At 71.4% G+C, this 114,273-nt stretch carries 91 protein-coding genes and 2 pseudogenes (1 of these 93 cut by a window edge); 43 read left to right on the top strand and 50 right to left on the bottom strand.

The genetic code is table 11. The features are described from left to right. Nucleotides 1-256 precede the first annotated feature (256 nt). Nucleotides 257-454: a hypothetical protein gene (locus QIS99_RS17500; RefSeq protein ID WP_282514390.1), complete on the top strand. Its 198-nt coding sequence runs from the start codon at nt 257-259 to the stop codon at nt 452-454. A gap of 253 nt (nt 455-707) precedes the next feature. Here the strand turns inward: QIS99_RS17500 and QIS99_RS17495 are convergent, their stop codons facing one another. Continuing rightward, nucleotides 708-959, bottom strand: coding sequence for a hypothetical protein (locus QIS99_RS17495; RefSeq protein ID WP_282514388.1), 252 nt, complete (start codon nt 957-959; stop codon nt 708-710). Here QIS99_RS17495 and QIS99_RS17490 point away from each other — a divergent pair. Beyond that, nucleotides 945-1,211 (top strand): hypothetical protein, encoded by a 267-nt coding sequence (locus QIS99_RS17490; protein WP_282514386.1) that lies wholly within the window; start codon nt 945-947, stop codon nt 1,209-1,211. The two genes, QIS99_RS17495 and QIS99_RS17490, sit on opposite strands and share 15 nt — an antisense overlap. 82 nt (nt 1,212-1,293) lie before the next feature. Here QIS99_RS17490 and QIS99_RS17485 read toward each other — a convergent pair whose 3' ends face one another. From QIS99_RS17485 to QIS99_RS17455, 7 genes are all read right to left on the bottom strand, one after another. After that, complete coding sequence (locus tag QIS99_RS17485; protein WP_282514385.1) at nt 1,294-2,829, bottom strand: acyl-CoA synthetase; 1,536 nt, start codon at nt 2,827-2,829, stop codon at nt 1,294-1,296. Between the two features lie 199 nt (nt 2,830-3,028). After that, on the bottom strand, nt 3,029-4,186 hold the full coding sequence (locus QIS99_RS17480; protein ID WP_282514384.1) for an acyl-CoA dehydrogenase family protein: 1,158 nt from the start codon (nt 4,184-4,186) through the stop codon (nt 3,029-3,031). A 151-nt stretch (nt 4,187-4,337) separates the two neighbouring features. Further along, nucleotides 4,338-5,249: an amino acid ABC transporter permease gene (locus QIS99_RS17475; RefSeq protein WP_282514383.1), complete on the bottom strand. Its 912-nt coding sequence runs from the start codon at nt 5,247-5,249 to the stop codon at nt 4,338-4,340. Continuing rightward, complete coding sequence (locus QIS99_RS17470; RefSeq protein ID WP_282514382.1) at nt 5,246-5,911, bottom strand: amino acid ABC transporter permease; 666 nt, start codon at nt 5,909-5,911, stop codon at nt 5,246-5,248. Before QIS99_RS17470 ends, QIS99_RS17475 begins: the two co-directional genes overlap by 4 nt. Nucleotides 5,912-6,031: 120 nt before the next feature. Continuing rightward, nucleotides 6,032-6,865 carry a glutamate ABC transporter substrate-binding protein gene (locus tag QIS99_RS17465; protein ID WP_282514380.1) on the bottom strand — a complete coding sequence of 278 codons (834 nt, stop codon included), beginning with the start codon at nt 6,863-6,865 and terminating at the stop codon, nt 6,032-6,034. Between the two features lie 32 nt (nt 6,866-6,897). Next, nucleotides 6,898-7,686 carry an amino acid ABC transporter ATP-binding protein gene (locus QIS99_RS17460; protein ID WP_282514379.1) on the bottom strand — a complete coding sequence of 263 codons (789 nt, stop codon included), beginning with the start codon at nt 7,684-7,686 and terminating at the stop codon, nt 6,898-6,900. A 487-nt stretch (nt 7,687-8,173) separates the two neighbouring features. Beyond that, the gene (locus QIS99_RS17455) at nt 8,174-9,478 is read right to left on the bottom strand and encodes an ROK family protein (protein WP_408909573.1); all 1,305 of its coding nucleotides are present in this window, start codon (nt 9,476-9,478) and stop codon (nt 8,174-8,176) included. 156 nt (nt 9,479-9,634) lie between these two features. Here QIS99_RS17455 and QIS99_RS17450 point away from each other — a divergent pair, with 156 nt between their 5' ends. Genes QIS99_RS17450 through QIS99_RS17435 form a run of 4 tightly spaced genes read left to right on the top strand, consistent with a single transcriptional unit; the run spans nt 9,635 to nt 14,206 of the window. Continuing rightward, entirely contained in the window at nt 9,635-10,582 is a 948-nt protein-coding gene (locus tag QIS99_RS17450; protein ID WP_282514377.1) for a carbohydrate ABC transporter permease, read from the top strand. Nucleotides 10,583-10,642: 60 nt separating this feature from the next. After that, nucleotides 10,643-11,557 carry a carbohydrate ABC transporter permease gene (locus QIS99_RS17445; protein ID WP_282514376.1) on the top strand — a complete coding sequence of 305 codons (915 nt, stop codon included), beginning with the start codon at nt 10,643-10,645 and terminating at the stop codon, nt 11,555-11,557. Between the two features lie 13 nt (nt 11,558-11,570). Further along, complete coding sequence (locus QIS99_RS17440; protein ID WP_282514375.1) at nt 11,571-12,914, top strand: ABC transporter substrate-binding protein; 1,344 nt, start codon at nt 11,571-11,573, stop codon at nt 12,912-12,914. Nucleotides 12,915-12,970: 56 nt separating this feature from the next. After that, a complete protein-coding gene (locus QIS99_RS17435) occupies nt 12,971-14,206 on the top strand; it encodes a Gfo/Idh/MocA family protein (protein WP_282514374.1) in 1,236 nt (411 codons plus the stop codon). A 21-nt stretch (nt 14,207-14,227) separates the two neighbouring features. Here the strand turns inward: QIS99_RS17435 and QIS99_RS17430 are convergent, their stop codons facing one another. The 5 genes from QIS99_RS17430 to QIS99_RS17410 all read right to left on the bottom strand — a co-directional run bounded on the left by QIS99_RS17430 (nt 14,228) and on the right by QIS99_RS17410 (nt 19,703). Next, nucleotides 14,228-14,413, bottom strand: coding sequence for a helix-turn-helix domain-containing protein (locus QIS99_RS17430; protein ID WP_282514373.1), 186 nt, complete (start codon nt 14,411-14,413; stop codon nt 14,228-14,230). 228 nt (nt 14,414-14,641) lie between these two features. Beyond that, a complete protein-coding gene (locus QIS99_RS17425) occupies nt 14,642-15,946 on the bottom strand; it encodes a flavin monoamine oxidase family protein (RefSeq protein WP_282514372.1) in 1,305 nt (434 codons plus the stop codon). Between the two features lie 85 nt (nt 15,947-16,031). Then, the gene (locus QIS99_RS17420; protein WP_282514370.1) at nt 16,032-17,534 is read right to left on the bottom strand and encodes an aldehyde dehydrogenase (NADP(+)); all 1,503 of its coding nucleotides are present in this window, start codon (nt 17,532-17,534) and stop codon (nt 16,032-16,034) included. Between the two features lie 136 nt (nt 17,535-17,670). Next, complete coding sequence (locus tag QIS99_RS17415) at nt 17,671-18,219, bottom strand: flavin reductase family protein (protein WP_282514369.1); 549 nt, start codon at nt 18,217-18,219, stop codon at nt 17,671-17,673. 74 nt (nt 18,220-18,293) lie between these two features. Next, nucleotides 18,294-19,703 (bottom strand): LLM class flavin-dependent oxidoreductase, encoded by a 1,410-nt coding sequence (locus tag QIS99_RS17410; protein WP_282514367.1) that lies wholly within the window; start codon nt 19,701-19,703, stop codon nt 18,294-18,296. 490 nt (nt 19,704-20,193) lie between these two features. On the opposite strand from QIS99_RS17410, the gene QIS99_RS17405 reads away from it, so the two are divergent. Further along, on the top strand, nt 20,194-20,973 hold the full coding sequence (locus tag QIS99_RS17405; protein ID WP_282514366.1) for a 2-keto-4-pentenoate hydratase: 780 nt from the start codon (nt 20,194-20,196) through the stop codon (nt 20,971-20,973). 51 nt (nt 20,974-21,024) lie between these two features. On the opposite strand, the gene QIS99_RS17400 is transcribed toward QIS99_RS17405, so the two are convergent. Next, complete coding sequence (locus QIS99_RS17400; RefSeq protein ID WP_282514365.1) at nt 21,025-21,816, bottom strand: IclR family transcriptional regulator; 792 nt, start codon at nt 21,814-21,816, stop codon at nt 21,025-21,027. A 445-nt stretch (nt 21,817-22,261) separates the two neighbouring features. On the opposite strand from QIS99_RS17400, the gene QIS99_RS17395 reads away from it, so the two are divergent. Then, on the top strand, nt 22,262-23,641 hold the full coding sequence (locus QIS99_RS17395) for an MFS transporter (RefSeq protein WP_282514364.1): 1,380 nt from the start codon (nt 22,262-22,264) through the stop codon (nt 23,639-23,641). A 500-nt stretch (nt 23,642-24,141) separates the two neighbouring features. Here the strand turns inward: QIS99_RS17395 and QIS99_RS17390 are convergent, their stop codons facing one another. The 6 genes from QIS99_RS17390 to QIS99_RS17365 form a co-directional block, all read right to left on the bottom strand. Further along, on the bottom strand, nt 24,142-24,816 hold the full coding sequence (locus QIS99_RS17390) for a response regulator (protein ID WP_282514361.1): 675 nt from the start codon (nt 24,814-24,816) through the stop codon (nt 24,142-24,144). Next, a complete protein-coding gene (locus QIS99_RS17385) occupies nt 24,813-26,156 on the bottom strand; it encodes a sensor histidine kinase (protein ID WP_282514359.1) in 1,344 nt (447 codons plus the stop codon). Before QIS99_RS17385 ends, QIS99_RS17390 begins: the two co-directional genes overlap by 4 nt. Before the next feature lie 80 nt (nt 26,157-26,236). Further along, nucleotides 26,237-27,082 carry an ABC transporter permease gene (locus tag QIS99_RS17380; RefSeq protein WP_282514357.1) on the bottom strand — a complete coding sequence of 282 codons (846 nt, stop codon included), beginning with the start codon at nt 27,080-27,082 and terminating at the stop codon, nt 26,237-26,239. Beyond that, a complete protein-coding gene (locus QIS99_RS17375) occupies nt 27,079-28,047 on the bottom strand; it encodes an ABC transporter ATP-binding protein (protein WP_282514355.1) in 969 nt (322 codons plus the stop codon). The genes QIS99_RS17380 and QIS99_RS17375 overlap by 4 nt, the downstream gene beginning before the upstream one ends. Before the next feature lie 194 nt (nt 28,048-28,241). After that, nucleotides 28,242-28,460: a hypothetical protein gene (locus tag QIS99_RS17370; protein WP_282514353.1), complete on the bottom strand. Its 219-nt coding sequence runs from the start codon at nt 28,458-28,460 to the stop codon at nt 28,242-28,244. Nucleotides 28,461-28,680: 220 nt separating this feature from the next. Then, complete coding sequence (locus QIS99_RS17365; RefSeq protein WP_282514352.1) at nt 28,681-29,472, bottom strand: IclR family transcriptional regulator; 792 nt, start codon at nt 29,470-29,472, stop codon at nt 28,681-28,683. Between the two features lie 348 nt (nt 29,473-29,820). Here QIS99_RS17365 and QIS99_RS17360 point away from each other — a divergent pair, with 348 nt between their 5' ends. Further along, nucleotides 29,821-30,231 carry a DUF6153 family protein gene (locus QIS99_RS17360; protein WP_282514350.1) on the top strand — a complete coding sequence of 137 codons (411 nt, stop codon included), beginning with the start codon at nt 29,821-29,823 and terminating at the stop codon, nt 30,229-30,231. 96 nt (nt 30,232-30,327) lie between these two features. After that, nucleotides 30,328-30,990, top strand: a complete 663-nt coding sequence (locus QIS99_RS17355) for a DUF305 domain-containing protein (RefSeq protein ID WP_282514349.1) — start codon at nt 30,328-30,330, stop codon at nt 30,988-30,990. Between the two features lie 202 nt (nt 30,991-31,192). Here the strand turns inward: QIS99_RS17355 and QIS99_RS17350 are convergent, their stop codons facing one another. The 7 genes from QIS99_RS17350 to QIS99_RS17320 all read right to left on the bottom strand — a co-directional run bounded on the left by QIS99_RS17350 (nt 31,193) and on the right by QIS99_RS17320 (nt 40,179). Next, nucleotides 31,193-31,963, bottom strand: coding sequence for an SDR family NAD(P)-dependent oxidoreductase (locus QIS99_RS17350; protein ID WP_282514348.1), 771 nt, complete (start codon nt 31,961-31,963; stop codon nt 31,193-31,195). A gap of 110 nt (nt 31,964-32,073) precedes the next feature. Continuing rightward, nucleotides 32,074-34,113 carry an NADH:flavin oxidoreductase gene (locus QIS99_RS17345; RefSeq protein ID WP_282514347.1) on the bottom strand — a complete coding sequence of 680 codons (2,040 nt, stop codon included), beginning with the start codon at nt 34,111-34,113 and terminating at the stop codon, nt 32,074-32,076. A 45-nt stretch (nt 34,114-34,158) separates the two neighbouring features. Continuing rightward, nucleotides 34,159-35,805, bottom strand: a complete 1,647-nt coding sequence (gene pruA / locus QIS99_RS17340; RefSeq protein ID WP_282514346.1) for an L-glutamate gamma-semialdehyde dehydrogenase — start codon at nt 35,803-35,805, stop codon at nt 34,159-34,161. Nucleotides 35,806-35,815: 10 nt separating this feature from the next. Continuing rightward, complete coding sequence (locus tag QIS99_RS17335) at nt 35,816-37,114, bottom strand: NAD(P)/FAD-dependent oxidoreductase (protein ID WP_282514345.1); 1,299 nt, start codon at nt 37,112-37,114, stop codon at nt 35,816-35,818. Nucleotides 37,115-37,183: 69 nt separating this feature from the next. Continuing rightward, the gene (locus tag QIS99_RS17330) at nt 37,184-37,588 is read right to left on the bottom strand and encodes a RidA family protein (protein WP_282514344.1); all 405 of its coding nucleotides are present in this window, start codon (nt 37,586-37,588) and stop codon (nt 37,184-37,186) included. A 114-nt stretch (nt 37,589-37,702) separates the two neighbouring features. Continuing rightward, nucleotides 37,703-38,755, bottom strand: coding sequence for a proline racemase family protein (locus tag QIS99_RS17325; RefSeq protein ID WP_282514343.1), 1,053 nt, complete (start codon nt 38,753-38,755; stop codon nt 37,703-37,705). A gap of 47 nt (nt 38,756-38,802) precedes the next feature. Continuing rightward, nucleotides 38,803-40,179: an MFS transporter gene (locus tag QIS99_RS17320; protein ID WP_282514342.1), complete on the bottom strand. Its 1,377-nt coding sequence runs from the start codon at nt 40,177-40,179 to the stop codon at nt 38,803-38,805. Between the two features lie 321 nt (nt 40,180-40,500). Between QIS99_RS17320 and QIS99_RS17315 the strand changes: the two genes are divergently transcribed. Further along, nucleotides 40,501-42,399, top strand: a complete 1,899-nt coding sequence (locus tag QIS99_RS17315) for a helix-turn-helix domain-containing protein (RefSeq protein WP_282514341.1) — start codon at nt 40,501-40,503, stop codon at nt 42,397-42,399. Between the two features lie 39 nt (nt 42,400-42,438). Here the strand turns inward: QIS99_RS17315 and QIS99_RS17310 are convergent, their stop codons facing one another. Next, entirely contained in the window at nt 42,439-42,861 is a 423-nt protein-coding gene (locus QIS99_RS17310; RefSeq protein WP_282514339.1) for a secondary thiamine-phosphate synthase enzyme YjbQ, read from the bottom strand. A gap of 241 nt (nt 42,862-43,102) precedes the next feature. Then, nucleotides 43,103-43,396 carry a hypothetical protein gene (locus QIS99_RS17305; RefSeq protein WP_282514337.1) on the bottom strand — a complete coding sequence of 98 codons (294 nt, stop codon included), beginning with the start codon at nt 43,394-43,396 and terminating at the stop codon, nt 43,103-43,105. A gap of 142 nt (nt 43,397-43,538) precedes the next feature. Here QIS99_RS17305 and QIS99_RS17300 point away from each other — a divergent pair, with 142 nt between their 5' ends. Continuing rightward, a complete protein-coding gene (locus QIS99_RS17300; RefSeq protein ID WP_282514335.1) occupies nt 43,539-44,735 on the top strand; it encodes an NAD(P)-binding domain-containing protein in 1,197 nt (398 codons plus the stop codon). Here QIS99_RS17300 and mltG read toward each other — a convergent pair. Together mltG and QIS99_RS17290 are read right to left on the bottom strand one after the other, a co-directional pair. Next, complete coding sequence (gene mltG, locus QIS99_RS17295; RefSeq protein WP_282514333.1) at nt 44,662-45,543, bottom strand: endolytic transglycosylase MltG; 882 nt, start codon at nt 45,541-45,543, stop codon at nt 44,662-44,664. The genes QIS99_RS17300 and mltG overlap by 74 nt on opposite strands. A gap of 326 nt (nt 45,544-45,869) precedes the next feature. Beyond that, complete coding sequence (locus QIS99_RS17290; protein ID WP_282514331.1) at nt 45,870-47,699, bottom strand: ABC transporter ATP-binding protein; 1,830 nt, start codon at nt 47,697-47,699, stop codon at nt 45,870-45,872. A 92-nt stretch (nt 47,700-47,791) separates the two neighbouring features. On the opposite strand from QIS99_RS17290, the gene QIS99_RS17285 reads away from it, so the two are divergent. From QIS99_RS17285 to QIS99_RS17275, 3 genes are all read left to right on the top strand, one after another. Next, nucleotides 47,792-48,229: a MarR family winged helix-turn-helix transcriptional regulator gene (locus QIS99_RS17285; RefSeq protein WP_282514329.1), complete on the top strand. Its 438-nt coding sequence runs from the start codon at nt 47,792-47,794 to the stop codon at nt 48,227-48,229. Nucleotides 48,230-48,275: 46 nt separating this feature from the next. Continuing rightward, nucleotides 48,276-51,203, top strand: a complete 2,928-nt coding sequence (locus tag QIS99_RS17280; RefSeq protein ID WP_282514327.1) for an FAD-binding and (Fe-S)-binding domain-containing protein — start codon at nt 48,276-48,278, stop codon at nt 51,201-51,203. Nucleotides 51,204-51,590: 387 nt separating this feature from the next. Further along, complete coding sequence (locus QIS99_RS17275) at nt 51,591-53,066, top strand: Gfo/Idh/MocA family protein (protein WP_282514325.1); 1,476 nt, start codon at nt 51,591-51,593, stop codon at nt 53,064-53,066. A gap of 71 nt (nt 53,067-53,137) precedes the next feature. Here QIS99_RS17275 and QIS99_RS17270 read toward each other — a convergent pair whose 3' ends face one another. Both QIS99_RS17270 and QIS99_RS17265 read right to left on the bottom strand, forming a co-directional pair. Further along, nucleotides 53,138-54,565 (bottom strand): cation:dicarboxylate symporter family transporter, encoded by a 1,428-nt coding sequence (locus QIS99_RS17270; protein WP_408909572.1) that lies wholly within the window; start codon nt 54,563-54,565, stop codon nt 53,138-53,140. Between the two features lie 372 nt (nt 54,566-54,937). After that, nucleotides 54,938-55,777 carry a L,D-transpeptidase family protein gene (locus tag QIS99_RS17265; protein WP_282514321.1) on the bottom strand — a complete coding sequence of 280 codons (840 nt, stop codon included), beginning with the start codon at nt 55,775-55,777 and terminating at the stop codon, nt 54,938-54,940. A 253-nt stretch (nt 55,778-56,030) separates the two neighbouring features. On the opposite strand from QIS99_RS17265, the gene QIS99_RS17260 reads away from it, so the two are divergent. Continuing rightward, on the top strand, nt 56,031-57,968 hold the full coding sequence (locus tag QIS99_RS17260) for an ABC transporter transmembrane domain-containing protein (RefSeq protein ID WP_282514319.1): 1,938 nt from the start codon (nt 56,031-56,033) through the stop codon (nt 57,966-57,968). Further along, the gene (locus tag QIS99_RS17255; RefSeq protein WP_282514318.1) at nt 57,965-59,746 is read left to right on the top strand and encodes an ABC transporter ATP-binding protein; all 1,782 of its coding nucleotides are present in this window, start codon (nt 57,965-57,967) and stop codon (nt 59,744-59,746) included. The genes QIS99_RS17260 and QIS99_RS17255 overlap by 4 nt, the downstream gene beginning before the upstream one ends. A gap of 104 nt (nt 59,747-59,850) precedes the next feature. Here QIS99_RS17255 and QIS99_RS17250 read toward each other — a convergent pair whose 3' ends face one another. Continuing rightward, the gene (locus QIS99_RS17250) at nt 59,851-60,594 is read right to left on the bottom strand and encodes an SDR family oxidoreductase (RefSeq protein ID WP_282514317.1); all 744 of its coding nucleotides are present in this window, start codon (nt 60,592-60,594) and stop codon (nt 59,851-59,853) included. Nucleotides 60,595-60,904: 310 nt separating this feature from the next. After that, nucleotides 60,905-61,696: a metal-dependent hydrolase gene (locus tag QIS99_RS17245; protein ID WP_282514316.1), complete on the bottom strand. Its 792-nt coding sequence runs from the start codon at nt 61,694-61,696 to the stop codon at nt 60,905-60,907. 145 nt (nt 61,697-61,841) lie between these two features. Here QIS99_RS17245 and QIS99_RS17240 point away from each other — a divergent pair, with 145 nt between their 5' ends. The 3 genes from QIS99_RS17240 (at nt 61,842) to QIS99_RS17230 (ending at nt 65,907) form a co-directional block, all read left to right on the top strand. Continuing rightward, entirely contained in the window at nt 61,842-64,355 is a 2,514-nt protein-coding gene (locus tag QIS99_RS17240) for a DEAD/DEAH box helicase (RefSeq protein ID WP_282514314.1), read from the top strand. A gap of 146 nt (nt 64,356-64,501) precedes the next feature. Next, the gene (locus QIS99_RS17235; protein ID WP_282514312.1) at nt 64,502-65,389 is read left to right on the top strand and encodes an acyl-CoA thioesterase; all 888 of its coding nucleotides are present in this window, start codon (nt 64,502-64,504) and stop codon (nt 65,387-65,389) included. Further along, nucleotides 65,386-65,907, top strand: coding sequence for a tetratricopeptide repeat protein (locus tag QIS99_RS17230; RefSeq protein ID WP_282514310.1), 522 nt, complete (start codon nt 65,386-65,388; stop codon nt 65,905-65,907). The genes QIS99_RS17235 and QIS99_RS17230 overlap by 4 nt, the downstream gene beginning before the upstream one ends. 24 nt (nt 65,908-65,931) lie before the next feature. On the opposite strand, the gene QIS99_RS17225 is transcribed toward QIS99_RS17230, so the two are convergent. The 3 genes and pseudogenes from QIS99_RS17225 to QIS99_RS17215 all read right to left on the bottom strand — a co-directional run. Then, complete coding sequence (locus tag QIS99_RS17225; protein WP_282514308.1) at nt 65,932-66,957, bottom strand: DUF6397 family protein; 1,026 nt, start codon at nt 66,955-66,957, stop codon at nt 65,932-65,934. 253 nt (nt 66,958-67,210) lie between these two features. Then, nucleotides 67,211-67,618, bottom strand: coding sequence for a roadblock/LC7 domain-containing protein (locus QIS99_RS17220; RefSeq protein WP_282514403.1), 408 nt, complete (start codon nt 67,616-67,618; stop codon nt 67,211-67,213). A gap of 123 nt (nt 67,619-67,741) precedes the next feature. Further along, nucleotides 67,742-68,079: pseudogene (locus QIS99_RS17215) on the bottom strand (ATP/GTP-binding protein); the annotation flags it as partial. Between the two features lie 90 nt (nt 68,080-68,169). On the opposite strand from QIS99_RS17215, the pseudogene QIS99_RS17210 reads away from it, so the two are divergent. Beyond that, nucleotides 68,170-68,340 (top strand): annotated as a pseudogene (locus QIS99_RS17210) (SAM-dependent methyltransferase); the annotation flags it as partial. Between the two features lie 448 nt (nt 68,341-68,788). After that, nucleotides 68,789-69,805: a hypothetical protein gene (locus QIS99_RS17205; protein WP_282514307.1), complete on the top strand. Its 1,017-nt coding sequence runs from the start codon at nt 68,789-68,791 to the stop codon at nt 69,803-69,805. A gap of 40 nt (nt 69,806-69,845) precedes the next feature. On the opposite strand, the gene QIS99_RS17200 is transcribed toward QIS99_RS17205, so the two are convergent. Together QIS99_RS17200 and QIS99_RS17195 are read right to left on the bottom strand one after the other, a co-directional pair. Next, nucleotides 69,846-71,654, bottom strand: a complete 1,809-nt coding sequence (locus tag QIS99_RS17200) for a hypothetical protein (RefSeq protein ID WP_282514306.1) — start codon at nt 71,652-71,654, stop codon at nt 69,846-69,848. A 282-nt stretch (nt 71,655-71,936) separates the two neighbouring features. After that, the gene (locus tag QIS99_RS17195) at nt 71,937-72,119 is read right to left on the bottom strand and encodes a hypothetical protein (protein ID WP_282514305.1); all 183 of its coding nucleotides are present in this window, start codon (nt 72,117-72,119) and stop codon (nt 71,937-71,939) included. Between the two features lie 358 nt (nt 72,120-72,477). On the opposite strand from QIS99_RS17195, the gene QIS99_RS17190 reads away from it, so the two are divergent. Both QIS99_RS17190 and QIS99_RS17185 read left to right on the top strand, forming a co-directional pair. Continuing rightward, a complete protein-coding gene (locus tag QIS99_RS17190; RefSeq protein WP_282514304.1) occupies nt 72,478-75,456 on the top strand; it encodes a DEAD/DEAH box helicase in 2,979 nt (992 codons plus the stop codon). After that, nucleotides 75,453-76,817 (top strand): SWIM zinc finger family protein, encoded by a 1,365-nt coding sequence (locus QIS99_RS17185; RefSeq protein ID WP_282514303.1) that lies wholly within the window; start codon nt 75,453-75,455, stop codon nt 76,815-76,817. The genes QIS99_RS17190 and QIS99_RS17185 overlap by 4 nt, the downstream gene beginning before the upstream one ends. 209 nt (nt 76,818-77,026) lie before the next feature. On the opposite strand, the gene QIS99_RS17180 is transcribed toward QIS99_RS17185, so the two are convergent. Then, entirely contained in the window at nt 77,027-77,401 is a 375-nt protein-coding gene (locus QIS99_RS17180) for a DUF6086 family protein (protein WP_282514301.1), read from the bottom strand. Between QIS99_RS17180 and xylB the strand changes: the two genes are divergently transcribed. The 5 genes from xylB (at nt 77,400) to QIS99_RS17155 (ending at nt 84,668) form a co-directional block, all read left to right on the top strand. Continuing rightward, nucleotides 77,400-79,196, top strand: coding sequence for a xylulokinase (gene xylB / locus QIS99_RS17175; RefSeq protein ID WP_349017303.1), 1,797 nt, complete (start codon nt 77,400-77,402; stop codon nt 79,194-79,196). The two genes, QIS99_RS17180 and xylB, sit on opposite strands and share 2 nt — an antisense overlap. After that, nucleotides 79,193-80,431, top strand: a complete 1,239-nt coding sequence (locus QIS99_RS17170) for an MAB_1171c family putative transporter (protein ID WP_282514299.1) — start codon at nt 79,193-79,195, stop codon at nt 80,429-80,431. The genes xylB and QIS99_RS17170 overlap by 4 nt, the downstream gene beginning before the upstream one ends. Beyond that, the gene (locus QIS99_RS17165; protein WP_282514298.1) at nt 80,428-81,906 is read left to right on the top strand and encodes an FAD-dependent oxidoreductase; all 1,479 of its coding nucleotides are present in this window, start codon (nt 80,428-80,430) and stop codon (nt 81,904-81,906) included. Before QIS99_RS17170 ends, QIS99_RS17165 begins: the two co-directional genes overlap by 4 nt. A gap of 429 nt (nt 81,907-82,335) precedes the next feature. Beyond that, nucleotides 82,336-82,962 (top strand): N-acetylmuramoyl-L-alanine amidase, encoded by a 627-nt coding sequence (locus tag QIS99_RS17160; RefSeq protein ID WP_282514297.1) that lies wholly within the window; start codon nt 82,336-82,338, stop codon nt 82,960-82,962. A gap of 89 nt (nt 82,963-83,051) precedes the next feature. Beyond that, nucleotides 83,052-84,668: an FAD-dependent oxidoreductase gene (locus QIS99_RS17155; RefSeq protein ID WP_282514296.1), complete on the top strand. Its 1,617-nt coding sequence runs from the start codon at nt 83,052-83,054 to the stop codon at nt 84,666-84,668. An 88-nt stretch (nt 84,669-84,756) separates the two neighbouring features. Here the strand turns inward: QIS99_RS17155 and QIS99_RS17150 are convergent, their stop codons facing one another. Continuing rightward, entirely contained in the window at nt 84,757-85,155 is a 399-nt protein-coding gene (locus tag QIS99_RS17150) for a DUF6479 family protein (protein WP_349017302.1), read from the bottom strand. A 279-nt stretch (nt 85,156-85,434) separates the two neighbouring features. Next, on the bottom strand, nt 85,435-86,217 hold the full coding sequence (locus QIS99_RS17145; RefSeq protein ID WP_282514295.1) for a DeoR/GlpR family DNA-binding transcription regulator: 783 nt from the start codon (nt 86,215-86,217) through the stop codon (nt 85,435-85,437). A gap of 253 nt (nt 86,218-86,470) precedes the next feature. Between QIS99_RS17145 and QIS99_RS17140 the strand changes: the two genes are divergently transcribed. From QIS99_RS17140 to QIS99_RS17120, 5 genes are read left to right on the top strand one after another with little or no spacing between them, the layout of a single operon-like run. After that, on the top strand, nt 86,471-87,847 hold the full coding sequence (locus QIS99_RS17140) for an MFS transporter (RefSeq protein ID WP_282514293.1): 1,377 nt from the start codon (nt 86,471-86,473) through the stop codon (nt 87,845-87,847). Further along, nucleotides 87,847-89,412 carry an FGGY-family carbohydrate kinase gene (locus tag QIS99_RS17135; RefSeq protein WP_282514291.1) on the top strand — a complete coding sequence of 522 codons (1,566 nt, stop codon included), beginning with the start codon at nt 87,847-87,849 and terminating at the stop codon, nt 89,410-89,412. The genes QIS99_RS17140 and QIS99_RS17135 overlap by 1 nt, the downstream gene beginning before the upstream one ends. Continuing rightward, the gene (locus QIS99_RS17130; RefSeq protein WP_282514288.1) at nt 89,405-90,910 is read left to right on the top strand and encodes an FGGY-family carbohydrate kinase; all 1,506 of its coding nucleotides are present in this window, start codon (nt 89,405-89,407) and stop codon (nt 90,908-90,910) included. Before QIS99_RS17135 ends, QIS99_RS17130 begins: the two co-directional genes overlap by 8 nt. Further along, nucleotides 90,907-91,533 carry a histidine phosphatase family protein gene (locus QIS99_RS17125; RefSeq protein ID WP_282514285.1) on the top strand — a complete coding sequence of 209 codons (627 nt, stop codon included), beginning with the start codon at nt 90,907-90,909 and terminating at the stop codon, nt 91,531-91,533. Before QIS99_RS17130 ends, QIS99_RS17125 begins: the two co-directional genes overlap by 4 nt. A 45-nt stretch (nt 91,534-91,578) precedes the next feature. After that, a complete protein-coding gene (locus tag QIS99_RS17120; RefSeq protein ID WP_282514283.1) occupies nt 91,579-92,622 on the top strand; it encodes a 2-hydroxyacid dehydrogenase in 1,044 nt (347 codons plus the stop codon). On the opposite strand, the gene QIS99_RS17115 is transcribed toward QIS99_RS17120, so the two are convergent. Beyond that, on the bottom strand, nt 92,609-94,225 hold the full coding sequence (locus QIS99_RS17115) for a hypothetical protein (protein WP_282514281.1): 1,617 nt from the start codon (nt 94,223-94,225) through the stop codon (nt 92,609-92,611). The genes QIS99_RS17120 and QIS99_RS17115 overlap by 14 nt on opposite strands. A gap of 90 nt (nt 94,226-94,315) precedes the next feature. Beyond that, nucleotides 94,316-94,891, bottom strand: a complete 576-nt coding sequence (locus QIS99_RS17110) for a dihydrofolate reductase family protein (protein WP_282514279.1) — start codon at nt 94,889-94,891, stop codon at nt 94,316-94,318. Nucleotides 94,892-95,421: 530 nt separating this feature from the next. Here QIS99_RS17110 and QIS99_RS17105 point away from each other — a divergent pair. The 4 genes from QIS99_RS17105 to QIS99_RS17090 all read left to right on the top strand — a co-directional run bounded on the left by QIS99_RS17105 (nt 95,422) and on the right by QIS99_RS17090 (nt 101,695). After that, entirely contained in the window at nt 95,422-95,649 is a 228-nt protein-coding gene (locus QIS99_RS17105) for a type A2 lantipeptide (protein ID WP_282514277.1), read from the top strand. Between the two features lie 106 nt (nt 95,650-95,755). Further along, nucleotides 95,756-96,556, top strand: a complete 801-nt coding sequence (locus QIS99_RS17100; RefSeq protein ID WP_282514275.1) for an HlyD family efflux transporter periplasmic adaptor subunit — start codon at nt 95,756-95,758, stop codon at nt 96,554-96,556. Then, nucleotides 96,553-98,838 carry an NHLP family bacteriocin export ABC transporter peptidase/permease/ATPase subunit gene (locus QIS99_RS17095; RefSeq protein ID WP_282514273.1) on the top strand — a complete coding sequence of 762 codons (2,286 nt, stop codon included), beginning with the start codon at nt 96,553-96,555 and terminating at the stop codon, nt 98,836-98,838. Before QIS99_RS17100 ends, QIS99_RS17095 begins: the two co-directional genes overlap by 4 nt. 25 nt (nt 98,839-98,863) lie before the next feature. Then, nucleotides 98,864-101,695, top strand: coding sequence for an NHLP bacteriocin export ABC transporter permease/ATPase subunit (locus QIS99_RS17090; RefSeq protein WP_282514400.1), 2,832 nt, complete (start codon nt 98,864-98,866; stop codon nt 101,693-101,695). Between the two features lie 124 nt (nt 101,696-101,819). Here QIS99_RS17090 and xdhC read toward each other — a convergent pair whose 3' ends face one another. The 3 genes from xdhC to QIS99_RS17075 are packed head-to-tail and all read right to left on the bottom strand — an operon-like array spanning nt 101,820 to nt 106,529. Continuing rightward, complete coding sequence (xdhC, locus tag QIS99_RS17085; protein ID WP_282514399.1) at nt 101,820-102,629, bottom strand: xanthine dehydrogenase accessory protein XdhC; 810 nt, start codon at nt 102,627-102,629, stop codon at nt 101,820-101,822. A 1-nt stretch (nt 102,630) separates the two neighbouring features. Continuing rightward, entirely contained in the window at nt 102,631-105,039 is a 2,409-nt protein-coding gene (xdhB, locus tag QIS99_RS17080; protein ID WP_282514271.1) for a xanthine dehydrogenase molybdopterin binding subunit, read from the bottom strand. Then, nucleotides 105,036-106,529: a xanthine dehydrogenase small subunit gene (locus tag QIS99_RS17075; RefSeq protein ID WP_282514269.1), complete on the bottom strand. Its 1,494-nt coding sequence runs from the start codon at nt 106,527-106,529 to the stop codon at nt 105,036-105,038. The genes xdhB and QIS99_RS17075 overlap by 4 nt, the downstream gene beginning before the upstream one ends. Nucleotides 106,530-107,069: 540 nt before the next feature. Between QIS99_RS17075 and QIS99_RS17070 the strand changes: the two genes are divergently transcribed. The 3 genes from QIS99_RS17070 (at nt 107,070) to QIS99_RS17060 (ending at nt 110,404) form a co-directional block, all read left to right on the top strand. Further along, nucleotides 107,070-107,696: a HEAT repeat domain-containing protein gene (locus QIS99_RS17070; RefSeq protein ID WP_282514267.1), complete on the top strand. Its 627-nt coding sequence runs from the start codon at nt 107,070-107,072 to the stop codon at nt 107,694-107,696. A 48-nt stretch (nt 107,697-107,744) separates the two neighbouring features. Continuing rightward, nucleotides 107,745-108,776 (top strand): MerR family transcriptional regulator, encoded by a 1,032-nt coding sequence (locus tag QIS99_RS17065; RefSeq protein ID WP_282514265.1) that lies wholly within the window; start codon nt 107,745-107,747, stop codon nt 108,774-108,776. Nucleotides 108,777-109,123: 347 nt separating this feature from the next. Continuing rightward, a complete protein-coding gene (locus QIS99_RS17060; RefSeq protein ID WP_282514398.1) occupies nt 109,124-110,404 on the top strand; it encodes a glycoside hydrolase family 5 protein in 1,281 nt (426 codons plus the stop codon). 31 nt (nt 110,405-110,435) lie between these two features. On the opposite strand, the gene QIS99_RS17055 is transcribed toward QIS99_RS17060, so the two are convergent. Further along, nucleotides 110,436-111,167, bottom strand: coding sequence for an SDR family NAD(P)-dependent oxidoreductase (locus QIS99_RS17055; protein WP_282514262.1), 732 nt, complete (start codon nt 111,165-111,167; stop codon nt 110,436-110,438). A gap of 329 nt (nt 111,168-111,496) precedes the next feature. Here QIS99_RS17055 and QIS99_RS17050 point away from each other — a divergent pair, with 329 nt between their 5' ends. Then, nucleotides 111,497-112,249, top strand: a complete 753-nt coding sequence (locus tag QIS99_RS17050; RefSeq protein WP_282514259.1) for a TetR/AcrR family transcriptional regulator — start codon at nt 111,497-111,499, stop codon at nt 112,247-112,249. A gap of 40 nt (nt 112,250-112,289) precedes the next feature. Here QIS99_RS17050 and QIS99_RS17045 read toward each other — a convergent pair whose 3' ends face one another. Continuing rightward, the gene (locus QIS99_RS17045) at nt 112,290-112,778 is read right to left on the bottom strand and encodes a hypothetical protein (protein ID WP_282514257.1); all 489 of its coding nucleotides are present in this window, start codon (nt 112,776-112,778) and stop codon (nt 112,290-112,292) included. Between the two features lie 66 nt (nt 112,779-112,844). Here QIS99_RS17045 and QIS99_RS17040 point away from each other — a divergent pair, with 66 nt between their 5' ends. Then, nucleotides 112,845-114,273: the 5' portion of a DEAD/DEAH box helicase gene (locus QIS99_RS17040; RefSeq protein ID WP_282514255.1), read on the top strand. It continues 95 nt past the right edge of the window; the window shows 1,429 of its 1,524 coding nt (coding positions 1-1,429); it begins with the start codon at nt 112,845-112,847; its stop codon lies off the right edge, out of view.

Here is a 114,273-nt window from a genome sequence, read left to right as displayed (position 1 = left end):
CCGCGAACGCCGCCGCCCCCGCACCACCCCCACCACCAACCCCCAGCCCAAGCCCGAGGACACCACCGACCCGAAGACCAAGATCAACGCCTGACCCACCCCGCCCTCCGCACACGCCCCCTGTGCCACACGGCCACGGAGGGAAGACCCTTCGGCCCTGCCCGAAGGGTCTTCCCTCCGCGCGGCAGCGGCGTGTTTCCTGGTGCCGCGCAGAGTGCGCTGCGGCAACACCGCGCCGTAGACAGAGGGGTGAGGCATGAAGAGCAAGATCCGCAGGGGCCTGCTGGGTGCGGCCGTGCTCGGCACGGTCGCGTTCGTGATCCCGGCCGCGGTACCCCAGGATCGGTCCGCCGTACCGCAGTCCGGGCAGGCAGTCGCGGCACCGGCCGAAGAGAGCGTCGCAAGGCCGCTGACCTGCTGGAGCGACTTCACGGCTGCCATCGACATCTGCTGAACACCTCAGGCGCCGGTGTGCGGCCGCCGTCGTCGCGGTGGCCACGCGGCCGCGAGCACGGCCGGGTGCCGGGCACGGGGCCGTGTTCAGCGCAGACGGACCCGGTTCCGGAACGCCACCCGGTTCTCCAGCAGTTCGGCGACGGCGGCCTCTGCCCGACTGCTCCCCTCGACGGGGCGGTCGCGGGGCCTCGGGCATCGGACAACGGCGGGGGGCTCCGCGTGCGAGGAGAGCCGTCGGCAGCCGCCCTCCCTCATCCGCTCATGGACTCCGCAGGGAACCACCGGGCCGGCTCGCGCCCGCTCTCGACGACCTCGCCGCGGGCCGCGAGGAGCTTGAGGTGGGCCAGGGTCTCGCCCAGGGCGAAGCGTCGCTGCTGGATGCCGAACTGCCCCCAGGGGCGGGACCATTCGAGACGGGCGGCGAGCTCCCAGCCGGTGGTGCCGGGGGCTCCGCGGACGGCGGCGCAGGTCTCCGCGAGGCGTTCGGTGTGGTGCTGCGCCATCTGGACGAGACGCTGGTCGAGGCGGCGGAAGCGGTACTCGTGGGCGGGCAGGACCTCGGCCACGTCGTACCGTTCGAGCCGTTCTGGGAGAGCAGGAAGTCGGCCAGCGCGGACCGTACGCTGCGGGACGCGCTGGCGAGCGAGGCGCGCGCCCAGTCGGTCAACTTCGCGACCGCGGACGCGCCCGCGGCGTTGGCGGCGTTCCGGGAGAAGGGGGAGCCGGTGTTCACGGGTGAATGGGCCGTCGGGTGAGGTTGCCCAGGGCAAGGCCCGGCATGCCCAGGGCGGGGCCCGGCGGCCCTTCCCGAACGGATTCTGAACGGACCCGGTCGCTTCACGTAGCGCCGTAGCGCGCCTTGAGCGTGCCCTTGACCAGCTTTCCGGTGGGCGTGCGCGGGAGTTCGTCGACGAAGTCGACGCTGCGCGGGGCCTTGTAGTGCGCGATGCGGGAGCGGACGTACTCGATGAGCTGCCGCTCCAGTTCCGGACCGGGAAGGGCGTCGGGCGAGGCCTGGACGACCGCCTTGACCGAGTCGCCCATCTCGGGGTCCGGCACGCCGATCACCGCGACGTCGACGACATCGGGATGCAGGGCGAGCACACCCTCCACCTCCTGCGGGTAGATGTTCACCCCACCCGAGATGATCATGAACGCTTTGCGGTCGGTGAGGAACAGGTAGCCGTCGTCGTCGACATGGCCGACGTCGCCGACGGTCGCCCAGGTCGGATGGTCCGGGTGGTGCGCGGCCGCGGTCTTCTCGGCGTCCCCCAGGTAGGCGAACTGGGCCTCCTCGCGCGCGAAGTAGATCGTGCCGGTCTCCCCGGCGGGCAGCGTCCGCCCCTCCTCGTCGCAGATGCGCAGCTCCCCGAGCAGGGCCCGGCCCACCGATCCGGGCCGGCCGAGCCACTCCTCGGAGGTGATGAACGTCATGCCGATGCCTTCGGTCGAGGCGTAGTACTCGTAGAGGACCGGACCCCACCAGTCGAGCATCGCGTGCTTGACGTCGGGCGGGCAGGGGGCGGCGGCGTGCACGGCCGCCCGGTGGCTGGAGAGGTCGTACGCGGTGCGCGTCTTCTCCGGGAGCCGCAGCATCCGGATGAACATGGTCGGCACCCACTGGCTGTGCGTCACCCGGTGGCGCTCGATCGCCGCCAACGCGCCCTCGGCGTCGAAGCGTTCCATCATCACGACGGTGCCGCCGAGCGCGTGTACGCAGGCCCCGTACCGGAGAGGTGCGGCGTGGTACACCGGCGCCGGGGACAGGTAGACCGTGTCGCGGTCGAACCCGTAGAACGTCCGCAGGAGTTCGACCAGGGCGTCGCCGGGCTCCCCCACCTGGCGGTCCGGCAGCTCCGGGCGGATTCCCTTGGGCCGGCCGGTCGTTCCCGAGGAGTAGAGCAGGTCGGCGCCCCGGGGCTGGTCGGCGGGCGGCTCGGCGGAGGCGGCGGCCAGGGCGGCGTCGTACTCCTCGTACCCGTCGACGGGGCCGCCGTAGGCCAGCCGGAGCCGCACCGCGGGGGTGTGGTCGCGCACCTCCTCCGCCAGACCGGCGAGCGCGTGCGACACCACCAGCGCGGCGGCGCCGGAGTCCCCGACGATGTAGGCCACCTCGGACGCGCCGAGGTGGCTGTTGACGAGGGTGATGTACAGGCCCGACCGGACCGCGGCCCAGTACACCTCGTACGCGCGGACCGAGTTGTCGGTCAGCAACGCGACCACATCGCCGCGGCGCAGCCCCGCCGTGTGCAGCACATGGGCCAGGCGTACGGAGCGCTCCTCCAGCTCGGCGTAGGTCAGCCGGTCACCCGACGCGGCCATGACGACGGCGGCGCGGTGCGGGTCCGTCGCGAGATGGGCACCTGGATACATGGGATCCCTCCGTCACAGGTAGTTGACGCCGAGAAGGCTTCGTACGAGGTCAGGGCTGCGGCATGCCCACGATGACTGCGTCACGCATGAGGGAACTCCTGTCGGTGGACGGGCGCGGGAACGGACGCGGGGGCTCGGGGGCGCGGGGGCGCGGGGGCGCGGGGGCGCGGGAACGGACGGGAACGGAAGGCCGGGACGCTCAGAGCCCGAGGGACTTCGCGATGATGGTCTTCATGACCTCGTTGGTGCCGCCGTAGATGCGCGAGACACGGGTGTCGGCATAGAGGCGGGCGATGGGGTACTCGGTGATGTACCCGTAACCCCCGTGCAGCTGAAGGCACTTGTCGATGACGCGGCCCGCGGTCTCGGTGCAGAACAGCTTGGCCTTGGCCGCGTCGGCGACGGTCAGCTCGCCCGCGTCGTGCAGCTCCAGGGCGCGGTCCGCCATGAGCTGCGCGGCCTCGGCGTCGGTGGCGCACTCGGCGAGCACGAACTTGGTGTTCTGGAAGTGCGCGACCGGCCGGCCGAAGACCGTACGGTCCTTGACGTACTCGGTGGCGAAGCGCAGGGCGGCGGCAGCCGTGGCGGTGGCGTTCAGCGCGATGGTCAGCCGCTCCTGCGCGAGGTTGTGCGAGAGGTACGAGAAGCCGGCGCCCTCCTCGCCGAGCAGGTTCCCGACGGGCACCTTGACGTCGGCGAAGGACAGTTCGGCCGTGTCGGACGCCTTCAGGCCGATCTTCTGCAGCTTGCGGCCGACCGCGAAGCCCTCGCTCGCGGACTCCACGCAGAGGATCGACAGTCCGGCGCGGCGGTCGTCCGGGTCGTACGGGGTGGTGCGGGCGACGACGAGCACCAGGTCGGCGAGGGCGCCGCCGGTGATGAACGTCTTGGCACCGTTGAGGACATAGTGCGTGCCGTCCGCCGACAGCTCGGCCCTGGTGCGGATGTTGGCGAGGTCGGAGCCGGTGCCGGGCTCCGTCATCGCGATCGCGGTCATGAGATCGCCGGTCACGAACCCGGGCAGCCAGCGCCGCTGCTGCTCCTCGGTCGCGTACTTCAGGAGGTACGGCAGGATCAGATGGGTGTGCACCGAGTAGTTGCCGAGGGACACCCCCGCGCGCGCCGTCTCCTCACCGACGACCGCCGCGAACTTGAAGCTGGCCTCCCCCGCACCCCCGAACTCCGCGGGCACCTGGACGCCGAGCACCCCCAGCTCACCGAGCCTGCGGTAGAAGTCGCGCGGCGGATGCCCCTGCTCCTCCCACGCGTGGTGGACCGGAACGACCTCCTTGGCGATGAAGTCCCGCAAGGTCACGCGAAACGCCTCATGGTCCTCGCTGAACACCGTACGACGCACGGAAACCTCTCCTCACACCTGGTGTGACCTGGATCTCGCATCAGTCGAACGATCGTTAAGGTACTCGGAGGTGCGGGGACTGTCCACGGGTGGGGGCCGGTCCCCGCCCGGGGCCCGTTCGCCACGGTCGCGGCCGGTGCAGACATCGGACTCACTCATCCAGCTCGTCACGGCCGACGTGCTCGCCCGGTGTCGCCAGCTGGTCGACCGCGTCCGCGCCGACCACCGCGCCGGTGGTCCTCTTGCCTCGCCTCAGCCTGCCCTCCAGCCAGCTCGCGAAGGAGGTGAGCGCGAAGTTCAGTACGACGAAGACCACCGCGACCACAGTGAAGCTGGCAATGGTGTTCGCGCCGTAGTTCGCGCTCATCGGGCGGACCGACGCGAGAAGTTCGGAGAAGCCGAGCAGCGCCCCGCCCAGGGCGGTGTCCTTCACGATCACCACCAGCTGGCTGACGATCGCCGGGAGCATCGACGTGATCGACTGCGGCAGCAGCACATGGCGCATGACCTGGTTCTTGCGCATGCCGATCGCCTTCGCCGCGTCGGTCTGGCCCCGGGGAAGGGACAGGATTCCGGCTCGTACGATCTCCGCGAGCACGGAGGCGTTGTAGAGGACGAGACCGGTGACCACGGCGTACAGCGGCCGGCTGTCGGGGCTGATGTCGGTGAACTCGGAGTACGCCGCGTTCGCGAAGAGCATCAGGATCAGCACCGGGATGGCGCGGAAGAACTCCACGACCAGGCCGGCCGTGCCCCGCATCCACCAGTGGTCGGAGAGCCGGGCGATGCCGAACAGCGCTCCGAGCGGCAGCGCGATGACCATGGCCAGTGCAGCGGCGATGAGCGTGTTCTCAAGGCCCGGCAGGAGGTACGTGGACCAGGAGCGGGAATCCGTGAAGAAGGGCTGCCACTTGACCCACTCCAGCTGGTTCTTGTCGGCGAGGCTCTGCACCACCCACCAGACCATCGCGGCGAGCGCGGCCAGGAACACCACCGTCAGCAGCGCATTGCGCCTTCTGGCACGCGGCCCCGGAACGTCGTACAGGACGGACTGCGAGCTCATCGCCGCACCGACACCTTCTTGCTCACCCAGCCGAGGAGGAGCCCGCTCGGGAGGGTGAGGCAGATGAATCCGAACGCGAAGATGGCGGAGATGAGGATGAGTTGGGCCTCGTTCTCGATCATCACCCGCATCAGCGCCGCCGCCTCGGCGACCCCGATCGCGGCGGCCACCGTGGTGTTCTTGGTCAGGGCGATCAGTACGCTCGCCAGCGGGCCGACCACGGAACGGAACGCCTGGGGAAGGACGATGAGCCGCAGCACCTGCGGGAAGTTCAGGCCGATGGCACGCGCCGCCTCGGTCTGGCCGACGGGCACCGTGTTGATGCCGGAGCGCAGCGCCTCGCAGACGAACGACGAGGTGTAGGCGGTCAGGCCGAGCACGGCGAGCCGGAAGTTGATCGTCGTGAAGTCGTCGGCGCCGAGCGTGACTCCGAGGGTCTGGAACAGGCCGAGCGAGGTGAAGACGATGACCACGGTGAGCGGGATGTTGCGGACCACGTTGACGTAGGCGGTGCCGAAGGCCCGCATCAGGGGCACGGGGCTGACCCTCATGGCGGCGAGGACCGTGCCCCAGATCAGGGAGCCGACGGCGGAGTAGAAGGTGAGCTGCACTGTCACCCAGAAGGCAGCCAGGAGGTCGTAACCCTTGAGAAAGTCGAACACGGTCGGCCTTCCGCGTGCGTGAAGGGCGAGGCGCGCCGCTCGCGGGCGGGCGGCGCGCCGTGGGGCACCGTGGGGGCCGGGGGCACCGTGGGGGGCCGTGGGGCACCGTGGGCGCCTGCTTCAGTCGACGATGACGCCGATCTTCGGGGCGGGCTCGTTCTTGTAGCCGGCCGGGCCGAAGTTCTTCTCGACGGCCGCGTCCCAGGAGCCGTCCTCGACCATCTTCTCCAGGGCGGTGTTGATCTGCGCCTTGAGATCGCTGCCCTGGGCGACGCCGATGCCATAGTTCTCGTTGCTCAGCTTGAAGCCGCCGAGCTTGAACTTGCCCTTGAACTCGGGCTGCGCGGCATAGCCGGCGAGGATCGAGTCATCGGTGGTCAGGGCGTCGATGACCTTGTTCTCCAGACCGGTCAGGCACTCCGAGTAGCCGCCGTACTCCTGCAGCTGAGCCTCGGGCGCGATCTCTTCCTTGACGTTCTGCGCCGAGGTGGAGCCGGTGACCGAGCAGAGCTTCTTGTTGTTGAGGTCCTCGGGCTTCGTGATGCTGTTGTCGTCGGCCCGGATCAGGACGTCCTGGTGTGCCAGGAGGTAGGGGCCGGCGAAGTCGACCTTCTGTTCGCGCTCGGGGGTGATCGAGTACGAGGCGGCGATGAAGTCGACGTCGCCGCGCTGGAGCAGCGTCTCGCGGTCGGCGCTCTTGGCTTGCTTCCACACGATGTCGCCGGGCTCATGTCCGAGCTCCTTCGCGACGTACGTGGCCACGTCCACGTCGAAGCCCGTGTACTTGCCGTCCGGGGTCTTCAGGCCGAGGCCCGGCTGGTCGAACTTGATGCCGATGGTGATCTTCTCGTCGCCCGAGCTCGCGTCGTTGCCGTCGTCCGTGCCGCAGCCGACGGCGGTCAGGGACAGCACGAGCGCGGTGGCAGCCGCGACGGTGACTTTATGGAGTTTCATGGTGATCGTTCCTAGTACTCAAGGCCCCCGGATCAGTGGTGCAGGATCTTCGACAGAAAGTCCTTGGCCCGCTCGCTGCTCGGATTGCTGAAGAACCGGGCGGGTGTCGTCTCCTCCACGATGCGGCCGTCCGCCATGAACACCACACGGTTGGCGGCCGAACGGGCGAACCCCATTTCGTGGGTCACGACGACCATGGTCATGCCGTCACGGGCGAGTTGCCGCATCACCTCAAGAACCTCGTTGATCATCTCGGGGTCGAGCGCGGAGGTCGGCTCGTCGAAGAGCATGATCTTCGGGTCCATGGCGAGGGCGCGGGCGATCGCGACGCGCTGCTGCTGGCCGCCGGAGAGCTGCGCGGGGTACTTCTCCGCCTGGGAGGCGACCCCCACCCGGTCGAGCAGCCGGCGGGCCCGCTCGTCGGCGGCCTTCTTGTCCTTCTTGCGGACCTTGACCTGGCCGAGCGTCACGTTGTCCAGAACGGTCTTGTGCGCGAAGAGGTTGAAGGACTGGAAGACCATGCCCACATCGGCCCGCAGCGCGGCCAGCTCGCGGCCCTCGGCGGGCAGGGGCTTTCCGTCGATGACGATCTCACCGGAGTCGATGGTCTCCAGCCGGTTGATGGCGCGGCACAGCGTGGATTTCCCGCCCCCGGACGGCCCGATGACGACGACGACCTCACCCCGGGCGATGGTCAGGTCGATGCTCTGGAGGACATGGAGCGCGCCGAAGTGCTTGTTGACGTCGCTCAGCACGACAAGATCGCCTGTGGCCCGGGGTGGATTTTCCTCGCTCACGGCAACTCCGCTCGTTGAATTCATCGTCCGGCTTCCCCGGGGGAGCCGCACTCCGGGAGCGGGGTCCCGACTTCTCGGCAGTCGGCTCTCAGGGGCCGTCGAGAGCCGGGACGACGCTCGCCAGTGTGTGTTGAGGCACCACTCGGCGCCCCCTCGGCCCCGTACACCCGGCTGCTGCTCGCCTCCGTACCCCACCAGGGCTGGGACCCCGCCGCCGCGGTCAGGGCCAGGGCGACGGTGGACTCGGGGCGGGGCAGTGGGTGACCAGGGGCGCCCCGCGCCTGGCTCGGGCCCCTCCGGTGGGCCGGACAGGGGGCAACCCCCGCGGTGCCTACGGGCCGAAGCCGTCCGGCAGATCCTGCGATGGGCAGCCCGTGCAGCACTTGAGGTCGCCCTCCGCCACAGGACACTCGCCCCCGCCGCACAGGCCCCTCGCCGCTCCCTCGGGTGCGGTCTGGGGCGCCCCCCATCCCCCGAGGCCCGGCCCGTGGGTACGGCGAACAGTCAGGGTTCAGCGCTGGGGGACATCTCCCCGATCTTTGCGCGCCCCGAGGACGAGGACCTGGATGGCCAGGACCGCCGCGCCGCGGGCCCACTCGTGGAAGTCGGAGACCTTGGTCTCCAGGACGACCGGGTCGGCCGACGGGTGGCGGTTGGCGTCGATGGCCTCGCGGACCGTGCCGCCCGCGACGTCCACGAGGCCGACTCCCTCCCCGGCGAGCAGGATCTTCTCCGGGATGGCGTGGTTGGCGATCTGGGCGACGAGAGTGCCGAGCGCCCTGGCCGACTGGTGCACGATGCGGTGCGGCAGCGGTTCCCCGGCGGCCGCGGCGTCGAGGATCTCGGCGTACGTCCGCTCGTCTCCCGTGGCCGCCTGGATCTGGGAGCAGATGGCCGGGATGGTCAACAGGCCCTCGGCAGTGCCTCGTTCGCCGTTCCTGTCGAAGGGGCCATAGGGGTCGATGATCCACCGCTTGCCGCTCTCCCGGGTGCGGACGAGCTTCCCGTCGAGCACCAGGCCGTAGCCGAAGCCCGCGCCGATGGTGAGGACGGCGAAGCGGTCGAGGCCGCGGCCCGCACCGAACCAGGCCTCGGCTTCGATCAGGGCCGCCCCGTCGTTGTCGACGACGACCGGCAGGGCGATGCGCTCCTCGACCATCGCGGCGAGCGGCACCTCCTCCCAGTCCAGGAAGGCGTTCTCGACCACCAGGGAACGGTCGCGGACCTGCCCGCCCACGCCGATGCCGGCACCGGCGAGCCGGGGGAATTCCTCCTTGAACTCGCGGGCCATGACGGCGATCTGGTCGACCACCGCCTCGGGGTCACGGTTGCCGACCGCCGCGAGCCGTCGGGCCACCACCTCGCTTCTCAGGGTGGTGACCACGCCGTACACCGCGTCGGCGGTGACCTTGAATCCGGCGAAGTGCTGGGCTCCGGCGACTATGTCGAGGGGTCTGGTCGGTCTGCCCTGGCGGGCGGTGACACCGCCGCTCGCGCCGGTCGTCCCCGTCGCCCCCGTCGCCCCGGTCGCTCCGGTCACTGCGGAGGGCGCGGGCGCGGGCTCCTCCGGCCCGGAACCCGCGTCGACCAGCAGCCCCGACTCGATCAGAGGCTTCGTGAGCCGGGTCAGGCTGCCGGCCGACAGGTCGAGCCGCTTGGCCAGTTCGCTGCGGGAGAGCGGACCGTGCGTGAGGATCGCGATCGCCACGGCGCGCTCTCCAGGGCTCAGCGGGCGCCAGTTCGGCGTGGCTGCGCTGCTCGACACCTCGACCTCCTCGTGTATGACGTCCACCGGCGGAGCTACGTCAGCCCCCATCATGATTCATTCCATGGCGGAAGTATATATCTGGGGACCGACTGACTAGGAGCCGTCAGCCCCTTGCCAGGATCGATCATCGCCAGCCTATTGACGGCAGAATAATTCCGCGACGAAAGTATGTGGCGAGCCGAGTCGCCGACGAGGGAGCCGCGCATGACCGTCGCCTCAACTGCCAGCCCACCCCTGAGCACAGCCGAGTCCGTCGTCACCCGCCCGCTGCGCCGCCGCCCGCGGCGTCGCGGTGACGGGGCCCTGGCCGCGGCCTTCATCGCACCTGCCCTGCTCGGCTTCCTCGTGTTCCTGCTGTGGCCGACGCTGCGCGGGATCTATCTGAGCTTCACGCAGTTCAACCTGCTGACGCCACCGCGGTGGGCCGGGCTCGACAACTACGTGCGGATGGTCAACGACCCCGTCTTCTGGGACTCGTTGGCCGTGACTGTCGAGTACGTGGTCGTCAACATCGGGGTACAGACGGTGGCCGCGCTCGCCCTTGCGGTGCTCATGCAGCGCCTGACGCGCTCGGCGCTGCTGCGGTCGGTGGTGCTCGCCCCGTACCTCGTGTCGAACGTGGTCGCCGGCATCATCTGGCTGTGGATGCTCGACACCCAGCTCGGCATCGGCAACCAGATCATCGGCGCGTTCGGCTTCGACCACATCCCGTTCCTCACCGACGAGGCCTGGGCCGTCCCCACGATCGCCCTGATCAACGTGTGGCGACACGTCGGGTACACGGCACTGCTGTTGTTCGCGGGCCTCCAGGCGATACCGGGCGACGTCTACGACGCGGCGAAGGTGGACGGCGCGAGCGAGTGGCGGATGTTCTGGCGGGTCACGCTGCCGTTGCTGCGGCCGGTCCTGGCCGTCGTCCTCATCATGACGGTCATCGGGTCGTTCCAGGTCTTCGACACCGTCGCCGTGACCACCCTCGGCGGCCCCGCGAACGCCACCAACGTCCTGCAGCTCTACATCTACAACTCCGCTTTCGGACGCTTCCAGTTCGGGTACGCCTCCGCGATGTCCGTGGCGCTCCTGGCCGTCCTCAGCTTGATCACCGTCGTCCAGTACCGGATGACCCGCGCGGGCCACACCGACCTCGGCTAGGGCCTGTCCCCCTCCCCTCCATGCCCCCACGTCCCGTCCGCCCCGGAAAGGAGCCACCGTATGGCCGCCGTGACCACCGCCTCGCCGCCCCGCGCCCGGCGCCTGCCCTCGCCCGGCCGTGTCCTGGCCTGGGCCGTGATGATCGCGATCGTCGTCATCACCCTGCTGCCGTTCTACTGGATGCTGCGCACCGCCCTGTCGTCGAACGCCGCCCTCACCGCGAATCCTTCGGCACCCCTGCCCGCCGACGTCACCACGGGCGGCTTCGCCCGGGTCTTCGGCCTGCAGTCCACCAAGGAGGCGCTGGCGCAAGGCGGTTCGGGCACCTCCATCGACTTCTGGCGCTACCTCCTCAACTCGGTGTTCGTGTCGACCCTCATCACGGTCTGCCAGCTGCTGTTCTCCTCGATGGCCGCGTACGCCTTCGCCCGGCTGCGCTGGCGCGGCCGGGACCGGGTGTTCGGGCTGTTCCTGGCCGGGCTCATGGTTCCGGCGATCTTCACACTGCTGCCGAACTTCGTCCTGGTGAAGGAGCTGGGCCTGATCGACTCCCTGTGGGGCATCGCGCTGCCCACCATGTTCATGACGCCGTTCGCCGTGTTCTTCCTGAGGCAGTTCTTCCGGAACGTGCCGCGCGAGGTGGAGGAGGCCGCTCTCCTCGACGGGGCAGGAAAGGTGCGGATCTTCTTCCGCGTGCTGCTGCCGATGGCCTCGACTCCCGTGACCACGCTGGCCGTTCTGACGTACATCACGGCCTGGAACGACTACTTCTGGCCGCTGATGGTGTCGTCGAGCGACAGCTCACGCGTCCTCACCGTCGCGCTCAGCGTGTTCCGTTCGCAGACCCCGCAGGCGGGCACCGACTGGTCGGGCCTGATGGCGGCGACGCTCGTGGCCGCGCTGCCGATGCTGCTGCTCTTCGGCTGCTGCGCGCGACGCATCGTCAACTCCATCGGCTTCACCGGCATCAAGTAGGAGAGGAACGCAGATGCGATCGCGAGCCGTCACCGCATTCACCGGGGCCCTGGCCCTCGCCCTCGTCTCCGGCTGCGCGTCCGGTGACGCGACCCGAGCCGCCTCCCGCACGGTCACGTACTGGCTGTGGGACGCCAACCAGCTCCCCGCGTACGAGGCCTGCGCGAAGGACTTCGAGAAGCGGAACCCCGGCCTTGACGTGCAGATCACGCAGATGGGGTGGAACGATTACTGGACCAAACTCACCGCGAGCTTCATCGCCGGCACCCAGCCCGATGTGTTCACCGATCACGTATCGAAGTTCGCCCAGTTCGCAGACCTCAACGTGCTGGCTCCGCTGGACGAGTTGCCGTACACGAACAAGATCAAGGACTCCGACTACCAGCCCGGTCTCGCCTCCGCCTGGATCGGCCAGGACGGACACCGCTACGGTGCGCCGAAGGACTGGGACACCGTCGCCCTCTTCTACAACAAGAAGATGGCCCGCGAGGCCGGCCTGAGCGCCGAGGAGCTGAACCACCTCACCTGGAACCCGAAGGACGGCGGCACCTTCGAGAAGGCCATCGCGCGCCTCACCGTCGACGAGAACGGCAGGCGCGGCGACGAGAAAGGCTTTGACCCGAGCCGCGTCAAGGTCTACGGCCTGGCCACCAACGACGCCGGGGACAGCGACGGCCAGACCCAATGGAGCTCCTTCGCCGCCTCCACGGGCTGGCACTACACCGACAAGAAGGCGTGGGGCACCCGCTACCGCTACGACGACCCCCGCTTCAAGGACACCGTCGACTGGTACTTCGGCCTCGCCGAGAAGGGCTACCTACCGCCCCAGAAGGAGTTCTCCGAGACCAACGGCCCCGAGGTGCAGTTCGGTTCGGGCAAGGCCGCGACCGCGCTCCACGGCTCGTGGATGATCCAGACGTTCTACGGCCTCCAGGGCATCGACGTCGGCACGGCCCGCACGCCCGTCGGACCCACCGGCAAGCGCGCCACCATGATGAACGGCCTCGCCGACTCCATCACCAAGAACGCCCGCAACAAGAAGGGCGCCGCGAAGTGGGTCGCCCACCTCGCCTCGCCGGACTGCCAGCGCACCGTGGGGCGCAGCGGCGTCGTGTTTCCCGCCACCCAGGACGGCACGGACACGGCCGTCAAGGCGTACGCGAAGGACGGGATCGACGTCGACGCCTTCACCGAACCTGTGGCCGAGAAGGCCACGTTCCCCTTCCCCGTCACCAACTTCGGGGCCGACGTGCACGGCTTGATGCGCCCCGCCATGCAGGACATCTACGCCAACGGCGCGCCCGTCGACACCCTCGACCGCACCAACGACCAGATCAACCTGCTGCTTTCGCAGTGACCCGCACAGTGACCCGCTCAGTGACCCGAATCGACATCACACGAAGGAAGACCCTGATGACGTTCTCTCTCGGCATCGTCGGCGCCGGACAGTTCTCCGGTCAGTTCGCCAAGCTGTTCCGCGCGCATCCCGGCGTCGGCGACGTGTACGTCACCGACCTGATCGCGCAGCGCGCCCACCAACTCGTCGCCGCAGAGAAGTTGAGCGGCACCTTCGACACGTACGACGCCATGCTGCGCTCGCCCGACGTGGACGCCGTGGCCGTCTTCACGCAGCGCTGGACGCACGGCCCGCTGGTCGTGCAGGCGCTGCGGGCCGGCAAGCACGTCTACTCGGCGGTGCCCATGGCGATCACGGAGGAGGAGATCGCCGCGGTCATCGAGGCCGTACGGGAGACCGGGCTGACGTACATGATGGGCGAGACCAGCCAGTACAACCCGGCCACCGTGCACGCCCGCAACCAGATCGCCGAGGGCGCCTTCGGCCGGCTCTTCTACGCCGAGGGAGACTACGTCCACGACATGGACCTCGGCTTCTACGAGGCGTACCAGTACAGCGGCGGGCCCAACTGGAAGGCCACCGCGAGCTATCCGCCGCTGCTCTACCCGACGCACTCGGTGGGCGGCGTGCTCGGCGCCTGGCAGACCCATGCCACGAGCGTGTCCGCGGTGGGTGTACGCGACGACCGCGGCGACGGCGTCTTCGACAAGGGGATCAGCCAGTTCGACAACGACCTGTCCAATGCGACGGCGCTCTTCGAGGTGGCGGGCGGCGGGTCGTTCCGTACGAACGAGTTCCGGCGGGTGGGGTACCCCTGCCATATCCGTGAGTCGCGATTCCGGTTCTTCGGCACCGAGGGCAGCATGGAGCAGCTGGCCACCGTCAGCCTGTGGCAGGACCGCAAGGGCGTCGAGGACATCAGCGAACTCCTCCAGCCCAAGGCGACGTTGGCACCCGACGACCCGTCCCTTGAGCACATCGCCCCGGCCCTGCGCGACGCGTTCACCTCCGGCTCGGCGCCCGTGCACGACCGGGCACGCCTGCCGCGCGCGTTCGACCAGCTGCCCAACGGGCACGAAGGCAGCCACCACTTCCTCGTCGACGACTTCGTGACCGCCGTCGCCACCGGCGTCCAGCCACCGGTCAACGCCTGGGCCGCCGCCCGCTACACGCTCCCCGGCATCGTCGCCCACGAGTCCGCCCTCCGCGACGGCGAACGCCTCCGCATCCCGGACTTCGGGGACGCGCCGGCAGCACCGGCGGCACGGAACTCCGGCCGGGCCGCACGCTGACGGCTCGGCAGGGACGACCGTTCAAACCGGTCCGCGCAGGCGATTCAGGCACCGTCGGGTCAGGCTCTTGCTGAGGCCGGTACGCCGGGCCAACTCGGCCGTGCCGGCGCCCGCTCCGGCTCCGGAACCCCGGCCGGAGGCCGACAGAGCGGAGGCCACGCGGCGCAGCGCCCAGGCCGGCGGTGCTCCGTCCGCTGTGCTCTCCATGGCAGACCTCCTCGTTCCTCGTACGAGACGCCGGTCCTGCCGAGAGGAAGGCCCGGCAGGACCGGCGGTGGGTCCGCGGCGGCTGTCCCTGATACGCCGCGGACGGTCCGGACCGGTCGCCGTCGGCCGGTCCGGGGTCGGGTGGTCCGGGGTCGGGTGGTCCGGGGTCGGGTGGCTCCGGGGTCGGGTGGTCCGGGGTCGGGTGGCTCCGGGGTCGGGTGGCTCCGGTCAGGCGAGGCTCTCGCGGATCTGGCGGGAGACGCGGGTGGCGCTCTCGACGGCGCCGTCGATGAAGCCGGCCCAGATGTTGGCGTAGTCGCCGCCGGCGAAGTGCAGTACGCCGGACGGGGCCTGGAGGGCGGCGTGGTGGCCGGTGAACTGGCCGGGGCGCTGGATCAGCCAGGTCTCGCGGGAGTGTTTGTCGGCCATCCAGTCGTGGCCGCCGACCTCCAGAACCTCCAGGTCGTCGCGCCACACCTTGAGCGCGGCGGCGACGGCGTCCCGGTCGTTGACATCGATGCGGGTGGCGTCCGCGCCGAAGGCGACCAGGACCGCGTCGTCCTCGCCGAGGAATTCGGTGCGTACGACGGACAGCGGGTGGGCTTGCGAGGAGTACGCGAAGAACGGCTTGATGGGGCCGCGGACGCGGATCCACGCCTTGGCGCCCTGCGACGCGGCCTTCTCGCGGGCCGGGGCGAGCTTCTCCTCGGGCAGGGCCGGGGTGACGTCGAGCCCGTCGAGGAGGTTCTGGCCGAGGGTGACGATCACGCGGCGGGCGTTGACCGTACGCCCGTCGCCGTACGAGACGGTCGCCCCGTCGGCGTCGTGGGCGATGGAGCGGACCGGGGCGGTCAGGCGGATCTCGGCGTTGCCGGAGGACTCCGCGTCCGCAGCGATCGCCGCGACCAGGCCCTTGGTACCGCCGGCCAGGCGGAAGATGGCCGAGGACTCGTGCATCAGATGCCAGGCGCCGGCCGAAGCGGCGGTCCAGCGCAGGGCGTTGACGAAGGAGCACTGGTCGAGCGGGGCGTTGAAGTGGCCGACCCAGGCCGCTTCGTTGGCGTTCCGCTCCTCCACCGGCAGGTCGAGCTCGTCCAGCTTCTCCTGGACGGTCCAGGTGTCGGCCTCGGTCAGGCCGGGGTTGCGCAGCGGGTCGTCGGGGCGCGGGATCCAGGTCATGGTTTCTTCGAGGAGATGGGTCATGCCGGGGTCGATGAGGTTCATGAAGTCGTCGAGGGTGCCGCGGCGGACCTCGTCGCCGGCGAGCCAGAAGGTCTCCTCGGAGCGCGGGCCGCGGGTGACCTCCAGGCCGTAGCGGTTGACCTCGGCCCAGGCGTGCGGCTGCGTCCAGTGCAGCCAGGTGCCGCCGATCTCCAGGTCGCGGCCGAGGCGGTGGTCGGTCCAGGTGCGGCCGCCGATGCGGTCCCGCGACTCCAGTACGACGGTCTTCAGGCCCTGTCGGCCGAGTTCGCGGGCGGCGACCAGACCGGCGACGCCTGCGCCGACGATGACGATGTCTGCTTGTTCGTGCATGGTTGCCCTCCGGGGCGGGGAGTCCTGTGCGGATGCCCCTTCAACGGGGCGGTTGGTGCGGTCGGCTGGGAGAGGGCCCGCGTGGTCACGCGGTCTCGGTCTTGCCGTCGACGGTGCGCACGAGCTGCAGCGGGTTGTCCTCACGCAGCGCGGCGGGCAGCAGTTCCGGCAGGGCGTCCTGGTAGGCGACCGGCCGCAGGAACCGCTCCACCGCATACGGGCCCACCGAGGTCTGCGCGGACGTCGCGGCGGGGTACGGGCCGCCGTGCTGCTGGGCCCGGATGACCGCGACGCCGGTCGGCCAGCCGTTGAACAGCACGCGCCCGGCCTTGTTCTGGGCCAGTTCCACGAGCGGGGCGAGCGCTCCCGCGTCGCCCTCGGCCGTGTGGAAGGTGACGGTGAGGCTGCCGTCCAGGCGGTCGAGCACCCTGGCCGCCTCGTCCTTGCCGCCGTACTGCACGATGACCGCGCTGGGGCCGAAGCACTCCTCCAGGAGGTTGTCCGCCTCCTGCAGGAACTCCTCGACCGTGGCGACGGCGAAGAGGCTGGGCGACGCCTGCGGGCGGCCGTCCTCGTCGGTGGTGACGGCGCCCTCGACCAGGACCCGGGTCCGGGTGGCGCCGGCGACCTCGGAGAGGCGGCGCCGGTAGCCCTCGGCGATCGGTGCGGAGAGCATCGGCGCGGCGTTCGCGGGACGTACCTGCGCAGCGATCTCCTCGACGGCCAGCGGATCGCGGGGCAGCAGCAGGACGCCGGGCTTGGTGCAGAACTGGCCGGTGCCCAGAGTGAACGAGCCGGCGAACCCGACGACGATGTCCGCGCGCCGGTCGGCGAGGGCGGCCGGGGTGACCACGACCGGGTTGATGCTGCCGAGCTCGCCGAAGAAGGGGATCGGCACGGGCCGGGCGGCCGCGATGTCGAACAGCGCGCGCCCGCCGCGTACCGAGCCGGTGAAGGCGGCCGCCCTCACCCGCGGGTCGCGCAGCACGGTGACGCCCGCGTCCCGGCCGGTGAACAGGGCGAAGGTGCCCAGCGGGGCTCCCGCCTCGGCCAGGGCCTCGCGGACCAGGGCGGCCGTGGTGGCGGAAGTGCGCGGGTGACCGGGGTGGGCCTTGAGCAGGACGGGGCAGCCGGCGGCGAGCGCGGCGGCGGTGTCGGTGCCCGCGACGGAGAACGCGAACGGGAAGTTGCCGCCCGCGAACACCTCTACCGGGCCCAACGGGACCTGATGACGGCGGAGTTCGGGGCGCGGCGGGGCGGCCTCGGGGTCGGCGTGGTCGATGGTCACGCCGAAGGGGGCGCCGGTGACGGCGTACGCGCCGTACGCACGCAGTTGTCCCGCGGTGCGCTTGACCTCGCCGCTGAGGCGGGCGACGCCGAGACCGGTCTCCTGGTCGGCGACGGCGACCAGGTGCTCGCTGTTCGCTTCGAGCACGTCGGCGACGGCGGCCAGGGCGGCCGCGCGGGCACGGGGAGTGAGGGCCGCCCAGCGGGGAGCGGCCTCGGCGGCCTGGGTGAGCAGAGTTTCGATCTCCACCGAGGGCGTCTCCGGTTCGGCGCCGAGGGGTGGGGTGCTGGGGTTGGTCACGGTGATCCCTGTGGTCACGAGCGGTCCGGCCGGATCGATCCGGCCGGGATGAGTGGGGCGGTCGGGATGAGTGGGGGCGGTCGGGCAGGGCGCGCCGGGCGGGGGACGCCCCGCCCGAGCCCCACCGGGGTGGCGGTCAGGCGGCTGCCGGGAGGCGGTAGCCGCCGAGCTTGCCCTTGTGGAAGACGAGGGGCTCGCACACGCCGGCGTCCATGCGCAGGACGCGGCCGATGACGATGATGTGGTCGCCGCCGTCGAGTTCCTGGAGCACCTCGCAGTCGATCCAGGCCGAGGCGCCGGTGAACTGCGGGGAGCCCTCCGGGGACGCGACCCAGTCGACGCCCTCGAACTTGTCGGCCGACTTGCGGGAGAGGGCCTTGCAGACGTCGGTCTGGTGCTCGGCCAGGACGCTGGCGCTGAACCGGCCGCCGCTGCGGATCTTGGGCCAGCTGCTTGAGGAGCGGTCCACGCTGAAGGTGACGAGCGCCGGGCTGAGCGAGAGGGACTGGAAGGTCCCCACGATCATCCCGGCGGGCCGCCGGCTCTCGCCCTCCAGGCCGGTGATCGCCACGACCCCGGTGGGCAGATGGCCCATCACATCGCGGAAGAGGCGCTGGTCGATGGCGTTTTCGACGGCGTTCTCGACGGCGTTCTCGACGCCGGTGGCGGTGGTGCTGACAGTCATGGCAACGGTTCCTTCGACGTCATCGTGCGAGGGGTGTGGGACGGACGAGCGCCCTCTGGCGGGGCGGGTGCGGGTCAGCCGACGGGGAAGTCGGCGCCGGTGCCGGGGGCGGCGGCGCGGATCTTCGAGGCGGGGTGGGCGTCGAGGGTGTGTCGACGGCCGACGCCGTAGAAGGACTCGCGCAGGGTGGCGGCCTGCTGGTCGTACTCGGTGCGCGCCAGGCCCTCCTCGCGCAGGACGGGCAGGGCGAGCTCGATGAAGTCCTGCCAGCCGCCGGGCTTGGTGGCGTACGAGAGGTTGAAGCCGTCGAGGTCTGCGTCCTCGTGCCACTTGCGCATCTCGGCGGTGACGGTCTGCGGGGAGCCGACGATCACGGCACCGCTGCCGCCGATGCCGATGAACTCGGCGACCTGGCGGGTGGTCCACTTCCGGTCCGGGTCGGCCTTGGTGAACATCTCGACCATCGAGCGGGAGGCCTCGACGTCCACGTACTCCAGGGGCATGTCCGGGTCGACGCCGCTCAGGTCGATGCCGGTCCAGCCGGCGAAGCGGGCCAGGGCGCCGTCGTAGGAGACATTGCGGACGTGCTCCTCGTACTTGGCCTGCGCCTCGGCGTCCGTCGGGGCGACGATGACGGTGAGCAGCGCGAGGACCTTGACGGAGCGCGGGTCGCGGCCGGCCTCGGCGACGGCGGTGCGGATCTTGTCGACGCTGCGGCGGGTCATCTCCGGCGTCATGGTGTTGACGAAGACGGCCTCGGCGTTGGCGGCGGCGAACTTCATGCCACGCGATGAGGTGCCCGCCTGGAACAGCATCGGGGTGCGCTGCGGCGAGGGCTCGCACAGGTGGATGCCGGGGACGTCGAAGTACTCGCCCTTGTGCCGGATCGAGTGGATGCGGGCCGGGTCGAGGTAGGTGGCGTTCGCGGCGTCCCGGACGACGGCGTCGTCCTGCCAGGAGCCCTCCCAGAGCTTGTAGACGACCTCCATGTATTCGTCGGCCAGGTCGTAGCGCTGGTCGTGCGGAATCTGCTGCGCGAGGCCGAAGTTGCGGGCAGCGGCGTCGCTGTACGAGGTGACGATGTTCCAGCCGACCCGGCCGCCGGTGAGGTGGTCGAGGGTGGAGAAGCGGCGGGCCAGCGAGTACGGCTGCTCGTACGTGAGGGAGGCCGTGACGCCGAAGCCGAGGTGGCGGGTGTGCGAGGCCATCGCGGAGACGAGCAGCGTCGGGTCGTTGATCGGGAACTGCGCCGCGTCGCGGAAGGCCGCGTCCGGGGTGCCGCCGTACACGTCGTGGTAGCCGACGTTGTCCGCGAAGAAGATCCCGTCGAAGCGGGCCTCCTCCAGCATCTTCGCCGTGTCCGTCCAGTAGCTCAGGTCCGTGTAGCGGAAGCCCTGGTCTGCGGCGTCGCGCCAGGAACCGGCCGTGAGGTGGGCGGGGGCGCTGACGTCGAACGCGAAGAGCTTGAAGGGCTGGGTGCTCATGTTGTCCTCCCGGATCACAAGCGAGGAGCGGTCCCACGGTCCTCGCTGTACCGCGAGGCGTTGGCGTTGACCGTTCGGCGTTGACCATTCGGCGCTGGCCTTTGGTGTTCACCATTCGAACGGTGCGTTCAGTTTGAAAGTGCCGTCGGGTTCCGTCAAGAGGGTGCGCACAACCGATTCAGGCGGCGTCCCCGAGAGCGTCGAATCGTCTGCACCGCCCGCTCCCCACGGCCCTACCTGAGGGCAGAAGGGGCCAGTTGAGGGGAGTCGAGGGCGTCCCGAAGCCGCGCGGCAACGGCGGCCGGACCGGCCCTTGACAGCCCAGAAACGGTCGGGGAAATTTACGGTCGGCAGCCAGGCCCAGATTGAACAGGGCGTTCATATCGACACCGGACGGCAGCTCTCTGCGCCTCCGCACCCGCACACGCCCCCGCACCCCGTCGGGCGCTGAGCCGCGCCCTGCCCCCTTCTCCAGCAAGGAGCCCCAGCCATGCAGCAGCACTTGACCGATATCGCCGACGCCATCGAAGCCGCCCGCCGCCAACACCGGGCCATCCCCCCGCTCACCGATGAGCTGCCCGACCTCGCGCTCGCCGACTCCGTCGCCGTGCAGCGGCACAACGTCCGCCGCCGCATCGCCGACGGCGACCGTCTCGTCGGCTACAAGCTCGGCAACATCGCCAAGGTCATGCAGGAGGCCTTCGGTATCGACCAGCCCGACTACGGACACCTGCTGGCCGGGGACTTCCTCCTGGAGAACCGGCCGGTCCACCTCGACCGGTTCATCGAGCCGTTCGCGGAGGTCGAGCCCGCCTTCCTGCTCAAGGGGCGCCTGGAGGGCCCGAACGTCACCGTCGCGGACGTCATCCGCGCCACCGAGTACGTCCTCCCCGCCGTGGAGATCATCGACTCCCGCTTCACGGACTGGCGTATCCAGATCGCCGACACCCTCGCCGACAACGGCTCCGTCGGCGGCATCGTCCTCGGCACCACGCCCAGGACCCTGAGCGAAATCGACTTCTCCACGATGCACGGCTCGCTGCGCTACGACGACGAAGAGGTCGGCTCCGGTTCCGCCTCCGCCGTACTCGGCAACCCGATCGCCGCCATCGCCTGGGTCTGCAACGAACTCTCGCAGTACGGGATCGCGTTCGAACCCGGACACGTCATCCTCCCCGGCAGCTGCCTGGAGGCTGTGCCGCTGAAGCGCGCGGCCACGGTGACGGCCGAGTTCAACGGGCTGGGGCGGGTGCAGTTCGAGGCCGTCTGACGGCAGGACCGGACCGACCGTTCCGCGACGGCGGCGCCGACCGGCAGCCGGTCAGTCCGTCTGCTCCCACAGCGCAGCGGCGAGGCGTTCCACCGTGCTGCGCATCAGCTCCAGGGTGGCGGGGATCTGTTCACGCGTGAGGCGGTAGCGCGGGCCGTTCACGGTCAGGATCGCGATCAGCTCGCCGGCCGGGTCCCGCACCGGCCGCGACAGCGAAAGCAAGCCCTCCTCCAGCTCGTTGTCTATGATCCCGTACCCCTGCTCCCGCACCTGGTCCAGCTCCCGCAGCAGCCGGGCACGGTCGGTGATCGTGCTCTCGGTGAACGCCTCAAGCCGCTCCGGCAGCAGCGCCGACACCCGCTCCCGCCCCAGCTCGGCCAGGAACACCTTGCCCGTCGAGCTGGCGTGCAGCGGGTAGTGCTGGCCTCGCATGCCCTGGTTCGTCGCGCCGACGACGTGCGATCCGTACGCCTCGGCGATCAGCTCCAGGCCGTCGTTCGGCAGGGGGACGGACAGGGTGGCCGACTCGTTGAGCTTGTCCGCCAGTTCCTGGAGCAGCGGCTCGGCGCGCTGTGCGACGCCGGAGTACGGGTCCGCGTACCGGCCGAGCCGGGCCAGCTCCCAGCCGAGCACGTAGTTGTTGTCGGTCCGGTCCACGAGGCCCGTGTGCTCCAGGCTCAGCAGCAGCCGGAACGCGGTCGGCCGGGACATCCCCACGGCTTTCGCCAGCACGGTCACGGTGGCACCACCGCCCGGCTGGGCCGCCAGCTCCCGCAGCAGTCGTGCCGCCTTGACCACGGACTTGTTGGTCAGCTCTGCGGGCGCGGCGGGGACGTCGCTCATCGGAACCTCTTCGGAGAGTGGAGTCATGGGCCCGTGAGGTCACGGATCCCTCTTCACTCTACTAACCTCTCGTTCGCATTTCGAACGCCCTGTGGCTCTGGCCGGTTCTCCGCATGCCGCGACCCGCGGTGGAGTTCATCGGTCGCGGTACGCCCGGGGCCCCAGCAGCCCGATCGATGCGGCACTCCGGCAACACGGCACCTTGACGACCCTCAGGGTTCGTGTCACGCTTCCGAAAATTTCTGGTCGCGGTGCTCACTATTCGAACGGCCCCTCGGGTCGACCGACCCTGAGCGCCCCGCCCACCGCGTGCCCTCTGCCGCGCCCCCCCAGCACCACTTCCCCGCACGGCCGTGACACCAGCGCGCCCACCCCGTGGGCACACCCGGTCACGGTCATCCAGGCGAGCAAAGGCCGCTCCGCTCACCTCAGGAAGGACTGAAGTGTGACCATCACCAGCAATCCCGAGCCCGTGTCGACGAGTTCGACCCGCCCGAAGGCCCCGGTCGACAAACAGCGCTTCATGATCAGAATGACCGGGGTGATCGTCGGCGGCATGTTCATCGACGGCTACATCCTCGGCATCATCGGCACCGCCATCGGGGCCGCGACCGCCGAGCTGCAGATGTCGCTGCTCTGGGAGGGCCTGATCGGGGCGTCCGCCCTCATCGGCATCTTCATCGGCGGTCCGCTCGGCGGCTGGCTCGCCGACAAGTTCGGCCGGAAGCCCACCTTCACGCTCGACCTCGCGATGTTCGTGGTCTGTTCGTTCCTGCAGTTCTTCGTCGACTCGGCCTGGCAGCTGTTCGCCGTACGCCTGTTGATGGGTGTCGCGATCGGCGCGGACTACTCGGTGGGCTGGCCGTTGCTCGCCGAGTTCGCACCGGCCCGCAAGCGCGGCAAACTGATGTCGTTCTCCGAGGTCGCCTGGTACCTCGGCTTCATGCTGGCGTTCGCCATCGGGTACGTGATGACCTCGGCGTTCTCCCTGGACTGGCGGATCGTCCTCGGCTCCAGCACGGTGCCGGCCGTCATCCTGTTCCTGGCCCGGCTCGGCCTCCCGGAGTCCCCGCGCTGGCTGATGAACCAGGGCCGCACCGAGGAGGCGCACCAGGTCGCCCACGACTACCTCGAATCCCCCGCCGAGGTCCTCGACCTGACGAGCGAGTCCACCCGCAAGGGCACCTTCGGCATGCTGTTCTCCCGCGACTACTGGCGGGCCACGACCTTCATCTCCGTGTTCTGGTTCTGCGCCGTCACCCCGTACTTCGCCATCGCCACGTTCGCGGCCAGCGTGCTCTCCGACTACGGGCTCGGTGACGGCTTCGGCGGCGCCATCGGCGTCAACGGGCTCGCGCTCGCCGGCGTGGTGGCCTCGCTGCTGCTGATCGAGCGGATCGGCCGACGTAAGCTGACGATCCCTCAGCAGTGGGTCTGCGCGGCCGTGTTGCTGATCATCGGCCTGTGGACGTCGGCGCCGCCCGCCGTGATCCTCGGCTGCTTCCTGGTCTTCGCCTTCGCCAACGCCATGTGCACGGCCCTGACCGGTGTCTACCCGGGCGAGATCTTCCCCACCGAGATCCGCGGCATCGGCACCGGCTTCGCCACCGCGTTCAGCCGCGTCGGCGCCGCCCTCGGCACGTTCCTGCTGCCCTGGTCCATGCATCACCTCGGCGCCGGCCCGAGCATGCTCGTCGCCGCGGGTGTGTGCGTCGTCGGCGCCCTGGTGTCCCAGGCCCTCGCGCCCGAAACGATGGGCCGCCCCCTCAGCGAGACCTCGGCCCCGCGCCGCGGAGGGCGCGACACCGCGAAGGCAGCGCTCTGACGCAGCGGCGCGGGCGCCCCATCCAGGAATGAATGCCACGTTCGCATATTGAACTACGCAGTGCCCGTTCGCTGACCCGCTCGAAGGGAGTGTCACCATGACCGCCGCCGCGCGCCCGAGCCGGAGACCTCGCGCGAGGAAGTCGACCGCCGCTGTTCGCAGGCGGCGCAGGCAGCCCCGCTGTGGGAGAGGTTCCCGCCCGAGGCGCGGGCGGGCGAGACCGGCTGCGGCAAGGAATGGCTGGCCGGTGAAGTCCGCCGTACGACGGGGAAGTTGAGGTCTCGTCCGCCCGCGCTGCCGCCGGCTCGGCCAGGACCTCCGGCAGCACCGGGTCGTCGATCGCCGTGACGGGGGAGACGAGCGGCTGTTCCAGTCCTGCCGCAGATGCGTACACCTCACCCCGCCGGCCGGATGGGCCCACCACAGGTCGCGGTGATCACCGTAGATGTGCCGGGGCCAGGCCGGTTTCCGATGGTTCTTGCGTGGCAGGGCAGGGGCGGTCAGTCGGGGCTGCCCGGCCGGGCGAGTCCCAGGTCGTAGGCGAGGATCACGGCCTGAATCCGGTCTCGGGCGCCGATCTTCGCCAAGACGCGTCCGACGTGGGTCTTCACGGTGGACTCGGAGAGCACGAGGCGTTCGGCGATCTCGCCGTTGGTCCAGCCGCGGCCGATGGCGACGAGGATCTCGCGTTCGCGCTCGGTGAGGGAGCTCAGCCGGGGGTCGGCGGCGGCCTGGTCGTCGGGGCGGCCCGGCAGCTGGTGGGCGAAGGAGTCCAGGAGGCGGCGGGTGAGGCTGGGGGCAATGACGGCGTCGCCGCAGGCGACCGCGCGGATCCCGGCCAGCAGTTCCTCCGGGAGGGCGTCTTTGAGGAGGAAGCCGCTGGCTCCGGCGCGCAGCGCGGCGTGGGCGTACTCGTCGAGGTCGAAGGTGGTGAGGACCAGGACACGGGAGCGTCCGCCCGACTCGACGATACGGCGGGTGGCCTCGATGCCGTCCATGCCGGGCATGCGGACGTCCATGAGGACCACGTCGGGGCGCAGTTCGGCGGTCTGGCGGACTGCTACGGCGCCGTGGGCGGCCTCGCCGACGACCTCGGTCTCGGGGTTGCTCTCCAGCAGCATGCGAAACCCCAGGCGCTGCAGTGGCTGGTCGTCGACGATGAGGACGGTGGTCATGGTGTGTCGGCCGTTCGTGGCAGAGGGGAGGTGGGGGGCGCGGCAAGGTGGAGTACTGCCTCCACGCGCCAGCCGCGGCCCGGTCGGGGTCCGGCCGTGACCGTTCCGCCGTAGAGGGCGGCCCGCTCCCTCATCCCTGCGATGCCGTGCCCCTCTCCTTGAGTCGGGCGGTGCGCGGGGAGCCGGTGGTTACCTGCCGGTCCGGTGTCGTCGATGCGGATGTGCAGCTTGCTCTCTTCCAGGGCCACGGTGAGCTGGGCCTGGGTGTCGGTTCCGGCGTGTTTGAGAGTGTTGGTGAGCGCCTCCTGCACGATCCGGTAGGCGGTCAGCTGGATGCCGGAGTTGAGGGTGTCCGGCTGCCCGGCGGTGCGGAAGATGAGCTGCGGTCCGGCGGCGCGGACCCGCTCGCACAGGGCGTCGAGGTCAGCGATGCCGGGCTGTGGGCTGAGTACGGCCGCCCGTGCAACGTCCTGGCCGTCTCCTGTCTTCTCGCCGTGCTGCTCGTGCAGCACGGCAAGAGTGCGGCGTAGCTCGCCGAGGGCCTGGCGACTGGTGCCGGAGATCAGCTCAAGGGCCTGTTTGCTGCGTTCGGGGGCGACATCGGCCGCGTGGGCGCCGCCGTCGGCGAGGCCGATGATGACGGCGAGGTTGTGGCCGACGATGTCATGCATCTCGCGGGCGATGCGGGCGCGTTCGGCGGCGGTGGCCAGCCTGCTGCGCTGGTCGCGTTCGACTTCGAGCCGCGCCGCGCGCTCCTTGAGTGCCGTCAGGTAGATCCAGCCGAGCCGGACACCCAGCCCGGAGGCGACGGCGGCCATTGTGGCGCTGCCCAGGAAGAACAGGATGACGAGCGGGGACAGCGGGTCACTCACCCGCAGCGCCGAGAGCAGCAGGGCGGCGAGCATGGCGGCGCAGGCGAAGCCCAGGTGCCGCAGTCTGCCGTACCGGGCCAGGCTGTAGAGGGCGATGAACAGCACGATGAACAGCGCGATATCGCTGTGCAGCGAGATGTTCAGAGGCAGCTGAACCAGGAAGAGTGCCAGCATGAGGGCGAAGACCGCAGAGGGCGCCCGGCGCCGCCACAGTAGCGGCAGGATCAGCGCGAGCTGCACCACGGCCACTCCGTACCCGGGCAGACGCACGGTCCCGACCACCGGCGCATGGCCCAGGCCCGCATGCAGGTCGAGCAGGCCGAAGAGCAACAGGGCGGCTCCCACCAGCGCGGCGTCCAGCATCCACGGCCGCTGCCGGTCGGCGCGCCGCAGCCGCCGTCCGGCATCCACCAGCCAGGCGACCTGCGGATGGGCCCACAGCGGGTCCTCGGTCATCACGAATGTCACCTGCCCATCGTCACCTGTCCCCGCAGGTGGCACCCCCAGGGTATTTCCGGGGGTGCCACGCGTGGTCCGTGATCTCCTGCTCAGGCGTCGCTGCGCTTGAGTCGCCAGGCGCCACCGGCCAGCACCAGCACCGTCCAGCCGGCCAGCACCGCGAGACCTGCCGTGGGCGACAGATCAGTACTGGCCGGGGAGATGGCGTACATCGACCCGCCCGCATTGGAGGGCAGGTACGGGCTGACGTCGTTCTCCCAGGAGGACGGCAGCAGCGCGACCAGGCCGGGGACCAGCAGCAGCGTGGCGACCAGCACGGCGATGCCGCCGGCGGCTGAGCGCAGCAGAGCGCCCAGGGCGAGACCGATCACGGCGACCAGGGCGAGGTAGAGCCCGCCGCCCAGCAGGCTGCGTACCACGCCCGCGCTGGACAGGGAGAGCGCCACCGGCGTGCCGGAGATGATGCGCGCGCCGATCCCGAACGCGGCGAACGCACCGATCGCGCCGACGACCAGGGCGACCGGACCGACCACCGCCGCTTTGGCCCACAGCACCGGCAGCCGGCGCGGCACCGCGGCCAGCGTCGAGCGGATCAGGCCGGTGGAGTACTCCCCGGCGGCTACCAGGACGCCCAGGACCCCCAGCACCAGCTGGCCGAAGTTGATCCCGAACAGGGCGAGGCCCACGCCAGTGTCACCGGCGAAGTGCCCCCGCAGCTGCCCGTACGTCGTGAGCTGATTCTTGGCCTGCATCGCGGCGATCACGCCGAAGGCCACCATGAACAGCAGCGCCAGGCCGAGGGCGATCCAGGTCGAGCGCAGCGACCAGAACTTGGCCCACTCCGAGCGCAGCACCCGCAGCGACGTCACCTTGTAGGGAGGCCGTGCGGTGGCGAAGAGCTGCGCGGAGGAAGGGCTGGGGGCGGCGGTGTTCATGCGGTGCTCCCGTTCTTCGCGGCCTGGTCGTCCGCACCTGCGGCGGTCCGGGCGAGGGGGGTGCTGCCGTGGTATTCGACGGCGTCGCTGGTGAGGTCCATGAACGCCTGCTCCAGCGAGACGGGCACGGGGGTGAGCTCGTACAGCGCGATCCCGGCCGCTGCGGCCCTGCTCCCGATCTCGCGCGCGGGCAGGCCCGTGACCTCAAGTTCCTCCGAACCCGTGCGGTCGGTGATTGCGACGCCCGGCCCGGCCAGCAGCTCGCGCAGGCGGGCGGGGTCGGCACCGGCCACCTTCACCCGGTCGCCGCCGGCCTGGCGGATGAGGTCGTGGACGGTGGTGTCGGCCAGCAGCCGGCCCCGGCCGATGATGATCAGGTGGTCGGCCACCTGCGCGACCTCGCTCATCAGATGGGAGGAGACGAAAACGGTGCGGCCCTCGGCGGCGAGGCTGGTGAGCAGGTCGCGGATCCAGCGCACGCCCTCGGGATCCAGGCCGTTGACGGGTTCGTCCAGGATGATGGTGGCCGGGTCGCCGAGCAGCGCGGCGGCGATGCCGAGCCGCTGGCCCATGCCGAGCGAGAACGCACCGGCCCGCTTCTGCGCGACTGCTTGCAGGCCGGTCAGCTCGATAACCTCCTCCACCCGGCGGCGAGGGATGCCGTGCGTGTACGCCAGTCCCATCAGGTGGGCGAAGGCGGAGCGGCCGGGGTGGACCGACTTGGCCTCCAGCAGTGCGCCGACCTCCTGCAGGGGGGCGGCGTACTGTGCGTAGCGGCGGCCGTTGATGTGCGCGGTGCCGCCGGTGGGGGCGTCCAGGCCCAGGATCAGGCGCATGGTCGTGGACTTGCCCGCGCCGTTGGGGCCGAGGAACCCGGCGACGCCACCGGGTTTGACCGTGAAGTCGAGCCGGTCGACCGCCGTCTTCTCCCCGTACCGTTTCGTCAAGTGCCGCGACTCGATCATCGAATGTTCCTCGTCTTCGGTGGCCGGATCGGTACCGGCTGCATACGCCGTCCACGCTAGGAGCGGGTGTTGTGCCACGTGTCGTACCCGGGTGCTGTCCTGAGCGGGGGCGTCGTACCGCGGTACTACGTGAATTGAGCCGGGCGATCACGTGCGTGATGAGCGCGGACTTTCACAGCGGGACGGCTTGGCCGTCAGTGCATGCCGCCCATGCTGCCGCCGGCCAGGTGCATGAGCAGGACGACCACGATGAGGACGATGACGGCAATCCCGAAAACCTTCACCCGGCGCGGCATGTGGTCGGGCGGTGGGGCCTCGTCATGGCCGGGTGCGTAGGGCCGAAGGGGGCGATGGCCAGGGCCGTGATGCCCGGGGGCGTGGTGCCCAGGGCCGTGGGCGGGCTCGTCGGTCATGGCTGTCTCCCGGTGCTGTCGGACGGTGCGGGCGGTCGCCACCCACGCTAGGAGCGCGCGCCGTGCCCCATTTCGTACCCGGGTGCCGTCCTGGGCGGGGGCCGTCGTACCCCGGTACTACAGGCGTGGGCGTGGCCGGTTCGCTCCTTCACCAGATGCTGCGCTCGGTCCTCAACTGCGCCGACAGGGTGACCGTCAACTCGACGTCGGGCGGGCCCCGTCAGTCCGACTCGTCCCAGAGCGCAGCGGCGAGGCGTTCCACCGTGCTGCGCATCAGCTCCAGGGTGGCGGGGATCTGTTCACGCGTAAGGCGGTAGCGCGGGCCGTTCACGGTCAGGATCGCGATCAGCTCACCGGCCGGGTCCCGCACCGGCCGCGACAGCGAAAGCAAGCCCTCCTCCAGCTCGTTGTCGATGATCCCGTACCCCTGCTCCCGTACCTGGTCCAGCTCCCGCAGCAGCCGGGCACGGTCGGTGATCGTGCTCTCGGTGAACGCCTCAAGCCGCTCCGGCAGCAGCGCGGACACCCGCTCCCGCCCCAGCTCGGCCAGGAACACCTTGCCCGTCGAGCTGGCGTGCAGCGGGTAGTGCTGGCCTCGCATGCCCTGGTTCGTCGCGCCGACGACGTGCGATCCGTACGCCTCGGCGATCAGCTCCAGGCCGTCGTCCGGCGTGGCCACGGACAGGGTGACCGACTCGTTGAGGTGGTCGGCCATCTCCTGCAGCAACGGCTGCGCCCGCTGTGCGACGCCGGAGTACGGGTCCGCGTACCGGCCGAGCCGGGCCAGCTCCCAGCCGAGCACGTAGTTGTTGTCGATCCGGTCCACAAGGCCCGTGTGCTCCAGGCTCAGCAGCAGCCGGAACGCGGTCGGCCGGGACATCCCCACGGCTTTCGCCAGCACGGTCACGGTGGCACCACCCCGCGGCTGGGCCGCCAGCTCCCGCAGCAGTCGTGCCGCCTTGACCACGGACTTGTTGGTCAGCTCTGCGGCTGCGCTGGAGTCATCGCTCATCGGAAACCTCTCGGCGGCTGGGGCGACGTGCGGCGGAGGGCTACAGCGTAGTGAGCGCCCGTTCGCATGGTGAACGCGAGAGGTTGCGCGACCCGGGGTGACCCTGATCACACACCGACACGCACTACGTGGACACGCTCACCGACCTCAATCGCCGAGCACCTCGCCCCACCCTCCTCGTGTCCAGCCGCGGGCGAGGCGGGAACCCCGGCTACCCTCGCGGACCGGGGCGCGACCAACAGCGTGAACGCGACAGCGGCACCGGTGCGTGGGGGCGACCCCGCCTGTACGAGTCCGGTGCCGCGCACCCGGAGTCGGTTCGGTAGCCTCGGCAGCGGAGGTTCGGCGATGAGCGTGAGCAGGTGCGTACGAGCGGGCGGTGCCATGGCGCACCTGCTGCTGGTCGTCGTGCTCGCGTTCGGTGTGTTCGTGATGCACACCGTCGGACATCCCGACGAGTCCTCCGGTGCCGGGATGAGCGTTGGCGCGCACGCCTCGCACGGCGCGGCCGCCGGGTACGAGGCCGGCACAGCCCAGCACTCCTCGGCGGACGAACCCGCCTCCGGCCCGGCCATGGACATGACGTCGCTGTGCGTCGCCGTGCTCGGTGTGTGGGCGCTCGCGGCGCTGCTGTACGCGGCGTTCACCCGCCGTCCCGGTTGGCTGGCGGAGCTCCTGGCACGGACCGTCGTCGCGCTGCGGCCCAACGCGCCGCCACCGAGACCCGATCTCACCCAGCTGTCAGTCCTGCGGATCTAGGCCGAACCGTCCGCGCGGGCGCGGTTTCGTGCTGCCCCGCGTGCGCTCACGTACGCCGAACAGACCCGCAGTACCGACACCCAGAGGTGTATCGACATGAGCTCCATCAACCGCACTCTCCGCCGCCGCATCGCGCTCGCCGGCGTGGTGGCCGCCGGATCCCTGCTGCTTGCCGCGTGCGGCAACGACGACGGCATGGACGGCATGGACCACGGATCGGACTCCACCGCCGCGGCGTCCGAGGAGCCGGGCAAGGACGCGGGCGCGTCCGCCGACTTCAACGACGCGGACGTCGCCTTCGCCCAGGGCATGATCCCGCACCACCAGCAGGCCATCGAGATGTCCGAGCTGGCCGAGACCCGGGCCTCCGACGCGGAGATCAAGAAGCTGGCCGGGCAGATCAAGAAGGCCCAGGGCCCGGAGATCAAGACCCTTCAGGGCTGGCTGAAGTCCTGGGGCAAGCCCACCGAGGCGGACTCCGGCATGGATCACTCCGAGCACGGTGGCATGGGTGGCATGGGTGGCATGGACGGCATGATGTCCGAGCAGGACATGAAGGACCTTGCGGCCGCCAAGGGCGCGAAGTTCGACCGCGCCTTCGCCGAGATGATGATCGAGCACCACAACGGCGCGATCACGATGGCGGAGGACGAGAAGAAGAACGGCAGGAGCGCGGACGCGAAGAAGATGGCCGACGCCATCATCAAGGGCCAGTCCGCCGAGGTCGACCAGTTCGAGAAGATCCTCGACCGGATCTGACCTCGCCGTCACCGGCACACCGCCCGGGCTCCGCGCTCGCCCCGTCCGGCAGCGCGGTCCCGGGCGGTGCCCTGGCTCACGAGGCGGCTCACCAAGCGGCTCACGAAGCGGCTCACGAAGCGGCCAGGAGACGGGCACAAGCCTCACCGCCCGTCGTCAGGTGGAGTTCGGAGGGACGTGTTCGTTCCGTCGTGCGTTCCGGTCACCGCGTGGCAGTCGTGACAGTCCAGGGATTGCGGGTTCCGACGGTCCAGCCGCCGTCGACGAGGATCTCGGCGCCGCTGCAGTACGAGCTCTCCTCCGAGGCGAGGAACGCGGCGACCGTGGCGATCTCGCGCGCCTGGCCGATGCGGCCCAGCGGGGCCTTGTCGTACTCGATCGGGACCACACCGCTCGGGGCGCCCATCTCGGTGGCCACACCGCCGGGGTGGATCATGTTGACGCGGATGCCGAGCGGCCCCAACTCCCCCACCGCGGCCTTGGACATGGCGAGGAGCGCCGACTTGGTGGACGCGTACGCCGCGGTCAGGTCCAGTGGGGCGAACGACGAGACCGACACGATGTTGACGATCGCTCCGCCGCCGGTCTCGGCCATGTGCGGGGCGAGGGTCTGCATGCCGAGGAACACGCCGATCTGATTCACGTCGATGAGCTTGCGGTAGCGGTCGAGCGGGGTCTCGGTGAGCGCGCCCTGGAAGTAGATGCCGGCGTTGTTGACCAGGATGTCCACCTGGCCGAACGTCTGCTTGGCGGCGGCGAGGGCCGCGGCCCACTGACCGGGGTCGCTGACGTCGAGGTGCACGGCGAGCGCCTTGTCCTCGCCCAGGTCGGCCACGAGCTTCTGCGCGTCGTCGTCGAGTACGTCCGCGATGACGACCTTCGCGCCGCGTTCGACGAACAGGCGGGCCTCCGCCTCGCCCTGGCCGCGGGCGGCACCGGTGATGAGTGCGACCTTGCCGGTGAGGTCAGCCATGGTTCTCTCCGATCGTGAGGGATTGTTCAAGTGGTGCTGCAGGGAAAGGAGTTGAAGGGAGATAAGGGGAGTTGAAGGGAGCTGAGAGGAGCTGAGAGGAGTTGAGAGGGTCAGATGGCCCGGCACAGGCGGTAGGCGTCGAGGATCGCCGCGTGGATGTTGCGGCTGGTGACGGCGTCGCCCACGCGGAAGAGCCGGAAGGCGCCGTCCTCGTTGTGGACGATCTGCTGTGGCCTGAGACCGAGGAGCGCGTCCTGGTCGACGGCGCCGTGGTTGATCGAGTGCTTCTTCAGCTCGAAGTACACGTCGTCGACGGGGGTCGTGCCGTGCTCGACGACGAGCTGGTCGACGGTGCGGGTCTCGGTCGTCTCGCCGTACGCGTTGGTGAGGGTCACGGTCAGGCGTCGGTCCGCACCCCGACTCACGTACGTAACACGGGAGTTGAGGGTCAGGCGGACCTTCCGGCGGGCGAACGACGAGAGGTATGCGGGGTAGTTGGTGCCACCGAGCAGGGGTGCGATCACCCGCTCCGGGGTGACGAGCTCCACCTCGGCGCCGCATTCGGCGATGATCTCGGCGGCGCTCATCCCTGCGTGGTCGCCGTTGTCGTCGTAGACGAGTACGGACTTCGCGGGCTTGACCTCGCGGGTGAGGATCTGCCAGCTGTCGGTGATCAGGTTCGGGGGGCCGTCGACGCACTCGGTGTTGGGGATGCCGCCGGTGGCGACGATGACGATGTCCGGGCGGTGGTCCAGGACGTCGGAGGCCTCCGCGTACGTATTGCAGCGGATCTTCACGCCGAGGCGATGGCACTCCTCGACGCGCCAGTCGACGATGCCGATGAGGTCCCGTCGGCGCGGTGCCGCCGCGGCGATCGCGATCTGGCCGCCGGGCTTGCTGCCCGCTTCCAGGACGGTGACCTGGTGGCCGCGTTCCGCGAGGACCCGGGCCGCCTCCAGGCCCGCGGGTCCTGCGCCGACGACTACGGCCGACTTCGGCCGGGGCGCCACCGGGATCTCGTGCGGCAGCACCGTCTCGCGGCCCGTCGCCGGGTTGTGCAGGCAGAGCGCGTCGCCGCCCTCGTAGATGCGGTCGATGCAGTAACCCGCCCCGACGCAGGGCCGGATGCGGTCCTCCTGTCCCTCGGCGAGGCGGCGCATCAGGTGCGGGTCGGCGATGTGTGCGCGGGTCATGCCGACCAGGTCGACCAGACCCTCGCGGACGGCATGCCTGGCCGTGGGCAGGTCGGCGATGCGGCCCGCGTGCATCACCGGGACGCCGAGTTCGCGCTTGACCTCACCGGCGAAGTCGAGGTCGGGGGCCGCGGGGGTGCCCATGGGGGCGATGACCCGCGCGAGGTTGCGGTCGGTGTCGAGGCTGCCGCGCAGGACGCTGAGGAAGTCGATGCCCTCGGCGGTCATGCGGCGGGCGACCTCCAGGCCGTCCGCCGCGGTGAGTCCGCCCGGCCGGGCCTCGTCGACGGCCATGCGCAGGCCTACGACGAAGTCGTCCCCCACCCGTTCCCGTACGGCGCGAACCACGGCGAGCGGGAGGCGGAGCCTGCGCTCGAAGTCGCCGCCCCACTCGTCGTCCCGGTGGTTGGTCGCCGGGGACCAGAACTGGTCGAGCAGGTGCCCGTTGCCCATCAGCTCGATGCCGTCCAGGCCACCGGCCTTGCAGCGCTCCGCCGCGTCCGCGTACGCGGCGATGACGCGCTCGATGTCCCAGTCCTCGGCGGCCTTCGGGAACGCACGGTGCTGGGGTTCGCGGTCGCCCGAGGCGGAGATGACGGGCAGCCAGTCCCCCTCGTAGTTGCTGGTCCGGCGCCCGGCATGCGTCACCTGGCACATCACCAGGGTGTCGTGCTCGTGCACCGCGTCCGAGATCGCCCGGAAGTACGGGACGACCTCGTCGCGGAACAGCGCGATGTTGTTCACGAAGGCCGGAGACTCCGGCGCCACGCACGCCGCGCCCCCCATCATCGTCAGCGCGAGCCCGCCCTTGGCCTTCTCCAGGTGGTAGCGGAGGTAGCGCTCCTTGGGCATGCCGTCCTGCGCGTAGGCCGGCTCGTGCGAAGTGCTGACCACGCGGTTCTTCAGGCGCAGGCGCCCCAGGTCGAAGGGGTCGAGCAGCGGATCGTTGAGGGGCATGACGTACTCCGATGTACGAAGACGGGGCAGCGGGCGTGCGGGCGGTCAGGCGCCCATGTACGGGTAGCGGTAGTCGGTGTCGGGGGCGAGGTTCTCCTTGACGAAGCGGCCGCTCACCCAGCGCTGCAGGGCCAGGGGTGAGCCGATCTTGTCGTTGGTGCCGGAGGCACGGGCGCCCGCGAACTGCTGCTTGCCGATGGACATTCCGGCGGGCTTGTCGTTGATGGCGAGGTAGCCGGAGGCGTCGCGGAGGATGTCGAGGGCCTCCGCGACCGCCTTGCGGTCGCCCGCGTAGACGGAGGCGGTCAGGCCGTACTGGCTGGTGCGGTCGGCGAGCTTGAGCGTCTGCGTCCAGTCCTTGTCGTCGTAGACGTAGACGGTCAGGAGCGGGCCGAAGAACTCGGTGCTGAGGGCGAACGACGTCGGGTCGGTGGTCTCGAAGACCGTCGGACGGACGAAGTAGCCGGTCTCCTTCGACGTGGTGCCACCCGCGATCAGGGTGTGGTCGTCGAGGGAGTTTGCGCGCTCGATCGCCGCGGCGAGACGGTCGTGGGCGACCTCGTCGATCACGGCGCCGAGGAAGGTGGGGTGGTCGGCGACGTCACCGACCACGAGTGAGTCGATCTGTTCGGCGAGCCTGCCCTTCAGCTTGGTCCAGATGCTGCGCGGAATGTAGGCGCGTGAGGCGGCGGAGCACTTCTGGCCCTGGAACTCGAAGGCGCCGCGGGTCATGCCGGTCAGCAGGGCCTGCATGTCGGCGGAGGGGTGCGCGATGATCGCGTTCTTGCCGCCTGTCTCCCCGACGACGCGCGGGTAGCCCTTGTACGTGTCGATGTGGTCGGCGACCTTCTTCCACAGCTGCCGGAAGACCTGGGTCGAGCCGACGAAGCTGAGACCGGCGAGGTTCGGGTCGGCGAGCGCGATGTCGGTGACCATTTTTCCGTCGCCGTGCACGCAGTTGATGACACCGGGCGGGACCCCGGCCTCCTCGAAGATGCGGCGGACGACGTCCGTGCTCACCGCCGACTTCTCCGACGGCTTCCACACGACGGTGTTGCCCATCATGGCGGCCATCGCAGGCAGGTTGCCGGCGATGTTGGTGAAGTTGAACGGGCTCACCGCGAGGACGAAGCCCTCAAGACCGCGCTGGTCCAGGTAGTTCTGCTCGCCCTGGGTGGACTTGGGCTGGCGGGTGTAGATCTCCTCGGCGTAGTGCGCGTTGAAGCGGATCAGGTCCGCCAGCTCGCAGACGCCGTCGATCTCCGACTGGTGGTACGTCTTCGACTGGTTGAGCATGGTGGCCGCGTTGACCTCGTCGCGGTACTTGCCGGTCATCAGCTCGGCGGCCCGCAGGAAGATCGACACCCGCTCGTACCAGGGGGTGCGCGACCAGTCGTGGCGAGCATCGAGGGAGGCTTCGATGGCGGCGCGTACGTGGGACTCGTCGGCGAGGCTCAACCGGCCGAGCACACGCTGGTGGTCGTGGGGCGAGACGACCGGCTGGGTGGTGGCCGTCTCGAAGACCTTGCCGCCGATGGAGAGGGGGATCGACTGCGTCAGGTCGCCGATCCGCTTGATCTCCGCCTGGAGCGAAAGGGCCTCCGCCGATCCGGGGCGGTACTCGTGGACGGGCTCGTTCTCGGGTGCGGGGACGTGGAAGTTGCCGGTGAGGGGGTGGTTGGCGCCGGTCATGGTGGTGCTCCTAGTCGTTGATCAGGCGTTCTGCGTACGGGAGTTGCGTACGGGAGTTGCGTGCGCGGAAGCGGGTGAGGCGGAAGGGCGCGAGGAGGGGTTGTTCCTCCTGGAGGGCGATCTCGCGGGCGGCGAGCGCTCCGGTGGCGGGGCCGAGAGTGACGCCGAGGGTGCCGTGTCCGGTCGCCACGTAGAGGCCGGGCAGTCCCGGGACCGGGCCGATGACGGGCGTGTCGTCCACGGTGGTGGAACGGTGGCCCACCCACTCGTGCTCGATGTCGGTGGGACGCCAGGTGTCCAGGTAGCTCGTGCCGTGCCGGACGACCATGTCGAGCCGCTTGCGGTTGAGGTCGAAGTCGCGGCGTCCGACGTCGAAGGTGCCCGACAGGCGTACGGAGTTGCCGAAGGGTGAGCAGGCGACCATGTGCTCGTACAGCTTGAGGGGGTGCGCGGGCGCGAGCCCCTCGCCGTACGCCGTCATGCTGGTGCCCTTGGCGGCCTCAAGCGGGACGTTCACACCGAGGGGCTTGAGCAGCGCGCGGGTGGCGAAACCGGCGGCGAGGACGACGTGGTCGGCGTCCAACTCCCGGCCCTCGGCGGTGTCGACGGCCCACTTGCCCACTGCGGGCAGCCGGGTGATGCGTCGGACCGGGTCACCCTCGATGACCTCTCCGCCGTTCGTCACGAGGGCCTTGGCGAGACCTGCGGTGAGGGTTTCGGGCCGTACGTGCCGCTCGCTCACGAGGTGCAGCACGCCGGCGACATCGCGGCTGATCGCCGGGTCGAAGGCCACGACGTCCGAGCCGCGGTGGACGGCGATCTCGCCCTCGTACCCCAACGACCGTATTTTCCCGGCCAGTTGCTCGTAGTGGGCGAGGTTGTCCGCCTGCTTGAACACGACCGCGAGGCCGTCGGTGTGGTGCTCGAAGCTCACCCCCCTTTCGAGGAGCGAGTCGACGTGGTCGTGGGCGTGCCGGGCGAACTTCTGGAGTGCTGCCGTCGCGCGGGCGCTGCGCTGCTGGTTGCTGGCCCGCAGGAACTGCGCCACCCAGGAGGCGAAGCCGAGTTCCAGGTGCGGGCGCATCCGGGCGGGCCCCTCCGTGCTGGTGAAGCTGCGGACCGCATCGCGTACGGCGCCGGGGGCCGCACGGGGTGCGGAGAGGAAGGGCGTGATCCACCCGGCGTTGCCTGCCGAGGCCGCGGCGCCCGCGGCGCCTGCGTCGACGACTGTGAGCTGGTGGCCGAGTTCGGAGAGTTCGTAGGCGCACGAGAGTCCGATGACGCCCGCGCCGATGACGGTGATCTTCACTGGTCTGTTCCTGCCTGCTCGTACGGGAGGGCTCGACTCAGGGACGGCTCGCCTCAGGGACGGCTCGCCTCAGGCCTGCCGCCGGTACGCCACCGCTTCGAACTCCACGCGCACGTGGCCGCGGAAGCGGGAGACCTCGACGGTGGTCCTGGCGGGCTTGCCGTGGACGTTCACGACTTCCTCGTAGACCTTGTTGAGCTCCGGCAGCCGCTCGATGTCGGAGACATAGCCGTTGATCTTGAGGACCGTCGACCAGTCGGCGCCTGCCGCGTTCAGCTGGCTCTCCAGGTTCGCCAGGGCGGCGCGGACCTGGTCGTCGAAGTCGGCCGGGCAGGTGCCGTCCGGCTGGGTGGGCAGCGCGCCGCTCGTCCAGACCAGGTGGCCCAGGGCGACGGCTGCGGAGTAGGGGGCCGTCGCCGGGGTGGAGTCGAGGGTGATGAGTTCCCGGCCGGCGGCGTCGTCGTGCGTGGTCATGGGTGCTTCCTTTGCGGTGCTTGCTTCGGTGCGCTTGCGGGCTTCTGTGCGCTTGCGGGCTTCGGTTCGCTTACGGGCTTCGGTGCGCTTACGAGAGGGGAGGCGGCGTCGGGGTCACGCCCAGAGGTCGCCCACGGTGAAGCCCTCGGTGAAGGGGTCCTCGGGGTCGAGGACATGGGTGCTGTAGCCGGTGATCCAGGACTGGCCTCCGACGGTCGGCACGACCGCGTCGTACGGGCCGACCTTGGTCTTGCGGACCAGCTCGCCGGTGTAGACCGTGCCGAGCACGCCCTCGTGGCGGAACTGCTGGTGCAGGGCGAGTTCGCCCTTGGCGTGCAGGGTGGCCATGCGGGCGCAGGTGCCGGTGCCGCAGGGGCAGCGGTCTACGGAACCGGTCCAGGTGGCGGGGTTGTCGAAGTCGACCGGGCCGCTCGCCATGGTCACGGCGTTCTTGCGGTCGGCGGCGGGGTTGGCGGTCGGCCCGGAGAGCTGGGAGATGGTGATGCCGATGCCCGGGTAGTCGGGGTGCTCCACGGGCAGCTGGTCCTGCGCGGCCCGGAGGATGAGCGAGGAGACCCGGGCGATCTCCGCGCCCTGTTCCGGGACGAGCTCCAGCCGGTCGAACTGCCGCACATCGGCGATGACGTAGAACATGCCGCCCCAGCCGACGTCGACGGTCACCTTGCCGAGCTCGGGGACGGCGATCTTCGCGTCGAGGTGCGCGGCGAAGGCCGGGACGTTCTCGAACGTGACGTTCTTGACCTTGCCGTTCCTGCACTCGGCCCGGATGCCGATGAGCCCTGCGGGGGACTCGATTTTGAACTCGGTGACCGGCTCCTGCATCGGGATCATCCCGGTCTCAAGGAGGACGGTGGCGACGGAGATGGTGTTGCCGCCGCTCATCACGGGGTACTCGACCTGCTCCATGACGATGAAACCGGCCGCCGCGTCCGGGTGCTTCGGCGGCACGATGAGGTTGCAGCACAGGGGCGGGTAGCCGCGCGGCTCGCGCAGCATGAGCTTGCGGAGCTGGTCGTCGTTCTCCTTGAGCCACTTCATCTGCTCGTAGACGGTGTCGCCGGGGATGTTGGGGACTCCCCCGGTGATGACGCGCATCGGTTCGCCCGAGTGCGTCTCGACCGCGTGGATCATTCGCTTGAAAGACATGGTGGCTGCGTTTCCTTTGCTGCCTCTGGCTACGAACTGCCTTGCTGCTACGGGACCTTGACGGTCTCGGGGGCCGTGGGACGTGGCCCGACGGCGGCCGATTCGTGCAGCGGCTTGCCCTTGGTCTCGGGAGCCCAGGCGACGCACATGGCGGTGCCGACGGCCGCGATGCCCGCGCCGACGAGCATCGACGGGCCGAGGCCGATGGTGTCCAGGCCGAGGGGAAGCAGATAGGTGCCCGCGGCCGCGCCGATCCGGCTGATGGAGCTGGCCACACCCATGGCCGAGGCGCGGATGTGGGTGGGGAACAGCTCGGTCGGATAGATGTACTGCAGGATGTTGCCGCCGCCGAGCGACAGGGCGTTGATGACGAACATCGTGATGGCGAGCGCCGCGGCCATTCCGGGGAAGAGGCCCAGCATCGCAAGGGAGACCGCCACCCCCACGAAGGTCCAGATGATCACCGGCCGCCGTCCGTACGTGTCCACCCACCGGATCGCGGGCAGACACCCGGCCAGCGTCACGAGGCTCACGACCACGGACCAGAGCAGGGCGGTGTTGCCGTCCTCGAAGCCGTACTCGCCGAGGATCACCGGGTAGAAGGTCCAGATCGCGAAGGCCGGGGCGACCTGGCACATCCAGAAGCCGCCCGCGAAGAGAGTGCGTCCCAGGTATCCGCCCTTGAAGAGTTCGCTGAGGCGGGCGCTCTGCGGCGGTTCGCTCTCCGACAGCTGCGTGAGTTCCGCGTCGGTCGGATAGCGGCCGAAAGCGGTGTTGATGGCTTCGCGGGCGTCCTCGGGACGGTTGTGGCTGAGCAGCCAGCGCGGGGACTCGGGTGTGCCGAGCCGGCCGAGGAGCAGGAGCACACCGGGCACGGTGGCGCTGGCGAGCATCCAACGCCACGCACCGTCCCCGCCGGAGGAGGCGACGACGTACCCGACGAAGTAGGCGGTGGACGCGCCGACGAACCACATGGCGACCAGGGCGCCCATCGTCCGGCCCCGCCTGTTCGACGGCAGCCACTCGGAGAGCAGCGCGGTGGCGATCGTATGATCCGCGCCGACGGCGAGCCCGGCGACGAAGCGCAGCGCGATCAGCTGCCAGGCCTCGGTCACGCCGAGCGACAGCGCCGACGCGACGACGAGGACGACCAGGTGGATGGTGTACATGGCCTGGCGGCCGACGCGGTCCGTGAGCCAGCCGAAGACGACCCCGCCGACCAGCACGCCGACCAGGGCGGCGGCGCCCACCATGCCTTCGAGGAAGGTCGTGAGCCCCAGGTCCTCGTCGGCCCCGGCGATGGCCACGCCGATGATGCTGAGGATGAAGCCGTCGAGGAAGGGCCCTCCGGAGGAGAGGAGGAACAGTTTGCGGTGAAACCGCCCGTAGGGCTGCCTGTCGATGATCGATTGGGTGTGGTCCACGAGTGGTGCTCCTGCTTTCAGTTCCGCCGGCCCCTTGGGCCGACGCACAGATCTCGGATCACGTCGTGATCCCCGAGGTGCCGGGGAGCCGCGGCGTCGGGAGACGCGACCTGTGCGTCGTCAAGTGCCAAGGGGGTAGCGCCGAATGGGAGGGGAAGGGCTCGGGGGTGCCTTGTGGGCGGGGGTGCCTTGTGGGCGTCGGCCGTGTTGCCGCCGGATTGCCAGGAAGTCTGCGACCCCGCCCGGCCCACAACAATGGTCCTGTGCAAACACTCGGCGTCACGGCGTTGTGAGTTTTAAGTACGCCTACACTGGATCGCGATGCCCAAGGAACCCCGCCGCCTCCCCGCCCTCACCGACAGCGAACGCGCCACCCTGTCGACCTGGGCACGCAGCCGCAGCAGCACACGGGCGCGGGCGCAGCGTGCGCAGATCGTCCTCGCGAGCGCAGCGGGCGCGGACAACACGGCCGTGGCCGAGGAGCTCGGCGTCTCCCGGCACATGGTCGGCACATGGCTCGCGCGGTTCCTGGCCGAGGGCCTCGACGGTCTGGCCGAGCGCCCTCGCCCAGGCAGACCGGCCAAGGTCGACGACGACAGCGTCGCCCGGATCCTCGTACGTCTGCTCACGGCGCCGCCCGCAGGTGCGCGGTCCTGGTCGACCCGGGCCATGGCCGCCGAATCAGGGCTCAGCCAGACGACGGTGAGCCGTATCTGGAGTGCCTACGGGCTCCAGGTCAGGGCGGGCCGGGTCCCGTCTGCAGACGCTCTGCCGGGCCGTCTGCCGCTCGAAGTCCGTGACGTGGTGGGGCTGTTCATCGCTCCTCCCGTCCGGGTCCTCGCCCTCACCGCGCGCGACCCCGGATCACCCCGGCGCCGCCGCCCCGCCTCGGGCACACCCTCGCTGGACCGGCCCTCGCTGGACCGGCCCTCGCTGGATCGGCCCTCGACGCAGGCGCGCAACCTGTTCGCCACGGCCGACTCCTTCACCACGCTCCGAGGCGGCTCCACGGCTCGGGCCACCACCGGCGAACCTTCCTGGCGCGACTCGCTCCGGGACTTCCTGAATGACCTCGACCAGAGCGCCGCCCCGAACCTGTCGGTACACCTCCTGGTCGGGGGCGAGGCGACCCCGTGGTCCCGCCCGACCATCGAAGCCTGGACGTTGGAGAACTCGCGTTTCCAGGGGCACTTCGCGCACTTCGCCTCCGGTTCGGCATGGCTCGGCGGGGTCGAACTGCTCCTTGCCGGCAATCCGCTGCTCAGCCACGAAACGGCCCCAGGGCTCGGCTCCGCCCTACCCGGACTCCGCGACGACCTGCACACATGGTGTGCCGGCTGGAGCGCGGAAGCCGTCCCCTTCAGGTGGCAGCAAACTTACGACTCAAGCAGTCAGAATCCCGAGCATTCACCGACCTCGAACGGGAGGTACGGGAGGCACGGGAGGCACGCGAACCCAGAGGCAGTCGACGATGCACTCGAAATGCCCGACAACCCGCCGGCGGCCGACCCGGTGGTCCGTACAGTGCGCGAAGAGCTGCTGTCAGTCCGCCGCCCGTCCGCGGAGCGAGTCAGGGAGGCTCCCCTGGCGGCTCAGCTCGGACTGTCCCGCGGTGCCATCCGCAAGGCACTGCACGCCCTCGCCGACGAGGGACTGCTGGAACGGCTGCCGCAGGGCGGGGCGGCGTATCCGCACGTCGACGTCAACACGATCGTGGACCTCTACGCCGCGCGGAGCGCGCTCGGAGCGGTGCTCATACATCGGGCCGCCATGCTCGACCAGCGTGAGCTACGCCCCGTAAGAGCGGCACTGTCCGAGGTGCGCTCCGTCGCCCGTGCGGGCCGCGACCACGCGCGGATCGGTGACGCGGACCTGTCGTTCCAGGACGCGATCGCGGCGACCGCGAACCTGCCCCAGTCAAGCCTGTTCTTCCAGCGCCTCACCATGCGCCTGCGGATGTTTCTCTCCATCGTCCAACTGGGCTTTCCCGACTCGGCCGTTGACCTCATCGCCCGGGAGGACGCCGTGATCTTCGAGGCGATCCGCGAAGGGGACGGCGACGAGGCCGCTCGCCTGTGGCGCGTCAAGGTAGAGCGCAGCGTCCGCTACATGGTCACCCAGCTCCCCGACGGGCACTTCGACCCCAACCTCTGGCTGGCCCTGGCCGGCAAACCGACACCACGGCCCGGAGACCCGCGCAAGTCGGCGTCGGGGTCGTAGCCGAGGGAGGCCGGCCGGTGCCGGTCGTGGGCGGGCGTCCTATCCGAGGAAGCTGAGCCGAACCTGGCGTTCCGGGTTCTGGATGTTCGTGTCCACCAGACACACCGACTGCCAAGTCCCCAGCTCCAAGCGCCCGTTGACCACCGGCAGCGTCGCGTGCGGTGGTACCAGGGCCGGGAGGACGTGGTCGCGGCCGTGGCCCGGGGTGCCGTGGGCGTGTTGCCAGCGGTTGTCGGCGGGGAGGAGGGTGTGCAGGGCGGCGAGGAGGTCGTCGTCGCTGCCCGCGCCGGTCTCGATGACCGCGACGCCGGCGGTGGCGTGCGGCACGAAGATGTTGAGGAGTCCGTCGCGGCCGGCCGCCGACTCGGCCAGGAATCGCTCGCAGTCGCCCGTCAGGTCGACGACTCGTTCCGTGGTGCCGGTCGTGAGGGTCAGGACGTTCGTGGTGAAGGGATCGGACATACGGCCATCGTCGCGCACCGGGCACCCCGGCGCCCAGTGGCCGCACCGGGGCCGCCTCCTCCTACGCACTCTTCGTACTGCCCCCTTCATACAGCCCCTCATGCAGCCTCTTCGTACCGCCCCTTCGTGCCGCCTCTTCGTACAGCCCTTTCGCGCTCCCCGCGTACGTCCGTGGTGTGAGACACCGTTGACCGTGCGTGGCATCTCGCTGCGTTCAGCGGGATGTTGCGTTCAGCTCTGCTCACGGCGCGCTGACACATCGACCTGCTGCGGGTGGCCTCCGCTCCGGGTCGTCGGCGAGCTCGAACTCGGCGTACGGCCAGGGGAGTTCGTGGCGCTGCTCGGGCGGAGCCGGGCGTTGGCGGAGGTCGGCCCTGACCACCGGGTGGACGGCTGGTGGCGGTGTGGGTCGCGTTCCGGCCCGGGGAGCGCTCCAGGTGGAGGTCGGGTTGACCGCGCTGCCGCCGGAGCCACTGCCGGAGATCTTCTGCGGCGGTTCGTCGGCGGTCGCCGGTCCGGTCGCGGCCCGGCACACGGATGTGTATCCGACCGGGGCGAGTCGCCGGCCGCGGTCAAGGAGAAGATCGACTGGGGATCGATCCGGGAGTCGGTACGCCGGAAGGCTCCTGGAGTCTGTGCTCGGGAAGATTCCCGGGCCCGCCCGAGTTAGTAGAAACGTGAACGACATCGGAGTACGTGGAGCGACGGACGCGGTACGGAACGTGCAGGTCGTAGTGGTGGGTGCGGGGCAGGCGGGCCTGTCCGCCGCCCATCACCTGCGGCGCACCGGCTTCGAGCCCGACCGCGACTTCGTCGTCCTCGACCACGCCCCGCGCCCCGGCGGCGCCTGGCAGTTCCGCTGGCCGAGCCTGACGTACGGCCGGGTGCACGGCATGCACGCGCTGCCCGGCATGGAGCTGAGCGGCGCCGATCCGCGGCGGCCGTCGTCCGAGGTGATCGGCGAGTACTTCGCGGCGTACGAGGAAACGTTCGGGTTGCGCGTCCACCGGCCCGTGGACGTGCGCGCGGTACGGGAGGGCGAGGGCGGGCGGCTCCTTGTGGAGAGCTCGGAGGGGACGTACGCGACGCGGGCGCTGATCAACGCGACCGGCACCTGGGACCGGCCGTTCTGGCCGCGCTATCCGGGGCAGGAGCTGTTCCGCGGACGGCAGTTGCACACGGCGCAGTACCCGGGGCCGCAGGAGTTCGCCGGGCAGCGGGTGATCGTCGTGGGCGGGGGCTCGTCCGGTGTGCAGCACCTGCTGGAGATCGCGCCGCTCGCGGCGGAGACGACGTGGGTGACGCGGCGCGAACCGGTGTTCCGCGACGGCGACTTCGGGCGGGAGCAGGGGCGGGCGGCGGTTGCGCTGGTGGAGGAGAGGGTCCGCCAGGGCCTGCCGCCACGCAGTGTCGTCTCGGTGACCGGCCTCGCCCTGACGGAGGCGGTACGCGCGGGCCGCGCCGACGGAACCCTGGACCGGCTGCCGATGTTCGACCGGATCACCGCGGAGGGCGTGGCCTGGGACGACGGTCGTGAGGTGGCGGCCGACGTGATCCTCTGGGCGACCGGTTTCCGTCCGGTCGTCGACCATCTGGCGCCGCTACGGCTGCGCGAGCCGGGCGGCGGCATCCGGCTCGACGGCACGCGCGCGGCCCGTGACCGCCGGGTGCACCTGGTGGGGTACGGGCCGTCGGCGAGCACGATCGGAGCGAACCGCGCGGGCCGGGCCGCGGTGCGGGAGGTTCGTCAACTCTTGTCCGAAGTCGAGGAGTTGAGGCCGGAAGCGCCGGCCCCTGGCCTCAGCCTGCCGCGTTCGCCTTCGGCGCCTGCTCGTGTTCCTTCGGCTGCTGCTGCGCCCTCTCGGACTGCCTGACGCGGTTGAACTCCTCGACGTTGCGGCGGTGTTCCTGGTAGTCGGCGGTGAAGCGGGTGTCGCCGGGCTTCACGGTGACGAAGTACAGCCAGTCACCCGCGGGCGGCGTGAGCGACGCTTTCAGGGCCTCGTCGCCGGGGTTGGCGATGGGCGTCGGCGGCAGGCCGTTCCTGTCGTACGTGTTGTACGGGCTCTTGATCTTCGTGTCCGCGTTCTTGGTGTCGAGGGTGGAGCGGTTCAGGGCGTAGTTGAGGGTGGAGTCCATCTGCAGGGGCATGCCGCGGTCGAGCCGGTTGTAGATGACGCGGGCGACCTTGCCCATGTCCTGCCGGGTGTCGGCCTCGGCCTGGACGATGCTCGCGATCGTGACCATCTGGTAGACGGAGACGGCGTTGCGCTTGGCGCCCGCAGCGACCGCGCCCGCGCCGAACCTCTTGTTGGCCGTGTCGACCATGTGCGCGAGCACCGACTTCGGGGTGGCCTTTTCGCCGATCGGATACGTCGCGGGGAAGAGGTAGCCCTCGGGGTTGCCGCCGGACTCCCCCGGCAGCTTGAGGCCCGCCGATCCGGCGACCTTCTTCGTGGTGCCCTTCTCGACGCCGAGGGCCTTGTCCACCGCCTCGTAGACCTGGCTGGAACGCCAGCCTTCCGGGACGAGCAGGGTGTCCGGGCGGCCGTCGCCGCGGTTCAGGAGCAGCAGGGGCACCGCCACGGCCGTGCCGGCCACGAGGGCGCCGGTCAGGAGGAGCGCGACCCGGCCACGGCGGGTCAGCCGGATCTTGCCCTGGCGCGGAGTCTTGTTCAGCATGTCGGCACGGTACCCCGACAGTTCGGACAATCCAGGCATATCTGACATATTTTCAGCTCGGAGTCCACCCGTGTGCGGGCTGCGCAGGAGCCTGTGCCGGGCGGGCTCGGGGGCTTGCGTCAGGCGGGCTCGCGGGCTTGCCCCGGGCGGGCTCGGGGGCTTGCGTCAGGCGGGCTCGCGGGCTTGCCCCGGGCGGGCTCGGGGGCTTGCGCGTGGCCGGTGCGGGGGCGTACGCCGGGGGTGCGGGGACGTACGCCGGGGGTGCGGAGGCTCAAGGAGGTGGGCCTCGCCGGAGCGCCGGGCGTCGGGCGTCGGGTCCGTACGGCTCATCCGGCCGCCGGGGGCAACTCGGTCCGGGCGTCCTTGCGGACCAGGGCCGCGTACCTGCCGTTCTCCTCCATCAGCGCCTCGTGCGTGCCGCGTTCGGCGATGCGGCCGGAGTCCAGGACGACGATCTGGTCGGCGGATCTGACCGTGGAGAGGCGGTGCGCGATGGTGATGCTGGTGCGGTTCGCGGAGAGGGCGTCGACGGCCTGCTGCACCGCGTGCTCGGTGCGGGTGTCCAGGGCGCTGGTCGCCTCGTCGAGGATGAGGACGGGCGGGTCCCGCAGGATCGTACGGGCGATGGCGAGGCGCTGCTTCTCGCCGCCGGAGAACCGGTGGCCGCGCTCGCCGACGACCGTGTCGTACCCCTCGGGCAGGGATGCGATGTGGTCGTGGATCTGCGCGGCGCGGGCAGCCTCGTGCAGCTCCTCCTCGGTGGCTTCGGGCTTCGCGAAGCGCAGGTTGTCGGCGACGGAGGCGTGGAACAGGTACGTCTCCTGGGAGACGACGCCGACCGCGCGGGCGAGGGTGCCGAAGTCGAGGTCGCGGACGTCGACGCCGTCGAGGGTCACGCGGCCGCCGGACACGTCGTACAGACGCGGGACGAGGTGGCTGAGCGTCGACTTGCCGGATCCGGTCGGGCCGACGACGGCGAGGCTGCCGCCGGCGGGGACGGTCAGGTCGACGGAGTCCAGCACGGGGGCGTGGGCGGACCCGGCTGCCGCGCCTTCGGCGTCGTACCGGAACTGCACGTTCTCGAAGCGGACTTCGCCCTTGACGGTGTCGAGGCGGACGGGCTCGGCGGGTTCCTCGATGTCCACGCGCAGGTCGAGGTATTCGAAGATGCGCTGGAACAGAGCGAGGGACGTCTGGATCTGGACGCCCGTGGACAGCAGGCTCACCGTCGGCCGGAACAGGCCCTGCTGGAGCGAGACGAACGCGACGAGCGTGCCCAGGGAGATCGACGGGCCGCCGACGTGCAGGGCGAGGCCCGCGGCCCAGTAGATGACGGCGGGCATGGCGGCCATGACGATGCCGATGACGGACATCCGCCAGCGGCCGGCCATGCTGGAGCGGACCTCCAGGTCGATGAGGCGCTCGGACTCGGCGGCGAAGTTGCGGGTGAGCGAGTCGCCGCGGCCCATGGTGCGGCCGAGCAGGATGCCGCTGACGGAGAGCGACTCGGTGACCGTGGCGGCCATCGCGGCCATCTGCTTCTGCCGCTGCGTGGCGATCTTCTTGCGTTCCCGGCCGACGCGGCGGCTGATCCAGACGAACAGGGGCAGCAGGGCGAGCGAGACGACGGTCAGGCGCCAGTCGAGGGCGAGCATCGCGACGACGGTGGCGACGACGCTCGTGAGGTTGGAGACCAGCGACGTCGCGGTGGAGGTGACCGTCGCCTGCATGCCGCCGATGTCGTTGGCGATGCGGGACTGGACCTCGCCGGTGCGTGTCCTGGTGAAGAAGGCGAGGGACATGCGCTGCAGGCGGCCGTAGACGGCGGTGCGCAGGTCGTGCATGACGCGCTGGCCGACCGTCGTGGAGATCAGCGTCTGGAGCACGCCGAAGACGCTGGTGACGACCGCGCTGAGGATCATGCCGAGGGCGAGCAGGCTGAGCAGTCCGGTCCGGCCCTCGGGGATCGCGGTGTCCAGGATCTCCTTGAGCAGGAACGGCGTCGCGACCGAGACCAGCGAGGAGGCCGCGACCAGCAGCCCGACCAGGGCGAGACGGCCACGGTAGGGACGGAAGAGCCGCAGGATGCGGCGGAGCTGGCGGGGCTGGTCGGGATCGGGGGGCGGTGGCGTCCAGCCGGAGTCTTCGGGGTGCATGGGCCTCCTGAGAGCGAGCTCACGATGTCCGGCTGAGCATAGCTCATTGTTACCCCTATTCACAATGAGCTTGGTCCTGCTACGCTTCGGCCATGACCTCGACCGACCCGGACGGCCTCCTCGCCGACCATCTGCTCCGCCTGGCCCGCCGGCTCCACCGCGTACAGAAACACCACCTGGAACCGGTCGGCCTGACGCCCGGCGAGTCCCGGCTGCTCCGCCTGGTCGCGCACCACACGACGCCGCCGCGGATGGCGGACCTGGCGCACGACCTGGAGGTGGTGCCGCGCGCCGTGACGTCGCTGGTCGACAGCCTGGAGACGGCCGGGTGCGTGCGCCGGGCGCCGGACCAGGAGAACCGGCGCGTGATCCGGATCGAGCTGACCGACGAGGGGCGCAAGACCCTGCGGACGCTCCGCGACGCGCGCCGGGCCGCCGCAGAGGACATCCTGGCTCCATTGACCGCCGGCGAGCGCGAGGTGCTCGGCGGGCTGCTCACCACCTTGGTGGACGACCCGGGCAGGTGTTGAGCCGAAGCCACGACCCGGAGCGCACGACGACGTCGAAGGAGGCGCTATGCCCCTGCTGGAGCCCCACGCGGACGCCCTGCGGCCCACCGCGCGCGAGTCCGCGCCGGCCCCGGACCGCGTACCGGACCGGCAGGCCGGCGGCACGCCCGAGCCGCTCAGGAGCGACCTGATCGCGCTGCTCGGCGCGGACAAGGTGCTGCACAAGGTCTCCGACCTGGTGCGGTACGCCTCGGACGCCAGCCCCTACCGCTTCGTGCCGCAGGTCGTGGTGGTCGCCGAGGACGTCGACGACATCTCGGCGGTCCTCTCGTACGCGCACGGCAAGGGCCGCGAGGTCGTCTTCCGGGCCGCCGGCACCAGCCTCAACGGGCAGGCGCAGGGCGAGGACATCCTGGTCGACGTGCGCAGGCACTGGGCGGGGATCGAGGTGCTCGACGACGGGGCGCGGGCCCGGATCGGCCCGGGCACGACCGTGGTGCGCGCCAACGCCACGCTCGCCCGGCACGGCCGCGTCCTCGGCCCCGACCCGGCCAGCGCGATCGCCTGCACGCTCGGCGGGGTGGTCGCCAACAACGCCTCCGGCATGACGGCCGGCACGACCCGCAACTCGTACCGCACGCTCGCCTCGCTGACCTTCGTCCTGCCGTCGGGCACGGTCGTCGACACCGCCGAGGACGATGCGGACGAGCTGCTCGCGCACGCCGAACCCGCACTCTGCCAGGGCCTGTTGGACCTGAAGGCGGAGATCGAGGCGGACCCCGAGCTCGTCGCCCGGATCCGCGCCAAGTACGAGATCAAGAACACCAACGGCTACCGCCTGGACGCGTTCCTCGACGGGGCGACGCCCGTGCAGATCCTGCGCGGCCTGATGGTCGGCTCCGAGGGCACGTTCGGGTTCATCGCGGAGACCGTCTTCGACACCCTTCCGCTCGACCGGTTGGTCTCCACCGCGCTGCTGTTCTTCCCGTCGCTGCCCGCCGCCGCGGCCGCCGTGCCACGGTTCAACGAGGCCGGTGCGCTCGCCGTGGAGCTGATGGACGGCAACACACTGCGCGCCTCCGTCAGCGTCGAGGGCGTGCCGAAGGACTGGGCCGAGCTGCCCAAGGACACCACCGCCCTGCTCGTCGAGTTCCGCGCACCCGACGAGGAGCGGCAGCGCGCGGACGAGGAGCGGGCCGCCGAAGTCCTGGAGAGCCTGCAGCTCGTCGCGCCCGTCGGCTCGGTGACCAACGCGTTCACGCGCGACGCGAAGACCATCTCCGGGTACTGGAAGGCCCGTAAGGCGTTCGTCACCGCCGTCGGCGGATCGCGGCCGTCCGGTACGACGCTGATCACCGAGGACTTCGCGGTGCCGCCCGGCCGCCTCGCCGACGCCTGCTCCGCGCTCCTGGAACTCCAGACCCGGCACGGCTTCGACGCGGCCGTCGCCGGGCACGCCGCCCACGGCAACCTGCACTTCCTGCTCGCCTTCGACGCGGGCAGAGCGGCGGACGTCGAGCGGTACGCGGCATTCATGGACGAGTTCTGCGCGCTGACCGTGGAGCGGTTCGACGGCTCCCTGAAGGCCGAGCACGCCACCGGCCGCAACATCGCGCCGTTCCTGGAGCTGGAGTGGGGCGCGAAGGCGACCGAGCTGATGTGGCGGACCAAGCAAGTCATCGACCCCGACGGGCTGTTGGCGCCGCGCATCGTCCTCGACCGGGACCCTCAGGCACATCTGCGCGGCCTCAAGACCATTCCGCAGGTGGAGGCGATCGCCGACCCGTGCATCGAGTGCGGCTTCTGCGAGCCGACCTGCCCCAGCCGCGACGTGACGACCACGCCGCGCCAACGCATCGTGCTGCGCCGCGAGATGATGCGCCAGTCCCCCGGCTCCCCCGTAGAGGACGGCCTGGTGGAGGCGTACGGGTACGACGCCGTGGACACCTGCGCGGGCGACTCCACCTGCAAGCTGGCCTGCCCCGTCGGCATCGACACGGGCCTGATGATGAAGGACTTCCGGCACGCCCGGCACTCGCCGCGCGAGGAGCGGATCGCCGCGCTCGCCGCCCGCAACTTCAAGCTCGTCGAGGCCTCCGCGCGGCTCGCCGTGGCCGCCGCCGACAAGATCGGCGACCGGCTCCTCACCTCGGTGACGCGCACCGCCCGCAAGGCCGTGCGCGCCGATCTAGTACCGGAATGGCTCCCCGAGATCCCCGGCCCCGCCGCTCGCCGGCTCCCTCCGACCTCGCGTGTGGGCGCCGCCGCCGTCTACTTCCCGGCGTGCGTCAACCGCATCTTCGGCACCCCCGGCCAGGGGCCGTCGCTCACCCAGTCCGTCGTCGCCGTGTCCGCCCGCGCGGGCAAGCCGGTGTGGATCCCGGACGACGTGAACGGCACGTGCTGCGCGACGATCTGGCACTCCAAGGGGTACGAGGCGGGCAACCGTGTGATGGCCAACCGGATCGTCGAGGCCGCCTGGGGGTGGACGGCCGGCGGTCGGCTGCCGCTCGTCGTCGACGCCTCGTCCTGCACGCTGGGCATCGCGCACGAAGTGGTGCCGTACCTCTCCGACGCCAACCGGGAGTTGCACGCCGAGCTGACCGTCGTCGACTCGCTGGTGTGGGCCGCCGAGGAACTGCTCCCTCACCTCACGGTCCTCCGTACCGTCGACTCCGCGGTCCTGCACACCACCTGCTCGATGCGGCACCTCGGCGACGGCGAGCAGCTGCGGCAGCTTGCCGAGGCCTGCGCCGACGAGGTCGTCACCCCTGACGACGAGGCCTGCTGCGGCTTCGCCGGCGACCGCGGCATGCTGCACAAGGAACTCACCCGCTCCGCCACCGCCCGTGAGGCGGCCGAGGTCACCTCGCGCCCGTACGACGCCCATCTGTCGGCCAACCGGATGTGCGAGGTCGGCATGGACCATGCGACGGGGCGGAGTTACCACTCCGTGCTGATCGAACTGGAGCGGGCCACGCGGCCGGGTCCGTAGGCGCCGCCCAAGCGCGCTTGAGGCATCTGACGTACCTGGTGCAACTGAAGGGGGTCGGCCGGGCGTTCTTGGCGGCCAGTCGTTCGAGGCGGCCGCCTCCTCGTGGCGGCCGCCTCCTCGTGGCGGCCGCTTCCTCGTGGCGGCCGCCTCCTCGCGGCGGCCGCCTCCTCGCGGCGCCGCTTCCTCCTGCCCTGAGGCGGGGGCGGAGGTGGGGCGGGAGCGAGGGCTGGGGCTGGGGCGGGTGGGGGCGGAATCGGGGAGTCCAAGTTCGCCTGCGATAAGTCCAATTCCCCGTCCCTGTCAGTCCCTTGCGGACCTGGTGATCTTCCGGACAGGGTGGCGTCGCCGTTGCTTCACCCACGTGCCACCTACGCGTACGGAGGTCTCATGCACGACGACAGGTCCCTGCCGCAGCCCGACCGTTCCGCCGATGAGCAGTCTCCGAGCACCGGTCAGGACGACTCCGGTGTGTCCCGCAGAGCCGTCATGCGCAACGCCGGGATCGCCGGTGTGGGCCTGGGACTCGCCGGGCTCACCGGCGGCACCGCGCATGCCAACCCCGCCGCTGCGACCACGCCCGCACAGGCCGCGGCAGCCGCCGAGGCGCCGCCCCGCAAGGGCAGGACCATGATCGGGGTGCCGTTCGAGGAGCGGTCCACGGTACGGGTCGGGATCGTCGGCCTCGGCAACCGCGGCGGCAGCATGATCGACCTGTTCCTGGCGTTGCCGCAGGTCAGGGTGGTGGCGCTGTGTGACCCGGTGAAGGAGAAGACCGCCGCGGCCGCGAAGAAGGTCACGGACGCGGGCCAGCCCGCCCCGGCCACGTACACCAAGGGCGAGGACGACTATGTCAACCTCTGCAAGCGCGGCGACCTGGACTTCGTGTACGTCGCCACCCCCTGGGACGCGCACTTCGAGATGGCGAAGGCGGCGATGCTGAACGGCAAGCACGTCGGCGTGGAGTGCCCGATCGCCCTCGAACTCGGCCAGCTCTGGGAGCTGGTGGACCTTTCCGAGCGCACCCGCAAGCACTGCATGCAGCTGGAGAACTGCTGCTACGGCAAGAACGAGATGCGGGTGCTGCGCATGGCGCACGCCGGGCTCTTCGGTGAACTCCTGCACGGCGCGGGCGCGTACAACCACGATCTGCGCGGCCTGATGTTCGACCCGGACTACTACGAAGGTCCCTGGCGCCGCCTCTGGCACACGCGGCTGCTCGGCGACCTGTACCCGAACCACGGCTTCGGCCCGGTCAGCAACTACATGGACGTCAACCGCGGCGACCGTGTCACGCACATTTCCAGCTTCGGCACCCCGGCGCTCGGTCTCGCCGAGTACCGGAAGGCCAATATGCCGCCGGGCGACCCGAGTTGGAAGGAGACGTACATCGAGTCCGACCGCACGATCAGCCTCGTACAGACGGAGAAGGGCCGCGTCATCCGGCTCGAACACGATGTGTCGACGCCACACCCGTACTCGCGTATCAACAGCCTCGGCGGGACGAAGGGTGTGTTCGAGGACTACCCGGAGCGGATCTACCTGGAGCCCGGCCACACCGACGACCAGTGGCACGACTTCGGCGAGTTCGCGAAGTGGGACCACTGGCTGTGGAAGGAGCACTCCAACCCGCCCGGCGGGCACGGCGGCATGGACTACATCATGGTGTTCCGACTGATGCAGTGCATGCAGCTGGGCCTGGTCCCGGACTTCGACGTGTACGACGCGGTCACGTGGACGGCGCCGGTGCCGCTGAGTCACGCCTCGATCAAGGCGAAGGGCGCGCCGCAGGCGATACCAGACTTCACGCGCGGGCTGTGGAAGAAGTCCCGTCCCGGGGTGGACTCGGAGAAGCCGGAGAGCTGATCCGGCCGCCCCGCTGCGACTCCCGTGCGGCCCGGCCCCTTGCCGACGGGGCCGGACCGCACGGGGTTACGTCAACTCACATCGGGGGATGACTCCTTGGGCGTCGAGGATGCGGTGAGCACCGGCTCAGGCGCGGGCTTCTGGTCCGCCTTCGCCTCGGCCTCGCTCTTCCCGTCCTGCTCCTTCTTCCCGTCCCGCTCCTTCTTCCCGTCCCGCTCCTTCTTTCCGCCCGGCTCCGGCTCCCCGTCCTGCTCCGGTACGAAGGCGATCTCGCCGGACAGGACCTTCTTCGCCCTGCGGCTGTCGAGCGCGCCCTCCCAGCGGGACACGGCGAACACGGCCACGCAGTTGCCGAGCAGGTTGACGGAGACCCGCATCGCGTCCATGATCCGGTCGACGCCGAGCAGCAGCGCGACGGCTCCCGCCGGGATGACGCCGAGCGCGGACGCGGTGGCCGACAGGGCCAGGAACGCGGAACCGGGAACTCCGGCCATGCCCTTGCTCGTCAGCATCAACACGAGGACGACGGTGATCTGTTGGCCGAGCGTCAGGTCGACGCCGACGGCCTGCGCGATGAACAGGGTGCCCACGGAGAGGTAGATCGAGGCGCCGTCGAGGTTGAAGGAGTAGCCGGTCGGCAGGACGAGCCCCACGGCGTCATCACGGCATCCGGCCTGGCGCAGCTTCTGCATCATGCGCGGCATGACGGTCTCGCTGGACGCCGTGCCGAGCGCGAGGAGGATCTCCTCGCGGGTGTAGCGGATGAACTTCCACAGGCTCAGCCCAGTGACCGCCTTGAGCGCGATCCCGAGGAGGGCGAGGAAGATCAGGGCGACGGCATAGCAGATGCCGATGAGCTTTCCGTACGTGGAGAGCGCGCCGAGGCCGTACTCCCCCACCAGGTGCGCGGTCGCGCCGAAGACGGCGAGCGGGGCCAGCTTCATGATGAAGCCGACGACCGCGAAGACGACCTCCTGGGCCTGCTCGATGGCCGGCAGGATCGCGGGCACCTTGGTGTTGCCGAGGTGCAGCAGCGCGGCGCCCACCAGGCAGGCCAGCACGAGGACTTGGAGCAGGGAGTTCTCCGCGAACGCGCCGACCGCGCTGTCCGGCAGCGAGTGCAGGATGAACTCCGAGGTGGACGGCAGCTCGCCGCCACCGGTCTTGTCGTCGACGGCGGACGCGTCGAGGGACGCGGGGTCGACGTTCATGCCGTCGCCGGGTCGCACGAGATTCCCGGCGACCAGGCCGACGACGAGCGCGACGGTGGTGGCGACCTCGAACCAGATCAGGGCCTTCAGCCCGATCCGGCCGAAGGCCTTGAGGTCACCCGCCTTGGTGATGCCGGCGACGACCACGCAGAACACGAGCGGGGCGATCATCGCCTTGATGAGCCGTACGAAGCCGTCGCCGAGCGGTTGGACGGCGGTGGCCACCTCGGGCCACAGGCGTCCGACGAAGACTCCGATCACAAGAGCGCAGGCGACCTGCGCGAACATTGAGGTACGCAACAAACGTGCGACGCGTCGCGGTAGGGACGGTACGGACTGCGGCACGGGCACTCCTCCCAGATAACTTTTGGTATGCGGAAACCAACTTCCGCGCGGCGTCACTCTGACTGAGAGATGAGCGTGGGAGAAGACGTCCGTGTCAGATCCCCGTAAATCTTGGATCTTGCTACAAGGGGTGGGCGCGTGAGGGCCGGGGAGGGCGTGCGGGCAGGCGTGTGAGCGCGTCAGACCACGCGAGGGGTGCACGCGGGCAGCGCGGGCGTCACGGGAGGCGCGGGCATTCGCGCGGGTGCGCGGGCATTCGGGCGGGTGGGCGGGCATTCGAGCGGGTCCGCGGGCATTCGGGCGGGTGGGCGACGTTCAGGCCGAGCCGAGGTTGCCCTTGTCGCCCATGACGATCACCGGGTGGGCCTTGGGGTCCAGTTCCCGCAACAGGTACTGCATCGCCGACTTGGACACACTCACGCAGCCCGACGTGCCGCTGCCATGGTCGAGGTGCAGCCAGATGTAGCCGCCCTTGGACTGGCCCTGCGGACGGTTCGGGTCATTGGGCGAGGTGCCCCTGACGCGGTTGTAGTCGATGGCGATCACGTGATCGAAGTCGTGCCAGTACCTCTTGGGCCAGGTGCGCGATGCCTGGAACGCCGGGGAGTGCGTGTACGGGAGGCGGGCGTCCGGCGCGGCCAGCACACCGCCCGCGTCGCTCAGCGTGAACACCCCGACCGGGCTGCGCTTGTCGCCCTCACGGTGATCGGTCGTCCAGCCGCGCTTTCCGTTGTGCGCGGGCCAACTGCGGGTGCGGTCCCAGGTCGCGCGGTGATTGTGGTGGTTCTTGCGGTTCTTGACGCCTTCGTGGTTCTTGGGGTCTTCGTGGTTCTCGCGCTTCTCGTACAGGAACACCGTGGACTTCGCCGAGTCCTCCCCCTCGCCCCGGACCACCAGGACCTGGCGTGACTGGGCGGGGATGCGCCGGTGCAGGGCGGGGCCCACATCGGGGAGGCGTTCGAGGTTCTGGGTGCGCTGCCGCGTACGTTCGCCGGACGAGCTCCCGCCCTTTCCGGAGGATGCGTTCCCGGTCGTCCCGGATCGGCCCCCGGCCGCCGCTCGGTCCCCGGCCGCCGCCTTGTCGCCCGAACTCCCGTTGCCCGTCGCACCACACGACGTAAGGGCAGTCAGAGCGAGCACCATCACGAGAGCCATCCCGACAGAGGTACCGGCAGGGGTACCGGCAGGGGTACCGGCAGTCATCCGCCCCCTGAGCGTCCCCGATATGCGCATACGCCCCATCGTCGCACCCTGCGTCACCGTCTCCACCGGTGAGTGCTCCGTACGCCGCAGGAATGACCGGTTCTTTGCACGGAGGCAGAAAACCGTTTGCCTCAACCCCCGTTCCGGAGTCAGCCTTGCACGGTTTCCTCCCCTTCCTCAGTGCACCGACCGACTCTGGGACGTCATGCAGATCAGCGATCTTCCGTACGCCGACCCGGGTGTGCCCGACGCCCGCTCGGGCCCCCGGTTCCTGTGGTGGCTCGGACGCAACCAGCCAGCCGGTCAGCTCAAGTCGCTCGCCTGGGGCCTGCTGCACTTCGCCGCCGTCATGTCCCTGCCGTTCGGGGTGGGCTTGGCCGTCCAGGCCGTCGTCGAGCGATCCGGTGCGCGTCTCGCCGTGGCCGGACTGCTGCTCGTCCTGTCCGGCGTCGGTATCGCACTGGGCGACACCATGCTGCATCGCACCGCCGTCACCAACTGGATCACCGCTGCGGCCCGCGTCCAGCAGCTCCTCGCCCGCAGAACCGCGTATCTGGGTGCGGCCCTGACCCGACGGGTCGCCGCCGGTGAGGTGGTCGCGGTGTCGACCGGGGACGTGGAGAAGATCGGCTGGTTCGTGGAGGCGGTCTCCCGGTTCACCGCCGCGGCTCTGACCGTCGTCCTGGTGTGCGTGGGGCTCGTGCTCTACCAACCTGACCTCGGTCTCGTCGTCGCCATCGGCATGCCTCTCGTCGGCCTCGGCGTCCTGCCGTTGCTCCCGCGCGCCACCCGGCTCGCGGACGCCCAGCGCGAGAAGGCGGGCAAGGCCACCGAGCTCGCCTCCGACACGGTGGCCGGGCTGCGCGTGCTCCGCGGCATCGGCGGCGAGGACCTCTTCCTCGACCGTTACCGTCGCGCCTCGCAGGACGTGCGCCGCGCCGCCGTACGCAGCGCCCGCATGTGGTCCCTGATCACCGCCGTGCAAGTACTGCTCCCGGGCCTGCTGCTCATCGCCGTGGTCTGGCACGGCCTCGGTCTCGTACGGGACGGACGCATCACGGTCGGTGAACTCGTCACCGTCTACAGCGCGGTGATGCTGCTGGGCTACCCGCTCCGTCACTTCGAAGAGATCGCCATGGCGTACTCCTTCTCCCGTCCTTCGGCGAAACGCGCCGCGCGTGTGCTGTCGTTGGAGCGGGGCACTGCGGAGGCTCCGGGTTCGAGGGCTCCGGGCGCGGCTGCGGGGGGAACCGCTTCGGGGGCTGCCGCCCCCACCGGCGACCTCTGCGACCCCGCGACCGGGCTGCTGGCACCCGAAGGGTGTCTCACGGCCGTGGTGTGCGGGGACCCCGACGAGGCGGGTCGCCTCGCCGAACGGCTCGGCGGGCACGCCGCGTTCGACACCCCCGCTCCTTCTGTACGACTCGGCGGCACCCAGCTCGACTCCCTTCCCCTCGCGGCCGCCCGCGCCGCCGTCCTCGTACAGGACAAGGACCCGGTCCTGCTCTCCGGCACCTTGCGTGAACTGCTCGACGTTCCGGCCTCCGGCAAGGTCTCCGTCGCCGACGCCCTGACCGCGGCGGAGTGCTCCGACGTGCTCGACGCGCTCGCCCAGAACTCGGTGGACGACGACCCGATGGAGGCGCCGATCACCGAACGCGGCCGGTCGCTCTCCGGCGGCCAACGCCAACGCCTGGCCCTCGCCCGGTCGCTGGTGACCGACCCGGAGGTGCTCGTCCTGGACGAGCCGACGTCCGCGGTCGACTCGCACACCGAGGCGCGGATCGCGGACGGCCTACGCGCCCTGCGCCGGGGCCGCACCACCGTCGTCTGCACCTCGTCCCCGCTGCTCCTGGACCGGGCCGAGCGTGTGGCGTTCGTCCACGAAGGCGAGGTCGCAGCGGTCGGCGTACACCGCGAACTCGTCCACACCCACCCGCGCTACCGGGCCGTGGTGACACGGGAGACGGACGCCGAGGTGACACGGGACACGGACGCCGAGGTGACACGGGACACGGACGCCGTGGTGATACGGGACACGGACGAGGAACCGCAACACCGCGCCGGCGGCGAGCCCGGCTCGGGCGACCCCACCCAGGTCGGCATGGCCGGCCGCGGCCTTGAGATCGAGGAGACAGCATGATCGGCCTGGCGCCGCCGGCGTACGACCCGGCGGCTCCCCGCACCACGGAGACGCTGCCGGTGGGCAGCCCCGGGACGGTGCGCGCGTACACGCGCGAGCTGCTCGGCCGGCACCGCAAGGCCTTCGCCCTGCTCATCGGCGTCAACGCGGTCGCAGTGATCGCGTCCATGGTCGGCCCCACCCTCCTCGGTGATCTCGTGCAGCATGCCGCCGACGGCACCGGCGACCTCCAACTGGGCCGCGCCATCGGGCTGTTCACCGTCGCGCTCGTCCTGCAGGCGGTATTCATCCGCCTCGTCCGGCTGCGCGGCGCGATGCTCGGCGAGCAGATGCTGGCCGACCTGCGCGAGGACTTCCTGATCCGCTCCGTCGGCCTGCCGCCCGGTGTCCTGGAGCGCGCCGGCACCGGTGACCTGCTGTCCCGGATCACCACGGACGTCGACCGGCTGGCCAACGCCATGCGCGAGGCGGTGCCGCAGGTGACCATCGGCGTGGTGTGGATCGGACTGCTCCTCGGCGGTCTGGCCTTCACCTCGCCGCCACTCGCGCTAGCAGTGCTCCTCGCCGTGCCCGCGCTGGTCATCGGCTGCCGCTGGTACTTCAAGCGCGCCCCGTCCGCATACCGCTCGGAGGCCGCCGGGTACGCCGCCGTGGCGGCCGCGCTCACGGAGACCGTGGACGCGGGGCGCACCGTGGAGGCACACCGGCTCGGTGACCGCCGCGTCGCCCTGTCCGACCAGCGCGTCCAGGAATGGACCGCCTGGGAGCGATACACCCTCTACCTCCGTTCCGTCCTCTTCCCCGTCATCAATGCCACACACGTCACCGTCCTGGCCTCGGTACTGCTCATCGGCGGCGTCTTCGTCCTGCAGGGCTGGATCGACGTCGGCCAGCTGACGACCGGCGCCCTGATCGCCCAGATGATGGTCGACCCGGTGAACCTGATCCTCAGGTGGTACGACGAGCTGCAGGTGGCCCAGGTGTCCCTGGCCCGGCTCGTGGGCGTCCGCGAGATCGAGCCGGGCGCCGGCGACACGTCCGTCACCCCCGACGGGCGCGAGGTCACGGCGGACCACGTGCACTTCGCGTACCGGCCGGGCGTCGACGTACTGCGCCAGGTGTCCCTGTCGGTACGGCCCGGCAGCCGGGTCGCACTGGTCGGGCCGTCCGGCGCGGGCAAGTCCACCCTCGGCCGGCTGCTCGCCGGGATCTACGGCCCCCGTACCGGCTCGGTCGCCCTCGGCGGCGCGGAGCTGTCCCGCATGCCCGCGGAACGGGTCCGCGAGCACGTCGCCCTCGTCAACCAGGAACATCACGTGTTCGTCGGTTCACTGCGCGACAACCTGCTCCTCGCCAGGTCCGACGCGCAGGACGCCGAACTGTGGGCGGCGCTCGGCGCGGTCGACGCCGACACCTGGGCGCGGGCGCTCGACGACGCCCTCGACACCGAGGTTGGCTCGGGCGGCTTCACCCTCACCCCGGCGCAGGCCCAGCAGATCGCGCTGGCCCGTCTGGTCCTTGCCGATCCGCACACGCTGGTCCTGGACGAGGCAACCTCCCTGCTCGACCCGCGGGCCGCGCGGAACCTGGAGCGGTCACTGGCCCGCGTACTCGACGGCCGCACTGTCGTCGCCATCGCGCACCGCCTGCACACGGCACACGATGCCGACGTGATCGCGGTCGTCGAGCAGGGCCGGATCAGCGAGCTGGGCAGCCATCACGAGCTGGTCGCCGCGGACGGGGCGTACGCAGCCCTGTGGCGGTCCTGGCACGGATGATCCGGTGCGTGCCGGAGCTGAGCGGCGCTGGAGGCCCGTGCCTGTCTCCACGTCGACGCCCGCGCCCCGACTATCCCCGTATGCCCCCGGTGCGCCTCCCTGCCTCAGCCGATGCCTCCCGTCGCCCGGATGTTCTGCCCCGTGACCCATCTCCCGTCCGGCCCCGCCAGGAAGCCGACCACGTCGGCCACGTCGGAGGGCCGGCCAAGTCTGCGGAGCGGGGTCATCGCGACGGCCATCTCCAGGCTCTCGGCCGAGTTGGTGCCTCGTAGGAGATCGGTGTCGGTCGCGCCGGGTGAGACCGAGTTCGCGGTGATGCCCCGGGGCCCGAGCTCTTGCGCCGCCACGGCGGTCAGCTGCTCGATCGCGCCCTTGCTCGCTGCGTACGGGGCGTTCTGCGGGGCCGGGCGGACGGTGTTGAGCGTGGAGATGGTGATGATGCGGCCGTCGTCGCGCATGTGCCGGGCCGCGTACCGGATGGTCAGGAACGCGGCCTTGGCGTTGACCGCCATTGCCCTGTCGAACACGTCCTCCTCCGTCTCCGCAAGCGGTACCACCGAGCAGTTGAGCGCGGCGTTGTTCACCAGGACGTCGAGTCCGCCGAACCGTTCGCCGGCGATCTCCATCAGGCGCTCCGGGGCCCCTCGCTGGGCCAGGTCCAGCTGCACGCCATGGACGCTGCCGCCGGCCTCCTCGACCGCTCGTACGACCTCGGCCGCCGCCTCGGTGCTCTGCGCGTAGTTGAACACCACGCTCGCCCCGTCATGGGCCAGGCGCTCGACGATCGCCCGGCCGATGCCCCGCGAGCCCCCGGTGACGACCGCCGTCTTGCCCCGCAGAACTCCCACTGTGCCCTCCCCGAATCGTGACTGTTCCCACCGCCCGAACACATCTCGAATCTACGCCCCGGACCACCCGGAATGGGACGTTCCCACAGGGCAGCACCTTCGCTGAGAGCAGAGGGGTGAGCGGCATGAAGCGGAGTTGAGCACTAACTAAGACCGTGTCCTACAAGTCCCGGGGATGCCGTGCCTGATCTGACGATCGAGTGGAGTCTCACCCTGAAGTCGAGGGTTAGCTATGGAGGGCGACTGCGAGGCGGGGGCGACCGGACGGCTGCCCCGGCTGCCCGCGGGCGCATGCCTGGGTGGCGCTGACCTAGATGACGTTCAGCGCAGCCGCCCCGCCCACACCGCCGAGCAGCATGAACACCGGCATCAGCACCTTCAGCTCCACCCAGCTGCCCGCGCGGAACCGAATCGCCTTCGGCGGCCCCATCGGGTACCAGCGCTTGCCCGCAATCGGGATCGGCCACAGGATCGGGCAGCCCGACACCGTCAGCGCATCGCCGATGTCATGGACGAGCGCACCCAGGATGATCGGCAGCCCCAGCCACAGATACTCCTGGCCGGGCGCCGTGAACAGCCAGTCCGAGCCGTTGCCCGGCTCGTCGAGCACACCCGCGAGGATCCACGCACTCGTCGCACCGAGCAGCCACACCAGGACATCGCTCGACACCCGCGCAGCCCGCCACAACAGCCCCTCGACCGCCAGCACCAGATGCACGAACAGGATCGCGAGAACCGCCCACCGCCCCCCGGTGATCGCGCCCACCGACGCACCCCCGCCGATCAGGACCGCCCACAGCCACGTGTGCGTCAGCGTGCGATGCCCGCCCGTCCGCCGCGAGTCCTGCCGGGATTTTGTCGCCTTGTAGACGGCGTACGAGAGCTTGTCCACCACCTCGCAGAGGCCGCGCGAAACCGGGCCGAAGGCGCGGGAGATCGTGGCCGACTTGTGGTCCAGGTCGGGGGCCAGTGCCGCGCCCGCACAGATCAGAGCGCCGACCACGAGAACCGGCCAGGGCATCGGATGCCCCGCGGCAGCCGCCGCCGCTCCCACCCCCAGCCAGGCCGCCGCTCCCGACAGTGAGTGTGCTGGACCCATCATGGCCGTTGCCCGCCCCCATTCTCGTTGTACTGACGCCCAGTTGACGCATGACCGGGCGCCCGGTCGACGGCACAGCGTAACGCTCGTGATCTTCCCCCCGACCTCCGGTTCCCGGATCGGGGGTGCGGGCAGGCAAGATGGGGGTGTGACCCTTATCGATCAGCTGCCGCCGGACGCCGACCCCGATGCCCTCTTCGACGCCTTCTCGTCATGGACCGAGGAACGGGGCATCACTCTCTATCCGGCCCAGGAAGAGGCACTGATCGAAGTGGTCTCCGGCGCCAACGTGATCTTGTCCACGCCCACCGGGTCCGGCAAGAGCCTCGTCGCCGCGGGCGCCCACTTCGCCGCCCTGGCCGCCGACAAGGTCACCTTCTACACCGCGCCGATCAAGGCCCTGGTCAGCGAGAAGTTCTTCGACCTGTGCAAGCTCTTCGGCACCGAGAACGTCGGCATGCTCACCGGCGACGCCTCCGTCAACGCCGACGCACCGGTCATCTGCTGCACCGCCGAGATCCTCGCCTCCATCGCACTGCGCGACGGCAAGGACGCCGACATCGGCCAGGTCGTGATGGACGAGTTCCACTTCTACGCGGAACCCGACCGCGGCTGGGCCTGGCAGATCCCGCTGCTCGAACTCCCGCAGGCCCAGTTCGTCCTGATGTCGGCGACCCTCGGCGACGTCTCCATGTTCGAGAAGGACCTCACGCGCCGCACCGGCCGCCCCACCTCCGTGGTCCGCTCTGCAACCCGGCCCGTGCCGCTCTCGTACGAATACCGCATCACACCCATCACCGAGACGCTCACGGAACTGCTCGAAACGAAGCAGGCGCCCGTCTACATCGTGCACTTCACCCAGGCACAGGCCGTCGAACGCGCCCAGTCCCTGATGAGCATCAACATGTGCACCAAAGCCGAGAAGGAAGAGATCGCCGAGCTGATCGGCAACTTCCGCTTTACCACCAAGTTCGGCCGCAACCTCTCCCGTTACGTACGCCACGGCATCGGCGTACACCACGCGGGCATGCTGCCCAAGTACCGCCGCCTCGTCGAAAAGCTCGCCCAGGCCGGACTCCTCAAGGTCATCTGCGGCACGGACACTCTCGGCGTCGGCGTCAACGTACCCATCAGGACCGTGCTGTTCACCGCCCTCGCGAAGTACGACGGCAACCGTGTACGCGTGCTGCGGGCCCGCGAGTTCCACCAGATCGCGGGACGCGCGGGCCGGGCCGGATTCGACACCGCCGGATTCGTGGTCGCCCAGGCACCCGAGCACGTCATCGAGAACGAAAAGGCCCTCGCCAAGGCCGGAGACGACCCGAAGAAGCGCCGCAAAGTCGTCCGCAAGAAGGCGCCGGAAGGTTTCGTCGGCTGGACCGAGAACACCTTCGAGAAGCTCATCGCCTCCGAACCCGAGCCGCTGAACTCACGGTTCCGCGTCACCCACACCATGCTCCTGTCGGTGATCGCCCGCCCCGGCGACGCCTTCGAAGCCATGCGCCGCCTCCTTGAGGACAATCACGAGCCGCGCAAGAACCAGATCCGGCACATCCGCCGGGCCATCGCCATCTACCGCTCCCTCCTCGACGGCGGAGTCGTCGAGAAGCTCGACGAGCCCGACGCCACCGGCCGCATCGTGCGCCTCACCGTCGACCTGCAGCAGGACTTCGCCCTCAACCAGCCCCTGTCGACGTTCGCCCTCGCCGCGTTCGAACTCCTCGACCCCGAATCCCCGTCGTACGCCCTCGACATGGTGTCCGTCGTCGAATCCACCCTCGACGACCCCCGCCAGATCCTCGCCGCCCAGCAGAACAAGGCGCGCGGCGAGGCCGTCGGCCAGATGAAGGCCGACGGCGTCGAATACGAGGAGCGGATGGAACGGCTCCAGGACGTCTCTTACCCGAAGCCGCTTGAGGAGCTGCTCTGGCACGCGTACGGGCTCTACCGGCGCAGCCACCCGTGGGTTGGCGACCACCCGGTGTCGCCGAAGTCCGTGATCCGCGACATGTACGAACGCGCCCTGTCATTCACGGAGTTCACGTCGCTCTACGAGCTTGCACGGACCGAAGGAATCGTCCTCCGCTACCTGGCGAGCGCGTACAAGGCGCTGGAACACACCATTCCTGACGACCTCAAGTCCGACGACCTCGAAGACCTCATCGCCTGGCTCGGCGAGATGGTCCGCCAGGTCGACTCCTCCCTCCTCGACGAGTGGGAACAGCTCGCCAACCCCGAGGTCGAGACCGCCGAAGAAGCCCAGGAGAAGGCCGACCAGGTCAAGCCCGTCACCGCCAACGCCCGCGCCTTCCGCGTCCTCGTCCGCAACGCCATGTTCCGCCGCGTCGAACTCGCCGCCCTCGACAACGTCGACGAACTCGGCGAACTCGACGCCGACTCCGGCTGGGACGCCGACGCCTGGGGCGAGGCCATGGATGCCTACTGGGACGAGTACGACGACCTCGCCACCGGGCCCGACGCCCGTGGTCCGAAACTCCTCTCCATCGAGGAGGACGCGGCGCACGGTCTGTGGCGCGTCCGCCAGACCTTCGCCGACCCGAACGACGACCACGACTGGGGCATCAGCGCCGAAGTCGACCTCGCCGCATCCGACGAGGAGGGGCGGGCCGTGGTTCGGGTTACGGGGGTGGGGCAGTTGTGAGCGGGGGTGGGGTGGGGCCGCTTCGGGTTTCGGTTTTGGGGCTCGTCCCTGTTGGGGGGCTCCCCCTCCCCCTCCCGCCCTCCCTTCCCCCAGCCCCAACCTCCCCCACCCCCACCACCCCGCCCCTCGTGACCACCGGAGCACCGATGACCACCAACCCCGCAGAGAGACTCGTCGATCTGCTCGACCTTGAGCAGATCGAGGTCAACATCTTCCGCGGCCGCAGCCCGCAGGAGTCGCTGCAGCGTGTCTTCGGCGGGCAGGTCGCCGGCCAGGCCCTGGTCGCCGCGGGCCGCACCACAGACGGCAACCGGCCGGTGCACTCGCTACACGCCTACTTCCTGCGCCCGGGTCGCCCAGGTGTGCCCATCGTGTATCAGGTGGAACGCGTCCGTGACGGTCGCTCCTTCACCACCCGCAGGGTCACCGCAGTGCAGCAGGGCCGCACGATCTTCAATCTGACTGCCTCCTTCCACAAGGCCGAGCAGGGCAGCTTTGAGCACCAGCTGCCGCCGCGCGTCGACGCTCCCGATCCGGAGACCCTGCCGACCGTCACCGACGAGATCCGGTCCCATCTCGGTGCTCTGCCCGAGCAGTTGGAGAGGATGGCTCGGCGTCAGCCCTTCGATATCAGATATGTCGACCGGCTTCGCTGGAGGCAGGACGAGGTACAGGACGCCGAGCCGCGCAGTGCCGTGTGGATGCGTGCCATGGGTCCTCTCGGCGACGATCCGCTCGTCCACACCTGCGCTCTCACGTACGCGAGCGACATGACTCTCCTCGATGCCGTACGTATTCCGGTCGAGCCCTTGTGGGGCCCGCGTGGTTTCGACATGGCGTCCCTGGACCACGCCATGTGGTTCCATCGCCCGTTCCGTGCCGACGAGTGGTTCCTGTACGACCAGGAGTCCCCGATTGCCACGGGTGGTCGTGGTCTGGCCCGCGGGCGGATCTATGACCAGCAGGGGCAGCTCCTCGTCTCGGTCGTGCAGGAGGGCCTGTTCCGTCGGCACGAGGCCGGAGGCGCTTCGTGACCGACACGGACACCCGCCTCGCGGAGGCGGTCCGGCTGCGGGAGAGCGGCCGGCCCGATGAGGCCCGAGAGCGCCTGATCGTTCTGGCCGAGGAGTTGCCCGACGACGCCCAGGTCGCGTACCAGACGGCTTGGGTGCACGACACGCTCGGCCTGGAGGCCGAGGCCGTTCCGCACTATCGGCGGGCCCTGGGGATCTCCGGCGGCCTCTCCGCCGACGACCGCGCCAACGCGCTGCTCGGGCTCGGCTCCACCTACCGAGTCCTGGGCCAGTACGAGCAGTCCGTGGAGACGCTGACGGCCGCGTCGACGGAGTTCCCCGAGAACGGTGCGTTGAAGGCGTTCCTCGCGATGGCTCTGTTCAACGTGGGGCGTCATCACGACGCGATGGAGCTGCTCCTCACTTTGGTCGCCGCGACGAGTGACGATCCGAACGTCGCCGAATACCGGCCGGCTATCCAGCACTATGCGCAGGACCTGCACGAGACCGTGCAGAGTGACTCCGCAGGCCAGGCGTAGCTTCGGTCTGTCGGGCGGCCGTGCCTAGCAGTGTCTGCGGCTGAGCCAGCCCATCAGGCCGCGGCGGGAGGGGCTTCGTCCGGGTGCTGTTCCGCGCGCGTCGACTTCGTCGTGGTCTCGTTGTAGGTCGTGCTCCGAAGCGGCCGGAGCGGGTGGTGTGGTGGGTTCTCCGGTGGGTGCTGTGGTGGGTGCTGTGGTGGGTGCTGTGGTGGGTGCTGTGGTGGGTGCTGTGGTGGGTGCTGTGGTGCGCGGCGCTTCGTGTGGTCGTGGGGCCGGGCGTTCTTTTCTGGCGTCCTCCATGCCGAGCGCCAGTGTGGTCCGCAGCCAGCGGATCTCGTCCGGGTCGTCGGCCTGCAGGACGCGTGCGGCGGCTTGTGCGGCGGGTGAGTCCGGGGCGTTCGGCAAGGTCGTCGACTCGGGGCGGAGCCGGATCAGGTAGGCGCGCTCGCGCGGGTCGGGCACGATGTCGGCGACCTGGGTGGGTTCGAGCATCGAGGCCGTGACTGCTGCGCTCTGCCAGGGGTCTTGGGCGATTCGGAGTAGGTGGCCGCAGTGGCGTTCGCGCCAGTTGCGGGCGCGTCGGTCCTCGCCTGCGCTGAGTCGGGTGCGGAGGGTGACGGGTGCCTTGCCGGAGAGCAGCGGGGTGTTGGCTTCGGCGAACTGGCGGACGTCGTCGGCGAGGTAGAGCCACACGAGTGCGCGGTAGCGGTTCAGATAGAACTTGGCCGGTGTCAGGTAGCCGAGGCGGGCGAGCTTGGTGAAGCGGCCGCGGGTGATGCCCATGAGTTCGGCGCCTTCGGTGGTGCCGACGAGTTTGACGCGTTCACGCAGTGTGTTGGGGAACCCTTGAGTGGACCGGAGGCGCTGGATTTCGGGCCTGGGGATGCGCCATCGCCGGGGGTCCTGGCCTGCGGTGGTGCGAACCAGGCCGAGTTGGACTGCCAGGAGTAGCTCGGTCCGTTTCAGGCCCAGGTCAGCGGCTGCACGGCTGGGCGCGTACGAGGGTGTGGGGTCGTGAACTGGGTTGGTGGGTACGGCTTTTGCGGACATGGTGGTCTCCCCCGTGAGGTCGGATCGCTCTGACTACTCTCGGTGAAGACCGTAGCCTGGATCGGTCTCAGGCCGCTGGGCCTGTGGATAACTTCGATCTGTGGATAACTTCGTCCCGCGGTGGACGGTCGGCGATCGGCTCCGGCCGGTTCCGGCAGACTGCGGTCGCCGACCCGGGCAGGCGGTCGCCGCACGTCACGTCGGGCGGGCGGGCGGGCCTGCTCGGGCGGTTGGGGCAGTGGGGGTCGTGGGTTCAGAGGTCGACCGCCGGTGAGCGGTGGCGTGCGCCGACGCCGAGGTGTTCGCCAACGCGGTTGACGAGCAGCGTCATCTCGTACGCCACCTGCCCGATGTCGGCTTCCGCGGAGCTGAGGACGCACAGGCAGCTGCCGTCGCCTGCCGCGGTGACGAAGAGGATCGCCTGGTCGAACTCGATCATGGTCTGGCGTACGTGGCCGGCGCCGAAGTGGCGTCCGGAGCCTTTGGCGAGGCTGTGCAGGCCGGAGGAGACCGCGGCCAGGTGTTCGGCGTCCTCTCGCTGCAGGTCTGAACTCGCCGCTGTCACCAGGCCGTCGTTGGACAGGACCAGTGCGTGCCGTACGTGTTCGACGCGCTTGGTCAGATCGTCGAGCAGCCAGCCAAGTCCTGTGTTCTGTGCCATGTTTCGGTCCTCCCCGTTCCTGCGTTGACCGCAAGCCTTCACCACCGTCGCGCTGCGGGCAAGACGGGATGGGGACATGGCACCGAAGATGACTGACGCCGATTGGCAGGCATTTGTCTCACATGACAGTTCGTCCCGCAGGTGCGAGAAGCGGCCCTGGCCGGGTGTGCCGAAGGGGTAGAGGGACGGGCCGCTTCTGAAGGGGTAGAGGGACGGGCCGCTTCTGATGGTGATCCTGCCGAAGTCCATGGCGACCGTGGTGGTGGCTTTCCGTTCACGCCTGTGGTGTCGTCCACCGCCTCGCCTTTGCCTCTGAGGCGCTCCGCTGTGCGCAGTGGCCGGATCTCGCTGGCCGAGCCGACCAGGGTGGTCTTTCCGACGCCGAATCCCCCGGCTACGAGGATGTTCAGGGCCAGGGTGGTGGAGTCGCCGTTGTCGGTGCGGAAGCGCTCGGGGGTCATGGTGAGTTCTCTCGGGGGTGCAGGGAGTCGGGCACGTACCGCGCGTGGCTCGTGTTTGCCACACGCGCGGTGACGGTTTCGGTGGATGTGCATCCCATCGGGCGTGCGGCTCTCGCGGCACGGCAGGGGCGCCAGTTGAGGCCGGGCGATCTGCGGGACGAAGCCAACTTGGGTCCTTTGCCTGCCAGTTCGGGATGGCGCATAACGTCGTACGTTGACGAGGACTGCAAGTTCTTGGCTCTCGCGGTCTGGCAGGACTGAGCCGGCCACGCGGGAGCGGCCGCGCTGCGGTCGTGGACGGGCACTGGAGCTGTTCAGGGGACTGGAGTTGTTCAGGGGAGCTGGAATTGTTCAGGGGGAAGGGGATCCGTACATGTACGACAGAATCCGCGGCATTTCCGGCCGGACGGACGCGGTTCGGGCGGCACCGCGGTCAATGAGGCCGTCGTAAACGCAAACGCACCAAGGTGAAGGCCGCCCACAGGAAACGCGGCGATTCACCGGACGCGGTGGCGCGTGCTCTGTTCGACCTGCCTGCGGTGGAGCGGGCCGTGCCCGAGGCCTGACCCCGGCGCCTACTGGGGGACTCGCGGCCGCTGAGCGGAAAGGATCAGCTCGCCGACGAGCCGTTTTCCGTATCACCGGGCCTCGACGCGTGAGTTACCACTGGTTAAGGTGCGCCGACGGACGAACTGATGTGGAGGATGCCATGGCCGGGACGGGGGAGGCCGTCGCCGCCGAGGACGACGCGCTGTACGTGCTCACAGCGGTGCTGTTGACGCCGGCGAAGTTCCCGAGCGTGCTCGGCGACGACTATCCGGAGGCGTGCGGGGCGCTCGGGCTCACGCCGGTCGACGACGGGTACGGGCTTGTGCTCGGGCAGGACGGCGACGGCGCGCGGTGGACGGTGGTGGTGGACGACGTGTCTCTCGTCGCCGTGGCGATCGCCTCGTGGGACTGCGGCATGGACTACGACCTCTCGCCGGACGACCGCACTGTCGTGGCCGCGCTACCGGGCTGGCCGCTGGCCGTGGCCGTGGCCGCTCCCGGCGTGCCCGCCCCGCACGACCCGGAGCCGGGCGAGGAAGACGACGGTGGCATCCGCGTGCTCACGCCGCCCGACACGAGCGCGTGGGGACCGGCTCAACGGCGCCTCGGCGCGGACGAGATAGCCCTGCAATGGGCGACTTGGCGGGCGCAGATAGACGACGCGGAGTTCGTGAACCCTGCGGACGACTCGGCGTCGGACGAGGCCGGCGGCTCGGACTCCCCCGACGCCGGGGCTCCTTCCGCCGGGACCACCGGCCCCGAGACCGCGACGGGCCCCGGGACCGACCCGGGAAACGAGACCGACCCTGAGACCGGGATCGCCGCCGGGACCGGGGCCGCCCCCGGGACCCCCGCCGAGACCAGGACCGCCCCCGAGGGTACGGACACCGCCCCCGAACAGCCTCAACCGGCCAGCGGAATCAGGCGCGTGCTGGCGGAGGCGCGGGCGTACGTCGATGCGCCCCCTCCCCTGGGCCGCGTGCGGTCGGCGTTCGCCACGCAGGAGGCGCGTACGCTGCGGGCCGACGGACCCGGGTGGTCCCTGGTCGCCCGGACCGACGACATCGCCTTCGTGCTGCTCGACGAGGAGCCGGGCGAGGTGCTGCCGGTGGGCCGGGGCCGTGAACTGCCCGCGCTGCTGGAAGCGCTGGACAAGATGGCGGTACGGCCTTCCTGAGCGCCGCGGCCGGGCGGAGGCACGGCCGTGGCGCTCGCGCTCAGGTGGCGTCGGGCCCCCTGAGCATCGCCTCGGCCGCCGTCTCCGCGTCCTGATGCCGGCGTAGCGCGTCGAGTTCGGCCCGCCACTCGGGCGACCAGGAGGAGCGCTCGCCGCAGGTCCGTACGACCGCACAGGCCAGCCGTGCTGACGAGCGGGTGCCGCGTGCGCGCAGGTCTCGTACCGCCGCCAGAGCCGGTTCCACGACCTGTGCGGGATCCGGTGTCGGCAGGGGGCCAGGCAGAGCGCTGCGCGCAGGCCACGCGTCGGGGTCATCCAGTTCGGCACTCGGGGGCAGTGGGGCTTCGCGTGCCTCGATGCTGCGCAGCAGTCGGTCCCAGCGCTCCGGCTGGTACGGGCAGCGGCGCAGCACGGTGCTCAGCAGCGCACCCCGCAGCAGAGGTTCGGCGCGCCCGTGCAGGCCGACCGCGCGCAAGGCGTCCACGAGACCGTCGATCACCTCGCCCGTCTGCTGTGCCGTGTCGGCCCAGCACGTGTCGGCCCAGCACGTGTCGGCCCAGCACGTGTCAGCCTCGTGGACCTGCCCGTATCCGGGGCCAGGTTCGGGGCGGCAGGCGTTCTGGAGGGTGTCTGCGCATGCGGCGAGGCGGCGCAGCGCGTCCGTGCGGGAGAGCTGCCCGGCGCGGTGCGCGGGTTGGTCGCCCTCGGCGCGGTCGTCGGGTGTGAGGGCGGCCAGCGCGGTGACGGACACGGCGTCCAGGCCGTTGCGGTGGTCTGCGGCCCTGCGGGTGACGGCCCGGCGGCGTTCGGCGGGCGGGAGGAGCATGAGGAGTGCGTCGGGGGCGACCTCGTGCCGCTGTCGGACGCCGGACCGGCGGGCGTCTGCCGTGCCGTGCTCGGCCAGGTCGGCGAGGTCTTCGTGCGGCAGTTGCAGCAGGGCTGTGCGGACGGCGCGCGGCAACGAGCCCGGTGGAAGGGACAGTTCGGGCCGAGGAGTGCAACCGCAGTGCCGTTCCTGCCGGTTCGGTGCCTGCAGGGGCGCCCGTGCGCGCAGCGCTTCGAGTACGGCTGTGGGCCGACGCAGTACGGACAGCGTGGCCTCGCCTTCGAGCAGGTGTGGCGCCGCATGCACCAGTACGAGACCGGCGTCGGGGTCGCGGCGGGCCGCGAGACAGGCCAGGGCGCGGTAGCGGCGGTCGAACGCGGACCTGGCGTGCCGCTCGTGCGGCCGTATCCCGCTGTACCGGTCGGCGACGAGTCGGGCGACCGCGACCGGTGCGGTGCGCGCGAGGGTGCGCAGGACACCGAGGGGTGGGTCGAGTCGCGGCAGCCACGTGTCGACGGTGGCGGCGGGGCAGGCGGTCAGGAGCCGGCCGGCGTCGTCGTCGCCGTACTGTGCGTGCGCTCTGGGCAGCAGGGCGGCGGCCAGGGTGTGGCGGCGGCTGCGTTTCAGGACGCGGTACGTGTCGTGGCGTACGGCCCGGGCGGGGCTCAACGCCTGTTTTTCCAGGGCTGGTTCGGGTACGGGCAGTCGGATCGCGGCGGACAGGGCGCGGCGACGCAGTGCGGGGTCGTCCAGGGCTGTGGCTACGGCGGGCAGGTCGCGGCGGGCGACTGCGAGGAACAGTGCCGTGTGCCGTTCGTGGTCCGTGCCCGCGTCGAGGGTGTGGTGCAGGGCTGCGTAGGCGGCAGGGGTGAGGGATCTGGCGTAGCGGGCGAGGGCGCTCGTCCGGGCGGGGAACGGCAGCGGGTCGAAGTGGGCACTGAGCCAGCCCGGCGTGAGGGGCTGGGGGCCGGGCGACGACGGCTGTCGGGGTCGTCGCGGCTGCGGGGCTGCGGGTGTGGCCATCAGCGATCACCGACGGATCGCTGGGCCTCCTTTCCGGAAGTCATGCGGGACATGGTGCGGCCGGGGAGTCGGCGTGGGCAACTCATTTCTCCTCGCCGAGACACCTCGTCCTCGCCGAAGGCACCCTCCGTCCGCGCCCTTCATCCGAGGCGCCCGCGTCCGAGGCACCCGCGTCCGAGGCGCCCCGAATCACCGCCGCCTCGTCAGAGCACCCCTCGTCCACGCGCCCCTCGTCCACGCAGCCCTGCGCCGCCCACCCCTCGTCCACGCACCTGCACCCCGTCAGCGTCCGATCTCGCGTCGTCGTATCCGGCGGAGTCTGCGGCGCTGGGACGGGTCGAGGGTGAGATACGCCGCGGCGGGGACGCCCACGACGATCAGCACGACGGCCCACAGCGGCAGCCAGATCCACAGGAACAGGCCGAGCGCCACGCCCCCGATGGCGATCTTCGCGTTGTTCGACATGACTGTCGCCTCCTCTGCGGTCCTACGGCCGTCCGGCCGGTGGTCGGGTCCGCGCTCCGTGCGCCGTCTCGTTGCTTCGCTGTACGAGGAAGCCTTGCGACGCCCTCGTACGGAGAGCGGACCCCAGCGCGTCCTGGTTCCAGTGTCGCCCCAGTGGTCCCCCTGCTGTCGAGGCTCCCGAACCCTGAGCTGTCCCTGATCCGACCCTGAGCCGCCCCTGACCCGCCCCCGGACCGCCTCCGCCCCGACCGGAAGGATGTGTCGACCGTCACAGCAAGACCGTTCGCCTGGAGGGCATGGGGCGAGGTACCCTCGGCGACCCACTCCGGTAGTCAAATTTGAGGAATCCGACATCGTCGTGCACAGGCCACCCGTAGCCACGCTTCCCGAGATCTTTGACCTCTCCTTCTGTAGTGCCGTTTTTCTGCCGGGAGACCCGGCACGCACCGGACGGATGGCGTTCTGGCTCTCCGACGGCCAGGAACCGCCGGACGCCGGAGTCGGCAGCGTCGAGGAGCTGACCGTCGCCCTGCCGGTGGACTCCGGGGACGTCGAGCCCGTCCGGGTACCCGCGCGGTGCCTGTCCGTACGAGAAGCGCTGCCTGTGCTGACCCGGGCGCGCACCCTTGTAGGGGCTGATTCCGCTGTAGAGGCCGATTCCGCGTCGGCGTTCTGGGGTGCGGCTGCCGCGTGGGGGCTGCAACTCGTCGCGCGCGGGCTGCTGTTGCCCGGCCTGTCGGACGGCGACCACGACGCCTGGCGGGTGGGGCCGCTGGCCGCCGACGATCTGCGGCTGCTGCGCGAACTGGCGGCCGCGATGCCGCCCGCGGCACACGCCGTACCGCAGGCCCGCTCCGGCTCCCCCGCCGACGAGCCGCTGCTGCTGCCCGACCCCGAGCGGCTGCTGCGCGCCTTCCTCGACGCGGTGGCCGACACGCTGCCCCGCTCCCCCGCCGCCGAACTGGCCTCCGGGCAGCGGGCGTTCGCCGCCGAGGCGCCGCGGCGGCTGCCCGAGCAGCGGGAGTGGGCCGCCGACGTGGCCGCGGGGCAGGACGCGGGCGTACGGGTCTCGCTGCGCGTGGAGGTCGCCGGGCTGGGCGGCGACGGTGCGGCAGGGGCGCCCGGGGCATTCCGGGCCGTGCTGCAGATGCACAGCGTCAGCGACCCCGGCCTGGTCGCCGACGCGGCCGGCGTGTGGGCCGATTCGGGGCCCGCGGCACGGTCGTTCGGGGCCCGCGCCCGGCTGGACGCGCTGCTCGCGCTGCGCCGCGCCGCTCGCGCCTGGGCGCCGCTCGCGCCGCTGCTCTCCGCGGCCGTGCCGGACGCCGTGGACCTGGCGGACGAGGACGTGACGGAGCTGCTGGGCTCCGCGTCGCGCACCCTCGCCGCGGTGGGCGTCGACGTGCACTGGCCGCGTGCGCTGGGCCGCAGGCTGACCGCGCGTGCGGTGATCGGCCCGCCGGAGGACACCGGTGCGGCCGGTTACGGCGACGGCTTCCCGGACAGCGGGTCCTGCGACGACTTCCGGGACAGCGGGTCAGGTGACGGCGACCACGGCAGGGGGTTCGGCGACGGGACTCCGTCGTTCCTGTCCGCGGACGCGCTGCTCTCCTTCAACTGGTCGTTCGCGCTCGGCGATCAGCAGCTCACGCGCGAGGAGCTGGACCAGCTCGCGGAAGCCAACCGTCCGGTGGTGCGGCTGCGCGACCAGTGGGTGCTGATCGACCCGCAGGAAGCGCAACGCGCGCGTGCGCAGCAGGACCACAAGATCAGCCCCGTGGACGCGCTGAGCGCCGCGCTGACCGGCTCGACGGAGGTCCGGGGGCGGCGGGTCGACGTGGAGCCCTCCGGCTGGCTGGCGCGGCTGCGGGAACGCCTCGCGGACCCCGAGGCGGCCGCTCCCGTGCCCCAGCCGGCGGCGCTCGCCGCGACGCTGCGCGACTACCAGCTGCGTGGCCTCGGCTGGCTCGCCCAGATGACCTCGCTCGGACTCGGCGGCTGCCTCGCGGACGACATGGGCCTCGGCAAGACGATCACGCTGATCGCACTGCACCTGCACCGGCAGCAGGACGAGGCGTCCGCGGGTCCGACGCTCGTGGTCTGCCCGACGTCCCTGATGGGCAACTGGGAGCGGGAGATCAGGAAGTTCGCGCCGGGCACCCCGGTGCGCCGCTTCCACGGCGGGACTCGGCGCCTCGACGACCTGGCCGCCGGCGAGTTCGTGCTCACCACGTACGGCACCATGCGCCTGGACGCGGCCCAACTGGCAGGCGTCACCTGGGGGATGGTCGTCGCCGACGAGGCGCAGCACGTGAAGAACCCGTTCTCCGCGACCGCGAAGGAGCTGCGCGGAATCCGGGCGCACGCGCGCGTGGCGCTGACCGGCACCCCGGTGGAGAACAACCTGTCCGAGCTGTGGGCGATCCTCGACTGGACCACCCCGGGGCTGCTCGGCCGGCTCGGTACGTTCCGCTCCCGGTACGCGAAGGCCGTGGAGGGCGGCGCCGATCCGGCGGCCGCGGAGCGCCTCGCCCGGCTCGTGCGGCCGTTTCTGCTGCGGCGGCGCAAGTCCGACCCGGGTATCGCGCCCGAGCTACCACCGAAGACCGAGACGGACCGCGCCGTATCGCTCACCAAGGAGCAGGCCGCGCTGTACGAGGCGGTGGTGCGCGAGACGCTGGCGGCGATCGCCGCGGCCGACGGGATGGAGCGGCGCGGTCTGGTCGTGAAGCTGCTGACCGGCCTGAAGCAGATCTGCAACCACCCGGCGCAGTACCTCAAGGAGGAGCGGCCGCGCTTGTCCGGGCGGTCCGGCAAGCTGGAACTCCTGGACGAGCTGCTCGACACGATCCTCGCCGAGGACGCGAGCGTGCTGGTCTTCACGCAGTACGTGCAGATGGCGCGGCTCATCGAGGGGCACCTGGCGGACCGTGGTGTGCCGAGCCAGTTCCTGCACGGCGGTACGCCGGTGGGTGAGCGCGAGGCGATGGTGGAGCGGTTCCAGGCGGGTGAAGTGCCGGTGTTCCTGCTGTCGTTGAAGGCGGCGGGCACGGGCCTGAACCTGACGCGGGCGGAGCACGTCGTGCACTACGACCGCTGGTGGAACCCGGCGGTGGAGGCGCAGGCCACGGACCGCGCGTACCGCATCGGGCAGAACCGACCGGTGCAGGTGCATCGGCTGATCGCGGAGGGCACGATCGAGGACCGGATCGCGGCCATGCTGGAACGCAAGCGGGAGCTCGCCGACGCGGTGCTCGGCTCCGGTGAGGCGGCCCTGACCGAACTGACCGATGCGGAACTGGCCGACCTGGTGGCTCTTCGAGGGGGTACGCGATGAGTGGTGGACACGACGAGCGGGACGGTCTGGACGAGCGGGGCGGTCCGGACGGCCTGTACGACGACGGGGCCGAAACGGCCGCGGAGGAGCGGACGTTCGCGGCGCTGCCGCCCGCGCGGGGGCGCGGGTTCGCGGTCACGTGGTGGGGGCAGGCCTGGCTGAAGGCCCTGGAGGACACGGCGCTCGACGCCGCACAGCTCAAGGCGGGCCGCAGGCTCGCGCGTGCGGGCGCGGTGGGCGCGGTGTCGGTGCGGCCGGGCCGGATCACGGCCGTGGTGAGCGGCGGCCGGGACGGCACCGGGCACCGTGCCGATGTGCTGCTGCAGCGGCTCAGCGAGGACGAGTGGGACCGGTTCCTCGACATGGCCGCCGAGCGGGCCGGGCACATCGCGGCGCTCCTCGACCGCGAGATGCCGCCGCACCTCGTGGAGGACGCGGCGGCGGCCGGCGTCGAACTGTTGCCGGGCATCGGCGACCTGGAGCCGGAGTGCACCTGCGACGCCTGGGACCACTGCGGGCACACGGCGGCGCTCTCGTACCAGCTGGCGCGGCTGCTCGACCAGGATCCGTTCGTGCTGCTCCTGCTGCGCGGCAGGGGTGAGCGCGCGCTGCTCGACGAGCTGCAGGTGCGCAGCGTCGCGCGGGCCGCGAAGGACGAGCCGGAGCGGGCCGCCGCGCCCCGGCAGCCGGAGGCGCCGCGGGGCGTGCGGGCCGACGAGGCGTACGCGACGGGCGGGATCCTGCCCCCTCTGCCGGCGCTCCCCGCGCTGCCGGAGGCACCCGGCACGCCGCCGTCCCTGGACACGGAGACGTCGCCCGCGCCCGGGGTGGACGCCTCGGCCGTGGAGTTCCTTGCGGCGGTGGCGGCGGCCGAGGCGCACCGGACGCTGGCCGAGGCGCTCGCTCCCGGGCACGCGCAGGCCGCCCCCGCGGCTCCGGCGACGGCCGCCGAGGACGCGGTGCGCCTCGCCGCGGACGCCGGGCCGGACACGGACCAGCGCGTGCTCGCGCGCCTCGCCGACGGCACGGGGCGTGACCGTGAAGGGCTCCTGCTGGCCGTACGCGCGTGGCAGTTGGGCGGCGCGGAGGGCCTCGCCGTACTGGAGGAGGAGTGGACGCCGCAGGCGGAATCGGCCGCACGCGCGCGTGCGGCGCTTGAGTCGGCGTGGGACGAGGGTGAGCGGCCCGCCCTGCGCGGCACCGGCAACCGCTGGACCGCGACCGGCACGCGCGCCCAGCTCCGCCTGGGCCGCGACGGCCGTTGGTGGCCCTACCGCAAGGAACGCGGCCGCTGGACCCCGGCGGGGCCCGCGGCACAGGACCCGGCCACGGCGCTTGGGGCGGTGCTCGGGGAGGAGTGAGGGCGGGCGGGCGCGTCCGGTCGACGAGACGGCGAGCGCTGGGCGGTGTCCCGGAGGGCCGGGTTCCGGAGGTCCGGGTTCCGGAGGCCCGCGTCGGCGATCCGGGCTACGGCCATCCGGACTCCGGGGGTCCAGGTTCCAGCGGTCCAGGCTCCGGAGGTCCAGGTACCGGCGGTCCAGGCTCCGGAGGGCGTGCCCCGCAGGGCCGCTCAGCGCGTCATGGCGCGGCTCAGCTCCCCCGCCTTGGCGGGCAGCCCCAAGGCACCACCGTCGGGTGCGGCCGGGTCCGGCAGGGGCACGGGCCGGCCTGCCCGTTCGGCCAGCACCAGCGCCGTCGCCACGAACCCGTCGGACAGGGCCGACAGCACCGGGTGCCTCGCGGTGAGCCGCCACCGCACGAGAGCCGTCGCGAAGGCGTGGAGGACCGGCGGGTCGACGGCCGCATCGTCGTCCACCATGGGGCCGATTCCCGACGGCAGAGCCAACTCGTTCTCGTAGAAGGACACTTGGTGGAGAAACAGGCGTGCGGTGCCGTTGGACGGGTTCCACAGGGTGACACCGTCACAGTGGAAGAACTGGCTCATGGGGACCCCTGATGTGAACGCGCAGGTGTGCACCGTATCTTCGCGGCACACGCCCCCATTAGTATCCGGTTCGCCCCGCCCAACACCCCCCTCGCGATCGGAGCCCCTCATGTCTGCAGTCGACGGGCCGCTCGTCGTGGGTGTGGACAGCTCCACGCAGTCCACCAAGGTGCTGGTCGTGGACGCGGGCAGCGGGCGGGTCGTGGCCAGCGGGCAGGCGGGGCACACCGTCTCGCCGGGGGCGGCCCGGGAGAGTGACCCGGAGCAGTGGTGGGAGGCGCTCGTCGAGGCGTTGCGGCAGTGCGGTGGCGCCGCGCGTGAGGCGGCGGCGGTCTCGGTGGGCGGACAGCAGCACGGGCTGGTGGCGCTCGGCGGCGACGGCCACCCCGTACGGCCTGCGCTGCTGTGGAACGACGTGCGCTCCGCGCCCCAAGCGGCCCGGCTCATCGAGGAGTTGGGCGGCGCTGCATGGTGGGCGGGGCGCATCGGGAGCGTCCCCGCGCCGGCGTTCACGGCGCCCAAGTGGGCGTGGCTGCGCGAGCACGAGCCGGAGGCCGCGGCGGCCACCAGGGCGGTACGGCTGCCGCACGACTACCTGACCGAGCGGCTGACCGGCGAGCCGACCACGGACCGCGGCGACGCCTCCGGCACCGGCTGGTGGGCCTCCGCCACCGAGACGTACGACGACGAGGTGCTGTCCGCCATCTGCCTGGACCCGGAACTGCTGCCGCGCGTGGTGCGGCCCGGCGAGGTGGCGGGGACGGTACGCGCGCGTGCGGAACTCCCCTTCGCCGACGGGACGTTGGTGGCGGCGGGCACGGGGGACAACGCGGCGGCCGCCCTCGGGCTCGGTCTGCGCCCCGGGACGCCGGTGATGAGCCTGGGCACGTCCGGCACGACGTACGCGGTGTCCCGGGACCGTCCGGCCGACCCCTCGGGGACCGTGGCGGGCTTCGCGGACGCGCGCGGCGACTGGCTCCCGCTGGCCTGCACCCTCAACTGCACGCTGGCCGTGGACCGGGTGGCGGCGCTGCTCGGCCTGGACCGGGAGGCGGTGGAGCCCGGCGGCACTGCCACGTTCCTGCCGTTCCTCGACGGGGAGCGCACCCCGAACCTGCCCGCCGCGTCGGGCCTGCTGCACGGCCTGCGGCACGACACCAGCGGCGGGCAGCTGCTGCAGGCGGCGTACGACGGGGCGGCGTTCGCGCTCCTCAGGGCGCTCGATCTGGTCCTCGGCGACAAGGCCGACAGCAAGCCCGGTGACAAGCCCGACAGCAAGCCCGGCGGCAAACCCGACAGCAAGTCCGGCGGCAAGCCCGGCGGCAGGAACTCAGCTGTCGGCGCAGGGACCGCGGGTGCCGACACGGGGCCCCGGGGCGCCTGTGCGGGGACCGGCGGTGGCGGCACGGGAAGCGGGGGTGCGGACTCGGGTGCCCCGCTGCTGCTCATCGGCGGCGGGGCGCGCGGCACGGCGTGGCAGGAGACCGTGCGCCGGCTGTCCGGTCGGGCCGTGCAGGTGCCCCGGGCCCGCGAGCTGGTCGCGCTCGGCGCGGCCGCTCAGGCGGCGGGCCTGCTGACCGGCGAGGACCCGGCCGCGGTGGCCCGGCGTTGGGACACGGCGCGCGGACCGCTCCTCGACCCCGTACGCCGCGACGACGAGACGCTGGAGCGGCTCGCCGCGGTCCTGGACGGCGCGGGCCCACTGTTCGGCGCACCGGGCGCAGGCGGGCCGTCCGGGCGGTTGTGCACGGTGGCGGTGGCCGGATCGGTGGCCGCGCCGGGAGCGGCCGAGTGAGTCCTGGCGACTACTACATACCGGCGTACGTCCTCGGCTTCGCGCTGGCCCTGAAGCTGCCCGCGCTGATCAGGAACTGGCGCGACCCGCTGCTGTGGTCGCTGTGCACGCTGATCTTCCTGGCCGCTCTGGTGTTCACTTTCGCGGCCCCACCGACCATCGAGATCGTCAACTCGGCCTCCGGCGTTCCGAATCTGGCCGCGCCCGTCACGTACTCGATCCTGAGCGCGCTGTCCGCATCCTGTTTCGTGCTGCTGATCTGCTGGCACAGCGGCAACCAGGCCACGGTGCGGCGGGTCAGCGGGTGGTGCGCCGGCGGGTTCCTGGTGGTGTCGGCCGCGCTGTTCGCGCTGTTCTTCCTGGGGCACGCGCCCGTGGAGCGGCTGCAGGACTTCGACACGTACTACGCCAACTCCCCGTACATCAGGGAGATGATCCTGCTCTATCTGGTGGCGCACGGCGCGTTCTGTGTGGGCATGAGCGTGCTGTGCCTGCGCTGGTCGCGGAAGGCGACGGGCTGGCTGCGGGCCGGGCTGCTGCTGCTCGTGTGGGCCTTCGCGATCACGCTCGGCAATGCGGTGTGCAAGCTGACGGCGGTGGTGGCGCGCTGGTACGGCGTCGACTGGGACGTCCTGAGCACGTCGATCGGGCCGCCGCTCGCGGCCGTCGGCGGCACGCTCTGCCCGGCCGGTTTCCTGCTGCCGATGGCGGGACCGCAGGTGGTGGGCAAGTGGCGGGACTGGCGCGCGTACCGGCAGTTGGGGCCGCTGCTGCGGGAGCTCGACGCGCCCAGCGCGGGCGGCGCGCGCGAGGTGCCGCTCGGCCCGTTCGCGTCCCTCACGCTGCGGGTGATGCAGCGTGAGACGGCCATCCACGACGCGCTGCTCCGCCTCGGCCCGGCCCTGGACGCACGGGTGCGCGACCGGGCCGCCGAACAGGCCCGCCGGGACGGGCACGATGCGCGGGACGCGGGGGTCGAGGGCACGGCCGCGATGATCGCGGTGGCCGCGCGGCACGAACGCCGCACGGCGGACCAGGACCTGCCGGAGCCGATGAACGCGACGGACGAGCCGCCGCAGTCAGGTCACGGCGGGGCCGTGCGGCCCGTAGGGGCGGCCGGGGCGATGCCGGCCGAGGAGCCCGATCTGCGCAGGATCTCGCAGGCCATACGTCATTCGACGGTCGTGGCCCTCTTCCGCCGGGAGGCGGCCGAAGAAGAAGGACAACACATATGAGCAGCGTTCCCCCGAGCACCGTTGCCCCGAGCCCGGTCCCTCGCCCACGCCCTCGTCCGCGCCGTGCCGTGGTGGTCGGCGGCGGACTGACCGGCACGCTGGCCGCGGCGGCCCTCGCCGAGCACCTGGACGAGGTCACGGTCGTAGAGCGCGACAACCTGCCGGAAGGTCCGTCGCCGCGCAGGTCCCTCGCGCAGGCGCGGCACGCGCACATCCTGTGGTCGGGCGGCGCGCGCGCCATGGAGAACCTGTTACCCGGCGTCCTCGACGACTGGGTCGCCGCCGGCGCGCAGCGCATCCCGCTGCCGTCGGCGCTGGTGTCGATGACGCCGCAGGGCTGGTTCCGGCGTGGCGGCACGGAGATGCAGTTCCTCATCGCCTGCACCCGCGACCTGCTCGACTTCTGCATACGGCGCCGGGTCCTCGCCCTGCCGGAGGTGCGGCTGCTCGAACGGACCACGGTGGCGGGCCTGTTGGGCTCCCCCGGCCGGGTGCGCGGCGTACGGGTGCACGCCCCGGGCGGCGGGGTGCGGGAGCTGGCGGCGGACCTGGTGGTGGACGCCTCGGGGCGCGGCACGCGCGCGGTGCAGTGGTTGTCCGGGATCGGGATCGGGCCGGTCCGTGAGGCGGAGGTGGACGCCGGTGTCCTGTACGCCAGCCGTCTCTATCAGGCCCCTTCCGGTGTGGCGGACTTCCCGCTGGTGAATGTGCAGCCGCGGGCCAACACCGGTGAGCCGGGGCGGGGTTCGATCATCGTGCCGGTCGAGGGCGGGCGCTGGCTGGTGACGTTGTGCGGCACGCGCGGTGCGCATCCCTCGCAGGACCCGGAGGCGTTCGAGCGGTTCGCCCGCGAGGTGCGGGACCCCGTGGTCGGTGAACTCATCGCGCAGGCACGGCCGTTGGGCGGGGAGGTGACCCTGTCGCGCAGTACGTACAACAGGCGCCGCTATCTGGAGAAGGCCCGCAGCTGGCCGGAGGGGTTCGTCGCGCTGGGCGACGCGGTGGCGACGTACAACCCGGTGTACGGGCACGGCATGTCGGTTGCGGCGCAGGGTGTGCTCGCGCTCCGCGACGAGCTGCGCCGGAACGGGCCGCGCGCGTCGGGGCTCGCGCGCAGGGTGCAGCGGGCCGTGGCCGGGCCGATCGACATGGCCTGGCAGATGGCGGCCGGGCAGGACGTCCTGTACCCGGAGGCGACGGGGCCGCGGCCGACCCTGCTTGAGCGCGCCGGGCAGCGGTACATCGACCGGCTCACGTCGACGGCGACGGCCCGCCCGTACGCCGCCCGCAGCCTGCTGGAGGTCATGACGCTCTCGGCGCCCGCGGCGGGCTTGTTCCGCCCCACGCTCGTCCTCGCTGCCCTGCGCGGGCCGCGCCAGGAGCCGCTCTCCGCGCCGCCGTTGACGGACGGGGAGCGGGCCGCGGTGTACGGCGACCGGCCGGGGGCACCGCAGGCGGGCGGCACGCGCGCGTAGCGGCTGATTCGGCGAGTACGCGCGCGTGGTGGCGGTTTTGGCGAGCACGCGCGCGTAGCGGCTGATTCGGCGAGTACGCGCGCGTAGCGGCAGTTTCGGTGGCGTTGGTTTTCGCAGGCTCACGCGCGTAGAGGCGGTTTTCGGCGGGCACAACCACTGGGAACGCCGGGCGCCCGACCCCTGACGCCTGTCCCCTGACGCCTGACGCCTGACGCCTGACGCCCCAACAGGCCGGTTTTGTACGGCTGTTGAGGTACGCGACACGCACCTCACACTGCACGCGCCTCCCCCTGCGCAGCACCCGTACGCCCGGCGCCCCCACGCTCCGTACACCCCACACCACCACACCCCCACACCAACTCCCGTACCACGCAACCCGAGGAGCACATCCCGCAGCTGAAATCCCCCCACAGGAAAGGCAGGTCACCCATGGACCGCGTACGCAGAGACCCCACCGGCGGCCCGAGCAGGCGCCGTCTGCTGCAGGGCGCCGCCCTCGCCGCCGTCCCCACCGCCCTCCTCCTCCCCGCCCGCGCCGACGCCACCCTGCCGAAGCAGCGCAGGCGGCCGGCCGACTTTCCGGACGCCGAATGGGTCCCGGCCAGCCGCTCCAACTACACGGTGTCCAACCGGCCCTCGACATACCCGGTCGACTTCGTCGTCGTGCACGTGACGCAGGAGACCTACGACGACACCCTCGCGATCTTCCAGAACCCGGAGGCGCAGGTGTCCGCGCACTATGTGGTGCGCTCGGCGGACGGGCACGTCGCACAGTGCGTACGGGACCGGGACGTCGGCTGGCACGCCGGGAACTGGGACTACAACACGCGCAGCATCGGCATCGAGCACGAGGGCTGGGTGGACCGGCCGGAGTGGTTCACGGAGGCGATGTACGCGTCGTCCGCGGAGCTCACCGCGTATCTGTGCGCCACGTACGGCATCGCGAAGGACCGGGAGCACATCATCGGCCACAACGAGGTACCGGGCGCGGACCACACCGATCCGGGGCGGCACTGGGACTGGGAGCACTACATGGACCTGGTGAACGCCATGTGAGCGCTCACCACCCTCCGTCACCGGCCGAAATGCTCCGGGTGTTCGAACGTGCCACGATGAGGGGGCCGGCACTCCCGTCAGGGGACGACATGGCTACGCAGCGACGCCCGACCGTGGACGCGTCGTACTGGATGGTCACCACGTCCGGTACGGACCACCGCCCGCCACCCGAGTCCGATCTGACCGCGGACGTGGCGGTCATCGGCGGCGGTGTCGCAGGGCTGTGCACAGCCTGGGAGCTGGTGCGCGCGGGGCTCGACGTGGTGGTCCTGGAGGCGGACCGGATCGCTGCGGGCGTGAGCGGGCACACCACGGCCAAGGTGACCGCCGCGCACGGCCTCACGTACGCGCGCCTGGAGGCCGAGCACGGAGCGGAGGGAGCCCTGCTCTACGCGCTGTCGCAGCAGGAGGCGGTCGAGCGGACGGTGACGCTCTGCGCCGAGCTCGGCATCGAGGCGGAGCTCGAACGGGCGCCGACGGTCACGTATCTGCGGGATCCGGAGCGGGTCGGTGAGCTGCGGAAGGAGGCGGCCGCGGCGCGCCGGGCGGGGCTGGACGCGTCCTTCGTGACGGATGCGGGGCTGCCTTTCGACGTCGCCGGGGCGGTCCGGGTGGACGGTCAACTCCAGTTCCACCCGCGGAAGTTCCTGCTCGGACTCGCGGACCGCATCACCGCCGCGGGTGGCCGGATCCACGAGCGTTCCCGGGTCGTGGCCCTGCACGACGGTACGCGCTGCCGGCTGAGCGTCGACACGGGGGACGGGGCCGGGGGCGGGTCAGGCAACGCAGGCGGGACCGGGACGGGGACGGGTGACGGGAGCGTGACCGTGCAGGCGCGGGACGCGGTGATCGCCACGCACTACCCGGTGTTCGGCCGCACGCTCCTGCCCACCCTCCTCACCCCCCGCCGCGAACTGGTGCTCGCGGCGCCCGTCCCGGCCGAGGCGGCTCCGGTGGGCATGTTCCTCACTCCGGAGGACCGTACGCGTTCGCTGCGCAGCGCCCCGTACGACGGCGGCCGGCGGCTGCTGATCGTCACGGGCGAGGAGTTCGAGCCGGGGGCGGGCGGCGTGCGCGAGCGTTTCGAGCGGCTGGAGGCGTGGGCGTGCACGCGCCTGCCGGGCTTCGCTGAGGCGGACAGCCTCTACCGGTGGGCGGCGCAGGACAACGACTCCGCTGACCACCTCCCGTATGTGGGTCACGCACATCCTGGTACGCAGCATGTGTATGTGGCCACCGGGTTCGGCGGGTGGGGCATGAGCAACGGCGTCATGGCGGGCCGGCTTCTCACCGCGCACATCGTGGGCGGTCCGCGGCCTGCGTGGACGGAGCTGTACGATCCGCGCCGGCTGCCGCCGGTCCGGGAAGCGGGGCATGCCGTCGCCCAACAGGCGGCCGTGGCGGGCCACTTCATCGGGGACCGGCTGCACACCGGCGAGGCGGCGTCGCTCACGGACATCCCGCGCGAGGGCGGTGCGGTCGTACGCCTGGGCGGCAAGCCCTGCGCGGTGCACCGCGACGGCTCGGGTGCGGTGACCGCGCTCTCCGCGCGCTGCACGCACCTCGGCTGTCTCGTGGCCTACAACGACGCCGAGCAGACCTGGGAGTGCCCCTGCCACGGCTCGCGGTTCGCGACGGACGGCTCGGTGCTGCAGGGCCCGGCGACGCACCCGCTGGAACAGCGCGAACTCCCCGACCAGCCATGATCGGGGAGTTCGCACTGTTCCATCCTGTTCCATCATCAGCGCTGTTCCGTCATCGGCGCTGTTCCCCTCTTCGGCCAGGAACGACCGGCTAGCGAAGGCCGCCACTGCCGAAGGATCCACTCATTCCCGGAGTCCAGCGTGGTGGCGTCTGGTTCTTGCTCCTTCTCGACCTCGCGGGGTGCAGTGCGTACGGCATCAGCCGTTCGCTCTCCTCCTTCGCCACCGGCATCTCGTCGGCCTCCCGCACTTCCCGGATCTCTCGGACGGGCCCGGATTCGGGCATCTTCGGCTGCTCCTCGGGCAGCGGCCGGTGCGGCTCTCGGTCACGCACTCTGTTGCCCAGCCAGAAGGCCCCGAGCAGGCCACCGACGATGACGATGCCGCCGACGAATGCGGCGATACGCCCGACGGCGCCGCTGGTAGCAGCCAGGTCGAACAGTTCACTAGTTGCCGTGATCATGATGGCCGGCGCCCGGAGTCCGGGCACCTGAACACCTCCCGTAATCAGCTAGAGCGATCTACGAATGCGTCAGGCGCTCTGGGCCTTTCTCGGCCTTTCTCGGCCTTTCTGACCCTTCCGGGCCTTTCTGGGTATTTCTGAGGTGGTTTTGCACCACTCATCAGCCCCTCATTTTACCCCTCCCGCTTGTTTCAGCAGCGTGGGGCAGGGCCCACCAGAACGCGATCACGCAGATCATCGGCACGGCCGAGAACGTCAACGAATGGGTTCGCTGCCAATCGCTTCGAGACCGCCGAGCACGGCGGACTAACCGTGGGCCGGCACCACCATCACCTCGGTGCCGGCCGCGCGTACCGCCCGTACCTGCTCCGCGGCCAGGCCGTCGTCCACGATCAGCAGATCGAAATCGGGCAGCGGCGCCAGCGCGTACAGCCCGTCCTTGGCGAACTTGGTGTGATCCGCGACCAGCACCCGGCGTGCCGCGCACTCCATCATCGCCCGCTTGACCTGCACCGTTTCCGGCGAGGTGTGATAGCAGCGGCCGTTGGTGACGGCCGTCGTGGACATGAAGAGGACATCGGCGCGAAAGGCCCGTACCGCGTCCGCGGTATGCAGGCCCATGAACGCGTCGTACGCCGGGAAGTAGGCGCCGCCCAGCGTGATGAGCGCGATGCCGGGCTCCTTGGCGAGCGTGTTGATGGCCGGAAGCGAGTTGGTGATCACGGTGAGCGGGGTGTGCTCGACGGCCTGGTGCGCAAGGAGCAGACACGTCGTGCTGTCGTCGAGCAGCACTGTCTGGCCTGGCACAAGCAGCGTCGCGGCGGCCCGCGCAAGGAGCTGCTTGGTCTGCGCCATGATGGCCATCCGCTCCGCGACGCTGCCGTGGAACTGCGCCGACGGCAGCCCGGTCGCACCGCCGCGCACCTTGCGCAGCCAGCCCTGCGCCTGAAGGGCGTCGAGGTCGCGGTGCGCGGTCATCAGGCTGATGCCGAACTCCTCGGCGAGGTCCGCGGTGCGCACGAAACCGCGGCCGACGACGGCCTCGCGCATCTGCCGCCGCCGCTCCTCCTGGGCCTCGACCCGGTCCATGGCAGCGCTCCCTCCTGGGTTCGTGCCACGTCGCTGTGTGCGGCACGCGTGTGAATTCGCCGCGTTATGTTCGCACGGATTTAACGTACCGCTCCCGAGGGGAGCGGCGTCCGCGCGCTGCTCCGGTCCGACACAACACGGCAGGTCGTCGCCCCGATGAGAAGATTCCGGGCGCCATTGACTGCCCTTTCCGGCCGGCTGTTCCATCAGCTCGTCCGTCCCTCCTGCCCCCGCCGCAGAAAGGGGAGAGTCGATGACGACCCCTCCGCCGCGTTCGATGATCACACGCCTGGGCATTCCGCCGACCCTCGCCTGGGGCTACCTCGGGCTGCTCCTCTTCATGATCGGAGACGGGGTCGAGTCCGGCTATCTCTCGCCGTACCTGCTCGACCAGGGCATCTCGCAGCCCCGGGTCGCGCTGCTGTTCACCGTGTACGGGATCGCCGCTGCCATCGCCGCCTGGCTCTCCGGAGTGCTGTCCGACCTGTGGGGCCCGCGCCGGGTGATGTGGATCGGCCTGGGCATCTGGGGCGTCTTCCAACTCCTCTTCCTCGTCCTCGCCATTCCCATGACGAGCTATCCGCTGATGATCCTCGGGTACGGCCTGCGCGGCCTGGGCTACCCGCTGTTCGCCTACGGGTTCCTGGTCTGGATCGCCTCGGTGGCGCCGCGCGCCCGGCTCGGCACGGCCATGGGCTGGTTCTGGTTCGCCTTCACCGGCGGCCTGCCCACCCTCGGCTCGCTGGTCGCCAGCGGACTGATCCCGCAGATCGGCGCGTACGCCACACTCTGGTCCGCGCTCGCGCTGGTGGCCGCCGGGGGACTGATCGCCCTGCTGCTCGTCCGTGACGACCGGGGCGCGAAGCAGCCGCGGGGCGAGGGCGCGGGGCCGCTCGCCACGCTCCTCGGCAGCGTCACGGTGCTGTGGCGCAACCCCAGGGTCGGCGCGGGATCGCTCACACGGGTCATCAACACGGCCTCGCAGTTCGGCTTCTTCGTGATCATGCCGATCCACTTCACGAAGACGGTCGGCTTCAGTCTCACCGAGTGGCTGCATCTGCTCAGCGCGATGTTCGCGACCAACATCTTCGCCAACCTGCTCTTCGGCGTGGTGGGCGACCGGTTCGGCTGGCGCCGGACCATTGCCTGGTTCGGCGGCATCGGCTGCACCGTCAGCACGCTGCTGCTCTTCTACGTCCCAAACGCGGCGGGTGACAACTTCCCGCCGGCACTCCTTGCCGCCGCCTTCTACGGCGCTACGCTGGCCGGATATGTACCGCTTTCGGCGCTGGTGCCCTCGCTGGAGCCGCGACACAAGGGACAGGCGCTGTCCGCGCTCAACCTGGGGGCGGGAGCCAGCACCTTCGTCGGCCCCGCGGTCGTCGCCGTCTTCGTCGGGCCGCTCGGCGTCGCAGGGGTGGTCTGGATTTTCGCGGGGATGCATGCGGTGAGCGCCGTGCTCGCGCTCTTCCTGAAGCTGCCGGACGACGCGGCCGCGGCACGAGCGGCCGACGTCTCCCCGGACGCCGCCACAACGGCCGATGCCGCACCGGACGCCGCCGCACCGGCCGACTCCTCGCCGGACCCCGCGCCCGCCACCCCCTCGGCCGGTGTGAAAGGACTGACCTGATGTCCGTACTGACCATCGACGTCGGCACCACGATGATCAAGTCGGTCGTCTTCGACGACCAGGGCAAGGAGATCGCGGTCTCCCGGCTCGCCACCGAAGTCCTTAGGCCCCAACCCGGCTGGGCGGAGCAGGACATGGACGCCGTCTGGAACGCAGTCGTCCACACTGTCCGCGGCGTGCTCTCCGGCCTGGCCGATCCCGTCTGGCTGGTGTCCTTCACCGCCCAGGGCGATGGTGCCTGGCTCGTCGACGAGGACGGCCGCCCCACGGGGCCCGCGATCCTGTGGTCCGACGGCCGGGCCGGGGACCTGCTCTCCACCTGGCAGCGCGAGGGCGTTCTCGAAGCCGCCTTCCGTCGCAACGGCTCGCTGACCTGCGCCGGCATGCCCAACGCCCTCTTCAGCTGGCTCGCCGCCCACGATCCGGACCGCCTCACGCGCTCCCGTACCTCGCTGACCGCCGCCGGCTGGCTCTTCCTGCGCCTCACCGGCGTCCGAGCCTGCGACGAATCCGACGCCTCCGCCCCGTTCCTCGACCACTCCACCGGGGACTACGACCCGCAGATCCTCGACCTGTTCGGCCTCAGCTCCTGTCACCGGCTCCTGCCGACCGTCCTCGGCGAGTCGGAGCGGATCGCCGAGATCACCGGCGACGCCGCGGGCCAACTGGGCCTCCCGGCCGGGCTGCCGGTCGTGATGTCCCCGTACGACATCGCCTCCACCGCCCGCGGCGTCGGCGTGGTCAACCCCGGCCAGGCGTGCAGCATCCTCGGCACCACCCTGTGCACAGAGATCGTCCGCACCGACGTGGACACCAGCGGCGAACCGTCCGGCATCAACATCGCCTACCGCGGCCGCGAGCGGGTGCTGCGCGCCTTCCCGACCCTCAACGGCGCCGAAGTGCTCGGCTGGGCCGCTCAGATGCTGGGTCTCTCCGGGCCGCCGGAACTGGCGCAGCTGGCCTTCGAGTCGGAACCCGGCGCCCGCGGCCTGATGTTCCTGCCCTATCTCTCCCCGGCCGGCGAACGCGCCCCGTTCCTCGACCCGCGCGCCCGCGGTTCCTTCGGCGGACTGTCCCTGGAGCACTCGCGCGCCGACATGGCCCGCGCCGTGTTCGACGGGCTCTCCCTCGTCGTGCGCGACTCGCTCGCCGCGGCCCGTACGGACGTGAGTGAACTGCGGCTGTGCGGCGGCGGCGCCAACAGCGATGCGTGGTGCGCGCTGATCGCCGATGCGACGGGCGTGCCGACCGCCCGCTCCGGCGACACCGAGCTGGGTGCCAAGGGCGCCTTCCTCACCGGCCTCGTCCGCTCCGGCGCCGAGAGCAGCATGCACACCGCCGCCGCCAAGTACGTCCGGATGCAGAGCAGTTGGGAGCCCGACCCGGAACGCGCGCAGTTCTACGCCGCCCTGTACGAAGACTTCCTCGACCGGCGGACCATCGCCCGCGAGGCCGGCTGGCGGGGCGGCGCGAAATGGCGGGGGAGCCATGCCGCGGCGTCGGGCGCGACACCGCACGACGACGACAACAACAACCGCACCGCCGCCGGAGGCCTCCATGTCTGAGACCCGTCACGCCCCCGGTTCCCTCGACGGCATCTGGCTCGGCCTCGACCTCGGCACCCAGAGCGCCCGCTGCGTCGCCGTCGACGGCACCGGGCAGCTCCTCGCCGCCGCCTCCCGGCCGCTGACCGGCAGCCGCGACGGCGTACGCCATGAGCAGGACCCCGAGGTGTGGTGGAGCGCGCTGTCCGCCGCCTGCCGCGAGGCCCTGGACGGACTCGACACGCGGCGCATCCGCGGCCTCGCGATCGACGGCACCTCCGGGACGATCCTGCTCGCCGACGCCGCAGGCCGCCCGCTCACCCCCGGCCTGATGTACGACGACGGGCGCGCCGCCGACCAGGCGGTGACCGTCAACGAGGTCGGCGGAGCCACCTGGCGCGAGCTCGGCTACCGCAGCATGCAGCCGTCCTGGGCGCTGCCGAAGCTGCGCTGGCTCCTGGACCATGAGCCCGCGGCGTCCGGCGCGGGCGTCCGACTCCTGCACCAGGTCGACCTGATCACCTGGCGTCTTGCCGGACATCAGGTCGCCGCCGACGCCAGCCACGCCCTCAAGACCGGCTACGACCTGGTCGAGGAGCGCTGGCCGCACCAGGTCATGGCCGAACTCGGCGTCCCCGAGGGCCTGTTGCCCGAAGTCGTACGCCCCGGCAGCGCGCTCGGCACCGTATGCGCCGAGGCCGCGGAAGCCACCGGCATCCCCGAGGGCACCACCCTCGTCGCCGGAATGACCGACGGCTGCGCCGCCCAGATCGGCGCCGGCGCCCTTGAACCCGGCGCCTGGAACTCGGTGCTCGGCACCACCCTCGTCCTCAAGGGCAGCAGCGCGCATCTGGTCCGCGACCCGGCGGGCGTCGTGTACTGCCACCGCGGACCGGGCGAGAACTGGCTGCCGGGCGGCGCCTCCAGCAGCGGCGCGGGCGTCCTCTCCCAGCTCTTCCACGGCGAGAACCTGGACGTGCTCACGGAGCAGGCCGCCGCGCTCGACCCGGACGCGGTCGCCTACCCTCTGGTCTCCACCGGCGGTGAACGCTTCCCCTTCCGCGCCCCCGAAGCCGAGCCCTTCATCCTGGGCGAAGTCCCCACCCGTGCCGCCGAGTTCCATGCCCATCTGCTCGGCGTCGCCTGCCTGGAACGGCTCTGCTTCGACTATCTCGACCACCTCGGCGCCCCTGTCGACGGACCGCTCACCCTCACCGGCGGCGGTGCCCGCAACCGCTACTGGAGCGGGCTGCGCGCCGAGGTCCTCGGGCGCCCCGTACGCCTGCCGGAACAGGCCGAGGGCGCCATCGGCATGGCGGTGCTCGCCGCCACCTCCTCCGGCGCCGGCGTCCAGGAAGCGGCCGCCGCCATGGTCCGGATCGGCGCGGAGATCCACCCCTCGCCGGCCCGCACCGCCCGCTACCTCCCCGTCTACCTCCGCTTCATCGACGAACTCACCCGCCGCGGCTGGCTGGACCAGACCGTGGCCGACCACGCCCGCAGGAGGGCAGCGCAGTGACCGACTTCATCCTCGTACGCCATGGCGAAACCGTCTGGCACGCGGAGAACCGCTACGCGGGACGCACCGATGTGCCGCTCACCCCGCACGGTCGTGAGCAGGCCGCCGCGCTCGCCGACTGGGCCGTCCACGCGGGGCTCACGGCCGTCTGGAGCTCACCGCTCTCCCGCGCCCGGCTCACCGCCGCCCCCGCCGCCGAGGCCTGCGGCCTCACCGCGCGCGTCGACGAGCGTCTCTACGAACTCGACTTCGGCCAAGGCGATGGCCTGACCAGGGACGATATGCGACAGCGCTTCCCGCAGGAGCTTGCGGCCTTCCTCGACGACCCGGTCGAGAACCATCTGCCCGGCGGCGAGGACCCGCGCAAGGCCGCCGGACGCGCCGCCGAGTGCCTGGCCGACATCGCCCGCGAACAGCCGCACGGCCGGGTCCTCCTCGTCGCCCACTCCACCCTCGTACGGGTCCTGCTCTGCCATCTCCTCGGCATCCCGCTCGCCGACTACCGCCGAGTCTTCCCCCACCTGCTCAACGGCGCCCTCACCGAGATCCGGATCGAGAACGGGCAGACCGCACTGCTGCGGCTCAACACCCCCGCAATGACCCGGACCCCCGCCTTCCGCTGACCGTCCGGCCACCTGCCCGCACCGCCCTTCAGGAGAGACCCACCCATGAGCACCACCGTCCTCGCCGCCGGCAACCACTTCATCCGCCCGAACCTGTTCACCGAGGCCGTGCGCGCCGCCGCCGGGGACCTGCCGCTGGACGTCCGCGAGCTCCGATTCCCCTGGCCGCACACCCCGTTCGGCCCGGTCGCCGAGGTCATCGAGGCGTCCGGCAGCGAGGACGAGATGATCGAAGCGCTCCAGGGCGTGCAGATCTGTGTCACCGAGCACGGCCCGCTCACCGAGCGCATCCTCGCCAACTGCCCGGATCTGAAGCTGTTCTGCACCAGCCGCGGCGGCCCCGTCAACGCCAACCTCGAAGCGGCGACCCGACACGGCGTGGCGGTCTGCTACGCCCCCGGCCGCAACGCCACCGCCACCGCGGAACACACCCTCACCCTGCTGCTCGCCGCCGCCCGCGGCGTCGGCGACACCCACACCGACCTGCGCAAGGGCACCTGGCGAGGCGACTACTACGACTACGACAACTGCGGCATCGAGATCGACGGCGCGACCGTCGGCCTGATCGGCTACGGCGCCATCGGCAGCCGGGTCGCCAAGGTCCTGCGTGTCATGGGCGCCGAGGTCCTGGTGCACGACCCGTACGTACGGCCCGAGGCGCTGGCGGGTATCGCCGAACAGGTCTCCCTCGACGCACTGCTCCGCCGCTCCCGCATGGTTTCCCTGCACGCCCGGGTCACAGACGAGACCAAGGGCATGATCGGCTGCGACCAGATCGCCGCGATGCCCCGCGGATCGATCCTGGTCAACTGCGCCCGCGGCGCGCTGCTCGACTACGAAGCCGCCTGCGACGCACTGGAGTCGGGACACCTCGCGGGCGCGGGCTTCGACGTCTTCCCCGAGGAACCCCTGCCCGCCGACTCCCGGCTCCTGACCGCCCCCGGCGTCGTTCTCACCCCGCATATCGCGGGCGGCAGCCAGCAGGTCGCGCACAAGGCCGCGGACATCGTCGCCGCCGAGGTCGGCCGCTATCTGCGCGGCGAGCCGCTGGTGCACTGCGCCAACCCTGAGGCGCTCAAGGCGAGTTGAGGCAGATCGACGTCGGGCGCCCGGGCCTTGAGGCCCCGTCCGGATCACCGCCCTCCACTGTGATCACCCTCCCCTCCAGCGTCCCGAGCACCACCTCCCCCTCCGGGCCGATGCTCAGGCAGGTCGGGGTGTAGGTGTGGGTGGCGAGGGTGAGCGGGGTGCGGCGGGTGAGGGTGCCATGGGGGGCGTGCAGCGTGAGGAGTTCGCGGGAGCCCGGTCCGGTGATCGCGTGGACGAGGTCGTCGTGGGCGTCGACGCCGGTGATGGGTGCGTCGAAGCGGTGTGACCAGATCACGGCGCCGTCCGGGTAGGACCGGCGGACGAGGTGGGTTCCGTCGTGGGCCGTGCAGGTATGGACGAGGCCGGGACCGGCCGCGTCGTCGACGTACACGGCGGGCCCGCCCCGCACGAGGCCGGGAGCGTCGCCCCAGGCGAAGGGGAACAGCTTCTGGATGCCGTCCGGGTCCGCCCGTACCACCCACTTCTCCAGGCGTTCCGTGCGCACGTCCGCGCCGCCGACCTCCTGGAGGAAGAGCAGATGGGGTGAGCGTCGGACGGGGAAGTCGTAGGTGCTGTCGCTCTCCCCGAGGGGCAGGGTGGCCACCTGGCGCCCGGAGGGCGTGAGTACGACGCTCTCGTACGGCGGCCACAGCGGCCCGGGAAACAGCTCACGGGAGTCCCGGGCCACCCAAGTGCCGTCCGTGCGCGCAGCGACGGCCACCGGGAAGTCGAGCTGGACTTCGGCGAGTCGGGCCCCGTCGGCCAGGGCGAACCGGAGCAGCCGGGTACGCCGGTCCTCGCTGGTGCCCACCAGGACCGTGATCCAGACGCTCTCCTCGTCCGGGGTGACGTACAGCCGGCAGCCGCTGCGCTGGAACCGGTCGTCGGGGACCGGAACCGACCACAGCAGCGCGCCCTTCGGGGACCAGCACTCCAGCAGGGTGCCGTGCCGCGGCGCGGCGAGTACCCGGCCGTCGCGCAGCGCCTCCACGGCGGCCACCGCCGAGCGTCGGGTCCAGGCACGTCCCCGCTCCGCGGCGAGGCCGGTGAGAAAGCGCTGCGGGTCGTCGAGGTCCGGCCCCTTGACGCGGTACCAGTCGATCTCCACCGGCGCTTGCGGCCAGGCAACTTGTGCGGCGAGGACCTCGGCGCCGATCGCCTGCCAGTCGTCGTGTTCCGCGACGGACCGGGTGTGGGTCAAGTGGCCCGGGTCCTCGTGGTCGACGACCGGCCGGGCGAACGTCACCTCCAGGCGGCGGGCATCCCGCCAGCGCAGGGCGGTGACCCCGGCCCCGGCGACGGCCACGTCGGTGCGGCGCCGGGTCTCCGGCTCGTACAGGTGCAGCCCGCCACGGAGTTCGTACGCGTCGCCGTCCTCCGTGCCCACCGCGAGCACGGGCAGGGCGGGGTGGAAGGCGAGCCCTTCGACGCCCTGTTCAAGCTCGATCTCGTCCCGGAGGGAGAGGTCCCCGGTGCGGTAGACCGCGATCCTGCCGCCGCCGCTCGCGTGGCAACTGACCGCGAGCCAGCGGCCGTCCGCGCTCACGACGGTGGTGTACGGACAGCCGACCTCGGGGAACAGATCATCGGGCATCAGACGCATCGCAGGAGCGTATCCCCGCGGTGACCAGGCGCGACCACGCCGTCTGCCGTCTGCCGTCCAGGGGGCGTCTCCTCTTCCCCTAGACGCCCCCTAACCGCGGTTCGACCGCACCACCCGATGCCGCAGATACACCACCCCCGAGCCGAACACCCGCCTCCCCGCAAGTTCAAGGGGGACGCGGCGTTCGGTGCGGGGGAAGTACGGGACGCCGCCGCCGACGAGGATCGGGTGGACTCGGGGGCGGTACTCGTCGATGAGGTCCGCCGCGGCCGCCGCGGCGGCGAGCGCGGCGCCGCCGATCGCGATGTCGCCCTTCCCCGGCCCGGCGCGCAGCCGCGCGATCTCCTCGGCCAGGCTGCCGGTGGCCAGGCGGGCGTTGCCCCGGACGGTGGTGAGTGTGGTGGAGAAGACCACCTTGGGGAGCGGGTTCCAGAGTTCCGCCCAGGTGCGCGCCGGGGCGTCGAGGGACGGGTCCTGCCCGGCGGTCTCCCAGTACAGCATCGTCTCGTACAGGCGGCGGCCGAGGAGGTGGACGCCGACCTGGCGGATCTCGTCGGTGATGAATTGGAAGAGTTCCGCGTCGGAGTCCATCCAGGCGAAGTCGCCGTCCGGTCCGGAGATGTAGCCGTCGAGTGAAATGCCCATCGAGTACGTGACGCTGCGCATGGGATGCCTCCTCGGCTCGGGGTGCTTCGACGGTACGGCCGCCGGGGCGCCCCTGGCACTCAGGCCCGGCCCGGCCGCCGGGCGCCGATGCCGGGCACGTCGGGACCGGGCACGAACTGGTGGGCTATTCACCCCTGTGTCCGCTTCGGAACCGATTGAGCACGCCTTCAGTAAACCTGCACATCGAATGTGCACGCCAGTCACGGTATTCAGCCCGCGGTCTCCCGCGAATTCCCGTGCATGGGCCACACGGCGGGCCCCTCAGCTGGAGGATGTCCGATTTGTTGGTGGGAGTCGTGCCACGCCCCTGATTTCCCCCTGTGAATGTTGTGAAGGAGCTGCCGTCACCCGGTGAACCTGCGTGCACGCAGCGGTGATTCAATGCGGTGTGCGTGTCCGACGGGTGCTTCGGCGATTGGATGGAGCCGCCGCGTACGTGCTTTGATCCTCGCCACCGCGCAATTCGCACCCCGGGTTCCGCGGTGCTGGAAAGACCTTTGCACCATTTCTGTAGAAGGGCAGCTCTCACCATGAACAACACCCCCCAGGTCGAGACCCGCGAGATTTCCGACGCCGACCTCGACAACGTCGCCGGCGGCCTCGTGGCCGGTCTCGCGGGCAACGTCGTCAGCACCGTCGACTCCATCGCCCCGGTCTCCTCCACCGTCGGCACCGTCGTCGGCACCGTCGAGGCCACCACCGGCCTCAACACGGCCCCCCTCCAGGGCCTGGCCACCAGCACGGTCGCCGGTCTCTGAGTCTCGAACTCATTGAGACACCAGTGATCCATGAGCCCCGGAACACCCAGTTCCGGGGCTTACGGCCGCGTTAGGCCCAGCCCTCGGCAAGTAAGGAAAGCGTCCCGTGCAGTTCCGCCAACAGGCCCTGTCCAAGCTGCAGTCGCCCGAGGAACTCGACGTACCGGTGCGCTACGCCCGCCCGCAGGGCCTGCTCGTCCTCGCCGTCACGCTCGTCGTGATGGCCGCCGCGAGCGTCTGGGCCGTCACCGGGTCGGTCGCCTCGACGCTGCGGGCCCCCGGAGTCCTCACGTACGGGCAGGGCAGTTACGTCCTGCAGAGCCCCGTCACCGGCCAGGTGACCCGCGTCCTCGCCGAGGAGGGCGAACGGCTCGCCGCCGGCGCCCCCGTGCTCAACGTCCGTACGCAGCAGGGCGACGAGGTCGTCCGCACGATCGCCGCGGGGCGTGTCAGCACGCTCGTCGCCAGGATCGGCACCGTCGTCACGACCGGCGCCGACGTCGCGAGCCTGGAGCGCGTGGCCGGGAGCGACGACCCGCTGCTCGCGGTGCTGTACGTACCCGCCGACAGCGCGGCCACTGCCCGTGTCGGCGCCGACGTCGACGTGACCGTGCCGTCCGTGCCGAAGCAGTACGGGACGCTGCGCGGCACCGTGAAGGCCGTCGGACGGGCCGCGCAGACCCGGCAGCGGATCGCCGGGTTCCTCGGCGACAAGGAACTCGCCGGGCAGTTCACGAAGAACGGGCCGCCCGTGGCCGTCCTCGTCCAGCTGAAGAAGGCCCGCACCAAGTCGGGTTACGCCTGGTCGGCCGACGACGGGCCGCCCTTCGCGCTCGAATCCATGACCCCGGCCACCGGCGCCCTGCACCTCGCCGAGCAGCGCCCGATCGATTGGCTGCTTCCGTGACCGCACCGCACCCCTCCCCGGAGCACCAGCAGCAGCTGCCGCCCCCCGGCGGCCGCCGCAGGCACCGCCCCGAACCCCAGCGGCGCGGCAAGCGCCGTGCGGCGCCGCGGCCCGCGTCGAAGGGCAGGCGGCCCGGCAAGGTCCGCACACCCACCGTCCTGCAGATGGAAGCGGTGGAGTGCGGCGCCGCGGCCCTCGCGATGGTCCTCGCCCACCACGGCCGGCACGTCCCGCTGGAAGAGCTGCGCATCGCGTGCGGCGTCTCCCGGGACGGCTCGCGGGCGAGCAACGTCCTGAAGGCGGCGCGCAGTTACGGCCTGACGGCCAAGGGCATGCAGATGGAGCCCGCGGCGCTCGCCGAGGTGAAGGCGCCCGCGATCCTGTTCTGGGAGTTCAACCACTACGTCGTGTACGACGGCACGGGGCGTCGCCTCGGCCGCCGCGGCGTGTACATCAACGACCCGGACAAGGGCCGCCGTTTTGTGCCCGAGGAGGACTTCGACTCCAGCTTCACCGGTGTCGTCCTGGTCCTCGAACCGGGCGAGGAGTTCCGGCCGGGCGGGCGCAGGCCCGGTGTGCTGAAGGCCATGCCGGCCCGCCTGCGCGGCACCACGGGCACGATGCTCGCCGCGCTGGTGGCCAGCCTGCTGCTGGTGGCGGTCGGCGCGGCGCTGCCGGCGCTGAGCCGGACGTACATCGACCTGTTTCTGATAGAGCATCAGACGTCGTTGCTCGGGGCGCTGTTCGCCTCGATGGGGGCGATGGTGGCGCTCACGGTGGTGCTGACCTGGCTGCAGCAGGCGAATCTGCTGCGCGGCCGCATCATCTCGTCGACGCTCGGCAGCGCCCGGTTCCTGCGCCATCTCCTGCGGCTGCCCGTGACGTTCTACGCGCAGCGCAGCCCCGCCGACCTGGTGCAGCGCCTGGCGTCCAACGACGCGGTCGCCGAGACGCTGGCCCGCGACCTCACGGCCACCGCGGTCGACGGCATCGTGGTGCTGCTCTACGCGGCGCTGCTGTGGACGTACGATCCGCAGCTCACCCTGGTCGGCGTGGGCATCGCGCTGCTGAACATCGTGGCGATGCGGATCGTGATCCGGCTGCGTGCCACCGGCACCCAGAAGCTGCGCGCGGACAGCGCCAAGCTGACCAACACCTCGTACACCGGCCTGCAGCTGATCGAGACGATGAAGGCCACGGGCGGTGAGGACGGCTACTTCCGGCGGTGGGCCGGGCAGCACGCCACCACGTTGGAGGAGCAGCAGAAGCTCGGGGTGCCGAGTGCCTGGCTGGGGATCGTCGCGCCGACGCTGGCGACGCTGAACAGTGCGCTGATCCTGTGGATCGGCGGGCTGCGGGCGGTCGAGGGGCATCTGTCGATCGGCCTGCTCGTGGCGTTCCAGGCGCTGGTGACCCGCTTCACCGCGCCGATCACCCGGCTCAACGGCGTCGCGGGCCGTATCCAGGACTTCGCTGCCGACGTGGCCCGCCTCAAGGACGTGGAGAACTTCCCCGTCGACGCGCTGTACACGCGCCCCGAGCCGGCCGCCTCCACGCGCCGTCTGAAGGGCCATGTGACGCTCGACGCCATCACCTTCGGCTACAGCCCGCTGGACAAGCCGCTGCTCACCGGGTTCTCGCTGACGGTCGGGCCGGGCCAGCAGGTCGCGCTGGTCGGCGGCTCCGGCAGCGGCAAGTCGACGGTGTCCCGGCTGATCTCGGGTCTTTACAGCCCGTGGGAGGGCACGATCCGCATCGACGGGCAGCGTCTTGAGGACATTGCGCGCGGGGCGCTGTCGGCGTCCGTGTCCTTCGTCGACCAGGACGTGTTCCTCTTCGAGGGCACGGTCCGCGACAACGTCGCGCTGTGGGACCCGTCGATCCCCGACGAGGACGTGGTGGCCGCGCTGCAGGACGCCTGCCTGTACGAGATCGTGGCCCGCAGGCCCGGCGGCATCCACGGCCGGGTGGAGCAGGACGGGCGGAACTTCTCCGGCGGGCAGCGGCAGCGCCTGGAGATCGCGCGGGCCCTGGTGCGCCGCCCCAGCATTCTGGTCCTGGACGAGGTGACCAGCGCCCTGGACGCGGAGACCGAGCAGACCGTGATCGACAATCTGCGCCGCCGCGGCTGCGCCTGTGTGGTCATCGCGCACCGGCTGAGCACGGTGCGCGACAGCGACGAGATCGTGGTGCTCGACCACGGGCAGATCGTGGAACGTGGCCGTCACGAGGACCTGGTCGCCGCGGGCGGGGCCTACGCCGAGCTGGTCAGGGAGCACTGAGGTGGACTCCGTACCGCAGCAGCACATGTACGACGACTCCGTGGCCGCCGCGTTCGGCGCGCTCGGCACCCCGGTGGACTGCGCGGGGCTGCGCAGCGTGCACCTGGAGGGACCGCAGGTGCTGTGGTTCGTGGTGGCCGGGGCGCTCGACCTGTTCGCCGTGGACGCGGTGCAGCAGGGCCACTGGCACTACCTGGGCCGCCTGGAGCCGGGCACGCTGCTGCTCGGCCCGGTCGAGGGCCCGCAGCACACGCTGGTCGGCCGGCCCCTTCCGGGCTGCGAGCTGCGCCGGATTCCGCTGCGCGAGCTGTACCGCGCGGACCACGGCGACGCCTGGTCGTACGAGCAGCAGTACGCGAGCCAGTACGACACCCAGGACCAGGCGCTGAGCCTCCTGGAGCACGCCTTCGCGCTGGGCATCGGGCGCGGGCACCGGGTGCTGTTCGAGGCGCCGCTCGACGGGCGCACCATGGGCGACGACGTGGTGGCCGACGACGAGATCCTGTGGATGCCGGTGCTGCCGGGCAGCGTGCAGTACGGGGCCGCCTACAGCGGGGAGGCGGCGGGCGATCTGCTGGTCGACCCGGACATGTGGCAGCGGATGGTCAACCAGCAGTGGCGGCTGCTGTCCGCCCTGGACCGCTGGATCGAACGGCTTGAGCGGGCCCACGAGGACCGTACGGCGGCCGGGATCAAGGCGGGCGAGAACGTCCGCGAGGAGGCCGACCGCACGCTGATCGCCTCCATCGGCCGTTCCGGCAGGCGGGGTCCGGCCCGTCGTACGGAGCCGGGTGCGGGCCGGGACGCGACGTACGCGGCCTGCCGGCTCGTCGCGGAGGCGGCGGGGATCACGCTGGCGGACGCGGCGGAGGGCGGTGCGGTCAGCGAACGGATCGATCCGGTGGAGCAGATCGCGGTGGCCTCCCGGGTCCGTACGCGCGCGGTGCGCCTGGACGGGCGCTGGTGGCGGGAGAACGCGGGCCCGCTGGTGGGGGCGCGGGCGGCGAGCGGGACGCCGGTCGCGCTGCTGTGGCGGCGGGGCGGCTACGAGTCGGTGCACCCGACGTCGGGGCGGCGGACCCGGGTCGACAAGTCCAACGCGGACGAGTTCGAGCCGCGGGCCGTGATGTTCTACCGGCCGCTGCCGGAGCGCCCGTTGACGCCGTTGCGGCTCGCCCGCTTCAGCCTGCGCGGCACCGGGTTCGATGTGCGGAATCTCGCGCTCGCCTCGCTGGTGACGGTCCTCGTCGGGGCGCTCGTGCCGATCGCGACGGGGCAGGTGCTCGGCGTGTTCGTACCGAACGCGGAGACGAGCCTGATCGTGCAGGTGTCCGTGGCGGTCATGATCACCAGCATCGTGTCGGCGGCGTTCATGCTGCTGCAGGGCCTCACGGTGCTGCGGATGGAGGGCCGGATGGAGAGCACGCTCCAACCGGCGGTCTGGGACCGGCTGCTGCGGCTGCCGACGCGGTTCTTCGCGTCCCGGTCGACGGGTGAGCTGGCGAGTGCCGCGATGGGGATCAGCGCGATCCGCCGGGTCCTTTCGGGGATCGGCCCGGTCGCGCTGCAGGCTTCGTCGATCGGCGCGATGAACGTCGTACTGCTGCTGCTCTACAGCGTGCCGCTGGCCCTGGCGGCGATGGGGATGCTGGTCGTCATCGCGGCGGTGTTCCTGATGCTCGGGCTGTGGGAACTGCGCTGGCAGCGGCGGCTCGTGGAGCTGTCGAACAAGCTGAACAACCAGGCGTTCCAGACGCTGCGCGGGCTGCCCAAGCTGCGAGTGGCCGGGGCGGAGAGCTTCGCGTACGCGGCGTGGGCCGGGGAGTTCGCGCGCAGCCGGGAGCTGCAGCAGCGGGCGGGGCGCATCAAGAACGTCACGACGGTCCTGAACGCGGTCTATCTGCCGCTGTGCACGCTCATCATGTTCATGCTGCTCGCGGGCCCGGCCAGCGGCAGCCTGACCGCGGCCGAGTTCCTCACGTTCAGCACGGCGGTGACGATGCTCCTGACGTCGGTCACGCAGCTGACCGGCGCGCTGCTCTCGGCGGCCGCGGTGCTGCCGATGTTCGAGCAGATCAAGCCGGTCCTCGACGAGGCTCCGGAGGTGCGTACGGGCAGCGCTCAGCCGGGCGAGCTGCAGGGCGGGATCGAGGCGCGCGGCGTGTCCTTCCGCTATGCGGACGACGGGCCGCTGGTCCTGGACGACGTGTCGCTTTCGATCCGGCCGGGCGAGTTCGTGGCGGTGGTCGGGCCGAGCGGCTGCGGCAAGTCGACGCTGCTGCGGCTGCTCATCGGCTTCGACGAGCCGGTCTCGGGCAGTGTGCTGTACGACGGGCAGGATCTGGCGGCCCTGGACCAGTCGGCGGTGCGCCGGCAGTGCGGGGTGGTGCTGCAGAACGCGCAACCGCTCACCGGGTCGATCCTGGACTGCATCTGCGGGGCGGAGGCGTTCTCGCAGGAGGAGGCGTGGGAGGCCGCGGCGATGGCGGGGCTCGCCGAGGACATCAAGCGGATGCCGATGGGCCTGCACACGATGATCTCCGGCGGCGGGGCGATCTCCGGCGGGCAGCGGCAGCGCCTGATGATCGCGCAGGCGCTGATCCGGCGTCCGCGCGTGCTGTTCTTCGACGAGGCGACGAGTGCGCTGGACAACGAGGCGCAGCGCACGGTGATGGACAGCACCCGTACGTTGAACGCCACCCGTGTCGTGATCGCCCACCGTCTGTCCACGGTGCTGGGCGCCGACCGGGTCGTGGTGATGTCGGAGGGCCGCGTCGTCCAGCAGGGGCCGCCCGCGGAACTGTTGGCGGACACGGGAGGGCGGCTGCACGAACTGGTGCGGCGCCAGATGCAGTGACCCCCGGGGGTTCCGCCCCCGGCCCTGCCCGCCCGAGCGGCGGGCAGGCGGGCAGGCGGGCAGGCGGGCCCGAGGCGGCAGGGGACGCTCCCTGGGCCACCGCCACGGGAAAGCGGCCCGGCGCTCAGTCCGCCCCCGCCTCGAACGTGCGCAGCAGGTCCGCCGCCACGCTCACCGCGATCGTCGCCGGGTCCTTGCCGCCGATGTCGGGCAGGCCGATCGGGGTCTTGATGCGGTCGATGGCCGCGTCGTCGTGGCCGCCCTCGGTGGCGAGGCGCTTGCGGAACCGCGCCCACTTGGCCGCCGAGCCGATCAGGCCGACCGAGCCGAGGTGCGGGGTGCGCAGCGCGGCGTCGCACAGCGCGGCGTCCTCGGCGTGGTCATGGGTCATGATCAACACATGGGTGCCGCGCGGCAGTTGCTCCAGGACCTCCTCCGGCAGCAGCGGCGTGTGATGCACGTGCACCTGCGCCACCGCGTCCGCCAGCACGCCGAGCCGCTGATCGGTGAGCATGGCGGAACGGCTGTCGATCAGGTGCAGGTCGAGGTCCTGCCGTACGAGGATGCGCGCGAGTTCCAGGCCGACGTGCCCGACGCCGAACACCGCCACAGCCCGCACCACGTGCAGCGGTTCGAGCAGCACCTGGACGGTGCCGCCGCAGCACTGCACGCCGTGCTGGTTGGTCACCTTGTCGTTCAGGGCGAAGTCGATCAGCTCCGGCTGCGCATCGGACGCGGCGAGCAGCTCGCGGGCCCGGTCGGTCGCGACGGCCTCGACGTTGCCGCCGCCGATCGAGCCCCACGCCCCTGTCCGGCCCACGACGAGCTTCGCCCCGGCCTCGCGCGGGGCGTGGCCGCGCACGGTCGCGACGGTCACGAGCACGCCGGGCTCCCGGCGGGCCCGCAGCCGCGCGACCGCGGCGACCCACGACATGTCAGGCACCGCTCAGCACTTCCGCGACACGGCCGGCACCGTCGGCGCGGGTTGCGGCCCCCGCATCGGCCCCGCGGGCGGACTCGATCGCCCAGTACACCGCCTCCGGCGTCGCGGGCGAGGCCAGTTCGACGCTCACCCCGCCCGGCCCGAAGGCGCCCGCGGCCTCCCGCAGCGCCTCGCGCACCGAGAACGCGAGCATCAGCGGCGGCTCGCCCACCGCCTTCGACCCGTACACCGCGCCTTCCTCGCCCGCGTTCTGCAGGAGTGTGACGTGGAATTCCTCGGGCATCTCCGAGAAGCTGGGCAGTTTGTACGTACTGGCCGCCTGGGTGAGGAGCCGGCCGCGGTGCGGGCCGTCGCTCGTGTCCCAGCGCATGTCCTCCAGGGTCAGCCAGCCCGCGCCCTGCACGAAGCCGCCCTCGACCTGGCCGATGTCGATCAGCGGGGAGAGGCTGTCGCCGACGTCGTGCACGATGTCCACCCGCCGGATGCGGTACGCGCCGGTGAAGCCGTCGACCTCCACCTCGGACACGGCGGCGCCGTGCGCGAAGTACTTGAACGGCGAGCCCTGGAACGTCTTCGCGTCCCAGTGCAGCCCCTGTGTCCGGTAGAACCCGGCCGCCGACAGCTGCACCCGCTGGAAGTACGCGGTACGCACCAGCTCGTCCCAGCCCAGTTCCTTCTCCCGGCCCGGCTCCTTCTCCCGGCCCAGCAGCCGGGCGACGCCGTCCGCGATCCGTACGTCCGATGCGTTGCCGCCCAGCTGGGTGGCGGCCACCTGGAGCAGCCGCGCGCGCAGCTGCTCGCAGGCGTTCTTCACAGCCGCGCCGTTCAGGTCTGCGCCCGAACTGGCCGCCGTGGCCGAGGTGTTGGGCACCTTGTCGGTCCGGGTGGGGGCAAGGCGGACCTTGTGCAGCGGGATGCCGAGGGCGGTCGCGGCGACCTGCAGCATCTTGGTGTGCAGGCCCTGGCCCATCTCGGTGCCGCCGTGGTTGATGAGGACCGAGCCGTCCTTGTAGATGAGGACGAGGGCGCCGCCCTGGTTGAAGGCGGTGAGGTTGAACGAGATGCCGAACTTCAGGCCGGTCACGGCGAGGGCCCGCTTGGTGTGCGGGTGCGCCGCGTTGAACGCCGCGATCTCGCGCCGCCGGCCGGCGACCCCGGCCTGGTCCTGCGCCTCCTCCCAGACCGCGGTGATCCGCTCGGGGTGGGTGACGGGCTGCCCGTACGGCGTGGACTGGTCCTTGCCGTAGAAGTTGCGCTCGCGCAGCTCGGCCGGGTCGAGGCCGAGGAGCGGGGCGCAGCGGCCCAGGATGTCCTCGATCACCAGCATGCCCTGGGGCCCGCCGAAGCCGCGGAAGGCCGTGTTGGACACCTTGTGGGTCTTGGCGATCCGGCCGGCGATACGGGCGTTGGGCAGCCAGTACGTGTTGTCGATGTGGCACAGCGCGCGGGCCACGACCGGCTCGGAGAGGTCCAGGCTCCAGCCGCCGTCGGCGGTGAGGGTGGCGTCGAGGGCCTGGATGCGGCCTTCGGCGTCGAAGCCGATCCGCCAGCCGGCGTGGAAGCCATGGCGTTTGCCGGACATGGTGAGGTCCTGGGTGCGGTTGAGGCGCAGCCGTACGGGCCTTCCGGTGAGCTTGGCACCGAGCGCGGCGACGGCGGCGAAGCCGTGCGGCTGCATCTCCTTGCCGCCGAAGCCGCCGCCCATCCGCAGGCACTGCACGGTCACCTCGTGGCTGTGCAGGCCGAGGACGTGCGCCACGATCTCCTGGGTCTCGGACGGGTGCTGGGTGCTGCTCTGCACGAACACCTGCCCCCACTCGTCGAGCTGGGCGAGCGCGGCGTGCGTCTCCAGGTAGAAGTGCTCCTGGTCACAGAACTGGAACTCGCCGCTGAACACATGCGCCGAGTCGGCGAACCCGGCGTCCACGTCGCCGGTCAGCATCAGGGGCCGGGCGCCGTGGAAACTCCCGGCGGCGATGGCGTCCTGCAGCGTGACCAGGGACGGCAGTTCCTCGATGTCCACCTCGACGGCCGCCGCGCCGAGCCGGGCGGCCTCCAGGGTCTCGCCGAGCACCCAGGCGACGGCGTGCCCGTGGAACATCACCTCGTCGGGGAAGAGCGGCTCGTCGTGCTTCATCCCGGCGTCATTGACCCCGGGCACGTCGGCGCCGGTCAGCACCCTTACCACGCCCGGCACTTCGAGCGCGGGCGCGGTGCGCAGGGCGGTGATCCGGCCGTGCGCGTGCATGACCTGGACGGGGTGGGCGTGCAGCACGTCCTTGGTGCGCTGGACCAGGTCGTCGGTGTAGAGGGCGGCGCCCGTGACGTGCAGGCGGGCGCTCTCGTGCGGCAGCGGCACGCCGACGGCCGACCGCTCGGGCCGCTCGGAAAGGTGACTCATGACGACTCCGCCTCGGTGGTCTGGGCGTACAGCTTCAGCAGGCTCTGGCCGAGCATCGCGCTGCGGTAGCGGGAGCTGGCGCGGTGGTCGTCCATCGGTGTGCCCTCGCCGCGCAGCACCCGGGCCGCGGCCTCGACGGTCGCCGCGGACCACGGCTCGCCCTCCAGGGCCGCCTCGGTGGTGAGCGCCCGGACCGGGGTGGCGGCCACGCCGCCGAGGCCGATGCGGGCCTTGCGTACGACGCCGTCCTCGATGTCGAGCGCGAAGGCGACGGCCACGCTGGAGATGTCGTCGAAGCGCCGCTTGGCGATCTTGTGGAAGGCCGTGACCTGCGACAGCGGCAGCGGGATCCGTACGGCCCTGATCAGTTCGCCGGGCATGCGCACGCTCTGCCGGTACCCGGTGAAGTAGTCGGCGAGGGGCACCTCACGCTCCCCGTCGGCGTCGGCGAGCACCAGGGACGCCTCAAGGGCGAGCAGCACCGGCGGGCTGTCGCCGATCGGCGAGCCGGTGCCCAGGTTGCCGCCGAGGGTGGCGCCGTTGCGGATCAGCCGGGACGCGAACTGCGGGAACAGCCCGTCGAGCAGCGGGACTCGGCCGTCGAGGCGCCGCTCGATCTCGGTGAGGGTGAGGGCGGCCCCGATCCGGAGGTGGCCGGACTCGACGCGCAGCTCCCGGAGTTCGGGCAGCCGGTCGACGGCGACGACGCAACTCGCCCTGCGGGCACGGATGTTGACCTCGACACCCCAGTCCGTGGACCCGGCGACCACCACGGCCTCGGGCCGCTCGCGCAGCAGCTCCAGGGTTGCGGCGAGGGTGTCCTTGCGTACGAACTCGCTGTCGTCCTGGGCGTATGCGGTGGCGACGGGCGCGGGCGGGGCCTGTTCGCGGCGCTGCGCGAGGGGGTCCTCGTCGGCGGGCGCGCCCACGGCGAAGGCGGCGTCGCGGATGGGGCGGTAGCCGGTGCAGCGGCAGAGGTTGCCGCTCAGGGCGTGCAGGTCGAAGCCGTTCGGGCCGTGCTCGGGGTCGGCCGCCTCGGGGCCGGCCTCGGTGTCCGCGGCGGGGTGCGCGGCGGGGTGCGCGCAGCGGCCGGGCCGGTAGTACTCGGCGGCCATGCTGCACACGAACCCCGGTGTGCAGTAGCCGCATTGGGAGCCGCCGCGGACGGCCATCTCCTCCTGTACGGGGTGCAGCGCGGCCGGCGCCCCGAGGGCCTCGCCGACGGTGGCGAGGCCCTCGGAGGTGACGACCTCCTGCCCGTCAAGGGCCGCGGCCGGCACCAGGCAGGCGTTGACGGCGACCCAGTCGGTGGGCTTGTCCACGCCCGGCCGGGCCACCAGCACCGAACACGCGCCGCACTCGCCCTCCGCGCAGCCCTCCTTGGTGCCGGTGAGGCCGCGCTCGCGCAGGAAGTCGAGGACGGTGGTGTGGGGCGCGGCGGGTGCGAGCGGGGTCTTTGCCCCGTTGACGGTGATCCGCGCGGCGGTCATGACAGGCCTCCGGCTGGGTGTGCGATCGGTCGGTTCAGCGTGGTGGCCGTTGTGTTCGCCAAGGTCGGCAGCTTTCTGTGTACGGGCGCTCCGTGGGACGGCGCGGGCGCGACACTGCACGGCACGGGTGAGCGGGGGGGTGCCGCAGCGAGGAGTAAAGGGTGGTGAGGGTGTGAACGTGGTGAGGTGCTCACGGAGACCCGGAGGGTGCCGCGAACTCGCCCTTCAGAACGGGGAGTTCAGCAGCCGTGCGCGATCCGGCCCGGCACCCAGACCGTGCGCTGGGCGAGGCGACCGAGGTCAGAGCTGGTGTTCATCTGCGGGTCGCCTCCTCTCGGCGGTCGTGGATCGACGGCTACCGCAAGCTAATCGCTGGGGCTGCGGCGGTCAAGAGGCCACGGCGGCCAAGAGGCCACCGTGGACGGTGCGGGCGCCCTGTCGGTCACCTCGCCACAGCCGTGCTGCTCGCGACCACCGCAGGGACCGCTTGACCTTGACACGGTGAGAAGCCTTTCACTGCTGGTCGAGGAGGTGGTCCCGATGACCATGGAGGTTCTGGAGAGGCTCGCGGACACCCGTGCGTCGGTGCGGCTGCAGGCCGCGCTCGCGGCGGGTACGACGCCCGACCCGCGGTACGTCGGCACGCTGGTCGAGCGCTGCGCGGTCGAGCCGGAGTTCTTTGTGCGTGACATGCTGACCTGGGCGCTCACCCGCCAGCCGGTGTCCCTGACGCTCCCCGAACTGCTGCGCGAGGTCCGTTCGGAGCGCGCCCAGGCCCGCAGTCAGGCGCTGCACACCCTGTCCAAGATCGGGGACGGCAGCGCCTGGCCGGCCGTCACCCCGGCGCTGCTCACCGACCCGGAGGACGAGGTGGCCCGGAGCGCCTGGCGGGCCGCGGTGCTGCTCGTACCGTCGGGTGAGGCGGCCGGGCTCGCGTCGGTCCTGGTCACGCAGTTCGGGCGCGGCGACCGGGAGACCCGGCTGAGCCTGAGCCGGGCGCTGATCGCCCTGGGCGAGGTGATCGTCCCCGCGCTGCGTACGGCGGCCGCCTCCGCCGACCCGGAGGTACGGGCCCATGCCCTGGCCACGGAAACGCTGCTGCGCGACCCGGAGGCGGGGTTCGCGTACGCGATCGAGGAGGCGAGGCGGGTACGGGTGCTGGAGTAGGCCGCCCCCGCCCGTCACACGCACACCACCCCCGAGAGGAACCACCGCATGCTCATCGGCGAAGTCGCCCGTCGCTCCGGCGTCAGCGCGCGCATGCTCCGGCACTACGAATCCCTCGGCCTGGTCCGGCCCACGGGACGTACGAGCTCCGGCTACCGGGAGTACTCCGGCGACGACATCCGCCGGATCTTCCACATCGAGAGCCTCCGCTCCCTCGGCATGTCCCTGCGCGAGATCGGCCGCGCCCTGGACGACCCCGGCTTCGCCCCGTCCGCCCTCGTGGACGACCTGATCCGGCAGACGCGTGAACGCATCGCCGCCGAGAACGAGTTGCTCACCCGGCTGCGCCGGATCGACGCCGCGGAGCCGGCCGGCTGGGAGGACGTCCTCCAGGTCGTGGCGCTCCTGCACGCGCTGGTGTCGCCCAGCACCGAGGCCCGCCAGCGTGCCGCGCTGTCCTTTGGCGACGCGGTTCCCGTACCGGCGGAGGCTCTGGTCGAGGCGGCACTCAGCGAGGCCGACACCAACGTCGCCGGAGCGCTGCGCTGGGCCCTCGCGCGGGCCGGTGACGGTGTGCCCGCGCTCCTCGCCGAGGGCCTCGTCTCGCCGGTGGCCGCCGTACGGGAACGCGCCGTCCAGTCGCTCGCCGAACTGCCCGGCGACGAGGCGACCGCGCGGCTGCGGGACGCACTCGGCGACGCGGACGCCGTGGTCCGCGGGCGCGCGGCCCTCGCACTCGGCGCCCGGGGCGTGCCCGAGGTGGTCCCGACCCTCATCGAGATGGTGGTGGCGGGCAGGAACGACACCGACGCGGCCGACGCGCTCAGCACGCTCGCGAGCGACACGGCGACGGCGGACCGGATCGCGACCGGCCTCGTCGACCGCCTCGCCCTCGACGCGACCACCGCACCGGCGCGCGGCCGCCTCACCCAGGCCCTGGCGGACATCCCCGGGGACACGGCGTCGCGCGCCCTCACGGAGCTGGCGCGGGACGAGGACCGCGCGGTGGCGCTCACGGCGACGTACCTGCTGCGACTGCGCACCGGCACAGGCACCGGCACCGGCACCGGCACCGGGTGAATCGCACCGGGTGAATCGCGGTCGGGAGGGCCGCAACCGGGCGAGCCCGCCCGGAGGTTGCCGCTCCGCGCCCTTCCCATCTTCCGTACCAGCAAGTAGAACCACGGGTAACTCCCGTTCTCCCCAGGCAAGTTCACCCTCTGGAGACCCACTTGCTGCGCAGAACCCTCGTCGCCCTCCTCACGGCCGCGCTCCTGCCGGTCGCGGCCGCCCGCGCCGACGACACCAGGAGCCCCGGCAGCCCCGGCAGCCCCGTGAGCCAGGTGGGCACCGCGGGCACAACCAGCGCGACCGACACCACCAACGCCACCAACGCCACCAACGCCACCAACGCCACCAACGCCACGATCCCCGCCCTCACCGACGAGCGCGGCCGCACGCTCACCCTCCGCGGCTGGAACGTCGAGGACAAGGCGAACCGAGGCGACGAAGCGCTGTCCGCGATCACGGAGCGGCACTTCCGCGACATGCGGGCCAAGGGCTTCAACTTCGCCCGCCTGCTGGTCTTCTGGGACGACCTGGAACCGCGCCCCGGCCGGTACAGCCGCGGTTACCTGCGGAAGATCGAGCGGATCCTGGACTGGGCGGAGCGGTACGGGGTACGCGTGCTCCTCGACGCGCACCAGGACGTCTTCGGGCCCGCCTTCGGCCACCGCGGGATCCCCGAGTGGGCCACCAGGACCGACGGGTTGCCGTTCGAGCCGAACCCGGAGGACTGGTTCTCCGAGTACTTCCAGCCCGCGGTGCAGCGCGCCTTCACCCACCTCTACGAGGACGAGGATCTGCGGCGCGCCCAGGCCCGCATGTGGCGGGTGCTCGCCGACCGCTTCGCCGAGCACCCGGCCGTGTTCGGCTACGACCTGATCAACGAGCCGATGGGCGAGCTCCGTCCGGGCGAGCAACTGCCGGACGCCGCCCGGCGCATCGAGCGCGAACACCTCACGCCGATGTACAACCGCCTGGCCGACGCGATCCGTTCGGTCGACGACGACACCTGGCTCTTCGTCGAGCCGACCCCGATCGTCGGCGAGGGCGTCCCGACCGGCCTCGGCCGCGTGGACGACGAGAAGGTGGTGTACGCGCCGCACTTCTACAACACGGCGATGGAGGCGGGTGCCGACTACGACCCGTCGGCGGGCTGGATCGAGGCCTACGAGCGCGCGGTCACGCAATACCCGGCGGAGCACGGGATTCCGGTGGTCGTGGGCGAGTGGGGCCCGCTGAACAACGCACTGCCGAACATGAACCGCTTCTACCGCGACGCCATGGCCTCCCTGGGCCGCTACAGCTCCGGCTGGGCGGGTTACGTGTGGTGCTACGGCGGCGGCTACTGCGCGATGGACGAGGCGGGTTCCTTCCGTACGAACAAGGAGCTCACCGCCGAGCCGTACGCGGAGGCCGTCGCGGGCGCCGTCCGGTCCTCCTCGTACGATCCCGTCGCGGGCGTCCACCGGGTGACGTACGACGCGACGCGCCGCCCCGGCGCCCGTCGCACCGAGCTGTCGCTGCCGTCGGCGGACTGGCGGGTCACGGCCCGGGGCGCGGCGACGGTCGTCCAGCGCGGGAACAGGGCCTGGGTGTCGGCGGCGCCGGGGGCCCGGGTGACGGTGACGACCACCCGGCGCTGACCGCTGCCGCCGCCCGGCCGAACCCGCCGGTTCAGAGCCCGCCCGCCACGCGCACCACGGCGCCGGTCGCGTACGAGGCGTCGTCGGAGAGCAGCCAGGCCACGGCGCCGGTGATCTCCTCGGGCCGGCCGGCCCGGCCCATCGGGACGGCCGCGGCGACCTTGGCGGGGCGCTGCGGGTCCTCGTGGAAGTCGGTCCGGACGGTGCCGGGCGCCACGCAGTTGACGCGGATGCCGTCGGCGGCGACCTCCTTGGCGAGGCCCACGGTCATCGCGTCGACGGCCGCCTTGGCCGCGGCGTAGTGGACGTACTGGCCGGGCCCGCCGAGGGTCGCGGCGGCCGAGGAGATGTTGACGACGGCGCCGCTCCGCCGGGCCGTCATGTCGCGTACGGCACGTCGGGCGCAGAGCAGGTAGCCGAGGACGTTGACGTCGAGGGCGCGGCGCATGCCCTCGGCGTCGGCCTCGGCGAGGGGGCCGTTGGGTCCGCTGACGCCGGCGTTGTTGACGAGGCCGGTGACGGGGCCGAGCTGCCGGGCGGTGGCGAAGAGGTGGTCGCCGTCGGTCTCGTCGGCGGTGTCGACGCGCACGGTCAGGCAGCGGCGCCCGTGCGCGGCCACGGCGTCGGCGACCTGCTGGGCGGCGGCGGTGTCGGAGCGGTACCCGACGACGACGTCATGGCCTTCGGCGGCCAGGCGCACACAGATCGCGGCGCCGATGCCTCGGCTGCCACCGGTGACGACGGTGATGGGCTGCTGCTGCACGGCGAGACCTCCAGCTTTTGATCGATCATCGATCAGAACATCCGGGAGCTGCCGCCACAAGTCCGATAGCTTCCGCCACAAGCACGCCGGGCCTCCTCACCCCACGAGCTCCCCTCGGCACGGCTCCTGCCGCTACGCCTCCCCGTCCGCTGATTCCCGTACGTGAGCACGGAGAGGCGGGCCCGGATGGCCGAGGCGGACGGCGCCGCGCATCAGCCGCGGGCCCAGGAAACAGGGACACATCCCCACTTTCGGCCCGGACGGTAGCATCCCCCGGCGGGGAACGATCCCCGCACGGTCCCGGACCGGAACTCCCTCGGAGGACGACGATGCCTGCCGGCGCAGACCGCGCGAGACCCCCGGCCGGGGCCGAGCCCCGGGCCGGTGCTCCGGCCCTGCGGCGCGACGCCCGCCGCAACCGGGAGCTGCTGATCGAGGCGGCCCACGAGGTCTTCGCCGAGCAGGGCCTCGAAGCGCCGCTCGACGCCATCGCCCGCAGGGCGGGGGTGGGGAACGCGACGCTGTACCGGCACTTCCCGAGCCGCGTCGCGCTCGTCGACGCGGTGTTCCGCGACCCGCTGACCGACACGATGGCGGCGGGCGAGCAGGCACGGGCCGCCGAGGACGCGTGGGCGGGTCTGACCGGCTATCTGGAGGCGGTGTTCACGGTGCTCGCCACCGACCGCGGCACCAACGACCTGATGACCACGCCCCTGCGCGGCGTCAAGGCGCTGGAGGCCGTGCACGCGCACAACCGGCGGACCCTGGAGCTGCTCCTCGGCCGCGGCCGCGCGCAGGGCACGGTACGGCCCGAAGTCACCGCGGAGGACGTGCTGTTCGCGCTCGCCGCCCTGGGCCGCGCCGTGCCCGCGCTCACCTCCGCGGCGGCCCCGGACGCCTGGCGCCGCCCGCTCGCCCTGTTCCTCGACGGCCTCCGCGCCACCGCCACGGCTTCCCCGCTCCCCTCCCCCGCCCTCACGGCCACCCAACTGGGCGACGTACTCGGCGAGTTGGGCCCCCACCGCGCACCCACCTCAGCGGGCGACGCGCGTACGACCGGACGTGGGGCGCGGAAGGGCTGACGCGCGCCCCGGCCGCACGCAAGGCCGCGGGTCGGCGCCGCTACCAGTCGAGGGTCAGCGAGCCGCCCACCGGCAGGGCGTGCCAGCGGTCCGCGCAGGCGTCGAAGCGGGTCACGATGCGGTCGACGAGCGGGGTGACCGCCTCGGCCGGGACATAGGCCGGGAGGGCCTGCGCGTGGCCGCGGCGCAGTTCCCAGACCGGTACGGCGATGCCCGCCAGCTCTTCCGAGCGCGCCATGTCGGCCTGCGCGCGCGGGGACGACTTGACCGGCCTGGACTTGCGGCGGCGGGCGGCCTTGTTGCGTGCGGCCGGGTCGGCGGGCCAGAACAGGCCGTTGTCCCCGGCGGCGAGGCGGCCGTACACCCCGAGTTGGATGCCCGCCTCGGCCTCGACGAGGAAGTGCACCAGGTCGTGCGGCAGATACGCGTGACCGCCGGGGCCGCCCCGCGGGGCCAGGGCCGGGCCGGTCTCGCGGTGCACCGCGATGTCGTAGCTCGTGCCGGGGCCCTTGGTGAAGACGATGCGCATGGCAGCACGGTAGGCGCGGGGCCGACGGCGTCGCACCGGGTTTTCCGCCGGTACTGTGGTCCCTTCATGAATCAGCAAGGACAGCCCGCACAGACGGACCCCAGCGGTCCCACCGGTTCCGCCGAACCCACCGGTCCCGCCGAACCCACCGGTCCCGCCGACTCCACCGCCCGACCCGCGCCCTCGTCCCCCTGCGGCTTCGCCGGGCTCGGGCTGCCCGCCGAGGTGCTGCGGGTCCTCGCCGAGCGCGGTGTGCGCGAGCCGTTCCCCATCCAGTCGGCCACCGTGCCCGACGCGCTCGCCGGGCGTGACGTGCTGGGGCGCGGCCGCACCGGCTCCGGCAAGACGCTCGCCTTCGGCCTGCCGCTGCTCGTCCGGACGGCCGGGCGGCGGGCCGAGCCAAAGCAGCCGCTCGCGCTGGTCCTGGCGCCCACGCGCGAGCTGGCCCAGCAGGTCGGCGAGGCGCTCACCCCGTACGCCGAGGCGCTGCGGCTGCGGGTCGCGACGGCCGTCGGCGGCCTGCCGATCGTGCGGCAGATCGCCGCGCTGCGGGCGGGGGCCGAGGTGCTCGTCGCCACCCCCGGCCGGCTGCGCGACCTGGTCGAGCGGAAGGCGGTGCGGCTCGGGCGGGTGCGGATCACCGTGCTCGACGAGGCCGACCAGATGACCGACCTGGGGTTTCTGCCGCAGATCAGGCAGGCGCTCGACCTGGTGGCCGCGGACGGTCAGCGGCTGCTGTTCTCGGCCACCCTGGACCGTGACGTCGAGCAGCTGATCGAGGGCTGTCTGCATGAGCCCGCCGTCCACTCCGTCGACCCGTCGGCCGGTGTGGTGACGGGGATGGAGCACCATGTGCTCGTCGTCCACGGGGCCGACCGGTACGCCGTCGCGACGGAGATCGCCGCCCGGGACGGCCGCGTCCTGCTGTTCCTCGACACCAGGCACGCCGCCGACCGGCTCACCCGGCAGCTGCGGGCGAGCGGGGTGCACGCGGCGGCGCTGCACAGCGGGAAGTCGCAGCCGGAGCGCACGCGGACCCTCGCACAGTTCAGGAACGGGCAGGTCACCGCACTGGTGGCGACCGACGTCGCGGCGCGCGGCCTGCACGTCGACGACCTCGACCTGGTCGTCAACGTCGACCCGCCGGCCGACGCCAAGGACTACCTGCACCGGGCCGGCCGCACCGCGCGCGCCGGAGGTTCGGGGCGGGTCGTCACGCTCGTACTGCCGGGCGGACGGCGGGAGTCGATCGCCCTGGCGGGCGAGGCGGGCGTCCGGGCGACGGTCACGAAGGTGCGCCCGGGCGACGCGGAGCTGCGCCGGATCACCGGGGCGAGGACCCCGCCGGGCGACCCGCTCGACGCCGAACCGGCGGCGGCGGGCGCGAAGCACGCCCAGAGCGTCCAGAACGCCCAGAACGTCAAGAACACCAAGAGCGCCAAGAACACGAACCAGCCGTTTCGCGGCCTGGGCAGCAAGAAGGGCGCCCCTGAAG

Origin of the sequence: Streptomyces solicavernae (genome assembly GCF_029968095.1) — a bacterium.
Lineage (GTDB): Bacteria > Actinomycetota > Actinomycetes > Streptomycetales > Streptomycetaceae > Streptomyces > Streptomyces solicavernae.
The sequence above is the reverse complement of the archived record's forward strand: the minus strand, read 5'-3'. Positions and strand labels throughout refer to the sequence as shown.

Coding starts and splice junctions, on each gene's coding strand:
- QIS99_RS17220 (WP_282514403.1), bottom strand. CDS start 67,618: ATGGCACAGAACACAGGACTTGGCTGGCTGCTCGACGATCTGACCAAG.
- QIS99_RS17425 (WP_282514372.1), bottom strand. CDS start 15,946: ATGCACGAACAAGCAGACATCGTCATCGTCGGCGCAGGCGTCGCCGGT.
- QIS99_RS17430 (WP_282514373.1), bottom strand. CDS start 14,413: ATGGAGAGCACAGCGGACGGAGCACCGCCGGCCTGGGCGCTGCGCCGC.
- QIS99_RS17350 (WP_282514348.1), bottom strand. CDS start 31,963: ATGGCTGACCTCACCGGCAAGGTCGCACTCATCACCGGTGCCGCCCGC.
- QIS99_RS17415 (WP_282514369.1), bottom strand. CDS start 18,219: ATGACTGTCAGCACCACCGCCACCGGCGTCGAGAACGCCGTCGAGAAC.
- QIS99_RS17050 (WP_282514259.1), top strand. CDS start 111,497: ATGCCTGCCGGCGCAGACCGCGCGAGACCCCCGGCCGGGGCCGAGCCC.
- QIS99_RS17500 (WP_282514390.1), top strand. CDS start 257: ATGAAGAGCAAGATCCGCAGGGGCCTGCTGGGTGCGGCCGTGCTCGGC.
- QIS99_RS17070 (WP_282514267.1), top strand. CDS start 107,070: ATGACCATGGAGGTTCTGGAGAGGCTCGCGGACACCCGTGCGTCGGTG.
- QIS99_RS17180 (WP_282514301.1), bottom strand. CDS start 77,401: ATGAGCCAGTTCTTCCACTGTGACGGTGTCACCCTGTGGAACCCGTCC.
- QIS99_RS17160 (WP_282514297.1), top strand. CDS start 82,336: ATGGACCGCGTACGCAGAGACCCCACCGGCGGCCCGAGCAGGCGCCGT.
- QIS99_RS17065 (WP_282514265.1), top strand. CDS start 107,745: ATGCTCATCGGCGAAGTCGCCCGTCGCTCCGGCGTCAGCGCGCGCATG.
- QIS99_RS17135 (WP_282514291.1), top strand. CDS start 87,847: ATGTCCGTACTGACCATCGACGTCGGCACCACGATGATCAAGTCGGTC.
- QIS99_RS17355 (WP_282514349.1), top strand. CDS start 30,328: ATGAGCTCCATCAACCGCACTCTCCGCCGCCGCATCGCGCTCGCCGGC.
- QIS99_RS17165 (WP_282514298.1), top strand. CDS start 80,428: ATGAGCAGCGTTCCCCCGAGCACCGTTGCCCCGAGCCCGGTCCCTCGC.
- QIS99_RS17405 (WP_282514366.1), top strand. CDS start 20,194: ATGCAGCAGCACTTGACCGATATCGCCGACGCCATCGAAGCCGCCCGC.
- QIS99_RS17380 (WP_282514357.1), bottom strand. CDS start 27,082: ATGAACACCGCCGCCCCCAGCCCTTCCTCCGCGCAGCTCTTCGCCACC.
- QIS99_RS17195 (WP_282514305.1), bottom strand. CDS start 72,119: ATGTCGAACAACGCGAAGATCGCCATCGGGGGCGTGGCGCTCGGCCTG.
- QIS99_RS17280 (WP_282514327.1), top strand. CDS start 48,276: ATGCCCCTGCTGGAGCCCCACGCGGACGCCCTGCGGCCCACCGCGCGC.
- QIS99_RS17315 (WP_282514341.1), top strand. CDS start 40,501: ATGCCCAAGGAACCCCGCCGCCTCCCCGCCCTCACCGACAGCGAACGC.
- QIS99_RS17325 (WP_282514343.1), bottom strand. CDS start 38,755: ATGTCTTTCAAGCGAATGATCCACGCGGTCGAGACGCACTCGGGCGAA.
- QIS99_RS17460 (WP_282514379.1), bottom strand. CDS start 7,686: ATGAATTCAACGAGCGGAGTTGCCGTGAGCGAGGAAAATCCACCCCGG.
- QIS99_RS17275 (WP_282514325.1), top strand. CDS start 51,591: ATGCACGACGACAGGTCCCTGCCGCAGCCCGACCGTTCCGCCGATGAG.
- QIS99_RS17185 (WP_282514303.1), top strand. CDS start 75,453: ATGAGTGGTGGACACGACGAGCGGGACGGTCTGGACGAGCGGGGCGGT.
- QIS99_RS17485 (WP_282514385.1), bottom strand. CDS start 2,829: ATGTATCCAGGTGCCCATCTCGCGACGGACCCGCACCGCGCCGCCGTC.
- QIS99_RS17255 (WP_282514318.1), top strand. CDS start 57,965: ATGATCGGCCTGGCGCCGCCGGCGTACGACCCGGCGGCTCCCCGCACC.
- QIS99_RS17450 (WP_282514377.1), top strand. CDS start 9,635: ATGACCGTCGCCTCAACTGCCAGCCCACCCCTGAGCACAGCCGAGTCC.
- QIS99_RS17495 (WP_282514388.1), bottom strand. CDS start 959: ATGGCGCAGCACCACACCGAACGCCTCGCGGAGACCTGCGCCGCCGTC.
- QIS99_RS17225 (WP_282514308.1), bottom strand. CDS start 66,957: ATGTCCGCAAAAGCCGTACCCACCAACCCAGTTCACGACCCCACACCC.
- QIS99_RS17440 (WP_282514375.1), top strand. CDS start 11,571: ATGCGATCGCGAGCCGTCACCGCATTCACCGGGGCCCTGGCCCTCGCC.
- QIS99_RS17245 (WP_282514316.1), bottom strand. CDS start 61,696: ATGATGGGTCCAGCACACTCACTGTCGGGAGCGGCGGCCTGGCTGGGG.
- QIS99_RS17285 (WP_282514329.1), top strand. CDS start 47,792: ATGACCTCGACCGACCCGGACGGCCTCCTCGCCGACCATCTGCTCCGC.
- QIS99_RS17375 (WP_282514355.1), bottom strand. CDS start 28,047: ATGATCGAGTCGCGGCACTTGACGAAACGGTACGGGGAGAAGACGGCG.
- QIS99_RS17110 (WP_282514279.1), bottom strand. CDS start 94,891: ATGCGCAGCGTCACGTACTCGATGGGCATTTCACTCGACGGCTACATC.
- QIS99_RS17145 (WP_282514295.1), bottom strand. CDS start 86,217: ATGGACCGGGTCGAGGCCCAGGAGGAGCGGCGGCGGCAGATGCGCGAG.
- QIS99_RS17205 (WP_282514307.1), top strand. CDS start 68,789: ATGGCCGGGACGGGGGAGGCCGTCGCCGCCGAGGACGACGCGCTGTAC.
- QIS99_RS17120 (WP_282514283.1), top strand. CDS start 91,579: ATGAGCACCACCGTCCTCGCCGCCGGCAACCACTTCATCCGCCCGAAC.
- QIS99_RS17345 (WP_282514347.1), bottom strand. CDS start 34,113: ATGCCCCTCAACGATCCGCTGCTCGACCCCTTCGACCTGGGGCGCCTG.
- QIS99_RS17410 (WP_282514367.1), bottom strand. CDS start 19,703: ATGAGCACCCAGCCCTTCAAGCTCTTCGCGTTCGACGTCAGCGCCCCC.
- QIS99_RS17075 (WP_282514269.1), bottom strand. CDS start 106,529: ATGACCGCCGCGCGGATCACCGTCAACGGGGCAAAGACCCCGCTCGCA.
- QIS99_RS17270 (WP_408909572.1), bottom strand. CDS start 54,565: ATGTTCGCGCAGGTCGCCTGCGCTCTTGTGATCGGAGTCTTCGTCGGA.
- QIS99_RS17455 (WP_408909573.1), bottom strand. CDS start 9,478: ATGGGGGCTGACGTAGCTCCGCCGGTGGACGTCATACACGAGGAGGTC.
- QIS99_RS17140 (WP_282514293.1), top strand. CDS start 86,471: ATGACGACCCCTCCGCCGCGTTCGATGATCACACGCCTGGGCATTCCG.
- xylB (WP_349017303.1), top strand. CDS start 77,400: ATGGGGACCCCTGATGTGAACGCGCAGGTGTGCACCGTATCTTCGCGG.
- mltG (WP_282514333.1), bottom strand. CDS start 45,543: ATGCTGAACAAGACTCCGCGCCAGGGCAAGATCCGGCTGACCCGCCGT.
- QIS99_RS17045 (WP_282514257.1), bottom strand. CDS start 112,778: ATGCGCATCGTCTTCACCAAGGGCCCCGGCACGAGCTACGACATCGCG.
- QIS99_RS17390 (WP_282514361.1), bottom strand. CDS start 24,816: ATGACCACCGTCCTCATCGTCGACGACCAGCCACTGCAGCGCCTGGGG.
- QIS99_RS17330 (WP_282514344.1), bottom strand. CDS start 37,588: ATGACCACGCACGACGACGCCGCCGGCCGGGAACTCATCACCCTCGAC.
- QIS99_RS17435 (WP_282514374.1), top strand. CDS start 12,971: ATGACGTTCTCTCTCGGCATCGTCGGCGCCGGACAGTTCTCCGGTCAG.
- QIS99_RS17365 (WP_282514352.1), bottom strand. CDS start 29,472: ATGAGCGATGACTCCAGCGCAGCCGCAGAGCTGACCAACAAGTCCGTG.
- QIS99_RS17310 (WP_282514339.1), bottom strand. CDS start 42,861: ATGTCCGATCCCTTCACCACGAACGTCCTGACCCTCACGACCGGCACC.
- QIS99_RS17290 (WP_282514331.1), bottom strand. CDS start 47,699: ATGCACCCCGAAGACTCCGGCTGGACGCCACCGCCCCCCGATCCCGAC.
- QIS99_RS17445 (WP_282514376.1), top strand. CDS start 10,643: ATGGCCGCCGTGACCACCGCCTCGCCGCCCCGCGCCCGGCGCCTGCCC.
- QIS99_RS17105 (WP_282514277.1), top strand. CDS start 95,422: ATGAACAACACCCCCCAGGTCGAGACCCGCGAGATTTCCGACGCCGAC.
- QIS99_RS17235 (WP_282514312.1), top strand. CDS start 64,502: ATGACCACCAACCCCGCAGAGAGACTCGTCGATCTGCTCGACCTTGAG.
- xdhC (WP_282514399.1), bottom strand. CDS start 102,629: ATGTCGTGGGTCGCCGCGGTCGCGCGGCTGCGGGCCCGCCGGGAGCCC.
- QIS99_RS17265 (WP_282514321.1), bottom strand. CDS start 55,777: ATGGCTCTCGTGATGGTGCTCGCTCTGACTGCCCTTACGTCGTGTGGT.
- xdhB (WP_282514271.1), bottom strand. CDS start 105,039: ATGAGTCACCTTTCCGAGCGGCCCGAGCGGTCGGCCGTCGGCGTGCCG.
- QIS99_RS17200 (WP_282514306.1), bottom strand. CDS start 71,654: ATGGCCACACCCGCAGCCCCGCAGCCGCGACGACCCCGACAGCCGTCG.
- QIS99_RS17260 (WP_282514319.1), top strand. CDS start 56,031: ATGCAGATCAGCGATCTTCCGTACGCCGACCCGGGTGTGCCCGACGCC.
- QIS99_RS17465 (WP_282514380.1), bottom strand. CDS start 6,865: ATGAAACTCCATAAAGTCACCGTCGCGGCTGCCACCGCGCTCGTGCTG.
- QIS99_RS17090 (WP_282514400.1), top strand. CDS start 98,864: ATGTACGACGACTCCGTGGCCGCCGCGTTCGGCGCGCTCGGCACCCCG.
- QIS99_RS17155 (WP_282514296.1), top strand. CDS start 83,052: ATGGCTACGCAGCGACGCCCGACCGTGGACGCGTCGTACTGGATGGTC.
- QIS99_RS17400 (WP_282514365.1), bottom strand. CDS start 21,816: ATGAGCGACGTCCCCGCCGCGCCCGCAGAGCTGACCAACAAGTCCGTG.
- QIS99_RS17360 (WP_282514350.1), top strand. CDS start 29,821: ATGAGCGTGAGCAGGTGCGTACGAGCGGGCGGTGCCATGGCGCACCTG.
- QIS99_RS17475 (WP_282514383.1), bottom strand. CDS start 5,249: ATGAGCTCGCAGTCCGTCCTGTACGACGTTCCGGGGCCGCGTGCCAGA.
- QIS99_RS17370 (WP_282514353.1), bottom strand. CDS start 28,460: ATGACCGACGAGCCCGCCCACGGCCCTGGGCACCACGCCCCCGGGCAT.
- pruA (WP_282514346.1), bottom strand. CDS start 35,805: ATGACCGGCGCCAACCACCCCCTCACCGGCAACTTCCACGTCCCCGCA.
- QIS99_RS17130 (WP_282514288.1), top strand. CDS start 89,405: ATGTCTGAGACCCGTCACGCCCCCGGTTCCCTCGACGGCATCTGGCTC.
- QIS99_RS17115 (WP_282514281.1), bottom strand. CDS start 94,225: ATGCGTCTGATGCCCGATGATCTGTTCCCCGAGGTCGGCTGTCCGTAC.